The sequence below is a fragment of the Archangium minus genome (genome assembly GCF_044360475.1).
Taxonomy (GTDB): domain Bacteria; phylum Myxococcota; class Myxococcia; order Myxococcales; family Myxococcaceae; genus Archangium; species Archangium minus.
The window spans coordinates 4,480,001-4,595,343 of record NZ_CP043494.1 but is presented as its reverse complement, the minus strand read 5'-3'; the positions used below and the strand labels follow the sequence as shown (position 1 = coordinate 4,595,343).

General features: G+C 66.8%; 93 protein-coding genes and 1 pseudogene (1 of these 94 cut by a window edge). 38 read left to right on the top strand and 56 right to left on the bottom strand.

Translation table 11 applies throughout. The features are described from left to right. Positions 1–117: 117 nt before the first annotated feature. Positions 118–909, bottom strand: a complete 792-nt coding sequence (locus F0U60_RS18955; protein ID WP_395821923.1) for an SDR family NAD(P)-dependent oxidoreductase — start codon at positions 907–909, stop codon at positions 118–120. 126 nt (positions 910–1,035) lie between these two features. On the opposite strand from F0U60_RS18955, the gene F0U60_RS18950 reads away from it, so the two are divergent. Then, a complete protein-coding gene (locus F0U60_RS18950) occupies positions 1,036–1,947 on the top strand; it encodes a LysR family transcriptional regulator (RefSeq protein ID WP_395821920.1) in 912 nt (303 codons plus the stop codon). Positions 1,948–1,961: 14 nt separating this feature from the next. Here the strand turns inward: F0U60_RS18950 and F0U60_RS18945 are convergent, their stop codons facing one another. The 4 genes from F0U60_RS18945 to F0U60_RS18930 form a co-directional block, all read right to left on the bottom strand. Further along, positions 1,962–2,240 (bottom strand): alpha/beta fold hydrolase, encoded by a 279-nt coding sequence (locus F0U60_RS18945; RefSeq protein WP_395821918.1) that lies wholly within the window; start codon positions 2,238–2,240, stop codon positions 1,962–1,964. 33 nt (positions 2,241–2,273) lie between these two features. Next, the gene (locus F0U60_RS18940; RefSeq protein WP_395821915.1) at positions 2,274–3,860 is read right to left on the bottom strand and encodes an amidase family protein; all 1,587 of its coding nucleotides are present in this window, start codon (positions 3,858–3,860) and stop codon (positions 2,274–2,276) included. Positions 3,861–4,008: 148 nt separating this feature from the next. Next, the gene (locus F0U60_RS18935) at positions 4,009–6,537 is read right to left on the bottom strand and encodes an ABC transporter permease (RefSeq protein ID WP_395821912.1); all 2,529 of its coding nucleotides are present in this window, start codon (positions 6,535–6,537) and stop codon (positions 4,009–4,011) included. Then, complete coding sequence (locus F0U60_RS18930) at positions 6,534–7,247, bottom strand: ABC transporter ATP-binding protein (protein WP_395825305.1); 714 nt, start codon at positions 7,245–7,247, stop codon at positions 6,534–6,536. The genes F0U60_RS18935 and F0U60_RS18930 overlap by 4 nt, the downstream gene beginning before the upstream one ends. A gap of 92 nt (positions 7,248–7,339) precedes the next feature. Between F0U60_RS18930 and F0U60_RS18925 the strand changes: the two genes are divergently transcribed. Next, the gene (locus tag F0U60_RS18925; RefSeq protein ID WP_395821909.1) at positions 7,340–8,005 is read left to right on the top strand and encodes an arylesterase; all 666 of its coding nucleotides are present in this window, start codon (positions 7,340–7,342) and stop codon (positions 8,003–8,005) included. Positions 8,006–8,055: 50 nt separating this feature from the next. Here the strand turns inward: F0U60_RS18925 and F0U60_RS18920 are convergent, their stop codons facing one another. The 6 genes from F0U60_RS18920 to F0U60_RS18895 form a co-directional block, all read right to left on the bottom strand. Further along, on the bottom strand, positions 8,056–8,910 hold the full coding sequence (locus F0U60_RS18920; RefSeq protein WP_395821907.1) for an alpha/beta hydrolase: 855 nt from the start codon (positions 8,908–8,910) through the stop codon (positions 8,056–8,058). Positions 8,911–9,012: 102 nt separating this feature from the next. Then, positions 9,013–9,462 carry a S26 family signal peptidase gene (locus tag F0U60_RS18915; RefSeq protein ID WP_395821904.1) on the bottom strand — a complete coding sequence of 150 codons (450 nt, stop codon included), beginning with the start codon at positions 9,460–9,462 and terminating at the stop codon, positions 9,013–9,015. Then, positions 9,459–11,324 carry an ABC transporter ATP-binding protein gene (locus F0U60_RS18910; protein ID WP_395821901.1) on the bottom strand — a complete coding sequence of 622 codons (1,866 nt, stop codon included), beginning with the start codon at positions 11,322–11,324 and terminating at the stop codon, positions 9,459–9,461. The genes F0U60_RS18915 and F0U60_RS18910 overlap by 4 nt, the downstream gene beginning before the upstream one ends. Then, positions 11,321–11,839: a hypothetical protein gene (locus F0U60_RS18905; protein ID WP_395821898.1), complete on the bottom strand. Its 519-nt coding sequence runs from the start codon at positions 11,837–11,839 to the stop codon at positions 11,321–11,323. Before F0U60_RS18905 ends, F0U60_RS18910 begins: the two co-directional genes overlap by 4 nt. Next, entirely contained in the window at positions 11,836–12,399 is a 564-nt protein-coding gene (locus tag F0U60_RS18900; protein WP_395821895.1) for a MauE/DoxX family redox-associated membrane protein, read from the bottom strand. Before F0U60_RS18900 ends, F0U60_RS18905 begins: the two co-directional genes overlap by 4 nt. 73 nt (positions 12,400–12,472) lie before the next feature. Beyond that, positions 12,473–12,628: a hypothetical protein gene (locus tag F0U60_RS18895; RefSeq protein ID WP_395821892.1), complete on the bottom strand. Its 156-nt coding sequence runs from the start codon at positions 12,626–12,628 to the stop codon at positions 12,473–12,475. Between the two features lie 264 nt (positions 12,629–12,892). Between F0U60_RS18895 and F0U60_RS18890 the strand changes: the two genes are divergently transcribed. Beyond that, the gene (locus tag F0U60_RS18890; RefSeq protein WP_395821889.1) at positions 12,893–13,810 is read left to right on the top strand and encodes an N-acyl homoserine lactonase family protein; all 918 of its coding nucleotides are present in this window, start codon (positions 12,893–12,895) and stop codon (positions 13,808–13,810) included. 158 nt (positions 13,811–13,968) lie between these two features. Further along, positions 13,969–14,664 carry a pirin family protein gene (locus tag F0U60_RS18885; RefSeq protein ID WP_395821887.1) on the top strand — a complete coding sequence of 232 codons (696 nt, stop codon included), beginning with the start codon at positions 13,969–13,971 and terminating at the stop codon, positions 14,662–14,664. Positions 14,665–14,742: 78 nt separating this feature from the next. Here F0U60_RS18885 and F0U60_RS18880 read toward each other — a convergent pair whose 3' ends face one another. Both F0U60_RS18880 and F0U60_RS18875 read right to left on the bottom strand, forming a co-directional pair. Continuing rightward, the gene (locus F0U60_RS18880) at positions 14,743–16,359 is read right to left on the bottom strand and encodes an RCC1 repeat-containing protein (RefSeq protein WP_395821884.1); all 1,617 of its coding nucleotides are present in this window, start codon (positions 16,357–16,359) and stop codon (positions 14,743–14,745) included. A gap of 426 nt (positions 16,360–16,785) precedes the next feature. Next, positions 16,786–18,798, bottom strand: a complete 2,013-nt coding sequence (locus tag F0U60_RS18875) for a lectin (protein ID WP_395821882.1) — start codon at positions 18,796–18,798, stop codon at positions 16,786–16,788. A gap of 430 nt (positions 18,799–19,228) precedes the next feature. On the opposite strand from F0U60_RS18875, the gene F0U60_RS18870 reads away from it, so the two are divergent. After that, complete coding sequence (locus F0U60_RS18870) at positions 19,229–19,708, top strand: SRPBCC family protein (RefSeq protein ID WP_395821879.1); 480 nt, start codon at positions 19,229–19,231, stop codon at positions 19,706–19,708. Between the two features lie 183 nt (positions 19,709–19,891). After that, a complete protein-coding gene (locus tag F0U60_RS18865) occupies positions 19,892–21,112 on the top strand; it encodes a cytochrome P450 (protein ID WP_395821876.1) in 1,221 nt (406 codons plus the stop codon). 12 nt (positions 21,113–21,124) lie between these two features. Here the strand turns inward: F0U60_RS18865 and F0U60_RS18860 are convergent, their stop codons facing one another. The 8 genes from F0U60_RS18860 to F0U60_RS18825 form a co-directional block, all read right to left on the bottom strand. Next, complete coding sequence (locus F0U60_RS18860; protein WP_395821873.1) at positions 21,125–22,090, bottom strand: aminoglycoside phosphotransferase family protein; 966 nt, start codon at positions 22,088–22,090, stop codon at positions 21,125–21,127. Positions 22,091–22,292: 202 nt separating this feature from the next. Next, positions 22,293–22,793: a hypothetical protein gene (locus F0U60_RS18855; protein ID WP_395821871.1), complete on the bottom strand. Its 501-nt coding sequence runs from the start codon at positions 22,791–22,793 to the stop codon at positions 22,293–22,295. Positions 22,794–22,938: 145 nt separating this feature from the next. Next, positions 22,939–23,991 carry a ketoacyl-ACP synthase III family protein gene (locus F0U60_RS18850; protein WP_395821869.1) on the bottom strand — a complete coding sequence of 351 codons (1,053 nt, stop codon included), beginning with the start codon at positions 23,989–23,991 and terminating at the stop codon, positions 22,939–22,941. After that, on the bottom strand, positions 23,988–25,538 hold the full coding sequence (locus tag F0U60_RS18845) for an AMP-binding protein (RefSeq protein WP_395821867.1): 1,551 nt from the start codon (positions 25,536–25,538) through the stop codon (positions 23,988–23,990). The genes F0U60_RS18850 and F0U60_RS18845 overlap by 4 nt, the downstream gene beginning before the upstream one ends. After that, the gene (locus tag F0U60_RS18840; RefSeq protein WP_395821864.1) at positions 25,535–26,062 is read right to left on the bottom strand and encodes a nuclear transport factor 2 family protein; all 528 of its coding nucleotides are present in this window, start codon (positions 26,060–26,062) and stop codon (positions 25,535–25,537) included. Before F0U60_RS18840 ends, F0U60_RS18845 begins: the two co-directional genes overlap by 4 nt. A 152-nt stretch (positions 26,063–26,214) precedes the next feature. Continuing rightward, a complete protein-coding gene (locus tag F0U60_RS18835) occupies positions 26,215–27,030 on the bottom strand; it encodes a hypothetical protein (protein ID WP_395821861.1) in 816 nt (271 codons plus the stop codon). A 165-nt stretch (positions 27,031–27,195) separates the two neighbouring features. Further along, complete coding sequence (locus F0U60_RS18830) at positions 27,196–27,717, bottom strand: hypothetical protein (RefSeq protein WP_395821859.1); 522 nt, start codon at positions 27,715–27,717, stop codon at positions 27,196–27,198. A gap of 119 nt (positions 27,718–27,836) precedes the next feature. Then, positions 27,837–28,898 (bottom strand): hypothetical protein, encoded by a 1,062-nt coding sequence (locus tag F0U60_RS18825; RefSeq protein WP_395821856.1) that lies wholly within the window; start codon positions 28,896–28,898, stop codon positions 27,837–27,839. 282 nt (positions 28,899–29,180) lie between these two features. Between F0U60_RS18825 and F0U60_RS18820 the strand changes: the two genes are divergently transcribed. Continuing rightward, the gene (locus tag F0U60_RS18820) at positions 29,181–30,830 is read left to right on the top strand and encodes a trypsin-like serine peptidase (RefSeq protein ID WP_395821853.1); all 1,650 of its coding nucleotides are present in this window, start codon (positions 29,181–29,183) and stop codon (positions 30,828–30,830) included. A gap of 106 nt (positions 30,831–30,936) precedes the next feature. Here F0U60_RS18820 and F0U60_RS18815 read toward each other — a convergent pair whose 3' ends face one another. Next, entirely contained in the window at positions 30,937–31,782 is an 846-nt protein-coding gene (locus F0U60_RS18815; RefSeq protein WP_395821850.1) for an MBL fold metallo-hydrolase, read from the bottom strand. 116 nt (positions 31,783–31,898) lie between these two features. On the opposite strand from F0U60_RS18815, the gene F0U60_RS18810 reads away from it, so the two are divergent. Further along, entirely contained in the window at positions 31,899–32,747 is an 849-nt protein-coding gene (locus tag F0U60_RS18810; protein ID WP_395821847.1) for a LysR family transcriptional regulator, read from the top strand. 40 nt (positions 32,748–32,787) lie between these two features. Here F0U60_RS18810 and F0U60_RS18805 read toward each other — a convergent pair whose 3' ends face one another. From F0U60_RS18805 to F0U60_RS18795, 3 genes are all read right to left on the bottom strand, one after another. Further along, positions 32,788–34,344, bottom strand: a complete 1,557-nt coding sequence (locus F0U60_RS18805; protein ID WP_395821845.1) for a hypothetical protein — start codon at positions 34,342–34,344, stop codon at positions 32,788–32,790. An 11-nt stretch (positions 34,345–34,355) separates the two neighbouring features. Then, the gene (locus tag F0U60_RS18800; protein ID WP_395821842.1) at positions 34,356–34,895 is read right to left on the bottom strand and encodes a hypothetical protein; all 540 of its coding nucleotides are present in this window, start codon (positions 34,893–34,895) and stop codon (positions 34,356–34,358) included. A gap of 124 nt (positions 34,896–35,019) precedes the next feature. Further along, positions 35,020–36,438: a hypothetical protein gene (locus F0U60_RS18795; protein ID WP_395821840.1), complete on the bottom strand. Its 1,419-nt coding sequence runs from the start codon at positions 36,436–36,438 to the stop codon at positions 35,020–35,022. A 246-nt stretch (positions 36,439–36,684) separates the two neighbouring features. On the opposite strand from F0U60_RS18795, the gene F0U60_RS18790 reads away from it, so the two are divergent. Further along, a complete protein-coding gene (locus F0U60_RS18790; protein ID WP_395821837.1) occupies positions 36,685–38,247 on the top strand; it encodes a glycerophosphodiester phosphodiesterase in 1,563 nt (520 codons plus the stop codon). Between the two features lie 62 nt (positions 38,248–38,309). Here F0U60_RS18790 and F0U60_RS18785 read toward each other — a convergent pair whose 3' ends face one another. From F0U60_RS18785 to F0U60_RS18770, 4 genes are all read right to left on the bottom strand, one after another. Continuing rightward, a complete protein-coding gene (locus F0U60_RS18785) occupies positions 38,310–39,137 on the bottom strand; it encodes a hypothetical protein (protein ID WP_395821834.1) in 828 nt (275 codons plus the stop codon). After that, a complete protein-coding gene (locus F0U60_RS18780) occupies positions 39,134–39,802 on the bottom strand; it encodes a hypothetical protein (protein WP_395825302.1) in 669 nt (222 codons plus the stop codon). Before F0U60_RS18780 ends, F0U60_RS18785 begins: the two co-directional genes overlap by 4 nt. An 89-nt stretch (positions 39,803–39,891) precedes the next feature. Next, positions 39,892–42,024: a TonB-dependent receptor gene (locus F0U60_RS18775; protein WP_395821831.1), complete on the bottom strand. Its 2,133-nt coding sequence runs from the start codon at positions 42,022–42,024 to the stop codon at positions 39,892–39,894. 144 nt (positions 42,025–42,168) lie between these two features. After that, entirely contained in the window at positions 42,169–42,561 is a 393-nt protein-coding gene (locus F0U60_RS18770) for a hypothetical protein (RefSeq protein ID WP_395821829.1), read from the bottom strand. A 1,058-nt stretch (positions 42,562–43,619) separates the two neighbouring features. Between F0U60_RS18770 and F0U60_RS18765 the strand changes: the two genes are divergently transcribed. The 3 genes and pseudogenes from F0U60_RS18765 to F0U60_RS18755 form a co-directional block, all read left to right on the top strand. Beyond that, on the top strand, positions 43,620–45,389 hold the full coding sequence (locus F0U60_RS18765) for an ATP-dependent nuclease (protein WP_395821826.1): 1,770 nt from the start codon (positions 43,620–43,622) through the stop codon (positions 45,387–45,389). A gap of 114 nt (positions 45,390–45,503) precedes the next feature. Further along, on the top strand, positions 45,504–46,397 hold the full coding sequence (locus F0U60_RS18760) for an alpha/beta fold hydrolase (RefSeq protein ID WP_395821823.1): 894 nt from the start codon (positions 45,504–45,506) through the stop codon (positions 46,395–46,397). Between the two features lie 334 nt (positions 46,398–46,731). After that, a pseudogene (locus F0U60_RS18755) lies at positions 46,732–47,865 on the top strand (cyclic nucleotide-binding domain-containing protein); the annotation flags it as partial. A 36-nt stretch (positions 47,866–47,901) separates the two neighbouring features. Here F0U60_RS18755 and F0U60_RS18750 read toward each other — a convergent pair. After that, a complete protein-coding gene (locus F0U60_RS18750; RefSeq protein WP_395821821.1) occupies positions 47,902–48,039 on the bottom strand; it encodes a hypothetical protein in 138 nt (45 codons plus the stop codon). A 202-nt stretch (positions 48,040–48,241) separates the two neighbouring features. Here F0U60_RS18750 and F0U60_RS18745 point away from each other — a divergent pair, with 202 nt between their 5' ends. Then, positions 48,242–48,403: a winged helix-turn-helix transcriptional regulator gene (locus F0U60_RS18745; RefSeq protein ID WP_395821818.1), complete on the top strand. Its 162-nt coding sequence runs from the start codon at positions 48,242–48,244 to the stop codon at positions 48,401–48,403. Positions 48,404–48,430: 27 nt separating this feature from the next. Here the strand turns inward: F0U60_RS18745 and F0U60_RS18740 are convergent, their stop codons facing one another. The 5 genes from F0U60_RS18740 to F0U60_RS18720 all read right to left on the bottom strand — a co-directional run bounded on the left by F0U60_RS18740 (position 48,431) and on the right by F0U60_RS18720 (position 52,834). Beyond that, positions 48,431–48,934: a gamma-glutamylcyclotransferase gene (locus F0U60_RS18740; protein ID WP_395821814.1), complete on the bottom strand. Its 504-nt coding sequence runs from the start codon at positions 48,932–48,934 to the stop codon at positions 48,431–48,433. A gap of 2 nt (positions 48,935–48,936) precedes the next feature. Continuing rightward, entirely contained in the window at positions 48,937–49,326 is a 390-nt protein-coding gene (locus F0U60_RS18735; protein ID WP_395821812.1) for an EamA family transporter, read from the bottom strand. A gap of 11 nt (positions 49,327–49,337) precedes the next feature. Continuing rightward, a complete protein-coding gene (locus tag F0U60_RS18730; RefSeq protein WP_395821809.1) occupies positions 49,338–50,345 on the bottom strand; it encodes a glycosyltransferase family 2 protein in 1,008 nt (335 codons plus the stop codon). A gap of 117 nt (positions 50,346–50,462) precedes the next feature. Further along, positions 50,463–50,654, bottom strand: a complete 192-nt coding sequence (locus F0U60_RS18725) for a hypothetical protein (protein ID WP_395821807.1) — start codon at positions 50,652–50,654, stop codon at positions 50,463–50,465. A gap of 80 nt (positions 50,655–50,734) precedes the next feature. Next, positions 50,735–52,834 carry a catalase gene (locus F0U60_RS18720; RefSeq protein ID WP_395821804.1) on the bottom strand — a complete coding sequence of 700 codons (2,100 nt, stop codon included), beginning with the start codon at positions 52,832–52,834 and terminating at the stop codon, positions 50,735–50,737. Positions 52,835–53,047: 213 nt separating this feature from the next. On the opposite strand from F0U60_RS18720, the gene F0U60_RS18715 reads away from it, so the two are divergent. The 3 genes from F0U60_RS18715 to F0U60_RS18705 all read left to right on the top strand — a co-directional run bounded on the left by F0U60_RS18715 (position 53,048) and on the right by F0U60_RS18705 (position 58,129). Continuing rightward, positions 53,048–54,355: an ABC1 kinase family protein gene (locus F0U60_RS18715; RefSeq protein ID WP_395821801.1), complete on the top strand. Its 1,308-nt coding sequence runs from the start codon at positions 53,048–53,050 to the stop codon at positions 54,353–54,355. A gap of 88 nt (positions 54,356–54,443) precedes the next feature. Further along, entirely contained in the window at positions 54,444–55,730 is a 1,287-nt protein-coding gene (locus tag F0U60_RS18710) for a hypothetical protein (protein ID WP_395821799.1), read from the top strand. A 101-nt stretch (positions 55,731–55,831) separates the two neighbouring features. Next, positions 55,832–58,129: a hypothetical protein gene (locus F0U60_RS18705; RefSeq protein WP_395821795.1), complete on the top strand. Its 2,298-nt coding sequence runs from the start codon at positions 55,832–55,834 to the stop codon at positions 58,127–58,129. A 17-nt stretch (positions 58,130–58,146) separates the two neighbouring features. Here F0U60_RS18705 and F0U60_RS18700 read toward each other — a convergent pair whose 3' ends face one another. From F0U60_RS18700 to F0U60_RS18685, 4 genes are all read right to left on the bottom strand, one after another. Further along, entirely contained in the window at positions 58,147–58,746 is a 600-nt protein-coding gene (locus tag F0U60_RS18700; RefSeq protein WP_395821792.1) for a hypothetical protein, read from the bottom strand. 230 nt (positions 58,747–58,976) lie between these two features. Then, positions 58,977–60,137 carry an N-acetylglucosamine-6-phosphate deacetylase gene (gene nagA, locus F0U60_RS18695; protein WP_395821789.1) on the bottom strand — a complete coding sequence of 387 codons (1,161 nt, stop codon included), beginning with the start codon at positions 60,135–60,137 and terminating at the stop codon, positions 58,977–58,979. Next, positions 60,137–61,198, bottom strand: coding sequence for an SIS domain-containing protein (locus tag F0U60_RS18690; protein ID WP_395821786.1), 1,062 nt, complete (start codon positions 61,196–61,198; stop codon positions 60,137–60,139). Before F0U60_RS18690 ends, nagA begins: the two co-directional genes overlap by 1 nt. A gap of 4 nt (positions 61,199–61,202) precedes the next feature. Further along, complete coding sequence (locus F0U60_RS18685) at positions 61,203–61,991, bottom strand: GntR family transcriptional regulator (protein WP_395821783.1); 789 nt, start codon at positions 61,989–61,991, stop codon at positions 61,203–61,205. Between the two features lie 245 nt (positions 61,992–62,236). Here F0U60_RS18685 and F0U60_RS18680 point away from each other — a divergent pair, with 245 nt between their 5' ends. The 7 genes from F0U60_RS18680 (at position 62,237) to F0U60_RS18650 (ending at position 74,834) form a co-directional block, all read left to right on the top strand. Next, positions 62,237–63,154: an N-acetylmuramic acid 6-phosphate etherase gene (locus F0U60_RS18680; RefSeq protein WP_395821781.1), complete on the top strand. Its 918-nt coding sequence runs from the start codon at positions 62,237–62,239 to the stop codon at positions 63,152–63,154. Beyond that, positions 63,142–65,724, top strand: coding sequence for a phosphoenolpyruvate--protein phosphotransferase (gene ptsP, locus F0U60_RS18675; RefSeq protein ID WP_395821778.1), 2,583 nt, complete (start codon positions 63,142–63,144; stop codon positions 65,722–65,724). Before F0U60_RS18680 ends, ptsP begins: the two co-directional genes overlap by 13 nt. 47 nt (positions 65,725–65,771) lie before the next feature. Then, entirely contained in the window at positions 65,772–67,496 is a 1,725-nt protein-coding gene (nagE, locus tag F0U60_RS18670; RefSeq protein ID WP_395821775.1) for an N-acetylglucosamine-specific PTS transporter subunit IIBC, read from the top strand. 143 nt (positions 67,497–67,639) lie between these two features. Further along, positions 67,640–69,025, top strand: a complete 1,386-nt coding sequence (locus tag F0U60_RS18665) for a carbohydrate porin (protein ID WP_395821772.1) — start codon at positions 67,640–67,642, stop codon at positions 69,023–69,025. Between the two features lie 57 nt (positions 69,026–69,082). Continuing rightward, complete coding sequence (locus tag F0U60_RS18660; RefSeq protein ID WP_395821769.1) at positions 69,083–71,821, top strand: family 20 glycosylhydrolase; 2,739 nt, start codon at positions 69,083–69,085, stop codon at positions 71,819–71,821. Positions 71,822–72,267: 446 nt separating this feature from the next. Then, positions 72,268–74,190, top strand: coding sequence for a glycosyl hydrolase family 18 protein (locus F0U60_RS18655; RefSeq protein WP_395821766.1), 1,923 nt, complete (start codon positions 72,268–72,270; stop codon positions 74,188–74,190). A gap of 41 nt (positions 74,191–74,231) precedes the next feature. Further along, positions 74,232–74,834, top strand: coding sequence for an RNA polymerase sigma factor (locus F0U60_RS18650; RefSeq protein ID WP_395821763.1), 603 nt, complete (start codon positions 74,232–74,234; stop codon positions 74,832–74,834). Positions 74,835–74,943: 109 nt separating this feature from the next. Here F0U60_RS18650 and F0U60_RS18645 read toward each other — a convergent pair whose 3' ends face one another. Next, positions 74,944–75,342 (bottom strand): NUDIX domain-containing protein, encoded by a 399-nt coding sequence (locus F0U60_RS18645; protein WP_395821760.1) that lies wholly within the window; start codon positions 75,340–75,342, stop codon positions 74,944–74,946. A 64-nt stretch (positions 75,343–75,406) separates the two neighbouring features. After that, positions 75,407–77,233: a trypsin-like peptidase domain-containing protein gene (locus F0U60_RS18640; protein ID WP_395821758.1), complete on the bottom strand. Its 1,827-nt coding sequence runs from the start codon at positions 77,231–77,233 to the stop codon at positions 75,407–75,409. Positions 77,234–77,393: 160 nt separating this feature from the next. Here F0U60_RS18640 and F0U60_RS18635 point away from each other — a divergent pair, with 160 nt between their 5' ends. Further along, positions 77,394–80,615, top strand: coding sequence for a protein kinase (locus F0U60_RS18635; protein WP_395821756.1), 3,222 nt, complete (start codon positions 77,394–77,396; stop codon positions 80,613–80,615). Here F0U60_RS18635 and F0U60_RS18630 read toward each other — a convergent pair. Beyond that, positions 80,604–81,836 (bottom strand): ADYC domain-containing protein, encoded by a 1,233-nt coding sequence (locus tag F0U60_RS18630; protein WP_395821754.1) that lies wholly within the window; start codon positions 81,834–81,836, stop codon positions 80,604–80,606. The two genes, F0U60_RS18635 and F0U60_RS18630, sit on opposite strands and share 12 nt — an antisense overlap. A 250-nt stretch (positions 81,837–82,086) precedes the next feature. On the opposite strand from F0U60_RS18630, the gene F0U60_RS18625 reads away from it, so the two are divergent. Further along, a complete protein-coding gene (locus F0U60_RS18625; protein ID WP_395821751.1) occupies positions 82,087–83,469 on the top strand; it encodes a sigma 54-interacting transcriptional regulator in 1,383 nt (460 codons plus the stop codon). Between the two features lie 4 nt (positions 83,470–83,473). Here F0U60_RS18625 and F0U60_RS18620 read toward each other — a convergent pair whose 3' ends face one another. Next, positions 83,474–84,442 (bottom strand): MBL fold metallo-hydrolase, encoded by a 969-nt coding sequence (locus F0U60_RS18620; RefSeq protein ID WP_395821748.1) that lies wholly within the window; start codon positions 84,440–84,442, stop codon positions 83,474–83,476. 78 nt (positions 84,443–84,520) lie between these two features. Between F0U60_RS18620 and F0U60_RS18615 the strand changes: the two genes are divergently transcribed. Next, entirely contained in the window at positions 84,521–85,453 is a 933-nt protein-coding gene (locus F0U60_RS18615; protein WP_395821745.1) for a LysR family transcriptional regulator, read from the top strand. 117 nt (positions 85,454–85,570) lie between these two features. Next, complete coding sequence (locus tag F0U60_RS18610; protein WP_395821743.1) at positions 85,571–87,727, top strand: metallophosphoesterase; 2,157 nt, start codon at positions 85,571–85,573, stop codon at positions 87,725–87,727. A gap of 83 nt (positions 87,728–87,810) precedes the next feature. On the opposite strand, the gene F0U60_RS18605 is transcribed toward F0U60_RS18610, so the two are convergent. Together F0U60_RS18605 and F0U60_RS18600 are read right to left on the bottom strand one after the other, a co-directional pair. Continuing rightward, on the bottom strand, positions 87,811–89,184 hold the full coding sequence (locus F0U60_RS18605) for an MATE family efflux transporter (protein WP_395821741.1): 1,374 nt from the start codon (positions 89,182–89,184) through the stop codon (positions 87,811–87,813). Between the two features lie 135 nt (positions 89,185–89,319). Then, the gene (locus F0U60_RS18600) at positions 89,320–89,778 is read right to left on the bottom strand and encodes a DUF4240 domain-containing protein (protein WP_395821738.1); all 459 of its coding nucleotides are present in this window, start codon (positions 89,776–89,778) and stop codon (positions 89,320–89,322) included. Positions 89,779–90,033: 255 nt separating this feature from the next. On the opposite strand from F0U60_RS18600, the gene F0U60_RS18595 reads away from it, so the two are divergent. Beyond that, positions 90,034–90,738: an Ig-like domain-containing protein gene (locus F0U60_RS18595; RefSeq protein WP_395821736.1), complete on the top strand. Its 705-nt coding sequence runs from the start codon at positions 90,034–90,036 to the stop codon at positions 90,736–90,738. A gap of 34 nt (positions 90,739–90,772) precedes the next feature. Here F0U60_RS18595 and F0U60_RS18590 read toward each other — a convergent pair whose 3' ends face one another. Both F0U60_RS18590 and F0U60_RS18585 read right to left on the bottom strand, forming a co-directional pair. Continuing rightward, positions 90,773–91,249, bottom strand: coding sequence for a DUF805 domain-containing protein (locus F0U60_RS18590; protein WP_395821733.1), 477 nt, complete (start codon positions 91,247–91,249; stop codon positions 90,773–90,775). Positions 91,250–91,369: 120 nt separating this feature from the next. Beyond that, on the bottom strand, positions 91,370–91,840 hold the full coding sequence (locus F0U60_RS18585) for a winged helix-turn-helix transcriptional regulator (protein ID WP_395821730.1): 471 nt from the start codon (positions 91,838–91,840) through the stop codon (positions 91,370–91,372). Positions 91,841–91,920: 80 nt separating this feature from the next. Here F0U60_RS18585 and F0U60_RS18580 point away from each other — a divergent pair, with 80 nt between their 5' ends. After that, positions 91,921–93,210, top strand: a complete 1,290-nt coding sequence (locus tag F0U60_RS18580; RefSeq protein ID WP_395821727.1) for an MFS transporter — start codon at positions 91,921–91,923, stop codon at positions 93,208–93,210. Here F0U60_RS18580 and F0U60_RS18575 read toward each other — a convergent pair. Then, the gene (locus tag F0U60_RS18575) at positions 93,117–94,364 is read right to left on the bottom strand and encodes a tetratricopeptide repeat protein (protein ID WP_395821725.1); all 1,248 of its coding nucleotides are present in this window, start codon (positions 94,362–94,364) and stop codon (positions 93,117–93,119) included. The two genes, F0U60_RS18580 and F0U60_RS18575, sit on opposite strands and share 94 nt — an antisense overlap. Before the next feature lie 135 nt (positions 94,365–94,499). Here F0U60_RS18575 and F0U60_RS18570 point away from each other — a divergent pair, with 135 nt between their 5' ends. Then, positions 94,500–95,309, top strand: a complete 810-nt coding sequence (locus F0U60_RS18570; RefSeq protein WP_395821723.1) for a DUF6544 family protein — start codon at positions 94,500–94,502, stop codon at positions 95,307–95,309. A gap of 5 nt (positions 95,310–95,314) precedes the next feature. Here F0U60_RS18570 and F0U60_RS18565 read toward each other — a convergent pair whose 3' ends face one another. Beyond that, positions 95,315–96,601: a patatin-like phospholipase family protein gene (locus tag F0U60_RS18565; protein WP_395821720.1), complete on the bottom strand. Its 1,287-nt coding sequence runs from the start codon at positions 96,599–96,601 to the stop codon at positions 95,315–95,317. Positions 96,602–96,747: 146 nt separating this feature from the next. Between F0U60_RS18565 and F0U60_RS18560 the strand changes: the two genes are divergently transcribed. The 3 genes from F0U60_RS18560 to F0U60_RS18550 all read left to right on the top strand — a co-directional run bounded on the left by F0U60_RS18560 (position 96,748) and on the right by F0U60_RS18550 (position 100,125). Beyond that, positions 96,748–97,557 carry a hypothetical protein gene (locus tag F0U60_RS18560; protein WP_395821717.1) on the top strand — a complete coding sequence of 270 codons (810 nt, stop codon included), beginning with the start codon at positions 96,748–96,750 and terminating at the stop codon, positions 97,555–97,557. Positions 97,558–97,654: 97 nt separating this feature from the next. Then, complete coding sequence (locus F0U60_RS18555) at positions 97,655–98,524, top strand: hypothetical protein (RefSeq protein WP_395821715.1); 870 nt, start codon at positions 97,655–97,657, stop codon at positions 98,522–98,524. A 140-nt stretch (positions 98,525–98,664) separates the two neighbouring features. Next, the gene (locus F0U60_RS18550) at positions 98,665–100,125 is read left to right on the top strand and encodes a POT family MFS transporter (RefSeq protein WP_395821713.1); all 1,461 of its coding nucleotides are present in this window, start codon (positions 98,665–98,667) and stop codon (positions 100,123–100,125) included. 146 nt (positions 100,126–100,271) lie between these two features. On the opposite strand, the gene F0U60_RS18545 is transcribed toward F0U60_RS18550, so the two are convergent. The 4 genes from F0U60_RS18545 to F0U60_RS18530 all read right to left on the bottom strand — a co-directional run bounded on the left by F0U60_RS18545 (position 100,272) and on the right by F0U60_RS18530 (position 107,906). Next, positions 100,272–101,672: a peptide MFS transporter gene (locus F0U60_RS18545; protein ID WP_395821709.1), complete on the bottom strand. Its 1,401-nt coding sequence runs from the start codon at positions 101,670–101,672 to the stop codon at positions 100,272–100,274. Between the two features lie 101 nt (positions 101,673–101,773). Continuing rightward, complete coding sequence (locus F0U60_RS18540) at positions 101,774–104,638, bottom strand: ATP-binding protein (protein ID WP_395821706.1); 2,865 nt, start codon at positions 104,636–104,638, stop codon at positions 101,774–101,776. 59 nt (positions 104,639–104,697) lie between these two features. Continuing rightward, positions 104,698–105,489 (bottom strand): class I SAM-dependent methyltransferase, encoded by a 792-nt coding sequence (locus F0U60_RS18535; protein ID WP_395821703.1) that lies wholly within the window; start codon positions 105,487–105,489, stop codon positions 104,698–104,700. Further along, on the bottom strand, positions 105,486–107,906 hold the full coding sequence (locus tag F0U60_RS18530; protein ID WP_395821700.1) for a PilZ domain-containing protein: 2,421 nt from the start codon (positions 107,904–107,906) through the stop codon (positions 105,486–105,488). Before F0U60_RS18530 ends, F0U60_RS18535 begins: the two co-directional genes overlap by 4 nt. Positions 107,907–108,280: 374 nt before the next feature. Here F0U60_RS18530 and nadA point away from each other — a divergent pair, with 374 nt between their 5' ends. From nadA to F0U60_RS18515, 3 genes are all read left to right on the top strand, one after another. After that, complete coding sequence (gene nadA, locus F0U60_RS18525; protein ID WP_395821697.1) at positions 108,281–109,213, top strand: quinolinate synthase NadA; 933 nt, start codon at positions 108,281–108,283, stop codon at positions 109,211–109,213. 101 nt (positions 109,214–109,314) lie between these two features. Further along, positions 109,315–109,896: a hypothetical protein gene (locus F0U60_RS18520; RefSeq protein ID WP_395821694.1), complete on the top strand. Its 582-nt coding sequence runs from the start codon at positions 109,315–109,317 to the stop codon at positions 109,894–109,896. A gap of 51 nt (positions 109,897–109,947) precedes the next feature. After that, the gene (locus F0U60_RS18515) at positions 109,948–110,748 is read left to right on the top strand and encodes a methyltransferase domain-containing protein (protein ID WP_395821691.1); all 801 of its coding nucleotides are present in this window, start codon (positions 109,948–109,950) and stop codon (positions 110,746–110,748) included. Here the strand turns inward: F0U60_RS18515 and F0U60_RS18510 are convergent. Continuing rightward, a complete protein-coding gene (locus tag F0U60_RS18510; RefSeq protein ID WP_395821688.1) occupies positions 110,741–111,109 on the bottom strand; it encodes a metallothionein in 369 nt (122 codons plus the stop codon). The two genes, F0U60_RS18515 and F0U60_RS18510, sit on opposite strands and share 8 nt — an antisense overlap. A gap of 189 nt (positions 111,110–111,298) precedes the next feature. Between F0U60_RS18510 and F0U60_RS18505 the strand changes: the two genes are divergently transcribed. Beyond that, complete coding sequence (locus F0U60_RS18505; RefSeq protein WP_395821685.1) at positions 111,299–112,867, top strand: hypothetical protein; 1,569 nt, start codon at positions 111,299–111,301, stop codon at positions 112,865–112,867. Positions 112,868–112,965: 98 nt separating this feature from the next. Further along, positions 112,966–114,204 carry a hypothetical protein gene (locus tag F0U60_RS18500; RefSeq protein ID WP_395821682.1) on the top strand — a complete coding sequence of 413 codons (1,239 nt, stop codon included), beginning with the start codon at positions 112,966–112,968 and terminating at the stop codon, positions 114,202–114,204. 18 nt (positions 114,205–114,222) lie between these two features. Here F0U60_RS18500 and F0U60_RS18495 read toward each other — a convergent pair whose 3' ends face one another. Further along, positions 114,223–115,023 carry a hypothetical protein gene (locus tag F0U60_RS18495; RefSeq protein ID WP_395821679.1) on the bottom strand — a complete coding sequence of 267 codons (801 nt, stop codon included), beginning with the start codon at positions 115,021–115,023 and terminating at the stop codon, positions 114,223–114,225. A 157-nt stretch (positions 115,024–115,180) separates the two neighbouring features. Continuing rightward, positions 115,181–115,343 carry the 3' end of a protein kinase gene (locus tag F0U60_RS18490; RefSeq protein WP_395821676.1) on the bottom strand. It continues 2,132 nt past the right edge of the window, so 163 of the gene's 2,295 nt are visible here — the last part of the coding sequence; the start codon falls outside the window, past its right edge; it ends in the stop codon at positions 115,181–115,183.

The following is a 115,343-nucleotide window of genomic DNA, read 5'->3' as shown; positions in this document are numbered from 1 at the left end:
AGGCCAGCAAGCCAGCCGAGAAGGGTGTCAGACAACGACGGAAGCCGTGCTTGAGACGCGCCAGAGCCTCGCCGAGACTCCGTGACGAGGCCCTGGCCGGGCTTCTCCTCGCCCTCCTCAGCTGATGGTGGTGACGAGGCCTCCCTCGGCACGGAGCACCGCGCCGTTCGTCGCGGCGGACAGGGGGCTGGCCAGATAGGCGACCAGGCTGGCGATCTCCCCCGGATCGATCATCCGCTGCAGGAGCGAGGCCGACCGGTGCTTGGCGAAGAACTCGGCCACGATCTTATCGGCCGGGGCCTCGGGCTCACTGGACACGCTGCGCAGGAAGTCGACAATGCCCTCCGAGTGCGTGGGTCCCGGTAGCACCGAGTTGACCGTCACCTTCGTGCCCTTCGTCAGGTTGGCGAGACCCCGCGAGATGGAGAGCTGCGCCGTCTTGGTCGTCGCGTAGTGGATCATGTCCGGAGGAATGGTGAGCGCGGACTCGCTGGAGATGAAGATGATGCGTCCCCAGTTGCGCTTCAGCATGCCCGAGAAGTAGGCCCGCGACAGCCGCACGCCGCTCATCACATTGATGTTGATGTAGGAAAGCCAGTCGGCATCACTGATTTCAGCGAAGGGCTTGCTCTCGTAGATGCCCAGGTTGTTGACGAGAATGTCGACGTCGCTCGCCTCCTTCTGGATCAAGGCCGCGCCCTCGGCGGTCGCCGCATCCGCCAGCACGCCGCGGATGTGCTTGCCGCCGGAGGCGCGGATGTCCTCCACCGCCTGGTCGAGCTTGGCCCGCGCGCGGCCGGTGATGATGACCTCGGCGCCCTCGGCCGCCAGCGTCCGCGCGATCTCGAGGCCGATGCCGGCCGTGGCGCCAGTGACCAGCGCGATCTTCTTGTTCAATTGCAGGTCCATGAGAACTCCCAGTCAGGGTTGAGGAAGGGGCGGCGTGAGCCGTGCCGTGGTGCAGACGGAATAACCCTTGCGTGCCGGGATGAACATTCACAGGATGGTTACAATACTTGTGAACTGGATTCACGAATGGCGCGCATCTTCATGGAACGCTCTGGCGAACTGGAGGTCTTCCTGCGGGTGGTGCAGGAGGGGGGATTCTCCGCGGCCGCCAGGAGCGTGGGCCTCACTCCCTCGGCGGTCAGCAAGCTCATCACCCGGCTGGAGACTCGGCTTGGCGCCCGCCTCTTCATGCGGACGACCCGCGCGCTGAGCCTCACCGAGGAAGGTGAGGCCTACTACCGGGCGGGACAGCGAATTCTCCAGGAGTTGAATGACGCCGAGCAGGCCGCCTCCGCGGGCGCGGTACGAGGCCGCCTGCACGTCAATGCGTCGATTCCTTTTGGCTCCCAGTTCGTCGTCCCCGCCATTCCCGCCTTCCTCGCGCGCTACCCCGACGTCATCGTCGATCTCAGCTTGACCGATGACGTGGTCGACCTGCTCACCCAGAAGACCGATGTCGCCATTCGCATGGGCGACCTGCCCGACAGCGCGCTGCTCGCGCACAAACTCGGGCAGAGCCGCCGCATCGTCTGCGCCTCACCCGCCTACCTCCAGCGCAAGGGCACCCCGAAGACGCCAGACGATCTTCGACACCACGACTGCCTGACCTTCAACTTCCGGCGCGCCCGCAGTGGCTGGCCCTTCCGGGAGGCGGGCGGCATCACTCAACAGGTCGTCGCGGGAAGCGTGCAGGTGAACAACGGCGAGACCATGAAGCAGATGCTCCTGAACGGGGTGGGCATCGGCCGCCTGTCCCTGTGGCATGTGGCCGCGGAGCTCAAGGCCGGCCACCTCGTCCCCCTGCTAGAGAAGTACAATCCGGGCGACCTGGAGCTGATCCACGCCGTCCATGTCGGAGGCGGGCAGGTCCCGCACCGCGTGCGTGCCTTCATCCGCCACCTGGTGGACACAATGAAGGCCTCGCCACTGGGGGGTTAGAGCGGGCGAGGCTCTCACGCCGACAGGAAGGTGTCGACGTCCCTGGCGACCTCCACCGGGTACTGGAACAGGAAGGCGTGCGCCGAGTCCGGGTAGATCTTGATCCTGGCGTTGGGGATGAGCCCGGCCATGAGGTGGCTGAGCCGGGTCGGGATCATGAGATCATCACCCTGGATGACGAACGTGGGCTGCTGGATGGCGGTCAGGCGCTGCAGCTTGCCGTGGTCCGGAATGCCCCACTCCAGCCTTCGTCGCGTCTTCGCGCCCTCGAAGGCGGTGGCAATCCTCTTCACCTCGGTCTGCCGGTTCCCTCGCTCCGAGGAGTGTCACCCTGTCGGTGGGGGGAGTGGACCCAGGGCTGCCTCAACGGCCATGCCGAGCGCCAGAAGGCGCGTGTCATCGCCGGGCACTGCATCGAGCTCGATACCTACGGGCAGGCCGGCGGCGGTCATTCCAGCCGGGATGCTGAGCCCCGGCGCCCGCAGTACCGGCGAAATCTGCGTATTGCGGATCAAGGTGAAGACCTCGACCACCTGCCTGTCGTTCAGCTCGATGGTGTCGCCAGGCGCGTCGCCTGCGGTGCGTATCGGGGTCGCTGGTACCGGCACGGTCGGATACAAGATGGCAACGACGTTGGCGCTGCGTAGCACCTCCGTGTAGCGCGCAACCAGTTCGGGACGTGCTCGGTTCCGCACGAAGTGTACGGTCTCCTCGGGGACCTGCACGGGAAGAAGCGATTCGAACAGCGCCCTGACGTCCTTGCTCGCAATGCCGCTTATCACCTGTTGCATCGTGATGTCTGGCGCGTAGGCGGCAAGGAACGTTTGGAGATCCTTGCCGTAGCCAATCTCGACAAACGTGCGGAACAGGTCCAACGAGCTCTGCACCACCTCGGTCAGATTCACCTCGACGAATTCCACGCCGGCATCGCGTAGGCGCGTCACTGCGCCTTGGGTCACAGCCGCGACGCCTGGATCGAGATCGTCCCAGAAGTACTCGCGGGGCAGGCCGATGCGCACCCCTGATAGAGACGCTCGCGTGGGGCTCACGACGCCGGTGACTGCCTGCGTCAGCAGTGCCAGGTCTCCTACGCTGCGGGCGATTGGGCCCACGGTATCCAGGTCGTTCGACAGAGGGACGACACCGGCGTCAGGCCAGCGCATAGGTGCCGACACGGTGGGCCGCAGTCCGCAGATCCCGCAGAGTGCGGCTGGAATACGCACCGAGCCGGCAGTGTCCGTGCCAAGCCCCGCAGGTACGAAGCGTGCCGCGACTGCTGCCGCCGTGCCGCCGCTCGAGCCACCGGGAATGCGCGTGCGATCATAAGGATTGCGAACAGAGCCGAATGCCGCGTTGTTGGACGAGGCCCCAGCGGCCAGCTCATGCATGTTGGCTTTTGCGAAGAGCAGTGCGTCCTGGGCGAAGAGCGCGTCCATGACCGGGGCATTCTGACGCGGCACGTATTGTCGCAATGCCGGCGTGCCGGCTGTGGTCGGAATGCCAGCGACATCGATGTTGTCCTTTACCATCAGCGGCACGCCAGCAAGCAGCCCCAGGACCTGACCTCGCGCGCGCCTCCGGTCGATCGCACGCGCGCTCTCGAGCAACCGTTCGGAGTCCATCCAAAGCACGGTGTTGAGCTCGGCTCGCGCCCGGTAGGCGCGCAGGAGTGCACCCGCATAACTCTCGGCGCTCATCTCACCTTCGCGGATGCGGCGTGCGGCCTCGGCTGCGCTGAGCTGCGTGGCGCCCTTCGCGGCGTCTGGTTCTTCGCAGGTGTCGCAGGCGTGAAGCAACCCGGAGACGGCGCCCATCGCTCCGAGTGTGCCCAGCCTTACGAGGAATTCACGTCGGCCCGAGCCACTTCTTGTTTTGTCTGACAATGTGCTCTCCATGCCTGGGTTGGAGAGCATGATTACATGATTCTGTCTGAATTCAGGCTCGTACCCGGAGCTTGTCCAGGTCATGAAAGGGAAATCGTACGACGGTCGCAGGGAGGCGCTTCTGGCGCACAGGGCGAAGAGGAGGCGAGTCCTTTGACACCGTTCCCGCCCCCTGCGCTCAGCCCTGCAACTCGCGCAGCGTTACCGAGGGCGGCGCGTCCAGCACCCGCCGGGTGGCGAACATGCCCGCGCTCACCGCCGCAAGCACCCCCAGCCCGCCCCCCACTCCCACCAGCCGCCAGTCCGCCTGCCATGGCAGTTCGAACACCTGCGTGGCGATGACTCCGGCCAGGATGGAGGCGGCGAACGCCGCGGTGAGGCCCGACAGCAGGCCAATGGCCGCGAACTCCGAGGCCTGCGCGAGCCGCAGCTGCCGGCGGCTACCGCCCAGCACCCGCATCACGCCTCCTTCCAACAGGCGCTCGTCCTGACTGGCGCTGACCGCGGCCATCAGCACCAGCAGGCCCGCGAGCAGCGAGAAGTAGAACACCACTTCCACCACGGTGGAGACCTGGTCCGCGGTGCTGCGCGCCTGCTTGAGCAGCGCATCCACATCCACCACCGAGAGGTTGGGGAAGCGGGACACCAGCTCCGCGGTGAAGCGCGTGCGCTCAGGGGGCACGTGCATCGCGGTGATGTAGCTGGCCGCATAGCCCGCGAGCGAGCCCGGCGACACCAGCACGATGAAGTTCGGCCGGAAGCTCTCCCACTCCACCTTGCGCAGGCTGGTGACGGTGGCCTCGAGCCGCTGGCCCGCGATGTCGAAGGCCACGCGGTCTCCGAGCTTCCAGCCCATCGAGGAGGCGAAGCCCTCCTCCACCGAGAGCTCCGGCTTCTCCGGGCGTTGCTGCTCCCAAAATGTGCCCGCGGTGATGCGGTTGTCGTCGCGAAGCGTGGTGGCGCTGGAGAGGTTGTACTCGCGGTCCCTCCGCCGCTGCCCGCGACGCTCTTCCTCGGTGTTGGCGGCCCCCTCGGCGGACGTGGCCTTCACCGGCTCGCCGTTGTGCGCCACCAGGCGGCCGCGCACCATGGGGAAGAGGTCCGGCGCGGGCAACCCCTTCTCGGCCATGAACGCACGCACCGGCTCGAGCTGATCCTCCTGCACGTTGACGATGAAGCGGTTGGGGGCCTCCTTGGCGAGCGCCACCTGCCAGCGATCGAGCAGGTCGGTGCGCACGAAGGTGAGCAGCAGCAGCGCCATCAGCCCCAGGCCGAGCGCCGACACCTGCGCGACGCTGGTGGCCGCGCGCCGGCTCACATTGGCCAGCCCGTAGCGCAAGCTCCCGCGCAGCCGCGAGCGCAGCCGCCGCACGACGGAGATGAGCCCCCACGCCAGGGCGGCCAGCACGCCCAGCGTGGCGACGATGCCGAGCAGCATCGCGGATGCCAGCCCCGCCGAGCCGGCCTTCCACCACAGCAGCGCGGCCAGCCCCGCCACGCCCGCGAGCCCCACCAGCCAGGAGCTCGGCTCGGTGCGGTCAAGGTCCCTCCGCAACACGCGCAGCGCGGGCACCCGGCGCAGCGCGAGGATGGGAGGTGCACCGAAGGTCAGCAGCACCACCAGTCCCACCCCATACCCCTGCACCGCCGGCACCCAGCTGGCCGCCGGGATGTCCAGCTTCAGCACCTCGGAGAGCCACCTGCCCACCAGCCACTGCATGAGGAAGGCGAGCAGGACGCCGATGGAGCTCGCGATGAGGCCGGCGAGGAGCAGCTCGCCACCGTGGGTGGCCACCAGCGTGCGCTGGCTCGCGCCCAGACACCGCATTACCGCGGTGCTCGACAGGTGCCGCTCGCTGTGCCGGCGCGCCGCCATGGCCACGGCCACCGCCGCCAGCACCACCGACACCAACGCCGCCAGGCTCAAGAAGCGGTCGGCCCTGTCGAGCGCGGAGCGCATCTCCGGACGCGCGTCCTTCACCGTCTCCAGGCGCTGGCCACGCGCGAGCCCTTCACGCGCGGTGCGCACGAAGCGCTCCACCGCGTCCGGCTCTCCGGCGACCACCAGGCGGTAGCGGAGCCGGCTGCCCTCCTGCACCAGCCCCGTCGCGGGCAGGTCGGCGAGGTTGAGGAACACCCGGGGCGCGATGTTGAAGTAGTCGATCGCCGCGTCCGGTTCCTGCACCACCAGCGCGGAGAGCCGCAGCTGCGACTCGCCAATGCCAATCATGTCCCCCAGTCTGGCATCCAGCGCGTCCGCGCCCGCGCGGCTCAGCCACACGCTGCCCCGCTCGGGAATGCCCGTGGCGTCGTGCTCGGGGCCGTCCACCGAGTCCACGATGCGGAAGCGGCCCCGCAGGGGAAAGCCCTCCCCGAGCGCCCGGAGCTCTCCGAGCTTGAGCCGCTCATCGTCCGCGTCGCCGACCCGGATCATGCTGGGCAGCTCCTGCGTCTCGGTGCTTCGCAGCCCGGGCGCCTTTGCCGCCTCGCGCACCACCCCATCGAGGGGCGTGTCGCCGATCACCACCGCATCTCCGCCGAGCAGCCGGTTGGCCTCGAGGGCCAGCGCGCGCTCGGCGCGGTCGGTGACGAAGCCGATGGACGTCACGGCCAACACCGCGAGCACCAGGGCGGCGAGGAGGATGCGGAGCTCTCCGGCGGCGAAGTCACGGCGCAGCTGGCGCCAGGCCATCTTGAGCAATCTCATGGCGCTTGCCGCTCCTCGAGGACCAGGCGGCCCCCGTCGAGCCGCAGCCGCCGCCCGCAGCGCGCCGCGAGGTGATCGTCATGGGTGACGAGCACCAGGGTGGTGCCGGCCTCCGCGTTGAGGGAGAACAGCAGCTCGACGATGGCCTGGCCGGTGCGGGTGTCGAGGTTGCCGGTGGGCTCGTCGGCGAAGAGCACCGCCGGCCGGGTAACGAAGGCGCGCGCCAGGGCGACGCGCTGCTGCTCTCCGCCGGACAGCTGGCGCGGGTAGTGGCCCAGCCGCTCCCCCAGCCCCACCTTGGCGAGGATGGCCCGGGCGGGCGTCTCCACATCCGCGTCTCCGCGCAGCTCGAGCGGCAGCATCACGTTCTCCAGCGCCGTCAGCGAGGGCAGCAACTGGAAGCTCTGGAAGACGAAACCCACCTTCTCGCCGCGCACGCGCGCACGGCCGTCCTCGTCCAGGGCGGACAGCGGCTCGCCGTCCAACAGCACGCTCCCGCTGCTGGGCGTGTCCAGCCCGGCCATCAGCGACAGCAGCGTGCTCTTTCCCGAGCCGGAGGCCCCGACGATGGCCACGGTGTCGCCATGGGAGATGGAGAAGCCCACCCCCTCGAGGATGGTGAGCGCGCCGGACGGCAGGGACACGCGTTTGCCCAGTTCCGACACCTGGAGGGCCAACCGCTGCGGGTCGGGCTGGACTTTGGTGTGCATCGCGAGGTCGTGGGGCATATTGGGGTTCTTCATCAGGGGAGCGTCTGCTCGCGGAGCAGGCTTGTAACGGCGGCCCGGAGGAGTTGCAGCGGATGAGCCAAGGATACAAGAGGGATCGCACCCGGACCGCCGGTGTGCTTGGTTGCCTGGTGGTGGCACTGGCCGTGGGGCTGGCCACGCTGGGAGCATCGGTCGCGGAGGCCGGGCCCGTGCGGACGGTGCTGGTGATGGGGGACTCGCTGTCCGCCGCCTACGGGCTCGCGCCGGAGGAGGGCTGGGTGGCGCTGACGGCCGAGCGGATGGCCAGGGAGACGCCTGGATGGCGGGTGGTGAACGCCAGCGTCAGTGGTGAAACCACCGCGGGCGGAGCCGCGCGAATCGAAGGAGAGCTCGCGCGCAACCGGCCAGCGGTGGTGGTCATCGCCCTGGGCGGCAACGACGGGCTGCGGGGCCTGCCGCTCAAGCAGACCCGGGCCAACCTGGAGAAGATGGTGAGCGCGGCCAAGGCCTCTGGAGCCCAGGTGTTGCTGGTGGGCATGCGCATGCCGCCCAACCTGGGGAAGGCCTACACAGAGGGCTTCGCGGCCAACTTCCGAGCCGTGGCCGAGGCACACAAGGTGTCCCTGCTCCCATTCCTGCTGGAGCCCATTGCCATGGACCGCGCCTCCTTCCAGGCCGACAACATCCACCCCGTCGCCGCCGTGCAGCCCAAGCTGCGCGACCATGTCTGGCCCGCGCTGGCTCCGCTGCTGAAGTGACGGGCCTGCTCACGCCGCGGCATCGCGCTCACCCGGGCAGGACTCCCTGCTCAAGGCTCGGGGTGGCCCGTGTCCACGTGTGACGCCCCTGCTCGCGCGAACCGCACCAGCTCCTGGAGGACGCCCGGCGTGTAGAACACGTCATTGTGGGTCGCCCCCTCCACGAGCCGCACGGTGGCGTGAGGGAACAAGCGGCCCAGTGTCCGCCCCATGTCCACGGGAATCACCTCGTCCCGGGTCCCGTGGACGATGAGCACGGGCATCTTCACCTCGGGGGCCTTGGCGGCGCTGTCGAACCGGTCTCTCACGAGCAGACGCGCTGGCAGCCAGGGGAACACCCGCGCCCCCATGTCCACGAGGGATGTGTAGGGCGTGAGGAGCACCAGGCGCGCTCCAAGCCCTCTGCGCGCCATCTCGACTGCCACACCGGACCCCAGGGACTGGCCCTGCAGCACCGTGCGCTCCCTGGGGACGCCCAGGGCTCCGTGCAGGTGCGCCAGCGCCACCTCCGCCGCGGCGTAGATGTCCTGCTCGGAGGGCCCCCTCTCCGCCGCGAGCCCGTAGCCCGGGTACTCCATCACATAGAAGCCGAGCCCGGCCTCCTTGAAGCGCCATGCCACCGGGACCTGGTCCGCGAGCTGGTCTCCGTTGCCGTGGAAGTGCACCACCGTGGGCGCTCCCGGCGGCGCGGGCACGTGCAGCACGTAGACCGTCGAGCCCTCCCGCCCGGGGATCCGCAGCAGCGTGGCGCCGGGCATTTGCGGCTCGCGCGCCCCTGGAGGCACCGGGAAGACGATGCTCCTCTGAAAGAGGAACACCAGGAGGCAGAGCACCAGGTAGGAGAGAACCACCGTCGCGATGACGAGGAGCAACATCCTGCGCGCCCCCAAGGGACTGCGTGCCATGGAGCGACCCTACACCGAAGCGGCAACGGCTGATGGCACGTGTCCGCGAGCTCGGCATCCACAAGGCGACCTGGCTGCCTCCACACTCCCGAGATGCCGTGCTCAGAGCCGCACGACGGCGATGAGGGCCTGCGAGTCGATGTAGCCCAGCTGCCGCGAGTCCTGGCTGCGTGGGTTGTCTCCGGACACCACCACTTTGCCGGGCGGCACACGGCTCTGCGCGTCCGCGGACAGCGCCTCCAAGGCCCAGTCCGGCACCGGATCCCCAGGGACGGCGGCAACCCGCTTGATCCGGTAGGGCAGCTCCGCGGAGTCCATCGCCTCGATCTGCGAGCGGGGGAGCAGAAAGACGACAATGTCCGAGCGAACGTACCCGGGTGCCCCGGCGCCAGAGCCGCTCAGCCGCCGCGCGATGAGCCGCTGGCCGTCGCGCAGCGTGGGCTCCATGCTGTAGCCCTGCACGGTGACGACGATCCAGCGGCTCCGCGCCCAGCGAACCAGTGCGGCGCCAGCCACGAGGGCTCCCAGCCCTACTCCGAGCGCGAGGCTCATGCCGCCCCCTCCTTTGGAGCCCGCGAGACAACCCGCGGGTCCTGGTAGCCACGGGCCTGCAGCGTGAACAAGCGCGCGTACTCGCCCCCAGCCGCCATCAGCTCCTCATGCGTGCCCTGCTCAATCACCTGGCCCTGCGAGAGCACGGCGATGGTGTCCGCGCTCCGCAGCGCGCTGAGCCGATGGGAGATGAGCAACCGCGCCCGCCCTGCCCCATGGCGCTGCAGCGTCTGGTGAATCTGGAACTCCGCGCCCGCATCCAGGCCGGAGCTCGGCTCATCGAGCACCCACAGATCCACGTCCTCTCGCATCAGGGCTCGGGCCAGCGCCACCCGCTGCCACTGCCCTCCGGACAGCGAGACTCCCGGCGCTTCGCTGCCGTCCTCTCCCGCGAGGGTCCGGCTCAGCAGCGTCTCGTATCCGGCAGGAAGCGCGGCCAGCTTGCCATCGATCTCGGCCAACCGCGCCGCGGCACGGATGCGCGCCTCGTCCTTCAAGTGGGCCACGTTCCCCAAACCGATGTTCTCGGCCGCGGTGAGATCGTAGGTCATGAAGTCCTGGAACGTCGCCGCCATCCGCTGCCACAGCGCACGCGGCTCGAGCTCACGTACATCCACTCCGTCCCAGAGAAGCTGGCCACGCTCGAGCTCGTAGAAGCGGCACAGGAGCTTCACCAAGGTGCTCTTGCCGGCTCCATTGACGCCCACGAGCCCCACCGAGCCGCCCGCGGGAATGAACAGGTTCACCCCGCGCAGCACCCAAGGGCCGCTGGCGTCGTAGCGAAACCACGCGTCCCGAAATTCCACTCCGCGCCGCAGCGGCTCCACGGCTCGTAAGGGGCCCGCCGCGCGACGGGGAAGCCCGAGGAGCTGGAGGTAGTTCCCGAAGGTCAGCACACTCCGCCCTGCCTCCTGCATCTGCACGACCAGGCCGGTGAAGGCACTCTGGATGCCGGCCACCGCCGCGAGGAAGAGCGCCACATCGCCCGTGGCGTGCCGGCCCTCGACTGCCCCCTGGACGACGATGAACGCACCGAGCGCCGTGACGCCGGCGGTCAGCAGAGACAGCGACGCCTGCATCCCGGCGCCCTTGAGCGCCAGGGCGAGCTCCCGTGCCGAGGCCTTTCCCAGCGTCGTCACCATCCGGTCCAGGAGCAGCTCCCCGAGCCCGAACAGCCGGCTCTCCTTGGCCGCCCGGATGTCCACGAGGAGCGAGTGATAGAAGTCGCGCCAGCGGTACGTCTGGACCAGGGACTCGGAGAGCTGCGCCGTCCAGCGGCTGCGGACGAGCTGCGCGCCCAGCCCCACCGCTCCCGCCATCAAAAGCAGGAGCGCCATGGGCGGTGACACCGCCAGCACGACAGCGCTCAAGGTCACCACCGAGACGACCGCGCGGATGACAGCGAGCACGAACTCAGAGAGCTGCTGCGGCGCCTCCTGGGCTGCCTGTTCCGCCAGCCGAAGCTGACCGTGAAAGGCTGGATCCTCGAAGGAGCGCAGGCTCTCCAACGCGCTGACCTTCGTGAAGAGATCGCGCTCGACTTTGAGGGTGACGCGCCAGCGAATCACCCCGTTGAGGTACTCGGTGAGGTTCAGCACCGCCATGGCGCCTCCGGCCACGGCGGCTGCGCCTACCGCCAGTCCCAGGGCCCGCTGAGGGTTGACCTGGGCGCCGCGGCCGAGCTCATCGAGCAGCAGCTTGGTCAGCCAGCCTCCCACAGCGGCGACAGCCCCGGTGCACAACGTGAGCGCGAGCGCGACGGCCGAGGCGACAGGGGCTGCACGCCACTGGAGTGCTACGGCCGCGCGCACGGTTCGCAAGGCATCGCGCCACGGTCGCCTGGCGAAGGTCTCCTCCTTCATGGCAGGACGTCACGCAGCTGATGACCCGCGGCGGCGACGGTGCCGTTCTCCACTCGAATCAACGTGGGATAGCCAGCAGACCGAAACGCCTTGGCCACGGAGTCGGCCTCGGTGATGTAGGCCACCTGGGCGATGGCACTCAACGTGGTGCCGAGCTCACGCGCGGCAGGGTCATCCGCGCGGCCCTCGACGAAAGCCATCAAGGGGAGCTTGGGTGGTGACTCCAGCAGCTGCGCCCGAACGGTCGCGCAGGGGTGGCAGCCCGTGGTGAAGAAGCCGACCAGGTTCACCCCTGACTGCAGGGCTTCGTCGGTGAGGAGTCCGCCCTGGGGGGTGGCAGCCTGGAACGCCCCCACGGCATCACCCGGCTGGGGCAGCGCTGGATCCTTGGCGGGCCCCTTGGACACCATCTCCTGCAGGACCCGAACGCGGCGGATGAGCGCGAAGGTTAGCAGCAGGTTCAGCACCACCAGCACGGCCAGCACCGCGCCGCCCAACACAAGAAGCTCCATCATCCCCTCTGCTTTCTCGCGGCCGCCGGAGATCCGGCCATCGGTTCCGGGCCATGCAGGAGAAACACGAGATCATCCCAACGCGTGATGAAAAACCCGGCGAGGACTCCGAGGGCCCCCGCGCCCCACCCCGCCACGGACAACGGAGAAGACGGCGGACCCACCTCGTGGCCTACCGCGCCTGCGAGGGTTACCGTGATCAAGAGGCCATTGCGGACCAGGTGTGACGCCCCCATGGGCGTGTCACTCGCGCCGAAGCACCGGCACCGAACCCGCTCACCCCGACGCAACACCCGCGCAATGCCCAGGGTGAAGCCCGTGAAGAGCGCGAGCGCCAACACATACCCGGCCAAGGAGGTAAGGAGCAGCAGGAGCGCGGAGGCTGCCTCCGCGAGGACCACGGCGGCTGCCAGCGGCGAGCCCACCCAGGGCTTGGGAAATCCGAATCGCCCGAGGGTCTGGATGAAGTCCTGGAACGAGCTGCGGTTGCGCACCTTGCTGGCGAACGCCAGCGTGAGCACGACGGCAAGCATCAGTCGGCAGCCGAGATCGACAGCGCTCAACGGAAATCCTCCCGGGAACCATGGCCGGACACCGAGACGGCATGTCCGGCCATGAATGAGCATGAATCAGGCGTTACCGGCAGCCGCTCGAGGTGACACAGGAGCCGTAGCAGTTAAAGCGCTTGCCAGTTGCACAGCACTGGCCGTGCTCCGGAATGCACGCGCCAGCGGAGACCTCAGACAGGAACAGCTTCAGAATGCGGTCGCTCATCGCTTTGAGAGTCTTCATGTGGATTGCCCTTTCTCTTCGCGTTCAGAGCTCGCGACGTGCGAGGCTCGACCTAGAGACACGCGCCGAAGCCAGGTGGCGCACAAGGCGCCAGAGATTTCCGCGGACACTTCCGTAACCACCTGAAATCTGAGGCTTTCCACCCTGACGGGAGCGACGAAGGTTCTAAATCTTCAAGCACGATCTGGAGCTGCCGTTGCCAATCCATGCCTGTGGACGGACGTCAGGTTTTGCATCGACATGACTCGTCTTTGAGATTACAGAATGGAGACCCGGGTCCCAAGCCAACATCTGGAGAAGAAGAACATGTCCCGAATTTCCCACCTGCTTTGTTTCATGCTCATGCCTGTCCTTTGCACCGCGTGCGCCGGGGTGAGGTCACCCGCTGCCGGCGCGCCGGCCTCCCCTGCCGAGGAGTCACCTCCGATTCGTCTCTACGTGCTCGACTGCGGTCGGATCGAAATCAAGGACATGGGCTTCTTCTCGGGCAGCGGCGAGCCCACGGGCCAGGCCGGTACGCTCACCGTCCCTTGCTTCCTGATCCGGCATCCCCAAGGCGTGTTCTTGTGGGACACGGGGCTGAGCGACTCCATTGCCCAGGCGCCTGGAGCCGACCCGGTGGGCAATCGGACCTATGTTGATACTCCGCTCAGCACTCAATTGCGGCAGCTCGGCCTCGACCCCCAGGACGTGCGCTATGTCGCCCTTTCGCATCTGCATGCCGACCATGCCGGCAATGCCAATGCGTTCACCTCGTCCACGTGGATCCTCCAGCGGCGCGAGCTCGACTGGGCGACCCAGACCCCGACGCCACTCGGTGTGGATGCGACGGTGTTCTCCGCGTATCGCACGGCGAAGCTGCAACTCCTCGACGGCGATGCCGATGTCTTCGGCGATGGCAGCGTGCGCATCATTCAGACGCCCGGGCATACTCCCGGACATCAGTCGCTCGTCGTCCGGCTCCCGCGGGCGGGCACGTTCGTCCTCTCAGGCGACCTCTGCCATACGCGCGAGAACTGGCAGAACCATGTCGTGCCGCACTTCAACCTCAGCCGACCGGAGACGCTCTCGTCCCTCGAACGGGTCGAGGCACTCATCCAGGACACCCACGGGCACTTCCTGGTACAGCATGCGCCGGAGGACATTCGCGCACTGCCGAAGTTCCCGGCATATCTGGAGTGAGGGGGCGGACTGTCCCCATCAGCCGCGAGAACCCAGCCCGCTCACCCCCATCAGCTCCTTTGTTCCATGAGCGGAACTGTCCTTCCAGGATTCGCATCTGGTGGAGAACCCAGCTCAGCGACATCTTGGAGGCAACTCATCGAGACAAGGAGCACCCCATGATGATCGTTCGACCCTCTGAAGCGCGCGGACATGCGAACCACGGCTGGCTGGACTCCCACCATACCTTCTCGTTCGGGGGCTACTACGACCCGGACTTCATGGGCTTCCGCGCCCTGCGCGTCATCAACGAGGACCGCGTCACGGCGGGCGATGGCTTCGACACGCACCCGCACCGGGACATGGAGATCATCACCTACCCGCTCAGCGGCGCCATCGCGCACCGGGACAGCACGGGCGGCGAGGGACTGCTGCGCGCCGGCGAGGTGCAGCGTATGACGGCGGGCACCGGCGTCCTGCATAGCGAGATGAACGGCGCCAACGAGGAGCTGCACTTCCTGCAGATCTGGATCATCCCCAACCGGCGCGGACTGAAGCCTGGCTATGAGCAGAAGTCCTTCCCCGAGTCCGAGCGCGAGGGCCGCTGGCGCGTGGTGGCCAGCCCCGACGCACGCGACGGCAGCCTCACCGTGCACCAGGACGTGGTGCTGCACAGCACGCTGCTGGGCAAGGGCGAGCAAGCCGAGTACACGCTGGCTCCGAACCGCCACGCCTGGGTTCAGCTGGCACGGGGCAGGGGCACGCTCAACGGCGTGGAGCTGAAGGCCGGAGACGGCGTGGCTGTGTCCGAGGAGTCTCGGCTGGTGCTCTCCGCCTCCGAGCCGCTCGAAGCCCTGCTCTTTGACCTGGCCTGATGCAGCTGGGAGCGCTGGGCGTCAACGGCCAGCGCTCCGTCTACGTACTCACCGCGGGCTTCTTCGCCTGGCGGAGGACTACGGCCATTGCACCCGCACGGGAGTGGTGCGATCGGCGATGGTGCCGTCGCCCAGCTGGCCCTCGGAGTTGTGGCCCCAGGCCCAAAGGGCGCCGTCCTGGGTGAGTGCCAGCGTGTGGTTGTAGCCCACCGCCAGGGCCGAGACCTGGGTGAACACCTGCACAGGGGTGGTGCGGCGGGTGGTGGAGCCATCCCCCAACGCTCCGTAGAAGTTGCCGCCCCACGCCCAGAGGGTGCCGTCCTGCTTGAGCGCCAGCGTGTGCTGGTCACGCGCCGCCATGGCGGAGACGCTGGTGAGGATCTGCACGGGCGTGGGGCGGTAGGTGGTGGAGCCATCGCCCAACTTGCCACGATCGTTGTTTCCCCAGGCCCAGAGGGTACCGTCCTGCTTGAGCGCCAGCGAGTACTGATGGCCCGCCGCGAGGGCGGAGATTCCGGTGAGCGTGGAGCCATCTCCGATGCCGTCGGAGCCGCCGCGTCCCCAGGACAGGAGGGTACCGTCCTGCTTGAGCACCTGACTGTGGAAGTAACCGGCCGTCAGGGTCGAGACCTGGGTGGCGAGCTGCACGGGCGTGGGGCGATCGGTGGGGGTGCTGTCGCCCAACTGACCATAGGCATTGCGGCCCCAACCCCAGAGGGTGCCGTCCTGCTTGAGCGCCAGCGTGTGGGAGTCACCCGCAAACACGGCGGAGACACCGCTGAGGACCTGCACGGGCGTGAGGCGGTCGGTGGTGGAGCCATCACCCAACTGGCCATCGCCGTTGTGGCCCCAGGCCCAGAGCGTGCCATCCTGCTTGATCGCCAGCGTGTGGTAGGCGCCCGCCGCGATGGACGAGACGTGGGTGAGCACCTGGGTGGGGTTGAGGTGGCGGAGGTCGAAATCGGGGCCGGAGCCGTCGCCCAGCTGGCCATAGGCGTTGCCTCCCCAGGCCCAGAGCGTGCCGTCCCGATCGAGCGCCAGCGAATGGACCCTGCCCGCGGCCATGCTGACGACTGGGGGAACGAAGCACGTCTTGCTCACCGTGACGGAGAAAGACGCAGAGACGGAGAGGCCCAGGGCATTGGTCACCGTGGCCGTCACGGTGGGGGGCGTCGTGCCCTTGGGCACGCAATCTGGAGCCCTCCAGTTCGCCTGGCTGATGTAGGTGGAACTGTCGGAGTATGAGCCGCCCGCGCTGGCCTGCCACGAAAAGCTGAGCACGCTTCCCTGCGGATCATGCGCCTCCACGACGAACGTCACGCTCTCCCCACCCGTCACGGAGACGGCCGACTGGGACGTCCGGGTGATAACGGGCGGCTTGTTGACGCCCCCCGTGACCCTCAGGAGGGTGATGGAGACCTGAGTGGTCTGCCCTGCGGTGAGGGTGACGTCGGAGGCGCGGCCCTGGAAGAGGAGCGTGTCGTCCGCGGAGTAGGCGGAGGCAACGAAGGTGCGGTTGGCGCCAGGTGGGAGCTCCTCGAGGGTCGCGCGCCAGGAAGAGACATGGCCCCCAAGCACGAAGGAGCGCTCGGTGATGTCCGGAGCGGAGAGGGTGAGCGTGACACGGGCCACCAGAGCCGTATCGAAGGCAGGCGGGGTGGAGCAAACCACCTGGGCGGAGCTCACGGAACTCACGGGCCCCCCATCCTCCCCATCCTCATCGGGAGGAGGGCTAGAACAGCCCACGAGACCCGTGACGAAGGCGGCTGTTAAAAAGAGCAGGGAAAAACATCTAGAAGGAAAACGAGAGGATTTTGACACGAAGGCGCCCCCTAGGGTCCGGCGAGACCGTCTCCAACATTTCAAGATGCCGCGCTCCGCGACGACCTCTTTGACACCGTTCCCAGGCTTGATTCGGAGACACGCGCCGAAGCCAGGTGGCGCACAAGGTGCCAGAGATTTCCGCAGGCACTCCCGTAAGCGTGTGCTCCAATGCCGACACTGTAGGCCCATGTGAGCCGCTCGAGCCCACCAGCGGCTGACGGCTCGGCGGGTGCCCCAGGGAGCGTGCTTACTTCGAAGCCCGTTCTGACAACCTTCCCTGGGACACCTTCCCTGCGCTTAATTGCCGAGCAGCACGCGGAAGATCTTCTCGTTGCTGTTGTTGGGGATGCTGTCCTTATCCCCCGAGTTGCTCGTGGTGAGCCAGAGGTTCCCGTCCACGGACGGCTCGACCGTGCGCAACCGTCCGTACGTTCCGACAAAGTACGGCGTCACGTTGGTGAGGCTCGAGCCCGAGATGACGCCTCGGTACAACCGCGTGCCGCGCTGGCACGCCACGTAAAGCACGTCACGCACGACGGCGATTCCACTGCACGAGCCCTCGGCCGTGGAATACGTCTGCTTGGGCGCGATGTAGCCCGGAGTCGCGCAACCGCTTCCGCCTTGAGAAACCGTACCCTCGCAGTTGGGCCAGCCGTAGTTGCCGCCCTTCACGATGAGGTTGGTCTCGTCCATCACCGAGTTGCCGAATTCCTGCTCCCAGAGCCGACCGCTCGAGTCGAAGGCCAGCCCCTGCGGATTGCGGTGGCCATAGCTCCAAACGAGATTCCCGAACGGGTTGTCGCTGGGAATGGTGCCGTCCGGGTTGATGCGAAGCACCTTGCCCGCGAGGTTCGAGGTGTCCTGCGCGTTGGCGCCGTTCTGCGCGTCGCCGGTGCTCGCGTACAGCTTGCCGTCCGGGCCCCACCGCAGGCGGCCGCCGTTGTGGAACTTGTTGCGCAACAACCCCTGAACCAGCACCTGCTCGCTCGCGAGGTCGAGTGTGAAGCCTGCCGTGACCTTGATGCGCACGATGCGGTTGTCCGTGGGCGACGTGTGCATGATGTACAGCCAGCGGTCCGTGTTGAACGTCGGAGCGACGGCGAGCCCGAGCAGACCGCCCTCTCCGTCCGTGCTCTGCACGTTGGGCACCTTGCCGAGCGTCGTCTTCACGCCCGTCGCTGGATTCAAGCGCACGATGTCCTGCGCGTCCCGGCGGCTGTAGAGCACCGTCCCGTCCGGGAGCGGCACAAGCCCCCACGGGATGTCCGTGTCCGTCGTGACCTGCGTCACCGAGCAGATGGGGTTTGAGCAGGCCGCGTCCGTGGTGAGCGTGAGCGCGTTGCTCGCGGTGGACACGTTGCCCTGAGCGTCTCGGGCGACGACCGCATAGGTGTAGGTGGTGCTCGCTGCGAGCCCGCTGTCCACGAAAGTGGTGCCCGTCGCGGTTCCAACCTTGGCGCCGCCGCGGAGCACGTCGTAGCCGGTGACGCCCACGTTGTCCGTCGAGCCGTTCCAGCTCAACGTCACGCTCGTTCCGGACGCGCTACCCGACAGCTGCGTCGGTGCCGTCGGTGGCGTGGTGTCCACCTGGCACTGCGGCGGCGTCAACGACAGCGTGGGGCTTGCCTGCGAGACGTTGCCCGCGGCGTCGCGCGCGTTCACGTACAGGCCCCAGGTGACGCCCGGCACCACCGTAAGCGACGTCGAGAGCGTGTTGCCGTCCACGGACTTCATCTGCTGACCATCGTGGTACACGTCGTAGAAGGCGACGCCCACGTTGTCCGTCGACCCCGTCCAGCTCAGCGTCACCGAGTTACAGGTGAGATTGCTCGTCACGAGGTTACTCGGCGGCGTGGGCGCTTGCGTGTCCGGGGCCGCGGGACGGGACCACTTCTGGTTCGTCTGTCCATTGCAGGCCCAGACAATGACAGGCGTCCCGTCCTCGGTCTTCGCGCCCTCCACATCCAGGCACAGGCCGCTCGCCGTGTGGACCACGGTGCCGTTCGCGTTGAAGACCCACTTCTGCGCCGGCAAGCCCGTGCACGTGGCGATAACGGCACGCGTGCCCTGGGCCGTCTGCCCCGAGGCCGTGTCCACGCACAGCGTGTTGTCGTAGGTGCGCAGCTCGCCTGCGGCGGTGAAGGTGAAGGCCTGGTTGATGCGGCCGTGGCAGCCATAAATCTGCAGCCCTGTGCCGGGCGTGCGGCTCTCTTGCATCACGTCAAGACAGCGTCCGCTCGACGCACTCACGAGCGGCTCACCCGCGAAGAGCGCCGCGCTCTGGGTTGGCAGCTCAGGTGACTCGGACACAGCTCCGGGACCACACGCGGTCGCCAGAAACAGGATGGAAACTCCAGACAACTTCCTCAACAGGACTCGCTGCATACGACAATCCATGGGGAACGCCTCCTTCGCGCCAGGCGACTGGCGGACGGGCGCTCATACTCCCTGGCGCGTGGGTAAGATCGCGCCGTTCTGCCTCTTCTCGCGCGACTGTGTCGAAGTGGAAACTGCCGCTGCGCCATCACCGCGAGCCAGTTGGCGGCAGAGGGTGTCAGAGGACTCGTACAGAGGATTCGACGAGACCGGCGCCTGCACCCCTGCCGAGATGACGCTCGGCTGAGTCGGCTCGGAGCCAGACCCGGGTTGCTGCGAGCGAGACACATGCGTGTCCATCTTTAAGAAAGAAGGAGAAAGCACCCCGCGGATGCTTCGAAGGCACGACGAAAGGATGGCCATCATGCAAATGGAGATGCAGCAGGCGAGCGTTACCACTCCAAGTGCTCGAGAAATCCGGGTCGAACGAATCTTCAATGCGAGCCGCGAACGCGTGTGGCTGGCCATGACGGATCCGGACCTGGTGGCGCAGTGGTGGGGCCGAGGCAACAAGCTGGTCATCGAGCGCATGGAGGTCCGGCCCGGCGGACACTGGCGCTTCGTCGAGCACGGCCCCGAGGGCATCAACGGGTTCGAGGGCCGCTATCGCGAGGTGACGCCGCCCGAGCGCCTCGTGAGCACGTTCGAGTGGGACGGCATGCCGGGCTATGTGTCGATCGACAGCCTCACGCTCGAGCCGCTCGACGACGGCCGCACCCGGGTCATCAGCACGTCCCTCTTCCACACCCCGGAGGAGCGAGACGGAATGCTGAGCGCGGGAATGGAGAAGGGCCTCAACGAGAGCTACGCAGCACTCGACAGGCTGCTCGCCTCCATCTCCTAGCTGGGTAGCCTGCACGAGGCCGAGCGCCCCCATCTCGCCAGCGCTCCCTGTCGGTGCCTGAAAGGGAGGAGCCCTCTCCTGTCCTGGATGAACATGTTCACCCAGGGCCAAATCGATCGCGGCGAGGACCTACTCAGGCATCGACGGTCTAAAGTTGGAGCCTTCCATGCGAAGGAGCGCTCCATGACGGCCAGTCCCCTGTTCGCGGAGGGAGAGACGCTATGGTCTCCCCACGTGCGCGCCAACCCGTTCCCCCTCTACAAACGCATGCGGGAGGAGTTCCCCGTCGCCCGAATCACGGATCCGCAGCTGGGGATGCACTTCTGGCTGCTGACGCGCTACGAGGATGTGCTCTCGATAGTGAGGGATCCACGCTTCACGCAGGATCCCACCCGCCTGCCCGAGGAGGTTCGGCAGCGGTTCTTCGGCCATAAGCTGAGGTCACTCAGTCGGCACCTGCTGACCGTGGACCCACCGGACCACACGCGGATGCGCTCGCTGGTGTCCAAGGCCTTCACCCCGCGCCGAATCGAGGAGCTGCGCCCGCGCATCACGGCGATCTGCTCGGAGCTGCTGGAGGGGCTGATGGCCCACGGCTCCGGGGGAGACTTCCTCAAGCTGTTCGCCTTTCCGCTGCCCGTCATCGTCATCGCCGAGCTGTTGGGGATTCCCCCGGAGGACCGCGACCGGTTCCGCGAGTGGACGCAGGCGTTCTTCGCCCCTCCGTCGAAGGACGCCCAGGAGAAGACCCGCGAGGCCCACCAGCTCTTCTTCAAGTACCTGGGGGAGATCTTCGAGCAGCGCCGTCAGCAACCCCGGGATGATCTGATCAGCGCGTTGATCGCCGTGCAGGAGCAGGGAGATCGGCTGAGCGGTGAGGAGCTGACGAGCATGGTCTTCCTGCTGCTCGTCGGCGGTTATGAGACGACCGGAAACCTGTTGGGCAACGGCCTGCTGGCGCTGTTGCAGCATCCGGACGAGCTCCAACGGCTACGGGAGGATCACTCCCTCATCCCCTCTGCGGTGGAGGAGATGCTGCGCTACTGCGGCCCGTTCGAGCTGAGCATCCTGCGCTTCGCGAAGGAGGAGCTGGAGCTGCACGGCCAGCGCATCCAGGCCCATGAGGCCGTCCGGGTGAACTACCTGGCCGCGGACCGGGATGCCGAGCAGTTCTCCGAGCCGGACCGGTTTGACGTGGGGCGTACGCCCAACAAGCACGTGGGCTTCGGCCATGGCATCCACTTCTGTCTGGGAGCGCCCCTGGCCCGACTGGAGGCCAGCATCGCCATCGAGCTGCTGTTGGAGCGGCTCCCGGAGATGCGTTTGGCCACGGCGCCCGAGAAGCTCGCGTGGCGCCCAAGTGCCCAGGCTCGTGGGGTGGTGAGCCTGCCACTGGCATTCTAGCCCCACCCCGGTTCAGGAGAGCGGCCAGATCAAACGCTCCAACGCCTCCAGGGTCCGCACTCGATCCGGCCAGCTTTCGATTCGAACCTGGCGAAGGGGATCACTGAAGCGGTGCAGGAGGAAGAGCATCATCAAGCGGCGCCGAAGCGTGGGGTTGATTTCGGCGTCGCCGTAACCATAGCCCCGAAGCAGCTGGTGGATCCTTCCGGGCATTCCACCGCCCATGAAAGTACTGGGCCCCAGCAAGTCGTATTCACCCCACCCGGTCATGACGTCGCCGAAGTCAATCAGGCCCGATAGCCTCCAGCCCCCTCCTGCCCCCGGCTTCAACAAGAAGTTCTGCTGAATGTACTCGCCCGTAAGAAGAACGGTCGGCTCTCCGTTCAAAACGGGGGCCCCCAACGCCTCTGGAGCCCGTGACAGATACTCACGCAGCTCATCGAGGAGCGGCGGCGGGAGCCCTTGCCGCGCATGCCGTGCATGGCATTTGTCGAGCTGCGCCCGCAGGAAGTCCGGCCAACGCGGTTCAAGCTCGAGGAGCGGCCCCGGCGGCACGCGCTGCACCTCGGCGATCAGCTCGCCAATCTGCCTCATCACGTCTTCTTTTTCGTTCTCGGAGAGAGCGGGCCAGAGTGCTTCGCCGGTGACCCCGTCCATTCGGGTGATCACCAGATAGGGCCAGCCTTCGCGCTCCCCTTCCACGACGATTTCCGGAATGGATACCGAGAGCCGCCCGTGCAGTTGTCGAAGCGAGGCGCGCTCGGCGACGAACTGGTGGCGCAACATCGGGGGGAAGATCTTCAACACGTACTGGCTTCCGATGGCCGCGACCAGATTGCTCCCTTCTGCGAAAGGCTTGAGCGGCTCCTCGCCCCCCTCGAGCTGGTTCATTAATGAATGCTGACGGGCGATATCCGTGGCAGCGGGAAGCCAAAGGGCAGCGTGCCTGCGGAAAGCCTCGAACTCGGCGAAGCTCATGGGGCCCGGAAAGGAGAGCGACATAATGAGCAGCCTAGCACTGAACTTGGAAGGCGGTTCAAGGTCCGCTGAAGCAGACGGGTGGCGCAGTCGTTGCAACAGCGGCTACGAGTGACCCCGCCCCCCGGAGAGCAACGGACAGCTGAGTCCGCCATTGGCGTTCAGGACCTGTCCGTTGCTCTGGGCGAAGGCAAGCGCGAGACTACCGGGCCTGCGAGCACGCATTCAAATCCACATCGCTGTAAACTCCATTGTGATACATATAGGACTCGATGAAGTCATGGTAACGGCTCACGATCCGGGTGATATACAATTCCATCCCCTCGGACGGCGTCCCATCGACACCAAGGGCCACGGTTTCGAAAGCGAAGTCACCCGTTTGTGGATTGTTCACCACGTATACCAGCCCATAGGTGAAGTGACACCCTCCCACAAAATTCGACCCTGACACGCTCGCACGCGAGCCATCCGGACACGCCGCGGGCATGTATCCCGCTGCGAGCAACTCCGTCAGATTGACCGCGTAGGCATTGTTCTGCGCCAGGATGGACTGTTGCTTCTCGACCAGCGCTTTCAACTCACGAATGCCTTCGCACTTGAGGCTCTCGCTGTTTGCCGATTTGTCCTCCGCCAGCGCGGGGTGCGCCCACGAGAAGGACACTCCAACAATCACAGAAAACAAGCGCATTGCGTTACGTAGCATGGAACGCCTCTCTTTCTGCTCGTGAGAGTAACATCCGTCCCCGCGACGCCGCTCTCCCCTAATCGGGGGAGGATGAGACGATTTTGGCGACTCAAGCAGCGGCGAGGCAGGAGCAGAAGAAGGCCTCCCAATTCCTCTCATGCGCTCACCTCACGTCTTCGACTTCCGCCCAACGCGGCCGGTGCAGGATCCGCACGGCCATGCACGCGATGTTCGCCCCCGGCCCGGTACCGAGCAGCAAGAGGTTGTCCCCCGCGTTCAGCTCGCCGGAGACGAGGAGGTGATCCAGCGAGAGCACCTGGTCACTGGCGCCGACGTGTCCGATGGTACGGCCGTACTCCCAGGTCAACCTGGACATGGGCAGTCCAAGCGGGACCGCGGCGCGTTCCCGCACCCGCTCCTCGGACCAGTTGACGAAGGCGACCCGGGTGATCTCGGACATGTCCAGGCTCGCCTCCCGGAGGGTCCTGTCGACGACCTCCAGCAGGGTTCTGGCCATCGTCGTCGCCAGCTCCCGCGGGTCCGTGGCCGTGGTTGAGAGCCACTGCGCCTTGGCCCTCTCGAGGTCGACCTTGGTGCCCAGGGACGCCTCCGGCGGGAACAGGGGGGCCGCTCCCCGGTGCCTGTCCTCGTACTGGGGCAGTGTCACCGAGTTGATCGACTCCAGGCGTGCGAAACCGCTCTTCCTGGAGAGCAGCAGCGCGCACGCACCGTCGCCGCACAGGGAGTGAGGGCTGGACCGCCAACGGTCGAACAGCGGGGAGTTGTAGTTGTCCGCCGAGGTGATCAGGGCGGCCGTGTGCTCCGGTGCCGCGATCAGGTGAGCCGCGGCCAGCTCGCAGGCGCTGAACAGGCCCATGCAGCCCTGGCGGATCTCCGCTGCGGTCGCCTGTCCGGAGCCGGTGTGCCGCTGGACGTAGTACTGGGGACACCAGCCGTGGGGTCCCTGGTACCAGGTGCTGACGTACAGGAGAAGGCTCAGCGCCGCCGGGTCCTGGCCAGCGCGATGCATCGCCTGCCTGCTCGCCCGGAGCGCCATCTCCGGCGCGGGGAGGTCGCCTGCGATCGGGACGCCTGTGATGCCGTACCGGTTGGCCTCGGCCTCGCCCAGATGTCCCTGGGCGACAGCCCACTCGACCGGCACCCGCTCGGGAAGGTAGGCCCCGGTCGCGCTGATGTACACGCCTGGTGTTTTCATGAGAGGTCCCTGTCTGCCCAGTACGGTGCGCGCAGCTCCCGCTTGAGCACCTTGCCGGTGGGCGCCTTCGGCAGCTCGGTGACGAACTCCACCGAACGGGGTTTCTGGTAGGAGGCCAGGTGCCTGCGAGTGACGTCGATGATGTCCTCCGCTGTCGCCTTCCGGTTCGGCCTGAGCACCACGAAGGCCTTCACCGACTCTCCCCACTGCTCGTCGGGCACCCCGATCACGGCGCATTCCAGCACGGCCGGGTGCCTGCCGATCGCCTCCTCCACCTCGACGCTGTAGATCTTCTCTCCCCCCGAGATGATCATGTCCTTCAGTCGATCGACGATGTACAGATAGCGCTCTTCGTCCCAGGTGGCCACATCGCCGGTCCGCATCCACCCGTCTCGGAGGATGGCCGCGGTCAGGTCCGGCCGCCGGAAGTAGCCGAGCATGTTGGCCTCGCTGCGGACCACGATCTCTCCGGGAGTCCTTCCGTCGCGCGGCACGTCGTGGCCGTCCGCATCGACGACTCGGATCCGGGTGCCGAAGCCCTCGCGGCCACAGGAGCGCAGCCGGTGCGGGTGGATACCCCGCAGCGCGTCGCGGTGGTCCTCCTGGGATAGGAACGACATGGTCGTCCCTTCGGTCTGCCCGTAGCCCTGGATCAAACCGCACGGGAAGGCCTCCGCCACCGCGCGCACCATGGTGCTGGGCATCGGGCCGCCGCCGTACTGGATGTTGCGCAGACTCGACAGGTCGTAGGTGTCGAACCCCGGCACCTCCAGCATCCAGTTGAGCATCGTGGTGATGCCGAGGAACGCCGAGACCCGCTCCTGCTCGATGACCTCCAGCGCCTGCCGGGCGTCGAAGTTCATCAGCACCACGGGGCAGCCGTGGGCCAGGTAGTTCATCGAGAGCACCACGGGGATGTGGAACATCTGCCCGGTGAGCAGGTAGACGTCGGAGGGAACGATCCGCTCCGCCACCGTCTGGTTGAGCATCCCGGCGGCCACACTGCGATGGGAGTGCACCACGCCTTTGGCCGCTCCGGTCGTGCCGCCGGTGTAGAGGATGAAACAGGGGTCGGTATCCTGGACCTGCTCGCACCAGGGCGGCTCGGTATCCGGCGCGGAGGCGAGAAGTTCCTCATAGCTGCCATCCCCGGCGGGTCCACAGTGGAGCAGGCGCACCAGGTCCACCGCCCGGCCCAGCTCCTCGGCCACGTGCCGGAACTCGGCCGAGGCGACCAGGACGGCGGGTTGGGCGTCGGCGACGAGGGTGCGCAGCGCCTCGGTGGACAGCCGCCAATTCAGCGGCTGCAGCACCAGGCCCGCGCGGCCCACTGCGAAGTAGAGCTCCTGGTACTCAATGCTGTTGCGGCTGAGCACGGCCACCCGGTCACCGGAGCGCAGGCCCAGTGCCCGCAGGCCATTGGCCAGCCTGCGCACCCGGGTGTCCAAGGTGGCCCAGTCGATGCGCCGCTGGTGGGCGATGTCGACCAGCGCGGTTCGCCGGGGAGTGAGGGCCGCCCACTTGGCGGGGATCAGTCCGAGGTTCATTGAGAGCGCCGGCCGTCAGCGGGGAGGTCGAGCTCGATGTGCCGGGCGCGCAACCGACAGGACTCCCCGACCTGGACCACCTCGTCGGTGTAGGTCCCGGTGGACAGCACCTCGAGGCGCCCGTCCCGCACCGAGATCAGCGTCAGGTACGACCGCGCGGTGGCCGTGTCAGGACCGGAGGGGTCAACGACCAGGTTCGTGCACACGTGCCGCCTGCGGTCGTCCTGCTTCGCGGCGGAGTCCCGCATCAGGCGCATGATCTCCGTGTGTCCCCGAAACGGTCCGACCAGGTCGCCGCCGGCGACTCGCAGGGTCAGCGACGCGTCCGGGGTGAAGCACTCGACGAGCGCGTCCCAGTCACGAGTGTCGTAGGCCCACGCGTACCTCGCCACCAGGTCGGCGATGGACTCGTGGCGTATCAGCTTCTTGCCATCGACCTTGGCGTCCTCCAGATAAATGCCATCCTTCTTGTTGTCCGTGAGCTTGTCGATGGACGGCAAGGTCTTGCGGATGCCTTTGGACATGGTCTTGTCTGTTTTTCTATTCCGGAGAAGGCCGCCGGTATCTCTGTCGAGAGTAGAGGGGCACACCTCGGAAAAGAACACTCAGAAGTCCATGAAAACACTCACCCGGAAGAGGGAGGGAGCGTTCACCCTCCTGAAGACATATCGTGAACTCACACCCGGTGCTCCTCCACCGTCCAGCGCCACACCGCCTCGTAGGGGTGGAGCCAACCCGCGACCTGGAGCGCTGCGAACAGGCCCTCCTCGATGACGAGCGGCTGGCCGAACAACCGGCCGAGCGGGACGCGGTTGCGCGATGGGTAGCGCACGGCGGCCCTTCCCTGGATCTCCAACCGCCATCCCTCGTTCTGCGGGTAGGCCACTGCATCGAGATACAGCGGACTGTTCAGCGCCAGCGCGACCCGCAGCGAGTCTCGCCCCAGGTCTCGCTTCGTCCACAATACCCGCCGCCTCGACAGCTTCACGGGCGCCTCCGTGCGGCCCTGGCGCCGGGCTTCCTCCAGCATGTCCCGGATGCTCTGGCGAACGAGCGAAGACTCCATAGCGAAGTCACCCCGCCACTCGCGCACCGGAGGTCCGGGCACGAACATCCACAGCGTCTCGCTCGCGACCTCGGGGTAACCGAGGGCATAGCCTCCCAATCCCATGGCCAGGTTCAGCGTGGCCACCTGTACGCGCCCGGCCGGAGAGAGCTTCCAACCATTCGCGGCCAAACCCTCAGCCAGGGTGTCCAAGCGGTACTGAATTTCCCGAGCCGCGAACGGAGCACCCGCCGTGAGTCCGAGTACGCCGATTCCAAAGGCCGTCAGCCGGACTCTCCGGGCGATCCGCACCGGAGCCAGCGCGACGCAAAGCGCCGACAGTGCCACGCTGGGAACCCAGAGCAGGAGGATGGCGGCGATGCCCAGGGAGCCCACCGCCGCCGCAAACAGCACCCCCCGCAGCAGGAGGGCCAGAATCGAGCTCATCTTCGGAGCGTGAGGCATGCCCCGAGCAGAACCGACTCGAGCACGCGTCGGTGTCGGCGTGGCGCCAGTGGTCCCTTCCAGAGGATGACCGGACGCAACCCGGGTCCGAGTGGCCAGCGGTCCCCCCCGGTTCGAAAGCCTGAGCGCTCCCGCCCGCGCTCAGCCTCAACGTGCCGCGCGCGCGAGGCTGAGCGGCACGGGCATTGCTGTGAACGGCAGCTTCACCTCGCAGGTGAGCTGGCACGTGCCGCTGCGGCACTCATCGCGTGCGCTCAGGGTGAGGGTTCCCGTCCAGCGCTCCACGCCAGGCATGAGTTCGATCTCAATGGATGTGTGGTGCGTGATGATGCTCGAGCCCTCCACGCGAGCCTGAAAGCTCTGGAGGGAGTACCGCGCATCGGAGCCGCTCAGTTGCTGGGGGAGGGTTACCCTTCCCGCATCGCCCAAGATGAAGGAGGGCGCACCCGCTTCGAGCGTGCTCGAGCCTCCCTGCCCATCGCGCAACACCCAGGTGAAGTCCTGCTCCGATGCAGGTGCGTACGAGGCCTTCGTGGGATCGCGGAAGCACGTGGGGGGAAGCGCCGAAAGGGCTGCTGTATCCAGCTCCACGCGCAGCAGGTGTGACGAGCCGTCACCAGGCGCGGTCGCCATGGTCAACGAGGCCACGGCCGTGAGGAGGAGCATCATTCGCGGACTCCAAGGGAAGGTGGCTTGCGGCTGACGGCTTAACGACGCCGGACACCTTCACCCGGGATACAGCTCGAGGCAAGTTTGTAGCTTCCTGTAGCTCCGTCCGAGAGGTCCTCTCAGTCCCGGGAGGACACGAACCAGTCCCAGTCATGGGCGTCCGCCTGAAAGGGATTGCTCCGGCGGGAAGCGAGCACCTCGGCCCGCCAGGCCTCGACGCCACCGCGCAGCGGCCAGCCCCGAGTCACAGTGCCTCGCCTGCGTTGCGCATGATTGACTCGCAGCATGCGATTGACCCGGTCGATGAGCGCTGGCGTCTCCCCTTCGCGAAGGAGGAGCTCCGCCGCCTGCATGCTGCCCTGGTTCCGCTCGGGGGTTGCGGGCAACGCCTCATCGTGGACGGGCCAGAGCCCCAGCAGAGGCGGAGTGACACCCTCGAGCAGGGCTGCGTGCACCCGGTCGTACCCATCGAGCACCAACCACTTCATGAGCAAGTCCACGTAGAGCAGCAGGACGGGAGGCAGCGTCCCGTCCCGAGCGCGCTTGCGCCAGCTCTTCACCCGCCCATCGTCCTCGGGAGAGGGCGCACGCAGCGGCATCATCGCCCCCGCGCGCATTCGCTCCTCCGAGGACTCCCCGAGATCGCGCCAGTCCTCGACCCGGAACCGCTCGAAGCGCAGCACGCCCTCGGGCGAATGCGGTGGAAGCGGAGGCTGGCCGAACTGCCACCCCATCGTGCTGAAGGGATAGCGGCGCGCCCCGGGGGCACTGGTGGCCAGGAGGGGCCGCAGACACCACCGGCCCGCGTGAAGCACCGAATGCTCGGAGTGTGCAATCGCTCGGCCCAGGTGCCACATCCAGGCCTCCCACCAACGTTCCGTCCCCGGTGCGTGCACCACCGCGCGCACCTCGGCCGCGGACAGCGGAGGCAGTCCCCAAGGAGCGCTGGCATTCCCTCGGAGGAAGCCGCACAGGTCCCACCAGCCGTGGATGCGCACCCAGAGCAACGGCTGTCCCCCGCTCATCAGGCGCAGCCGGTAGTTCGGCGCGGCTTCGAAGTGCAGAGACGGCGACTGGCGCCAATGGCCCTCGAAAGGCACGTTCAGCAACAAGCCCGGGCCCGCGAGCGGCAGTTGCCAATCCTCCGTGTCATCGATGGCGAAGGCCACGCTCGGATGCATCCCCTCCTCCTCAAGTCCCAAGGTTGTAGCAGGGACGCCAGTGGGCAACGCTCCTGACGCTACCGGCCCCATCATCGGGCGGCGGTGCCACGAGAACCGCAATGGTTGCCATTGCAGGCAAATGAATGGATGCCGTCACGACAGGTTGAGTGAAAACCTCCACCATCCCCACGGTCCGTTCAAATCCTCGTACTGGGCGTGAGCTTTATTGATACCCTTGTTTTGCAGGACTGCCAGGAATGGCAGGTTTTATCGCCCCCCAAGAAAGCAGGAACAACCCCCATGAAACATCTCAAGTTCTGGCAACAGGTGCGTCCATTCGTAGGCGGAGTGATGTGTACGCTCACGCTCGCGGCGGGCTGCGGCCCGGCGAAGGAGCAGGAAGCAGAGAAGGACGCACCCGGAGAGACGAAGAGCGAGGTTGTCTATGGCATGGACGACCGGCTGGACGTCTACGCCCACCCAGACGCCACGCTGCGCGCGCTGGCGCAGCAGTCCACCGTGGCGCTGATGCACCCCCCTCTCATCGACGCGACGGACCCCAACCACGTCGTCTTCACCGGCCAGACGCTGGGCGAAGCACGCAACCTCTGCACCACCGAGCGCTTCCGGGATGACCCGCGGGCGGCCTTCTGCTCCGGCACGCTCATCGACGATGACCTGGTGCTCACCGCGGCCCACTGTGTCCCCAACGCCGAGGAGTGCGCCAACACCCGCTTCGTCTTCAACTTCTACCGGACCGCGGAGGGCCAGCTGCAGCAGGTCACCACGCAGGACATCTTCCGCTGCACCGGCATCGTGGCGCATGAGCTGGGCTGGACGAGCCGGGGGAACATGGACTACTCCATCCTGCGCCTGGACCGGCCGGCCACGCCGCGCTTCACCCCGGCACCGGTCCGCAAGGGCAACACCCCGCTGGCCGTCGGGCAGAAGCTGGCCGTCATCGGCAGCGGCAGCGCCATCCCCTTCAAGATCGACTCCGGTGGCACGGTGCGTGACGGGCGTGCGAGCGCCCTGGACTTCCTGGTGTCCACCACGGACACCTTCGCGGGCAACTCGGGCTCGGCCGTGTACGAGACGACCAACTACACGGTGGCGAGCATCGTCGTGCGCGGTGACGCGGACTATGTCGCCAACGGGACCTGCAACGTGGTGAACAAGTGCTCCGAGACGGGCTGCATCGGCGAGCAGAGCACCTACGTCTTCAACGCCATCAGCACCTTCTGCGCCGCGACCAACAACGCCAGCCCGCGGCTGTGCGCCGACATGCCGCCCCCCCCGGTCCGCCCGGACACCTCGTTCACCTACTTCACGGGCGAGACCAACGAGGCCCGGCAGAACACAGCGGACAAGGTGATCAGTCTCTCCGCGGGTGATGTGGTGGAAGTGGGCACCTGCACCCTGCAGGGCGCCCTCTCCTTCGGGAACACCTCGCTGCGCTTCACCGACGCGCAGGGCAACGAGCTCGCCGCCAGCTCGTGTTACTTCAAGCACAGGGTGGGGGCCTCCGGCGACTACACCATTCGCGCCGGCTGCTCCAACAGCTCGCTCTGCGGTGGCACCGTGGTGTGGAAGGTGACCCCGAACGCCAACCTCGTCCGGGGCACGTTCGCCTTCAACCTCACCAACACCAGCAGCGGCACGCGCAACACCGCCAATCAGAACGTGACGCTGTCGTATGGCCAGACCATCGACGTGGGCACCTGTGGCCTGGAGGGCGCCTCCGGCAGCGGCGACACCATCGTGCGGCTTCACGACTCGGCGTCGGGCCACGTCGCGGCCGAGAACGACGACACCTTCGGCACCTGCGGTTCCCTCTCGCACGTCATCTACACCTCGAACGTCGTGGGCGAGAACAGGCCGTATCAAATCCGTGTCGGCTGCTTCCGCGACACGAGCTGCAGCGGTACGGCCTCCTACGTCATCTACTAGGCCACCCGTGAGGGCCTGCTGAAGGTGTTCGGCAACCTCACCCCGCCTGGCAGAGGATGACGCGGTGCTCGCCCTCGATGAAGACATTGGGGGCGAGCCCGCGGCATCACGTTCCCGTGAGCCTCGCGGAGACCCACTTCTGGAGGCCTGGACCCTTGCTGGCTCTGGCCTTCGGGCGAGGATGCGGCAGCGTGTCCGGCCGCTCGAAGTGCAGCTCCTCGCCGTCTTCGGGGATGTGCACCTTCGCGAGCAGCCCCTCGGCCTTCATCCGCTCGCGCAGCCCGTCGCGCGTGGTCGGGCAGTGGTCGAGCGCCTCCAGGTGATTGAGGACAACCCGTCCGGGCGCGCGCCTGACGAGCGTCACGAGCTCGTCGACCGAGAACAGGATGTCGCCGCCCAACCCCATGTTCGCCGCGCCCGCCGGGGCGATGATGACGTCGGGCTGGAGGCGCTCCACTGCTTCCAGGACTTCGTCCGTGAGCACCGCGTCCGACGTGAGGTACACGCTCGGCTCGTCCGGGTGCGCCAGGTAGTAGCCCGACACGGACCCCAACAGCCAGGAGAGCAACCCACGACCGTGCCGGGACGGGATGAACTCCACCGCCATCCCGAGCGCGCCGTCTTCGAGCTCGTGAACGTCGAGTCCCTTCTTCCTGAGGTTCGGCGCGTCCACGCGGCGCGCCCACACGGGCAGCCCGTGCTCCCGTATCCAGCGACGGCCCGCCGAGTCCAGGTGGTCCGGGTGCTCATGGGTGACGAGTACGCCCGTCACCCCCTCCAGCAACGCAAATGTGCCGGGCGGCAGAGCAACCAGGGGGTTGGGGCGACGGCCGCCTCCGAAGAGCTTGAAACCCGGGAACGCCCCCTGCTCAGAGAGCATCGGGTCGACCAGCAGCCGGTGCTCTCCCAGGGTCAGCAGGGTCGTGGCGTTGCGCAGGTGGCGGATCTTCATGGGGCACTCCGGTAAGGGGTTGCCCCGAATAACTAGAGGCCGCACGAGCGGATGGGTACCGTTAGATTTGGAAGGCAGGCATCCGTTTTTGCATGGAGGTTCGGGTGGAGTGGGACTTGTTTCGCACGTTCGAGGCAGTCGCTCGGCTCGGGAGCCTGACCGCCGCGTCGAAGGCCCTGGGCGTGAGCCAGTCGACCATCAGCAGACACCTGGACCGGCTGGAGGAAAGCGCCGGCTCCCCGTTGCTGCTGCGCGAATCCCCGCTGCGGCTCACAGAGCGCGGGTCCTCGTTGCTGGCGGCGGTGCAGCCCATGGTGGATGCAGCGCTGGCGGCTCGGTCCACCCTGGAAGACACGCCGGAGCTCCATGGCGAAGTCACCCTGACCACCGTCGGCGAGATGGTGCGCTGGGAGCTGGCACCCCGCCTGCCGGAGTTCTACCGGGCCTTTCCCCACCTGCGCCTGCGCATCCTCGCGGAGAACCGGATCAGCAGCCTTGCCGCTGGTGAAGCCGACGTGGCGCTCCGAATGTTCCGCCCCGAGAGCGGCGAGCTCGTCGCGCAGAAGGTGCGCTCGGTGTCCTACGCGTTCTTCGCGGCCTCCTCGCTCGAGCTCCACCCCGAGGTCCCGTGGATGGGCCTGACAGGCTCGCTCGCCGGGCTCCCTGAACAACGCCATGCCGAACGAGTCTTCGCCACCCGTCCCCCACGACTGCTCGTCGAAGACATCGAGTCACTCGGGCTCGCGGTCCAAGCGGGCCTCGGTGTAGCCCTCCTGCCCCGGGGTTTCGCCGCGCGGCTCGCCGAGGTGGTGGAGGTTTCTCCGCAGCGGCTCGGAGAGCGGAGCAGCGACAGCCTCCCCTCTCGCGACATCTGGATGGTTGTTCATCGCTCGAAACAGCACGTGCCCAGGGTCCGGGCGGTGATGGGGTGGCTCAAGGAAGTCCTGAACGACGTGCGCCCATGACCGGGACCCCGTACAACGCCAGGGTCCCGGATGGCTCGGCTCAGGTGCGCACGAAAGCGCTCGCGTCGGGGAGCCCACTGCCAGAGGTATCAACCCCCAGGGCAGTCAGAACACCCGAGAAGATGTCCGGCTCGTTCGTCGTCATCTTGCCAGGCTGTGGCGCTCCGGTGCGCGGGTCGAAGCCATAGGTCAGCGCGGTGAGCGGGTCGATTCCACCCAACACCGTGTTGCCCTTGAGCATGGGCGAGAGCATCAAGAAGCCGTTGTTGAGGTCATGCCCGGAGCTGAACGCGATGGCGTCGTTGGGCCGCGAGCGCGTGCGCCCGAACTCAGTCGCCACGTAGATGAGCGTGCGGTCCCACATGCTCTCGCCGGTGGCCTCATCGAAAGGCTCCGCCTTGAGCAGGTCGATGAGCTTGTCCACCACGCTCATCACCCGCGACCACATGAAGGCCTGACCCGCGCGATGATCGGTGTGGCTGAAGTCAAAGGCCAGCGGTGGGTTGGCGATGAACTCCTCTTCATTGTTTCTCACCGCGACGTTGAACGACGGGCCAATCGTCACCGTCACCGACACCCGGTACTTGAGGAGCAGGAACGCCAGCGCTGCCTGTCCCTGCACGGGGTCGGTCAGGTAATCCGGGAAGAGCGTGCGCAGCCGATCCCCATCGGGAGAACTCGACAGGCCGTACTCCGTGAGCGGCATCTTCGGCGGCTGATTGGGCAGCACGTTGAGGCGGTTGATGAGATCCTTCGCCTCCAGCGCCGGTTGTCCCTCGATGCGCTGCTCGTTCCACCGCTGGAGCGCCGCCGCGTCCTCAAACGTCCGTCCGAAAACCGACTGTGAATCGAGCGTATTGCGCGCGCGCCGAGCCATCTCCACCACGTCACGCGGAGGCGCGTCCTTGATGCCCTTGCTGCCATCGAGTCCCAACGGCCAGAACGAGGCGTTGGACACCACCTCCCCATAGCAGTACGAGGGCAGCGAGCCATCCGTACCGCGCTCGGAGTAGCCGCCCATCCCCATGTTCACGTTGGGAATGGGGAAGCCCGCGCCATACTGCAGAGCCACGCACTCCTGCAGTGTGCGGCCGCTCCAGGCCGCGTTGCCCGTAATGCTCCGCTTCTGTGCGATGGCGTGGTTCACCGAGGTGCCCACCGTCGTGGCCACGAGCATGGAGTCCTTGTGCTTACGCACGAAGGGAAGCTGATCCGTGTTCACCAGTTGAGGGATGTTGCCCATCAGTTGGTTGCTCACCTTCACCGCGCGGAACGGGGAGCCGTCCACGCCCTGCACCTGCTCGTCCGGGAAGGTGTTGAGTCGCGAGGCGTTGGCACCCGCCTCCGAGGCGCGCACCGCCAGCAGGCTGTCGACGATGGAGGCGCCTCCGGTCGCGCCCACCACGATGAGGAAGCGAGGCTTTCCATCGAGGCGGGCGCGGCGCACGCCACCGAACCTCTCGAGTGCCTCTGGGGTATTGAGTGCTTCGCGGCAGCCCGTCAGCAGGGGTCCTAGCGTCGCGGAGCCCGCTGCGCACAGTGAGAGTGCCTTCAACATCTCCCGGCGCGAGAGTCGACCAGTGTTGCGGAGAGACATGTCATTTCCCTTTAGAAGAAGATGGACTCGGCGGAGGAGAGGACGACGAAGCAGGCGGCCTTCATCCAGTCGCGGCCGGGCGCCTGACTGCTCGAGGATTCAATGTCGGTAGCCAATTGCAGCAATGCGCCCACCTCGGTTTCGGTGGGGTCTCGCAGCAGTGCGCGCTGGTAGAGCGAGGTGATGGCGTTCTTCACCGGCTCGCCCTCCCGGCTCGTCAGGCGCCCCTGGGCGTTGAGCTCGATGCCCCCGAAGATGATGGCCTCCGAGGGAGTGGTGACGTCGAGCGTGACGCGCCGGGCGCAGGCCGCCGTCGCCACACGGTCAACGGCGATGGGCGTGGTCACTCCGGTGAAGGGCAGCGGCTCGTAGACACCCAGGCCGTAGGGTTCGACGCCTCCCAGGGCCACGGTGTGCACGTTGGTGGTGCACGGGTATTGGCCCAATTCGTTGCACACCTGCTCGACCGGCAGTGACAACGCCGCCGCGAAGTCGGACGCCAGCCGCTCCGGGCCCTTGAAGCGCAGGTTGTTGCGCGAGGAGCGAGCCAACTCGGGAGGAGGTGGTGTGCCAGCGTCTTGCCCCGGGGGAGCCGGAGAGGGAGACGGGGACGGGGACGGGGACGGGCAGGCGATGAGGACGCAGACGGCGGACAGGAGCAAAACGCGAAGAGAATCAGGGCGCACCGTAGGCCTCCGTGCGGATCAGATCGTGAAGCATGCGCTGCACGCGGTACTGGTGCGTGCCCTTGAAGCGCTGCCAGGTGGCGACGAACTCGGCGTGTTCCTCGGGAGTCGGGGCGTGGCCGATGAGCAGCTTCCAGTAGTCGGTGACGGTGGCGATGGCGAAAGCGTCGCTGTTGGCACCCACCTGGGCCCACTCGACGAGGTTGTTCACCGGCTGGCCGAAGATGTAGCCGGCTTCGGGGGTCTGGGTGATGGTCGGCGCGACGTCACTGAAGTACGTCTCGAGGCGATTGGGGATGTAGTTCGCGGAGCTGAGCTGGTCCGTGAGGGAGAGGCCCTGGTAGTTGCGGAAGGGGTAGCTCAATGGGTCGAGCGTCGCGTGGCAGGCTGCGCAGGCGGGCTCCGTCACGCCCTTGGCGTCGTAGTCGCGGGGCTCGTTGGGGATGCTGTAGAGGCCCTCTTGTTTGGCGATGTCGTAGCCCAGATATGCGCGGTAGGCCTGTGACGCGGCGTTCCGCGGGAGCGCGGTGAACATCACGAAGTAGACGAGGCTCCACGACGAGGTGATGTTGCCCGCGCGGTACTTCTCGTCCTGGACGTACAGGAACGTATTCGGCTGGGTCGTTATCGAGTAGCGCGTGGGGTTCGACGACCAGCGGACGAAGTACTTCGCCGTCATCACATCGCGCGCGTCGTGGTCGTCAATCTGCGAATAGGCGTAGAGCGCGTAATCGTCGTAGTAGTCAGCGAGGGGAATGGCCCCTTCATCTTGTCCGGCCTTGAGCGAGCCCACCGGGCGGATCTTCGGGTGCGCCAGCTTCCACAGCTGGCCATCCTTGCCACGCCAGAAGTCGCTCTGGGTGCAGCGGTCGAGCTCAGCGTCAAGGCGCGCGCGCTGCTCATCGGCGTTCAACGCGGAGAACTCCTTGAGCTGGGCATAGGTGGGCGACTGTCCGCAGAAATCGAGCAGCACGCGCCGGTACGCGAAGCGTGTGTCGTAGCGGCACACGTCATACTGGGGGTTGGTGCCCGCCGCGCAGCCGCCCGTATCCACCGGGAAGCTGTTGGCGTCGGCCGGCAGGGTTCCTCGCTGGATCTCCACGAGGTTCGGCACGCCGTCGCCATCGGCGTCCGCCGCTTCGACCGCCCTCAGTGCCGTGGGGAGTGCGTAGGCGAAGTCATTGTCGGACAGCGGGCGCGGCGCACCAGGCGCCAGGTGGGATTCCAACCCAGCTCCGAAGGAGTTCCGCTGTGGCGGGGCGACGTGACAGTAGGTGCAGGAGGGTTGCTGCCCAGTGCAAACGGATGCCGAAGGATAGGTGGTGCAGAACACGCTGCCAGCGGGCGGTTTGGCTAACGCCTCTCCTGACAGGCAGAGGGCTGCCCCCAGTATGAATCGTCGAAGCACTTGGTTTCCTTGCGGGTTGGTCAATTCGACCCTGAAAAACCAATCCCCCCGCCAGGTGTCACCCGCCACAGCAGATTTTGCATTTTAAGAAATCAACTGTGCTGAGCTGCTGTGAGGGGCGGTCCAGCAGCAGGCGAATTCACGGACTTGCCGCATCGCCTCTCCAGTCCGTCGGTATCTTCTCGCCCCCCCACCTGTGCATGCAGTGCATCTAGCGATTACCCCGTATTCGCCCCCGAGGAGCTGATGAAGACACACATTCTTCGTTGTTGGTGGCTGGGAAGTCTCATCGCGGTCGTAGGCTGCGGAGCAGAGCTGGTCTCCGCCGAAGGCGCGGGCGAGTACGCCCCAGAGACACAAGCGACAGCGCTGGTGAACGACGGCTACTGGGCTGACGTCAGCAAGCCCTTCCCCCTGACCCCGCGGGGGCACGCCGTCGGCATCTGTAGTCACAACACCTACGTGGACAGCATCCTGGGTTCCGCGAGGAGCCTCGAGTCCACGCTCTCGCGCGTTCAGGCCGCCATCGCCGCCGACGTCGACATGATCGAGTTCGACCTCAAGGAGCAGAACGGCCAGGTGTACGTGGACCACGATGATGACGGTGGCTCCACCGGTGCGCTGCTCGCGAACGTGCTGGACTCCCCTGCGTTGCAGGCCGACGACGCGGTGCTCTATCTCGAAATCAAGGAGACAAGCTCGCACGCGAGCATCGCGCGCAAGATCCTCGACATCCTGGATGCCCGCCGGACCTGGTATGCACGCGCTGGGCGCCCGGTCTTCATCCGCTCCTTCCACGCCACCCGCGCCAACCTCCTCGAGACGCAAAAGCTCCTCGGACAATACCCGGCCATCAGCCCCTACCTCCGGCTCCACGTCCTGTTCTCGGCGAACCAGGCGACGCACGGGCTCATCCAGGATGCCTTCAGCCGTGGCTGGCACGGTGTCGAGTTCCCCTACGCCGACGCCAACATCCTCTCGAAGATCGCCTACGCGAAATCCCTGGGGCTGGGCGTCACCCTGTGGACCATCCCGGTCAACTTCGGCGAAGTCTATCTGTCCAACCTGCGCGAGGAAGTGGACGCCTTCGTGGTGGACTACGACGTCGCCAAGGCACGAGCTGTCGTCTCGGAGGACAACCAACTCCTCTACCTGAGCGTGTGGAAACAGCCGGCCTCGGGGACAAGCATTCGCTACCACCAGACGAACGCCACCACGTACACGGCACCGGTCAACGTCGCCGGAGCCCCGAGCACCCTGGCGGATGGCACCGGAGAGAATCTCTACGGCACCTCGCTTGTCTTCAGCGCGGCCTCCGCCCTGTCGATGCCCTTCTACGACGCGGACACCGCCGCTGGACAGGGCTACTTCGTGAGCGCCTACGTCAACTTTGACGATCTGCTGACGAGCTGCCCCGGAGGTGCCAGCAGTTGCACCATGGCCCTGGTGAGCAAGTCGGAGAGCGGTGCCTTCGCGCTCGAGCTTTTCCGCTCCAGCACCGGTGCACGGACACTGCGCTTCGGTGTCCACGTGGCGGGGGGCTACCAGTATGCAACCCGGTCGCTGTCCGCGCTCAACGGCACGAACAGCTACCTCATCACCGGCGCCTACGACGGGAACGGCCAGGTGAGGCTCTGGGTAGACAACTCCTCATCGGGTACCACCCAATCAGGGTCCTTCACCGAGGGGGTACGCAACTCGGATGTGCCGGTGACGCTCGGTGCAGATCCCCAGGCAGGAGCGAGCCCGCGCTTCTTCCTCAGCGGCAAGGTCCAGATGGTGCAGGTGCTCCGCTGGGGCGACCACTAGCCAGGAAGCAACAGGAGGGCCCTGGGGTGACCCAAGGCCCTCTTGGATTTCAGTGGGAGAAATCAGCGGATCCGGGGCGAGCACTCGCCCTCACCCCGGAAGTGCCCGACCGTTCGAGCCAGCGCGGTCACGAAGTCCCGCAGGTTGTTCACGTTCGCGGCCCCACCCGTTCCGTACTGGCCACTGGGCAGCTCCGTCAGGTCCACCTGCGCCAACTCCTCCAACGTCACCTCCCCGTCCGCGCCCTGGACGCCCAGCCTGTCGGCCGCGGCGAACGCGTCAAACCGCATCTTCGCGTCCGAAGACTGGAGGTCGTCGAAGAAGAGGTGATCTCCGTGAATGGTGAGCTGCACCGTCTCCGCACCTCCGTTCGGCACTGTCACCCCATCGCCGAGGTCCGGATGCGCACAGTGCTCGTACAGGGTGTTCAGCGGAAAGCCCCACGCGAACCGCTTCGTCACTGACGCCTTCGTGGCCGTCCCCTCCACGTACACGGACCAGCCATGAGCCTTCAGCAGGTTCACATCCTCCGCGCTCGCGTTGCCGGCCTCCGCGCTCACCGCGGGAACGATGGCGTAGCTCACCTCGTCCCAGGTGGACGCGGGCAACGAGGTGAAGCTCGCCACCGTCACGGGCCCCGGCTTGTGCACATCGAATACCTTCGCACCCGCCGACTCCGCCGCCAGCTCTCCCTGGTGATCGGCCACCTTCAATTCGCCAATCGTCACCAGGAACTTCGAGTACTTCACCGTCCAGCCGTCCGCGAAGTCCTCCGCGGGGATTTCCTTCTCGATGAAGTCCTCACCGTAGGTGGTGAACGTCACATCTCCCGAGCCGGTGCTGCACGCCGCCAGCCCCAGCAGTCCCAATCCCATCATCAGCTTCTTCATGGCGTTGCTCCATCCACCCACGTCACGACGTAGGCGCTCGTGTCCTCCACACCGCGAACCAGGGCATTCATCGCCTGACTCTCGGTGGGGAATGTGGAAACACCACCCGCGTCCACTGGGGACGCCGTGGCGAAGTCGATGCGTCCCAACCACTTCTTCAGGTCCACCGTGATGCGCACCCGGCCCGTCTCCATCTCCAGCGCTCGCTCGAAGCGGATGCCCTGGATGGGCTTCTGCAGTTCCATGGCCGCGTCGAAGTGCACCTCCCTGCCGTCCGTGTGCTTCGCCACGCCTCGAATCCGCACCGCGCGACCTTGCAGCAATCCCTGGGCATCGCTCGACGCCGTGGCCGAGGGCAGCGTCAGCTCCATCGAGCCGTAGTCACCCGTCACCGCGCTCGCCTCGCCCAGCACCGTGGGCTGCGCCGCCAGCAGGTCCACCATCCCGGTATTCAGCAGCTCGCCCAGGGCATCCCCCGGCACGTAGTGTCCCGGGTGAGCCCACGCCGTTCCGCCAATGAGGGCGTAGGGCTCGAAGCGCGGCCACCTGGAGGAGAGCAGCACATGCCCCTCGTAGAACCGCACGGGCCCCACCGACACGTGCGCGGACGCCAGCGTCACCGTCCAGCCCCGATCGTTCGGGCCCGTCATGGGCTGTGCTGTCATCTCCACCGGAAAGGTGCGCCGCTGCGCGCCGGTCCCACAACCGACCAGCAGCGCGAGTACGAGCACCGAGGGCAAGGCGAGAATGCTCTTCACAGATGGACCTCCAGGGTAAGCGAGGCCGTCCGAGGCGGCCCCGCGGTGAAATGCCGGGTGGGAAGAAGGCCCGCGGGGGCTTCCGGATCGAACCGCGAGCCGTACACGAACTCCCCGTCGCGCCACCGCGCGTCCAGGGCGTTCTCCACCTCCAGCCGCAGGCCCACGTTGCGGAGCCGTGCTCCCAACAGGGCATCCGCGAGGAACACCGTGCGGCTGTACTCGTCAAAAGGCAGGGGCCTCGGTCCGATGAGCGTCAGTCCGAGCCCCGCGGTGAGCTCCACCGGCAGGCCCACGAGCGACACCGTCCGATTCCAGCCCACGTCTCCTCGGGCGACCAACGGTGCGAAGTAAGGCAGCAGGGTATTGGTCTCCAGCACTCGCGCGTGCGCCACCGTCGCGCTCAGCGCCGCTGTCACGCCGGGGAGCGGCCGGGCCTGGAGCGCCGCGGAGAGCCCCGCACGCACCGTCTCGCCCGTGAAGGCCGTCGTGCCCACCGTATGGTCGAAGAAGAAGTCATCCTCCACATGCGAGCCGAACAGGCTCAGCTGCGCCGCCACTCGCTCCCCGTCTCTCCGAGCCCCCAGCTCCGCGCTCCGGACCGAGACGAAGGGCGCGCGCTCGCCCTCCGCCAGGCTCCGCGCCTGCGGGGAGCGGAACCCATCTCCGTAGCTCGCGAACAACCGCCAGCGCTCCGTGAGGGAGAACTCGAGCCCGGCCTTCGCGCCCAGGTGCACGCCGAACGCGCTCCGGGAGTAGCCCTGCCCGTCGGAGTAGCGGGGATCCCTGAAGGCGAGCGAGTCGAATACCTCCACGCCTAGCGCGTCGGCCCGGCCTCCGAGGAGCAATCGCCACCGGCCCAGGGCCAGCTGCGCCTCCGCGTAACCCCAGACATCCGTCTGTACGAAGTCCGCGTCCACCTCTTCCTCGAAGAAGGTGCCGTCCAACTCGCGGTAACGCCGCTGCGTCTGGGTGGCGCCATCCCGCCGTGCTCCGAGCCCCAGCTCCAGCGCGACGTCCTTCCCGAAGGCTTGAACGAGCCGTCGATGCTCCGTGCGAGCCCCGAGCGTCCGCGCGTCATGCGTCTGCTCCAGCCCGTCTCCTCGCGCATCCACCCGGTAGCCGGTGAAGTTGTTGCGCAGGCGCAGGTCCGTCAGCAGGCCGAACACCTCCAGCACCGTGCGTCCCGTGCCGTTTCTCGGCAGCTCCACGCCGAGCAGCAACTGGTGCCGCGATGCCGAGCCCCCCTGCCCTCCGAAGGGCGCGTCGAAGAAGGAGCTCTTGCCCGAGAGCAGGTCGGCCTCACGCACCACTCCGGGGGTGTCGAAGCGCGTCGTGTAGCTACCCGCGAGCGCTCTCACACGCAGGGCGCCCACGCCCGTTCCTACTGTTGACGCCGCCTGGGCCAGCAACGAGGCCCGGCCAAAGGTCCGCCGCGGACCGAAGCCCTTGCCCTCGCCCAGCTCCACCGCGGCGAAGGTCTCCGCGTCCTCTCCGGGCCGCACCGCCGCCACCAACCGCCGCTGCCCGTACTGCCCCAGCGTTCCCGCCAGCAGCACCCCGGGCTCGTCGAGGCCGAGCTCCAACCGCACCGTCCCCGCCACCGCGAAGTCGCCCTGGGAGGCCCGGTAGGAGCCCTCCGTCACCCGCAGCTCCCGCACCACCTCGGGGATGATGAAGTTCAGATCCGCGTAGCCCAGCGCGTGGATGTGGCTCACCTCGTTCACCGGCAGCCCGCCCACGTTCAGCTCCACATCCTGGCCGTGCAGCGCGTCGAACCCACGCAGGAAGAGCTGCTGCGCCTTGCCCTCACCGCCATGGCGCGAGGCCACCAGCCCCGGCACCAACCGGAGCAGATCCACCGCCCCTGACTTCGGCGCGGCGTCCAGCACCTCGCGGCCCAGCGTCACTTCTGACGCGCTCCGCGCTGGCCGTGTGGCGCGCACCGTGGTGTTCGGCGCCTGGCGTTCTTCCGCCGCGGGTGGCGGCTCGGCAGCAGGTGGCGACTCGGCAGCAGGTAGCTGCTCGGCAGCAGGGGGCTGCTCGGCCTCCGGCGGACGCACGTCTTCCACCCCGCCTCCCGCGGACAGGAGCAGGGGGGCACAGAGCAACAATGGGAGAGAGATCATGACGCAGCCATACACGAACCTGGAGCCACGCCCGCCCGTGAATACACGGCGCACGTCACCCCACGGCTTGAAGCCCGCACGGACAAATGCCTCGCGCTCCCGCGTTCACGGGCGCGCACTCACCTGCTTCGAGGTAAGGAGGCCCTACGGGCCTTGTGGCATTGCAGTGAGTCGCAGCGGTACGCCCGGCAGCCGCAACGGGCCCCGGAAGACTTCCTGCCGCAGCGGGTGCCATCGCACGACTGGCGCCAGCACGCTCGCTTTCGTCACCGCCACTGCGAGCAGGTGCTCCACCGAGCCCACGGGGTGCTGATGCCCCGGGTCCCTTACGGAGGGTTCCTGCTCGTGGCCCTGCTCACCGGCGTGTGCATGCGCGTGGCCATGAGCGTGCGCATACGCGTGGGCACGCTCGTGCGCCGTGCCCATTCCGCCACCATGGGCCACCACCGCATGGATCACCGGTGCGACCGCGAGCCCGTACACCAGGACCATCAGGCCCAGGCATGCCAGATCTCGGCGGTCTCGGGGGTCCAGCAAGGTAGCGTGCTCCGACAGGGGAAGGGTCGCGCGAACTCCTACCCATCTTTCCCCGGGTGCGCAAGGCACCTGTGCTGGCAATAGGACGTGCTGGCTGAGTGTGATTTTACCGAATTACCAAGAAACTCCAGGCTTCAAGCCTCGACAACCAGAGGCCCATCCATCCTTGCTCGGGAGTCCCCTTTGAACCACAAGTTCTGCCTCATCGCCGTCGTCTTGATGTCGCTTCTTCCGTTCCACGCAGGAGCCCAGACCTAACTCATCGTGTTCGGGGACAGCCTGAGTGACTACGGCAACAACGGTGTCGCCACGTGTGGTCCACACACGTGCCCGAGCAGCCAGCTCATCGGCGCATGGGTGAAGTAGCTGGCAGACCAGCTCGGGCTTCCGTTGACGGCATCCAATGATGGCGGGACGAACTACACCCGGGGGACGCGGTCACCAGCGAGATGACCACACAGGTCAACCTCTACCTGTCCGCCCATCCGAGGGCCTCGTCCACCGCGCTCTACATGCTGTAGGGAGGAGGCAACGACATCAATTACAAGGCCCAAGCTAATCCGCTTGATTCCTCGGGTATCAAGGCCACGGCGGCCAAGACTGTATCCAACATCAAATCGCGGATCCGAATGCTTGCCCGTGCGGGAGCTTCGAACGACCAGAAGTGCTGATCCTTTCATGTAGGAAGAAGTGAATATGTAGAGCCCACCATCGGTGAGCGATCATCCCGATGGTTTCACCCGTCGCCAACCTGCGCCTACCTTCTGTCCGTGGAGAACAGCTCGAGCAACACGGCAGAATCGTACAGGGCCTGATAAGGCGCAGGTAGCCCTCGACCGTGTCGGGCAACAGCTTCGGCGTCTGCTTCAACGACGGCATGAGCGCCACCACCAGTGTGAAAGGCATGCCATCCGCCCGCAGCTCGGATGAAAAGATGTGCCATGCAGCGTAGCGGCAGGGGTCGGTGGGAGACGGAGGCCCCCTCCCTTGAGGGCGCCGGCTCCTGGGTAATCTCCCACCCTTTGACACCGTCCCCCTGCGGGGGAGATACCGATGTCATGGCTCAAGACGCCACGATCACTTCGATCCATTTTCAAAACTTCAAGGCGCTGCGAACTTTCTCGGCCCACCTCAGCCACATGAACGTGCTGGTCGGTCCGAACAACGCCGGCAAGTCGACCTTTCTCAGCGCATTCAGACTGCTCGCCGCAGGCTTGCGCCGCGCGCATACACGCAGGCCCGAGCCGGTCAGGGGGCCCAAAGGGTCAACGTGGGGCTATCCCGTCTCCTTAGAAAACCTGCCCATCTCGACCGAAAACATCCACACGGATTGCGCTGACGTGGATGCACAGATTCAATTCAAGCTTTCTAACGGAAATTCGCTGACCCTCTACTTTCCTTCAGATAGCGGATGTTTCCTGCTCTTTGATTCCGAACGCCCCATCAACACGACGACTGCGTTCAAGAACGCTTTCCCCATCAGCGTGGGGCATATTCCCGTCCTCGGGCCCGTCGAGCACCAAGAGGAACTTCTCCAAGAGGAGTCCGTCCGCACCGGCCTGATGACTCACCGCGCCTCTCGTTACTTCCGCAACTATTGGCACCGCTACCCGGATGATTTCGACACATTCGCGGAGCTGGTTCAGCAGACGTGGCCCGGAATGGAGCTCGAGCGTCCCAGCCTGGCCGGACTTCACCCCCCCACGTTGACGATGTTCTGCCGCGAGGAGCGGATCGACCGAGAGCTATACTGGGCCGGCTTCGGCTTCCAAGTCTGGTGCCAGTTGCTGACTCACGTCGTCCGCTCCCGACGGGACAGCGTGCTCATCGTAGATGAACCAGACATCTACCTCCATCCTGACCTGCAGCGGCACCTGCTCTCCATTCTGAGAGAGGCCGGACCTGACATCCTCCTCGCAACCCATTCCACTGAAATCATCAGCGACGCGGATCCCTCTGAACTGCTGGTCATCAACAAGCGCAACAAAACAGCGCAGCGGATGAAAACGACGGGGGATGTGCAATCGGCGCTCGAGGTCCTCGGCTCTACCCAGAACATCACCCTCACCCAACTCGCCCGGAGCAGGCGGGTGCTCTTTGTCGAGGGTGAGGACTTCAAAATCCTGTCCCGGTTTGCGCAGCAACTCGGGCTGCGAGAGCTGTCCGCCGGTCTCGACCTAACTGTCGTACCGGTGGGAGGGTTCTCCAACTGGGAGCGAGTTCAGTCTCTCGCCTGGGGCATTGAGCGGGTCCTAGGACAGTCGTTGTTGCTTGCGGCTGTATTCGACCGGGACTACCGCTGTGCCGAAGAGGTGGCGGGAATTCTGGGCGACCTGAAGTCACTGAAACTGGCCCACATTCTTCAAAGGAAGGAGATCGAAAACTATCTGCTGATTCCAGGTCCGCTGGAGAGAGCCATCTCCCATGCGCTCCATGAGCGGGCGCGCCGTTCGGGAGAACCCCCGCTGCCCATGCGGCCCATCGAGCAACTCCTGCGTGAAATCACCGAGCCAATGCATCACGAGGTGTTGGGGCAGTACGTGACAAAGCGCACCCAGTACCTGAAGTCCTCGGGGTTGGATCCAGCGACCCTGACGACACAAACCCTCAGCGAGCTCCAGACCAGGTGGAATGACCTCCATCAGCGGATGGAACTCGTTCCAGGGAAGCAGGTCCTGTCCCGCTTGAACGAGGTGCTCGGACAAGAGCTCAAAATCAATGTTTCGATGCGGGGCATCATCTCACAGATGAGGAAGGAGGAGATACCTGCGGACCTCACCGCTTTGCTTGGTGAGTTGGAATCATTCCGCAAGCTCCGGAATGCCTGATGGGATAAAATGCGACGGTGCACCCATTGCGGCTGGACGCGCGGCTCACGTACGCGAGTTGGTTCATCGCGTTGATGGAAGAGGTCTCGGCCAGCACGAGCAGAAAGGATTTTTATGGCCGAGCGGAAGGTTGTTTCGGGAGAGGTGGAACTGTGGAGCGAGGACTTCGGGGACCCTCGCGATCCCGCGCTGCTGCTCATCATGGGAGCCAATGCCTCGGGCGTCACCTGGCCGGAGGAGTTCATCTCGCTGCTGGTAGCCGGCGGCCACCGCGTCATCCGCTATGACCACCGCGACACCGGTCGCTCAACATACCGGGACTTCACCCGCTACCCCTACTCCGTGACCGACCTCGCCCGGGACGCCGTCTCCGTGCTCGACGGCCATGGTGTGCAGCGTGCCCACGTCGTGGGGCTGTCCATGGGAGGCACGCTTGGCCAGGTGCTCGCGCTCGACCACCGCGAGCGCCTGCTCACGCTGACCGTCATGCTCACCGCCGCCCTAGGCGTGGACTTCGTGGGCAACATGGAGCGTGCCTCCAAGGGACAGCCCACGCTCGATGGGCTGCCCACGCCCGACCCGCGTGTCCTCGCCGTGCTGGCCCGGCGCTCCGAACCCGTTCGGGACCGGGCCTCCGAGTTGGACAGGCGCGTAGCGGAGTGGCGGGCGCTCTCCGGCGACAAGCTCCCCTTCGACGCAAGCGAGTTCCGGCGCTACGAGGAGCGGGTCATCGACCACGCGGGGAGCCTCGTGCAGCCGAGCGCCCATGCCCTCGCCACGCCAGTTCCCCTGGTGCGAGGCGCAGAGCTACGTGGCATCACCACGCCCACGCTCGTCATCCAAGGGGGGCAGGATCCGCTCAACCCCCCGCCCCACGGCCTGCACCTCGCACAGTCTATCCCCGGCGCCCGGCTGGTCGAACTCCCTAACATGGGACATGCGCTCCCCAGCGCCATCCATCAGCCCCTCGCTGATGCCATTCTCGAGCACACCCACCGCTTTGCGTGAAACGCCCTGGATGACGAGGCTCGTGCAGCGTGGGGAGACATCCTGTCAGGCAATCCCTTGCACGTGCCCTCAGGAAATGCCTTTGACTTCATTGAGACTCTCTGGAAACACAACCTTCCTTCGCTTGTCGTGCCTGGCCTCATGCACGTTCACCCTGGAGTTCCCCTACGTCCCGTCCAACTGTCGGCGTGAGTGAGTCGGCGCCGAAGCGTGTGACGGCGCGCACACGCTGGCTGTCGGCGCCGTCACAGCCGCTCTGTTGCCTATAAAACAGAGTCCTTCGTGTCAGGGCGCGGAACACCCCACGAGCCAGACGCCCTTGTCCGAGGCCGCCATGTCCCGCATCACGAGCTCCGAGGTTGTCTTCCCCCATTCCCTGTCCATCGAAGCGCGGCGCCAGCTCACCGACACCCTCTACGCCATCCACCAGCAGATCTTCGATGGGGTGGAGCGGGAGTCGTTCGCCCGCTACGTCGTCGAGTCCAAGGCCGAGCACACCTGGATCCTCGTTCACAAGAACGAGGCCGGAGAGCCCGTTGGCTACTGCGCCGTGCACATTTTCGAGAAGCAGCTCGGCGGAGAAGACCTGGCCGTGTTTCGCGCGGAGGCTGGCTCGCTGCGTGCCTACCGCGGGGACAACGTCAACGCACGCCTCTTGCTGGCATCGGTGGTGCGCTACGTCTTGAAGCACCCGGGCCGGCGCGTGTTCTACATGGGCTCGCTGGTACACCCGTCCAGCTACTCAATGCTCGCCAGGCACTGCCGCGAGGTGTGGCCACGCTGTGAGCAGGAAACCCCACCGGAGCTTCTGACCTTCATGGACGCGCTTGCCGCGGAGTTTGGCCTGGAGAAGGTAGACCCGGCCCGGCCGCTGGTGCGGAAGGTGGGCTGGCGCACACGCGAGTCGGAGGTAGAACGCGAGTACTGGACCCACTGTGACAAGCCCGAGGTGCGCTACTTCCTCGAAGCCAATCCGGGGTATGGCGAAGGCCACGGGCTGGTGACGGTGATACCCCTCACCTTGAAGAACCTGCTGAGCACGACCCGCTTCATGCTAACGCGGCGGCTGCGCCAGACCGTGGAGAGGCTGGCGGCTCAGGTGCAGCGCACGCGGCTCGGGGCCCGTCTGCGCTCCTCTCAAGTAGTGCAGCAATTGCGCCGCGTGCCGTTCTTCGCTCACATTGACGAGCCCACACTGCGTGGCCTGGCCAAACGCGCGGAGCGCCTCGTTTTACCCGCCGGCCGGAATGTCTTCCACGAGGGGAGTACCTGTGACGAGCTGTACCTGCTGGAGCGCGGTGCGGTCTACGTGCTGGCCGATGAGGCCCAGGGAGAAAAGCTCGTGGATGAGCTCAGCAGTGGCGCCGTCTTCGGGGAGTGCGCCCTGCTCACGAAAGAGCGCCGCTCCGCCTCCATCCGCACGGCGTCTGCCTCAACGCTGGTACGCATCCCCCGCTCCGCACTCCTGCCGCTGCTGGAGGGGGATGGTCGTCTGAGGGAGGGCCTATGGAAGATGTTTGCCGAGCGGCGCTTCGATGACCTGACGCGTGGGCTCGACAGCTACGGGCACCTCGGGCGCAAGGGCCGGCTCACCCTGCTCCGACACGGCGAGCACCGTGAGCTCGCGCCGCGGGAACCGCATACGGTCGAGGCAGGTACCCGCCTGTTCGTGCTGTCGGGCTCGGTGGATTTCGAGCACGAGGGCCTGATGGTGACCCAGCGAGGCTCCACGCTCCTGGAGGCACGACGGCCACTGCAGGTAAAGGCCCGGGAGGCCACGCGGCTTGTCCTCCTGAGGCTGGAGGCTTGGACAGACGCTCAAGAAGCTGGAACGAAACGGTCTGGTGACCCGGCAGGTGTTCCCCACGGTTCCTGTCACCGTGGAGTACTCCATCACTCCGCTTGGGCAGACGCTCGCTGTCAAAGTGGATGCGCTTCGCGGCTGGGCCGAAGAGCACATCGGCGAGGTCGTCCGCGCCCAGCAGAGCTTCGACGCGCGCACGTAGAACCCGGGGCGGGCACGACGCCGACGGCTACAGCAGCCGCACCAGCTCCATCACATGCGCGTCGTACTCGCCGGCCTGGGCCAGTGCTTCCGCCAGCCGCTGCACGTAGTCGCGATTCGAACCGCTGGGCCCGTGGGCGGAGCGCACCACCGCGGCGATCTCCTCCAGCGTCAAGGGTCCCAAGTAGTGGGGGTTGGACGGGCCCGCCACGTAGACCAGGGCCTCCAGCGACGGGGGCTCGCGCGTCTCCAGCATCACCCGGTGTCGCTCGTACCCACCCTGCTCACGGAAATCCAGGTGGGCCAGCACCTCGTCCACACGCTCGGTGGCAATCCGGTACGCCACGCCCCAACAGCGCGCGCCGGGCTCGGGCACCAGCGTCACCACCCGCCCGGGCGCCTCCGGCACGCCTCGGTGGTCCGTCGAGCCCTGCCAGAAGCGCCGCCCCCAGTCCCTCAGCCATGCCTCACGGCGCTCCTCGTACGGAAAGGAGGGACGGAAGATGAGGGAGCCATAGCCGAAGATCCACATGACTACGCGGTCTTGAGGCTCACGAGGTAGAGCCCGGTGATGATGAGCAGAATGCCGCCGAGGTTCACCCAGCTCATCGGCTCGCGGAGCACGAACCGGCCGATGAAGAAGAGCAGGACGTAGGACAGCCCCCCGAGGATGGGAAGCGCGCGCGCGATCTCAAAGCGGGAGAGCACGTACAGCCAGCAGATGACCCCGAGCCCGCACAGCAGCACCCCAGCCAGCGCATGGCGCGAGAAGCACAGCGAGAAGAGGTGGTAGCGCAGGAAGTCGGGCATCGACGGCGTCTTGCCCGCCAGCTCGAGCATCACCCCTTTCTTGAGCATCACCTGCCCAGAGAGGGAGAGGGCCAGGGTGAGGATGAACCAGAGAAAGATGGAGGGAGGAGGCATGGGGGGGAGACCTAGGCGTTGAAGATCATGGCCCGCAGGGGCATCCGGTGGTTGCGCAGGAGCTGTGTGAACTGCTCGTCGGACAGCCGGCGCTTGGCCGCCTTGTGACGCAGGTGATGAGGCCCAGCGCGCAGGGCCTCCCAGTGGCCACGAAGGAAGGCCTCGAGGAGCGCGCCGCCCTGGCCGCCCCCCGTCGCCTGGCCCTTGCCCTTGCCGGACAGCAGCGCATAGGCCATGAGCCCGTACCGGTACACGCTCCACACCGGCATCATGGCCAACATGTGCGGAGGGAAGTTGCGCAGCGCGAGGAGGTAGTGGTTGCGCTCCACGAGCCGCAGCTTCCACGGCGAGTAGGTGCTGCTGGAGGCCGAGTACTTGTGGAAGACCACCGCGCGCGGAGCGGCCACCGTCAGCCACCCGGCCCAGAGGCAGCGCAGCCCCAGGTCCGAGTCCTCACAGTAGGCGAAGAAGTCCTCCGCGAAGAGCCCGACCTCGTCGAGCATGTCCTTGCGGTAGAGGGCCGCGCAGCCGCTGGGCATCAGCACCTCGCCGAGGCCGTCGTACTGCCCCACATCGCGCTCGCCGCGCCCCCGCCCCTGGGCAATGCCGTCCGGGCACATGACGAGGCCACCCACCGAGTCGATGAGGGTGCGGTCGAAGAAGTTGAGAATCTTGGGCGCCACCATCCCGGCCCGGGGGTTCTGCTCGGCCGCGGCGACGAGCTCCTCGAGAAACCGGGGATCCGCCTCGGTGTCATTGTTGAGCAGCACGAGGTACTTCCCCCGAGCCACGGCGATCCCCACGTTGTTCCCCTTGGCAAAGCCCGTGTTCTCGGGGAGTGGGAGGAAGCGCGCCTCGGGCATCAGCTCGCGAGCACGAGCAAGCGAAGCGTCTGCCGAGCCGTTGTCGACGAAGATGACCTCGAAGTCGCGGTAGGTCTGGCGCGCGAGCGAGCCGAGGCAGTCGGCGAGCAGCTTCTCGCCGTTGTAGTTGACGATGATGACAGAGACGGTGGGCATGAGGTCGGACAGAGGGACAGGCGCGAGCCTTCTAACCCAACCGCCCGCTCCCTCCAACCCATGCCGTGAGCTCCCGGCATGCCGCCAGGCAACCCCCCGTCCGACGCTGCTCCCGGCTTAGAAGTCCTCGGGCTTGGGAGCCTCGTAGGTCACGGCGAAGGGATCGAACTTCTCGTCCTTGCGCTTCTTCTCGCTGGGCTGCGGCGTGAGGTAGGGGTCGATCTTCACCCGCAGACCGAACACCTTCGGGTTCTTCTTCGTCTCTTCCCGCTTCTGTCCGAACTGATCGCTCTTAGGGGAGTCGCTCATGGCCCGTGCATTCTAGCGCACTCGGCCCCGAGCAGGGGCAGGGAGGCCCCCCTACCCCGCTCCACCCGGCTCAGGTCACATCAGGCCGGAATGGTGTGCCTGTCGGCGCGGTCCCAGTGCCGGTGCTCCGCGATGGCCGAGACGAACGTGGCGGCGAAGGCGTTGCTCCCCGCCCCCTCCTGGTTCACCACGATGCCCGGCGCGGAGGTGGAGATTCCGCAGGCACTCAGGAGCTCAGCCCCCTCCTTCGTCGCGGCGATGGCCTTGCAGTGACGGTACGCTTCCTGGACGAAGTGCAGCGCGTCCCCGTCCTTCTTCAGCACCGCCACGCTCGCGGCACCGCCCGGAATGAAGACGGCATCGTACTCGAGCGAAGCTGTCGTGAGCGCGCTCCTGTCGACCTCCACCTTCCCTCCCGCGCCCTTCACCGTGCCGAGGTGCTTGGCGATGACCAGCAGCTTCGCCCCCTCCTTCTCGAGCGCGGCCCGCGCGGCCTCGACCTCGGAGACATCGACCCCCTCCGCCACGAGCGCCGCGATGCGCCGCGTCTTGATGGAGTTCTTCTTCGTGTTCTCGATGCTGAGCGCCGGCGACTTCTCGATGTTGCCCTTCACCACGGACACCTTGGGCGCCGGCAGTCCGAGTCCCTCGGCCACCGGGATCGCGAGCTCCCCGTCGATCTTCGCCAGAATCTGTTCCACGACGCGCTGGCGGATCTCCTTCCGCTCCACCTTCCCCAGCTCGAAGAGCAGGGCGGCGATGATGTGCTCCTTCTCGGGCTTCGACATGCTCCGGAAGAACAGCCCGGCCTGGCTGAAGTGGTCCGAGAAGGACTCGCTCCGGGTGCGCGTCTTCTCTCCGGTCACCTTCGCCGGGAAGTGGGTGAAGCCGCCCTTGTTGGCGGCGGAGAGCATCGGGCAGCCCCCGCTGAGCGAGTTCGGGTGGTAGTTGGCCCTGCCGGCGTCAATCCTGTGCCGCTTGATGCCGTCCTGCTGGTGGTTGTGCACCGGGGCCAGCGGACGGTTGATGGGGATCTCCGCGAAGTTCGGTCCGCCGAGCCGCGAGAGCTGCGTGTCCAGGTACGAGAAGAGGCGGGCCTGCATCAGCGGGTCATCGGTGAAGTCGATTCCCGGAACGACGTTCGCGACGCAGAACGCAACCTGCTCCGTCTCGGCGAAGAAGTTCGTCGGGTTGCGGTTGAGGGTGAGCTTTCCGATACGACGGACGGGAACCAGCTCCTCCGGGACGATCTTCGTGGGATCCAACAGCTCGATTCCCAGCTTCTCCACGTCCGCTTCCTCGATGATCTGCACCCCGAGCTCGTACTCGGGGTAGTCACCCGCCTCAATGGCCTCCCAGAGATCGCGCCGGTGGTAGTCGGGATCCTTGCCCGCGAGCTTCTGGGACTCATCCCAGACGAGCGAGTGCACGCCGAGCAGCGGCTTCCAGTGGAACTTGACGAAGCGCGACACGCCCTTCGCGTTCACCAGCCGGAAGGTGTGCACGCCGAAGCCCTCCATCATGCGGTAGCTCCGCGGGAGCGCCCGGTCGGACATGACCCACATGATCATGTGCGCCGTCTCGGGGACGAGCGAGACGAAGTCCCAGAAGGAGTCGTGCGCGGAAGCGGCCTGGGGCATCTCGTGGTGCGGCTCGGGCTTCACCGCGTGCACCACATCCGGGAACTTGATGCCGTCCTGGATGAAGAAGACGGGGATGTTGTTGCCTACCAGGTCGAAGTTGCCCTCCTCCGTGTAGAACTTGACGGCAAAGCCGCGCACGTCTCGCACCGTATCCGCCGACCCACGCGAGCCCGCCACGGTGGAGAAGCGGACAAAGACGGGGGTCTTCACCGACGGATCCTGGAGGAAGCGGGCCTTCGTGTACTCAGCCTGTGATTCGTACACCTGGAAGTAGCCGTGCGCGGCCGACCCGCGCGCGTGAACCACCCGCTCGGGAATCCGCTCGTGGTCAAAACGCGTCAGCTTCTCGCGGAAGTGGAAGTCCTCGAGCAGCGTGGGCCCTCGAGTCCCCACGCGAAGCGAGTCATCGGTGTGCTCGATGCCGATGCCCTGGTCCGTCGTCATCCGCTGGCCCGTGGGGTCCGAGCGGTCCTTCGCGAGTGCTTCGTCCTTGCTCCGCTCATTGATGCGCAACGATTGCGTGTCGTTCGTGTCCACCGTGCTACCTCCCGGGCGTACCGCAATGCGCACGAAGCCCCGAGGAAGCGAGCCATTCGGTGTACTGAGGTCCAGTCATCTGCGCATTGGCGAACGGAGCGGCGCCGGGATGTCGTCTCCACGGCAGGTGCGCCCTCGCTCTCACGGCAACCGGCCTGAAGCCTTCCAGATGGCGACATGCCAGAATGACGTCACCCCGTGCATTGAAGGCTTATGAGCGACGATCCCTCCATTCCGAGTGGCAGACTCAAGCGGCTCACCCGTATCGCCGGCATGGCCACCCAGGTGGGCGCCAGCCTCGCCACCGACCGGGTCAAGCGCCTGCTCGGTCGGGAGTCCGATGGGCATGCCGTGATGGCCCAGCGGGTGCTCGAGACCCTGGGCTCCCTGAAAGGTGCCGCCCTCAAGGCAGGACAGGCCCTCACCCTCTTCTCCTCGCAGCTGCCGCCCGAGGCTCGCGTCATCATCGGCAAGCTCTTCTCCCAGGCCCCGCGGCTCCCCTTCGCGGAGATCGCCACCGTGATCCAAGAGGAGCTGGGCGCCCCACCCTCCGAGATCTTCGCCGAGTTCTCCGAGGAGCCCTTCGCCGCCGCCTCCCTGGGGCAGGTGCACGAGGCCCGACTGCGGACCGGCGAGCGCGTGGCGGTGAAGGTGCAATACCCGGGCATCGCCGCGGCGCTGGAGGACGATCTCCGCAACCTCGAGTCCCTGCTCAAGAGCGTGGGCATGGGTGGGCTGCTGCTCGATGCGCACGAGTACGCGGAGGAGATCCGCCGGGAGCTCTCCGGTGAGCTCGATTACCGGCGCGAGCTCGCGCAGCTCGAGCACTACCGCGGGCTGCTCGCACCTTGGCCGGACCTGGTGGTGCCCAAGGCCTGGCCGGAGCTCAGCACCGGCCGGGTGCTCACCCTGGAGCGGCTTGAGGGCCCCACCCTGAACGAGCTGGCCCACGACGTGGATTCGCTCCCAGAAGAGGTCCGCTTCCGCCGCGGCGAGCAGCTCCTCCGCGCTGTCTGCGGGCCGTGGATGCTCCACCGGACCATTCACGCGGACACGCACCCGGGCAACTACCTGGCGCTCCCGGATGGGCGGCTCGGCGTGCTCGACTTCGGCTCGGTGAAGACGGGCTCGGAGCCCTTCTGGCGCTGCACGCTCGTGTGTGCGCGTGCCCTCATGGAGGGCTCCTCCCTTGACTGGGTCACCATCCATGAGCAGGGCGGCTTCCACATTGGGATCTCCAAGGACAAGGCTCAGAAGCTCCTCGAGGAGATCTCCCGCATCGCCGTCACCCCGTTGCAAGAGCCTTACGATTACGCCACGGACACCATCATCGAGAAGCTCTCCGAGCTGAAGCTGCGCTATCCGCTGGATCTCATCCGCATCCGTCCCCCTGCGGAGTCCCTCATGGTCGGCCGTGCCATGGCGGGGCTGCTGCAGAACCTTCGCGCGCTCAAAGTCCGGGGAGACTTCCGCCCCTTCTTCCGTAACACCTTGAACACCGCGTTGGCGGGCCCGCGCTGAAGAGTAGACAACCGAGCAGGCGTTCTCCTCCTGCCGTCACAGGGGGAATCGTTCGGCGCACAAACGGTTACGATGGCTCCGCGCCATCATGCCCTTCAAACGCTCCTGCCTCTTGCTCCTGCTCGCCCTCTTGCTGCCCCTGGGAGCGAGCGCCTTCTCGGTACCGGACCATGAGACGATGACCCGGGTGTCCGTCGATGCGGCACTCGCGGCGGGTGACTTCCCCCAGCTCGCGGCGCATCGGGAGGCCGTGGTGGAGGGGAGCCGGGCGGAGGACCTGAACCTCCCCGTCAAATGGGCCGGCTATCACCACTTCTTCCACCCTGACATCTCACTCGACTCCTCCTTCCGTAAGGACTCGGGGACTCGCGTGCGCGTCCTGTGGCAGGAGGCCGAGGAGGCCGCGAGCAACGGTGACCTGGCGCGAGCCTTCGATCGCGTGGGCCACCTGGTGCACCACATCCAGGACATGGCCGTCCCGATGCACGTGGTGCCGGTGATGCACGGGCTCTCGGATCGCTTCGAGCAGCACTCGGCGGGGCAGTTCTCCCTCGGGCGGGAGATCGCTCCGCTCTCCGGAGAAGAGGCCCAGCTCGCGCTGGCTCGGGAGACGCTGGAGGTGGTGCGCTCGGGCTCGCTGACGACGGTGGAGGGTGGAGCCATCCCCTGGAGCGCGTTCTGGGCCGAGCCCACCACGAAAAAGCCAGGCGCGTTCGGCGGCTACGGCTCGCTGGGCAACGCCTTCGATTCAAAAGAGGTGCGCTGGAAGGGGCGAACCTGGAAGGTGGACCCCTCGGAGTACGACGACTTCGTGGACGCGCGAGTTGAGTCGGCCGTGGCCTACTCCCGCGCCTTCCTCCTCTGGGCCGCGGAGAGACTCACCGCGCTGGCAGAGGCCCGGAATGTGGCCATGAGGCCGAACTGGAACCCCTCCCCCTCGCTCGCCCTGGAGCTCCTGGGAGGTGCCGCCACCTCGCTGCGCGGCGCCACACCGGTGGCGGGTGCGCGAGCCCTGTTCCCCCTTCCCCGGGCCATGGGACTGTCGGTCAGCTACGCGCGGGCCCTGGGCAACCCCCTCTTGAACAGAGGCGGGACGGTTTGGTCGCTCGCAGTGCTCTCTCCGCCCCTGCTGACGGCGCGGCTTGGCTACCTGGGAGGGCTCGACCTGCGCGCCACGGCGGGCGCGGGCCTGTGCGCCCTGAATGGCGCGCACTACCCGGAGCTGCCGGTCGGACTGCGTGTCCACACGCTGCTGAGCCGACGGATCTCGCTCAGCGCGGAGGCGCAATACCGGGCCTTCGCTCCTGCCACGTCCCCGTGGGCCCACGGCGTCAACTTCACACTGGGAACCGGCTTCACCTGGGGCGACAACTAGGAGCATTCGCTCGTGCAGTTCCAAGTCGGTCTGGGTTAGATCTCTGACCCAGTATGTGCCGCACTGCATTAACGCTCTTGGACCGGCGCCTCCCCCCCGGAATGGCGGCCCTGACGCTCCTCTTCACCTGGGTTGCCACCGCCGCGCCCATCAAGCAGGTACCCGAAGGCGGACGCGCCATCCCCGTGGTTCAGAAGGGAATCGTGTGCGGCCCGGTGGGAGGAGGATGGTCGCTGTCGTCGGATGGACGCTCCATCCGGCCCCCCTCCAAGGAAGCCGGAGAGTTCGCGCGCACGCTCGACCTCAAGGTCGCGGAAGAGGCGGAGCAGTGCGCGTCGAGCCAGGAGCTCGTCACGGTCATCGCCACCGGAGCCTTTCCGAACATCGACGCCGCGGGCACGACCTTCTTCCCGGACGAGGGACGCATCGAGCTGAAGGGTCAGCGCCTCCAGGACGTCCCGGTGGCCTGGTCCGTACCGGCGAAGAATGAGCAGGAGGCCGCTCGCGAGGGGCTGGACGTCTGCCTCAACCCGTCCACCGGAGGCCGGCAGTCCGAGTGCACCGTGCCCCTGACGCCCGGTCTCCCCTCGGATGCGGCGCTCTACTGGGTCCCGCCCCATGGCAAGCGTGGTCCCGAGGTGACGACCTATGACGCCAACGGCACCCTCGTACCGCCCGAGTCCTTCCTGATCCGTCCCGGCCGCGTCGTCCTGACCCGGCCGCTCGTGCAATCCAGCGGTGTGGACCTGTCCAAGGGACCGGGCCGGGTGGTGGTCTCCCATCCCGAGGCAGTCGCCTCCGTCGATTGTGCGCCCGCCCGTTGCGAGATCGCGGATGGCGCCATTGCCATCCGCAACGTCCCGAGCGGCGCGGACGCCCAGGTGACGCTGCGCCTGCGCCTCGTGCCCCGGGTCCAGATCGCCCGCGGGGACTCCTTCGACTCGGCGGTTTCCGTGACCCTGCCCGTCCTCGCCTGTCCGCTGACGGCCGTGGAGGACACGGTGCTCCGCGACGTCGCGGAGCCGGCGCTCGTGGTGCGTCTGGGTCCGGCCTGTGGGCATGATCCCCAAGGCCTGCTCTGGACGGTCAATGGCGAGCGCGCCGAGGTGGGGCGGGTGGTGAAGGTCCCCGACGGTATCTACGTCCTGCTGCGCACCGCGGGGACCTCGGCCCGGCAGATCACCATCTCAGCGGCGAGCTCTCCCTTGGAGCGGACGGTGGTCGCCTCGACAACCGCGAAGACCCTGCCGCTGCCCTACCCTCGCGCCAACCTGGAGCTGCCGAACCACGGCTCCGTCGACTTCATCCCCACCAACCGCCCCGCGCTCGTGCAGGTCGCCGGCAGCGGAGCACAGGGACGCTTCGCGCTGCACCCCATGGAGGGGGCCTATCGCGTCATCACGCAGGACAACACCACCCTCGTTCGCGGAGACACGACCGCGGGAGGCTTCGTGGCGCTGCGCTTCGGCTACCGAGTGCCCTCGCTGCCCGGTGAGCTCGCGACCATGGACCTCGCGCTCGTCGACGAGCGCGTCCAACGGGCGGTGCGGGAAGCCAGCGTTCCCACGAACGTGGCCAACCTCATCGAGTTCGTCTGCACGGGAAAGGACGGGGTGGATCAAACCATTGGGCCGAGCAGCTCCTACCGCATCGACTATGCCAAGCGGCACACCTGCCGGGTCATCATCCACCGCGAGCGGCTGACTCCCGAGGAAGGCATCCAGGAGATCGTCCTGCGGATCGACGTCACGAAACCCGACGGCTCCACCCGGGGAGAGAGCCACGTCGAGCAGCGAATGCTGCTGCGCCCCGGCGGAGAGGCGCGCGTCATCCCCATCCAGGGCAACCTCGGCCAGTTCGACCGCATCATGGTGCAGGTCGTCCATGTCGCGGACGAGTCTCGTTACGCCCTGAGCGCAACGGATCGGTCGGGCCTGCCCTCGGCGCAATGGACGGCGATCGTCGAGGGAGGCTTCCTGCGGCTCTATGCGACGGGCGCCGTTCCCGCGGGCCTCTATCGGGTGACGCAGCCGAGCGGTCAGCTCACGCTCAACTTCGGCGTGCTGTCCCGGCTCGTCCTGCTGAACAATGAAGGTCAGGAGCGGCTGGTGGGAATCGAGATCGGCCTCATGGGACTGGGGCTCATTCCCCAGTCGAGCAACATTCACTTCCCGCCCACGCTGGCAGTCGTTGGTGGCCTGGGGTTGCGCGTGCCGATCGGCACGGGAGCGGCGGTGGGTGTCCAGGCCTGGATCGCCCACGAGTTCCGGGGCGACATCACGCGGGACCTGAAGGCCGGAGAGGATCCCAATACCACTGACCTGCGGGTCCCCTCGAGCAAGTGGTCCTTCATGTTCGGACCCAGCATCTCGATCGGCAACGTCGGCTTCAACCTGTAGCCCCTTGGAGTGCCCGCCTACGCCATCCAGGTGACGCGGTAGGCGCAGGTCTCTCCTCCGTGCTTGCGGCACTTTTTCGCATCATGGGTGAGCAGGGCGTTGGGCTGGAACCGCTGCGCCATGGCGGCAATGATGCCCCGGTCGAAATCGCATGGGTACGGGGTCGAACTCCGGACGATGATCTCTCTCTTCGTCGGCACGTGCTCGTACTGGTAATGGCCAATGCCCTCGCGCATCTGACCCGTGCTGGGGTTGAACATGACCTCGCCACGCACGGCGTGATTCATGTGGTACGCGACGTCGATGCACTGCAGCGCGCTGTGAATGTCAGTCACCGTCGGAGGGAAGACCGCGTGCTTCGGCGTGGTCATCCCCGACTGGAAGAGGAGCGCGGCGCCGAACTCCTTCTCAATCCGCTCAAGCGTGTTCAACCAGCGTTCGAGCGGATACCAGCTCGCGGGCTCGAACTTCACCTGCCCGGACTTGTCAGCGGAACCCAGGTTCTCCTCGAGGAGGATCTTGCTCGCGATGAGCGTGAACGATCCGAACCCATCAATGACGATCTGCAGGTTGGAGCCCAGAACCTGGAATTGCTTGCAATCAATATTGCCCCGCATTGATCACCTTCCTGGCCGGTTTGAAACCCGCTCGGAACACAAGCGGCACCGACTACTGCATCACGCGGAGAGAGCATCCACAATGCCCCCACCCCAGATGAGCCATCGCGTTGAGCTCACGGCGCAACGTCAGGAGAAGTGTTTGCCTGGGTCAAAGTGCCTTTCCAATTCGCGTGGCAACTTCCACCGCAGCCAAAGAGAGAGGACCCGGAGTCACAGGGGGAGCACAGTCAGTACCACTGCTCCTGACCCCCCACCCACGTGGCGAGCACCTTGAAGTCCGGACTGAGCAGCGTGAGATCCGAGCGGAAGTTCGGCGCCAGCCGACCCAGGTGCCCCTCCAACCCGAGGAAGCACGCCGGGTAGAGCGACGCCATGCGCAGGCTCTCCTCGAGAGGCAACCCGAGGAGACGAACGCAATTGCGCACCGACGTGGCCATGTCGATGTCGGCGCCCGCCAACGTTCCGTTCTCCGTCACCAGGCGACCCTCACGGCGCAGGATGGTGCGGCCATAGAGCGAGAACGAGACCGCGTCCGTCCCAACGGGCGGCATGGCGTCGGTGACCAGGAACACCTTGCCGGGCGGTTTGATCTTCAAAAGCAGTCGCAGCAGCGCGGGATGGACGTGGATGCCATCCGCGATGATGCCGCACCAGGCCTCCGAGTCGAGGGCAGCCAGCACCGGCCCCGGCTGGCGGTTGTTCACCGGCGGCATGGCGTTGAACAGGTGCGTGAAGCCACGCACACCGGCCGTCAGCGCCTCGCGTGTCCGGTCATACGCCGCCGCCGTGTGACCTGCCGCGAGCACCACGCCCGCCGCGGCGAACCGGCGGAGGGTGGCATCGTCGACTCGCTCCGGCGCCAACGTCACCAGCAGACGGCAGCCCTTGCTGGCCAGCCGCCCCGCCAGGCCCGTCAGGGATTCGATATCCCGAGCATCAGGCGCGCGGATGTAGCGCGGCTCATGAACCCCTGGCCGCTCGCCACTGATGAAGGGCCCTTCCAAGTGGATGCCGAGGATCCCACTGGCGGAACGCGAGCTCGCCTCGGAGATGGCCTCGCAGGCCTGGAACATCCTCTCCTGCGCATCCGTGATGAACGTGGGCAACAACCCCGTCGTGCCCGAGCGCCGGGTAGCCGCCGCGATGGCGAGCGCGGCATCGGCCGTGGGCGTCTCGTTGAACAGCACGCCGCCCGCGCCGTTGACCTGAGTGTCGATGAAGCCCGGCACGAGCAACGCGTCCGCGGGCAGCCGCACCTCCTCGGCGTCGGCCGGCGCGTCCGCCACGGGAAGCACCGCGGTGATGCGTTCGCCCTCGAGCACCACTGCGTGGTCCTCGAGCATGAGCTCGCCGGTGAAGCACCGTGCGCCCTTCAGGACTCTCTTCATCACACTGTCTCCGTCACCTTGCGCAGGTGGGCGGGCGCATCCGGATCCAACTTGCGCGCCACCGCCAACCGATGCACCGCCATGTAGAAGCTCTGAACCTGGCACAGCGGAGCGATCGCGCTCGGCACCCCCGGCACTGACGGCAGCAGCTCCGCACCCGGAACCTCGAGCACCGAGCGGACATCCGCTCCCAACTCCACCATCCGACGGACCACGCTCCGGGTGCTCTCCGCCGAGCTGTCCTCCTGCCCGAGCGCCAGGACGGGGAAGCCAGGGCCCACGAGCGCGAGCGGGCCATGGCTCACCTCGGCAGTGCTGAAGGCCTCGGCGTGCATCCGGCAGGTCTCCTTGAACTTCAGCGCCATCTCGAGCGCCGCGCCCAGCCCGTTCCCACGCCCGAGCACGAACATGCTGTGGGCCCCGGAGAGCCGCGAAAGCGCTGGCCACCAGTCCAGGGCCCGCGCCTGCTCCAGCGCTTCCGGCAGCCGCTCGACCGCGTCGTGCAGCTCCTGACTCCCCGACCAGTGCGCCGCCAGCTGCAAGAACGCGAGCCCCGAGAGGATGTAGGACTTCGTGGCGGCGACGCTCCGCTCAGGACCGGCGCACAGCGGAAACGCGAGGTCGCACAGCTTGAAGAGCGGAGAGTCCTCGTTGTTGACGAAACCGACGACCAGGGCACCCCCCGCGCGAGCCGCCTCCGTGAGCCTCAGGAGATCCGGACTGCGACCCGACTGGGAGACCGCGATGAAGAGACACTCCTTCAGGTCCAGGTTCGGGGTGTTGTAGACCGACGCCACGCTCGGTCCCACCGAAGCGACGGCTCGGCCCAGCGTGGTTTCGATCAGATACTTGCCGTAGCTGGCCGCATGGTCGGAGCTGCCGCGCGCGCAGGTCACGACGAAACGCGGGGGCCACTGGCGCAGCCTTGCACCCAGCTCGGCGAAGGTATCCGCGCACTGCTGGATCTGCCGACGAGCGGCATCCGCCGACTGGGCGGCCTCGAGCGCCATCGCGGGAACGGGAGGACTTCCGGTGCTCACGGACACAGGACTGATGCTCATCGGCTCACCTCTTGGGACTGGCCGGGCCAGCCAGGTTCAGTTCAACGATGAAGTCGTATGAGTCGCCTCGGTATTGAGACCGAACGAACTCCAGGGGAGTGCCGTCCTCGAGCATGGTGCGACGCTCGATGTAGAGAGCCGCCGCGCCCTCGGGCACGCCGAGCTGCTCCGCCTGGTCGGCTGGCAGCTGGATCGCCGACAGGCGCTGCAGGGCGCGGTAGGGCGTGAACCCTCTGTTCCGGAGCGTCTCATAGAGAGAGCCCTTCACCTCACTGGGATCAGGCAAGAAGCGCGTCGGGAGGACCGACAGCTCCAGCGCCATGGCGGCGCCGTTGGCCGTGCGGAGCCGTTGCAGACGGCAGACCGTGGCGCCTGGGCTGAGACCGAGCGCCAGCGCCTCCTCGGGCGTCGCCACCGCCACCTTGCGATTGAGCCACACCGAGCCTGCGACCAGTCCTCGCGACCCCATGTCCTCGGAGAAGCCCGTCAGGGTGGACAGGCGCTGCTCCACATAGGGATTCTGGCCGCGGTTCACGAAGGTGCCGGCCCCCTGCCTCTGCTCGAGCAGCCCCTCGTCCAGCAGCTCCTTCAACGCCTTGCGGACCGTGACCCGCGAGACGCTGAACCGCTCCGCCAACTCGCGCTCGCCCGGCAGTGCGTCACGGTGGCCAAACTTCCCACTGACGATCTGCCCTCTCAGATACCTCGCGAGCTGAAGGTAGAGCGGCAGCGGCAGATCGCTCGACAGCGCCTGCCCATCCAGGTCATCGGCTCCGCTCGGGTGGCTCGACATGAATTCTCCCCTCGTGCGACCACTAAGATACCAGTCTAAGACCACGAATCAAGCCAGAAGAGGGGCTCCCGATTCGAAAACCAGAATCAACTCCTTGAAAATATTGGTCTTTTCACAGTGCGTTAAAAAGGTTCTAAAAGATCTTCCGGGGTCTCCGTGAATTTTCGTTGAAATCAAGGCTCGTGCTGGTATCTTGCACCAGTCCAATCTAATACCAGCTCGTCCAGACCATAGGTGGGGGTCACATGGCGAAGGATACGGAGGGAGCAGCCCGGCGATTCCAGGGGTTGGATACCTGGGGCACGGGGGAGATCCTTGAAACGCTGTGGAGTAGCCAGTCGCGAGCGACGGCGGCCTGCCTGCCTGCCTTGCCGATGCTCGGACGCGCCGCGGATGCGGCCATCGAGCGTCTGTCTCGAGGCTCCGGGCGGTTGATCTACGCCGGGGCCGGCTCCGCGGGGACGCTCGCGGCCCTGGATGCCCTGGAGCTTGGGCCGACCTTTGATTGGCCGTCGACGCGCCTCGCCATCCTGCTGGCCGGTGGCCTGGATTTGACGCGGGGCCTCGATGGAGGCGCCGAGGACGATGAGGCTGGGGGGCGCTCGCGGGTGCGGGATCTCCGGCCCGGTTCGGCAGACGTGGTCGTCGGAGTGTCCGCGAGCGGACGCAGCGCCTTCACCGTGGGCATCGTGGATGAGGCCCGGCGCCATGGAGCCCTGACGGTGGCCATCTCCAGCATCGCTGGCTCGCCGCTCATCGAAGCCGCCGAGCACGGCGTGGTTGTTCATACGGGCGCAGAGGTCGTCGCCGGCTCCACCCGGCTGGGTGCCGGGACGGCGCAGAAGGTGCTCCTCAACCTGTTCTCTACGGCTGTGATGACCGGGCTCGGCCTGGTCTTCGACAACCTGATGTGCAACGTGCGGCCGGAGAACGCGAAGCTGCGCCAGCGCTGCATCACCATTGTTTCACGCATCGCCAATGTCGGGGAGGAGGCCGCCGCAGACGCCCTCGCCCGCCATGGAGACGTCAAGCATGCGGTCCTCGGGCTCGCGGGCCTCTCCCACGCGCAAGCCGAGGACGCCCTGGCCCGCGCTGGGGGCAACCTGCGCGTCGCGCTCGCGGAAATCGCACCCAAGGGGGGGAACGGCTCATGTCCACGCTGAGGCACGTCACACCGGTGGAGCAGCACACCATGTCCCAATTGAAGCTCGTCGCGCCGCTCGCGGGTTGGGCGACCCGCCTGGAGGAAGTGCCAGATCCCGCCTTTGCCCAGCGGATGGTGGGGGATGGCATCGCGGTCGACCCAACGTCGGCCGAGCTTCGGGCCCCCTGTGATGGTGTCGTCCTCTCAGTGCATGCCTCCCGCCACGCGTGCACGCTGCGGACCCCGACCGGCGCGGAGATCCTCCTCCACATCGGCATCGACACCGTGAACCTGCGCGGCGAGGGCTTCACGGTCCACGTCCGCGAGGGGCAGAACGTCCGGGCCGGGCAGCCGCTGATCACCTTCGACATGGATCTGCTGGCTCGCCGAGCGCGCAGCCTCGTCACGGCCATGGTGGTGACCAATGGCGACGCCCATACCATCACCGGCCGGGTGGAGGATCGCGAGGTCTCGGTCGGCGAGCTGCTGCTGGAGGTCCAGGGCGGCGAGGAAACCCACCCGGGAGAGGTGAACGGAACGACGGCGGAGCGGCATGTGCGGCTCCTCATCCCCCACGGCCTCCACGCACGTCCCGCCGCCGCCTTCGCCAGGCATGCCCGGCTTCACCCGGGTCCCGTGAACGTGGGCCACAAGGCTCACACCGTTAACGGCAAGAGCGTCGTGGCGCTCATGAGCCTCAGCGCCCAGCACGGTGCCACGCTGACGGTCACCGTCCGGGGTGAGCAGGCCGAGCAGGTGGCCCAAGAGCTGGTTGATCTGGTGACCAGCGGGCTGGGAGATCCGATCCTGCCCCTGGCGGAGTCGCCGGCCGCCCCTGTCGAGCACGTCCGAGCGCCCGTTGCCGCGCTCGTGCCCTTCACCCCCGACACGGAGGTGCTGCTCAAGGGAACCATCGCGGCCCCCGGCATGGCAGTGGGCCGGGCGGTCAGGGTCATTGAGGAGCAGCCCGAGCTCACCCGGGCAGGTCGCGGCCTTCTGGAAGAGAATCAGCGCCTGACCGAGGCCCTCTCGCGCGTGCGCCAGGACATCGAGGCGATGATCTCCCGAGAGGGAAAGGGCAGCGCGGCGCGGACGGAGATCTTCCGCGCCCACCTGGCCCTGCTCGACGATCCGGAGCTCGCCGACGCCGCCACCCAGGAGCTCCAGTCGGGCTACAGCGCCGAGTGGGCCTGGCGGACCGCGGTCGAGAAGCAGGTCCGGGTTCTCCAAGGACTCAAGGATTCGCTCCTGGCGGAGCGGGTCGACGACCTGCGCGACATCGGTCGCCGCGTCATCGCCCTGCTGACGGGCAAGGGCGGCTCGCGCGTCCCGGCCGAGCTCCCGACGGATACGATCCTGGTCGCTGACGAGCTGCTGCCGTCGGACCTGGCGGCGGTGCCCCCCGGCCGGCTGGTCGCGCTCTGCACGGCACACGGTGGCCCCACCTCACATGTCGCCATCCTGGCGGCCGGTATGGGCATTCCGGCCGTGGTGGCAATGGGCGACGCGGCCCTGCGCGTCCCCGAAGGGGCGCAGCTGATCGTCGATGGAGACCGGGGTGAGGTCCACGTCCATCCCCCCGCCGCGGCCCGGGAGGCCACGCTCCACGCCATCGCCGCCCGTGCGTCCCGCCGGGAGGCCAACCTGGCGAGGGCCCACGAGGAGTGCCGGACGGCGGATGGCACGCGCATTGAGGTCGTCGCCAACCTGGGACGTCCCGGTGACGCGGCGTCGGCCTTCGCCAAGGGCGCCGAGGGCTGCGGCCTGCTGCGCAGCGAGTTCCTCTTCCTGGACCGCGTGACCGCGCCGAGCGAGGAGGAGCAGACCGCCCAGTACCAGGAGATCGCCGACGGCCTGCGAGGCCAGCACGTGGTCATCCGCACGCTCGATGTCGGGGGCGACAAGCCGCTGGCCTACCTGCCCCTGCCGGAAGAGGAGAACCCGGTGCTCGGCCTGCGGGGCGTGCGGGTCTCGCTGCGTCACCCCGAGCTGCTGCGCACGCAGCTCCGCGCCATCCTGAAGGTGAAGCCCACGGGGGTCTGCCGCATCCTCGTCCCGATGATCACCTCCGCCTCCGAGATGCGTGCCGTGCGCGCCATGGTGGAGGAGGAGCGCCGGGCGCTGGGCATCACCGCGCCGGTCCAGCTGGGCGCCATGATCGAAGTGCCGGCCGCCGCCGTCATGGCGGACCGCCTGGCCGCCGATGCAGACTTCCTCTCCATCGGCACCAATGACCTCACCCAGTACGCGCTCGCCATGGACCGCGGCAACCCGCACGTGGCGGCGCAGCTCGACGGCCTGCACCCGGGCGTCCTGCGTCTGGTAGCCCAGACGGTGGAGGGAGCACGCAAGCACAGCCGCCCGGTGGCGGTGTGCGGCGGCATCGCCTCGGATCCCCGAGCGGCGCCGCTGCTCATCGGCCTGGGCGTCACGGAGCTGTCGGCAACTCCGTCTGTCGTTCCCGACCTCAAAGCCTTCATCCGCACACTCACCCTCCCCCAGTGTGTGGAAGTCGCTCGGAAAGCCCTGACGTTTGAAAGCGGTGATGACGTGCGCGCGCTCGTCATGAGCACGTGGCCGGGCCTGTAAGGCCCATTCCCCCCGGAACCCCCATTCACGGAAAAAGAGAGAGACTCATGGTGAACAATAAGTTCGCTGGAGTACAGCAACTCGGGCGCGCCTTGATGTTGCCCATCGCGGTCCTGCCCATCGCCGGACTTCTGCTGCGTCTTGGACAGCCGGACCTCTTGGATATTCCCTTCATCGCGGCTGCTGGCGACGCCATCTTCTCCAACCTCGGATTGCTGTTCGCGGTGGGAGTGGCGGTTGGCTTTGCACGCGAGAACCATGGTGCCGCGGGACTCGCGGGCGCCGTTGGTTTTTTTATAACCATCAAGGGTGCCGATGCGCTCGTAAATATACCGCCAGAGGTGATCGAAAACCTCACCGGCGCGGCCAAGGACTTGGCCGTCTCGAGCTACAAGGCACGCCTGGTGTCCAAGATCAGCGTCCCGGTCGGAATCCTGTCCGGACTGATCGCCGGCACCATGTACAACCGCTTCAAGGACATCAAGCTGCCGGAATACCTGGCGTTCTTTGGCGGCCGCCGCTTCGTGCCGATCATCACCGGACTGGCCTGCCTGGTGCTCGCGCTGGTGTTTGGCTTCGGCTTCCCCGTCGTCGAGGCGGGTCTGGATGGCATCAGCCGCTCGGTATTCGCCGCGGGCAAGTTCGGCCTGTTCCTGTATGGCGTCTTCAACCGCCTGCTGATCGTCACGGGCCTGCACCACATCCTCAACAACATGGCCTGGTTCCTGGTGGGCGACTACAACGGCGTGACGGGTGACCTGAAGCGCTTCTTCGCCGGGGACCCGACGGCCGGCGCGATGATGGCGGGCTTCTTCCCGGTGATGATGTTCGGTCTGCCAGCGGCCTGCCTCGCCATGTACCACGCCGCGCCCAAGCACAACCGCGCGAAGGTGGGCGGCGTACTGCTGTCCATGGCGCTGACGTCCTTCCTGACGGGTGTCACCGAGCCGATCGAGTTCGCATTCATGTTCCTCGCGCCGGCGCTCTACGCGCTGCACGCGGTGCTGACCGGCCTGTCGCACGTCATCATGGACGCCCTGAACGTGAAACTCGGCTTCGGGTTCTCGGCCGGAATGTTCGACTACGTGCTGAACTACGGCAAGGCGACCAATCCCCTCCTGCTGCTGCCCATTGGCGGAGCCTACGCTGTCGCCTACTACGGCCTGTTCCGCGTCTGCATCGCCCGGTTCAACCTGAAGACGATCGGCCGGGAGGACGAGTCCGCGGCCTCCGCCGGTGAGACCGCCAACATCGATGGCGTCTCCACCCCCGCTCCCGCGCTGGCCCGGGGCGAGGCCTACCTGAAGGCGCTCGGCGGCACCGCCAACATCCAGGTCGTTGATGCCTGCACCACGCGGCTGCGCCTGACGGTCGCCGACAACGCCCGCGTCGACGAGACGGCTCTCAAGGCACTCGGTGCGCGCGGCGTCATCCGCCCGTCGGCGGGCAGCGTGCAGGTCATCATCGGACCTCTCGCCGACCAGGTGGCGGGCGAGGTCCGGGACGCGATGCGCGCGGTCCCCGCCCAGAACGAACCCTCCAGGGCGCGCGCCATGCTCACGGCCCTCGGCGGAGCCGCCAACGTGCGCGAGCTCGGAACCTGCACCACCCGCCTGCGGCTGATCGTCGTCGACGACAAGCTCGTGGACGAGGTGGCGCTGAAGAAGCTCGGCACCCGCGGTGTGGTCAAGCCGGCCGCCGGCTCCGTCCAAGTCATCATCGGGCCCACCGCCGAACAGGTGGCTGACGAGATCCGCGCCTTGATGGCCTGACCCGTCTCAAAAACCTTTCAGTTGTAAGCCAGCCTGGGGAATGGGGCGACCCATTTCGAGCAGGTCAGGCTGGCTCTGTCTTCAAGACTCCCCAAAGACTCCCCAACAGCCGTCCCCTCCCCATCGCAGCCAGAGGTTCGAACATGAAGTTGCACCGCTTCGCTTCCCTCTTCCGTCCATCCCGTTCGGTTCGTCCGTTGGTCACCGCCCTGTCGCTGCTGTCGGCCATCCCGGCGAGCGCGCAATCTCTGGCGGATCGGCTGGACTTCTCGATGTACGGCCGCGTGGGTATCGCTTGGGCGCCGACCTCGGGTGACTTCATCCAGGGCAAGTCTTTGAACCTCACGGGCAACTCCCTGGGTGGCCGCCTCGAGGAGGGTGACTATCTGGAGCCGTCGCTGAAGATCCACCTCCTCAAGCCCTCGGCGGAGGACCTGGCGACGAACAAAGACTCTCCCTATGCCCATGCGGTGATTACGCCGGCGATGTGGGCCAACAACGGCCTGTTCATCGCCCTCACCAGCAACCGGGGAGCCCAGACGCTGACCTTCGAGCTGGGTGAGGCCTACGTGGAGGCAGGGAACCTCCTGGCCCCTGGCCTGAAGTTCTGGGGCGGCGCCCGCTACTACCGCGGCACCAACGTGTACCTGGCGGACTACTGGTACTTCAACAACCTCTCCTCGCAGGGCCTGGGCGTCCAGTACAAGGGGCTGGATGTGGCGGTGCTGCTCCAGACGTCCATCAACGGCTCGCAGTACAACTTCGACGCCAACGGTGACGGGGTGCTGGACGTGCGGCGCCAGCGCTCCATCCTGGTGGGCCAGTACAAGCAGCCGTTCGGTGCTGGTCACTACGCCCAGCTGCTGGGAGAGCTCCACGCCCTTCCGCAGACCACGGCCTCGATCCTGGGCGACAGGACCGTCCTGCCCTCCGACATCGGCTGGGTGGCGGGCATCAAGAGCCACCTGAAGTTCGGTAACGACAGCTACAACGAGCTCTCCGTGCGCTACGGCAGCCGCATCGCCAACGGTGGCGCGGCGGGTTCGCCCACGTGGGTGACCTTTGGCTCCCCGGCTGCCAATGGCAAGTACGGCAACGCGCGCAGCCTCGAGGTGGTGGAGCACCTGCTCTACAACGTCAATCCCCTCCTCTCCCTCAACGCGTACGGCACCCTCCACCTGGGCCAGGGTGCGAGCGGAGTGGCCAAGGATCGGTTCACGGACTTCTCCGTGGGCGCCCAGAGCACCGTGTACCTGCACAAGAACTTCCACCTCATGAACGAGGCCAGCTTCCAGGGCGTGCGCGATGGCGACTCGCCCTTCGGCACCGCCGTCAAGCTGTCGCTCGTGCCGACCCTCGTCCCCACCGGTCAGGCGAGCCCCTTCGCCCGTCCGCACCTGCGTCTGTTCTACACCATCGCGTTCTACAACCAGCAGGCGGTGGACACGCTCCACTCGCCCTATCTGCAGACTGTCGGCGGTAAGTCCATCGGCCACTTCCTGGGCGGTCGCGTGGAGTGGTGGATCTGAGAAGCACCCTGCAGCTCCCGCATCAAAACGGCACCAGTGACAAACCGGAGAAAGACCATGAAGCGACTCCTCATCTCTCTTCCAGTCATGGCGGTCCTGGCCTCGGGATGCACGGATCCAGAGCCAGACCCGCAGCCCCCTCCTCCTGGCCCCGGCCCCACCGAGAAGATCCCGGCCGAGCTGACGGTCCAATGGCAGCCCGTCGACAACACGGTGGGCAGCTGGAAGTTCTTCCGCTCCGAGTTCACCCTCGAGAACCATGGCCCCCAGCAGCTCGGCAGCAGCGGCTGGAAGCTCTACTTCAGCTTCGTCCGGCGGATGCTGGACGAGGGCGAGGGCGACGAGACGGGAATTCAGGATCTCACCTCGCAGGGCGTCAAGATTTCGAAGGCAGGCCAGAACGGGAGTGGCGACTATTACGTGCTCGAGCCCCTGCCCGGCTTCAAACCGCTTGCTGTCGGTGAGAAACGCACGATCAGCGTGCTGTCCCAGGACTGGGCGATCCTGAAGACGGACGCGCCGGCCGGCTTCCACATCACGTTCGAGGGAGAGGGGTTCAACCCCAACGTCGCGTTCGCCGTGCTGTCGACGGTCAAGCTCGATGCGTCCGACCCGAAGCAGACCACGCGCTTCGAGGGTGACGTGATGCCGGTCCAGACGCCGGCGCTGCGCTACGGCGAGAACCCGTCCCGCCAGGACCTGGATCTCGCGGGCCGTCTCGTGCCGACTCCGCGCCTTGTCGAGGCCGGAGCGGGCCAGGTGACGCTCCGCAGCAGCGTCGTCATCGGCCACTCGTCGGAACTGCAGAAGGAGGCCGCCTACCTGACGGCCGCGCTGAAGGACGTGTTCGCCGGCTCGGTGTCGATGCAGGCCGCCACCGGAAACGAGCAGATCGTCCTGAGCATCGACTCCAGTCTGGACGTCGACGGAGATGAGAAGAGCGATGCGGAGGGCTACGTCCTCGACGTGAAGGATGGCAAGGTGTCCATCACGGGCACGGACGCCGCGGGCGTGTTCTACGGCATCCAGACGCTCCGCCAGCTCGTGCCGGCGGACGCCTACGCCGCCGCGGTGAAGCCCGCCGACCGCCGCGGGGAGATCTCCATCCCGGAGGCGCACATCGCCGACAAGCCCGGCTTCACCTACCGCGGCATGGCGCTCGACGTGGGTCGTCACTTCCAGTCCAAGGAGACGGTCAAGAGGCTGCTCGACGTGCTCGCGCACTTCAAGATCAACAAGTTCCACTTCCACCTGACCGACGACGAGGGCTGGCGCCTGGAGATCCCCGGCATCCCCGAGCTGACCAGCTACGGCGCGCGCCGTGGGTTCGACCCGACCGAGAGCGAGATGCTCCACGCGGGGATGGGTTCCTCGAACGACCTCGACACGGGGGATAAGATCACCCTCAAGCCCGCCCGTCAGGGAGCCGGCAACGTCAAGCCGGCCTACCAGGGTTTCGAGCCGGAGACGCTCAACTTCGTCGGCAAGGGGAGCGGGTTCTACACGACCAAGGACTTCGAGGAGATCCTCGCCTACGCCGCGGAGCGGCACATCGACGTGATTCCGGAGATCGACATGCCGGGTCACGCTCGCGCCGCCGTCATGGCCATGGAGCACCGCTACCGCAAGTACAAGGACTCGGATCCCACGAAGGCGGCCGAGTACCGCCTGATCGATCCCGAGGACAAGTCCAAGCACGTGAGTGTCCAGATGTACACGGACAACTTCGTCAATCCCTGCATCGAGAGCACCTACACCTTCCTGAACAAGGTCATCCAGGAGGTCAAGGCGCGCTACGCCGCGGTGCCGGGCGCCAGGCTCATGGCCATCCATGGCGGCGGTGACGAGCTGCCGTCGCTGAGCTCGAACGTGTGGTGGAAGGATTCTCCGCAGTGCCAGCAGAACCCCACGACCCGGGACATGACCGACATCCAGATCGCCAACCACTTCTTCACGCGTTGGAATCAGATCATCACCTCGACGGGCGTGGCGATGACGGGCTGGGATGACATCATCCACAATGGCCTGAACCTGGATGGCTTCATCCCCATGCCGTGGAGCAACGTGTGGGGCTGGGGCCGCGAGGACGATGCCTACAAGTTCGCCAACCAGGGCTACAAGGTCATCCTCTCCCACGCGACGAACCTCTATATTGACCTGGCCTACAACAAGGATCCGGATGAGCCGGGTTACTACTGGGCCAACTTCGTCGACGAGAAGAAGACGTTCGAGTACCGGCCGTTCGACGTCTATGCCAACGCCACCGAGGATCGCATGGGCAACCCCATCGCTCCCGAAGCGCTCAAGGACAAGGTGCGCCTCACGGAGGAGGGAAAGAAGAACATCCTCGGCATGCACGGCCTGCTCTGGGCAGAGAACCAGAAGACGCCCGAGATGCTCGATTACTTCGCCTTCCCGAAGATGCTCGGTGTCTCGGAGCGCGCGTGGAACCCGGAGCTGCCGCCGGTGGACCAGATGCCGGCCCTCTGGGCCCGCTTCACCAACACCCTGGGCCAGTACGCGCTGCCGCGCCTGGGCGCCTATCGCGCCGTGGACCTGCGCGACGAGCTCCCGGACAGCGTGGGCGTGAACTACCGCATCCCCCTGCCCGGCGCGAAGATCGCGGATGGCAAGCTGCATGCGAACGTGCGCTACCCCGGTCTTGTTATTGAATACTCGACTGACGGAGGAGCGAACTGGAAGGCGTACACGGAACCCACGCCTGTCCAGGGCAAGGTCCTGCTCAGGGCCCGTGCGAGCGATGGACGCAGCAGCCGCACTGCTGAAGTAAATTAGTTTCCCGCCACGACTGAAAAGACGCGCGTGTGAGCCATTGCGCCCACACGCGCGTCTTTGTTTTTGCATACGCACCTCTGTTCCATAGACAACCTCATCATTTCGATGCCCATTCCTTCTCACAAGCTGGAAATCTCTCCATCAACTGAAGACACGAAAAATTTGTGTAAACAGGCTTGACCATTCCTCCTGGTCTTGCCATTCTCCAATGGCAAACCCGCAAGACTTTGCCGTAGCAGCGAACAGGAGCAGACTGCTCAAGGAATGACGCCGACAGGGATTCCCTGAACGGTGACTCCGAGAGCGGCGCCCAGAATCATAACCTTACAACCGGGAGGTCGCGAATGCGCCGTAATAAGTGGGCCGTAGGACTGATCGTCTCCGCCCTATCCGTCGGGTGTGGGCAGGAAGCCGTTTCGCCGGAGGCGGCGGGACCCGGAAGCGTGATGAGGGCACCGCTCGAGGCCGCGTGGGCACCCAATGTGGCCTACGCCGTGGGCGCGCGAGTCTCTTATTCCGGTCGAATCTACGAGTGCCGCCAGGCGCATACCTCACTGCCAGGTTGGGAGCCGGCCAATGTCCCCGCCTTGTGGCTGGATTTGGGCCCTGCCACTGGGGGCGACACCGTCGCGCCCACAGTCAACGTGAGCGCCAATGCCACGCAGTTCACCGCGGCCGGCACGCTGAACCTGACGGCCAGCGCCACGGATAACGTCGGCGTGACGAAGGTGGAGATCTTCGAGGGCAGCACCCTGGTGGCCTCGAGCTCCTCCTACAGCCGCAGCTTTACCGGGGCCGGCCAGAACGGGACGTATACCTATACGGTGAAGGCCTACGACGCCGCGGGCAACGTGGGCACCAAGACGCTGACTGTCTCCGTGCAGATCCCCGGCACGGGCGACACCGTCGCGCCCACGGTGAACGTGAGCGCCAACTCCACGCAGTTCACCGCGGCCGGCACGCTGAACCTGACGGCCAGCGCCACGGATAACGTCGGCGTGACGAAGGTGGAGATCTTCGAGGGCAGCACCCTGGTGACCTCGAGCTCCTCCTATAGCCGCACCTTCAGCAGCTCGGCCCAGAACGGGACGTATACCTATACGGTGAAGGCCTACGACGCCGCGGGCAACGTGGGCACCAAGACGCTGACCGTCTCCGTGCAGATTGGCTCCCAGACGCCCGGCGGCAAGCGCATCGTCGCCTACTACACCGCCTGGAGCGTCTACGCCCGCAAGTACTTCGTCTCCAACATCCCGGCCAGCAAGCTGACGCACATCAACTACGCCTTCGCCAACATCTCCGCGGACGGCAAGTGCATCCTGGGTGAGACCTACCCGGACATCGACATGGGCGGCGGCTGGCCCGGCGAGTGGGACGCGGGGGCACTGCGCGGCAACTTCCGCGCCCTCAAGGAGCTCAAGAAGAGCCACCCCCACCTCAAGACCCTCATCTCCGTGGGCGGCTGGAGCTGGTCCAAGTACTTCTCGCAGGTGGCGGCCACCGCGGCGTCCCGCTCGGCCTTCGTGAAGTCCTGCGTGGACATGTACATCAAGGGCCAGTTCCCCGGCGTGGACCCGGCCAACGGCGTCGGCGTCTTCGACGGCATCGACATTGACTGGGAGTACCCCACCGGCGGCGGCCTGCCCGGCAACATCAGCAGCCCGGCGGACAAGGAGAACTACACGCTGCTGATGCAGGAGTTCCGCAACCAGCTCAACGCCGTCTCCGCGCAGACGGGCAAGCAGTACCTGCTCACCATCGCCACGGGCGCCTCGCCGGACCTTCTGGCCAACAAGCAGGAGACGAAGAAGCTGTCGCAGATCCTCGATTGGATCAACGTGATGTCCTATGACTACCACGGCGCCTTCGAGAGCTCGACGAACTTCCAGTCCGCGCTCTACCGCGTCACGGGCGACCCGGCGGCGAGCTCTGGCTTCTACACCGACGGAAGCATCGCCAAGATGCTCGAGCTGGGCGTCGAGCCGAGCAAGATCGTCGTGGGAGTGCCGTTCTACGGTCGCGGCTGGGGCAACGTGCCCAACGTGAACAACGGCCTCTTCCAGAGCGGCACGCCCACCATGGGCACCTGGGATGATGGGACGTCCGGACCCACGGGCGTGTTCGACTACAAGGACATCAAGCGCAACTACGAGAACGTCAACGGGTACACCAAGTACTTCCACCCGGAGGCCAAGGAAGCCTACGTGTACAACCCGAACACGAAGATCTGGATCGCCTATGACGACCCGCAGTCCATGAGCGCCAAGGCGGACTACATCCTGAGCAAGGGACTGGGTGGCGCGATGGCTTGGGAGCTGAGCTCGGATGACGGCTCCCTGGTGGACACGCTGTATTCGAAGCTGAAGTAGTGGACCTCTCCGGCCACGCGATGACCTCGCGTGGCCGGAGGATGATGACCTGGTCACCCAATCCCACCGCCATGCAAAGAATGACAATGACCCAGGAGCCGCGCCTCCGCGCTGCCATGGAAGGGCGGCGTGATGCGGCAGAAGCACTGATTGCGGAACTCATGCCGAGGGTTCGTAACCTGGTCCGATACTCGGTCCACGTCGAATCCGAGGTGGATGACATTACTCAGGAAGCCCTGGTCGCCATCCTGCGCGGGCTGCCTACCTATCGCGGAGAGGGGGCGTTTGCGTCCTGGGCGGACCGGGTCGTGGCGCGCGTGACCTTCGCCGCTTCGAGGCGCGCTCGCGTCGAGCGCTCTCAACTGGACGTGGACGACGAGCTGGTTGAGCAGAACGCGCTACCCCCGAGCGCGACACAGCCTGAGGACTGTCTTCTGCGACGCCAGCTCGAAAAGCTGATGGATCAGCTCTCCGATGAGCAGCGGCGTGCCCTGCTCCTCCACCACGTGATGGGGATGAGCGTCCCGGAGATGGCTGAAGAGTTGGAGGTTCCCTTCGAGACGGTCCGCAGCCGGCTCCGTCTGGCGAGAGCCCATCTCCGTGAATTACTCTCCCAGGACGCCGGTCTGGAAAAATTGATGTAGTGAGAGGGGCCTCACCCCTCCAACCCTCTCACTCCACGGGCCACCAGGTGCGAGCACTCCCGCTCGTCCTCGGTGGCCCGGTTCTTTTCTAACGTGCAGCCCGAGAGCCTTACAGCCGCGCCAGCGCCGTCCGGGTGGACAGGGTCAGGGGCTGCGGCAGGGCCTCGAGCGCGAACCATCCCACACCGGCCAGGGCCGCCGGTTCGCGGTTGCTCGGCTCGCCACTGACAATGTGGGCCCGGTAGACCGGCGCCACCCAGTGGGTGCCGGCCGCCAGGTCGATCTGATCAACGATGCAGAGCAGCTCGTCGATCGCGATCTTCACACCCAGCTCCTCGGCGATCTCCCGAACCACAGCGGCTTCCACCGTCTCGCCAAAATCAACCTTGCCGCCCGGCAGCCCCCAATGGTCCGCCTCGGGCATGCGTCGGCGCCGCACCAGCAGCAGCCGACGACGCTCCCCGTCCAGGATGAAAGCACCCACGCCAATACGAGGTTGAGAGTCCATGTCGCTCCTCGAAGCTCGGGTGGCGCACCATACCCGGAAGAAGCCCCCGCGCACGGACCTCCTGCTACTGCCTCCACTCGCGCGGTACTCCCGCGTTTGACGCCTGACGCTCCAGGTCCGCCAGCTGCTCCCGAGCCCGCTTCAGCCGCCGATCGAGGTCATCCAGCGTGCTCCGCACGTTGTACCCCACCGCATCCTCCTGCGCGTATCTCCGCCGCTCCGCTTCCAGCCTGAGAATCTCGTTCTGCGCGGACTGGAACGCCATACGCCACGACTGCTCTGCCTGCCGAGCGTACGCATCCCCGCCCGCAGGCTCGTTGCGCAGTGAGCGCAACTGCCTCCCGCTCAGGAGGCGACGCTCCGCTTCCCGGGCCGTCCACACCTCCCGCGCCTTCTTCACCTGCTCCAACTTGAGCTTCGTGCGCGAGACCTCCGGGCTCCCTTTCTCCACCGTCAGCCAGCCCTGCCCCGTCCCCGGCAGCGTGCACGACTCCACCGGCAGCCTTGCCGCCCCCACGTAGAGACCTTCCGTCAGCCCCTTCGACGCCAGCCATCTCAGCCGCCGGGTGTTGTCCTCGTCCCTCGCCGCATCCATCAGCGGCTTCCATCGCTCGAACGTCACCTCCATCGCGCACGTGCCCGCATCGGATTGAAGCTCGAAGCGGTGGCTCATCCGCGAAGGCGCCTGCGGAAAGCGCTCCGCCAGGAACACCACCAGCCCCACGGTGGGGCTCTCCTCCAGTCCCAGCAGCGCCGGGCTGTAGGGCTCCAGCCGGAACTGCCGCAGGCCTCGCTCCTCCTCCCGCGCCACCTTCTCACGCAGCGCCGTCCACCGCTGCTCGGACTCGGGTGTGCTCGGCACGGACACCATCTTCCCCGCATACTGGATGGGCAGCGCCAGCCCGATGCCTTCCGCGTTGGTCACCTTCAGGGAGACCACACCCACCACCTCGCCGCGCCCGTTGAGCAGCGGGCCGCCGCTGTTGCCAGGGTTGACGGAGGCGTCGAACTGCACGTAGCCCACGCCCAGATACTCCCGGCCGAGGTGGCTCACCTTGCCCTCGTGCACCGTGAAGGACAGACCCTTGGGGCTGCCGATGAACACCAGCCGGTCCCCCGGTGACAGGTCCGTGGCATCGCCCAGAGGCAGCGGCTCGGCCCGCGCGCCCGACACCCGCACCGTCGCCAGGTCCAGGTCCTCGTCGCGCTCCAATGTCTGGCCCAGCACCCGCCGCCCGTCCGACAGCGTCACCTCCATCATCACGCCCACCGGACATGCCACGTGGGCGTTCGTCAGCACCTGCTCCTCGCCCACGAAGAAGCCCGCCCCCGTGGAACCCTCGCACCGCAGGCTCACCGTGCCCGGCAGCGCGAGCCGTGAAATCTCCTGGGTGGTGAGCTCCTTCGGCGGCGCCAGGGTCTCCGTACCGGCATCGGGAGCGATAGCCGCGGCGGTGGCAACGGGCGTCTCGGGCACCGGCGCCTTCCGGGTGGCCACGACTGCCCCCACCCCCACCCCTAGCAGCACCGCGCCCCCGAGCACCGCCGGCACCCAGCCCGGCATGGCCCCGGTGCTCTTCGCGGGACGCAGCTCCGCGGTGGCCCCCTGCGTGGCCAGCGCCTCCACAACCCGCTGCGCGAAGACCCGGGACACGCCGCGCACCACCCGCCCATCCGCCCGCTCCAGCGCCTTGCGCAGCTCGGCGAAAGGCGGCACCGGCGGGCCCAGCGGCGCGAGGGCCCGCGCCAGTTGGAAGCTCCTCCGCTCCTCGGGAGCGCGCTCCTTCAGAACCACGTCGACGAGCAGGCTCGCCCCACAGCGGCACCGGACGCCCTCCCCCTCCTCCGGCCGTCCACACCGCAGGCACCGCACTTCCATCGACTGACTCATGACGCCCCCTCTTCACTCAGGCGGCCCCTCACGTAACACCCTGCCCCTCCACGGGGAAGATACGCGTGGTGAGCCACCCGGGAGGCACCTCGTGCCGACACTTGAGGCACGGTGGGGCTCGTGCCACTGTCCCAGTGGACCCCCGCCCCACCCGCCCCCCATGTCGACTCCCGGTAAGGAAGAGCGGACCCTCGAGCCGACCCTCGAATCAGAAGCCCCCGCCGCTCCCAGCGAGGGGCCGCGCGAGACCTTCCCGGTTCCCCAGTGGGACCGCTACGAGTTCATCGAGCCCCTGGGCCGCGGCGGCATGGGTGAGGTCTTCAAGGCGAGGGATAGACGCCTGGGCCGCGTCGTCGCGCTCAAGTTCATCCGTGGGGCGGACCCCGACCGGGTCATGCGCTTCCTCCAGGAAGCCCGCGCCCAGGCGCGCATCGACCACCCGAACGTGTGCAATGTCTACGAGGTCGGCGACGTCGGAGGAAAGGCCTACATCGCCATGCAGCTCATTGGAGGGCAGCCGCTCGACCAGGCCGCCCCCAGCATGTCCCTGCACGAGAAAGTGCAGGTCATGAAGGAGGTCGCCGAGGCGATCCACGAGGCGCACCGGCTCGGCGTCATCCACCGCGACATCAAGCCCTCCAACATCATGGTCGAGCGCGGCGAAGACGGGCGCTGCTTCCCGGTCGTGATGGACTTCGGCCTGGCCTACGACATCGGGCAGGGACACGGCCTCACGGTGTCGGGCGCGTTGATGGGCACGCCCTCGTACATGGCGCCGGAGCAGGCCCGCGGTGATGTGCGGAGCATCGACCGCCGCTCTGACGTCTACAGCCTGGGCGCGACACTCTACGAGCTGCTCACCGGAGTCACACCGCTCTCCGATACCTCGCTCACCGGAACGCTGCAGAAGGTGCTCCACGAGGATCCGCCCCCCGCGCGCACGCATGTGCCCCACCTCCCGAGCGACCTGGACACCATCACCCTCAAATGTCTCAGCAAGGAGCAGGACCAGCGCTATCCGTCCGCGCGGGCCCTGGCCGAGGACCTCGGGCGCTACATCGATGGGGAGCCCATCCTCGGGCAGCGCCCGAGCGTGCTGTACCGGCTCCGAAGGCGCGCACGGAAGCACCGGACCCTGGTGGCCGTGTCGGCGGTGTCGCTGGCGAGCATCGCCGTTGTGGGGGCCTTCGGCGCGAGCTCCTGGCTGGAAGCGCGACACACCCGACAGCAATCGGAGGAACGCGCACAGCTGGCCGGGCAACTCGGGCAGCAGGTGAAGGAGCTCGAGTGGTTCCTGCGCGCGGCCCACACGCTGCCCCTACACGACACCAGCCGTGAGCAGCAGCTCGTGCGCGAGCGCATGTCGCGGATTGCCACGCAACGCCATGACCTGGGCGCTCACGGCGAGGGGCTCGTGCACTACGCCCTGGGCCGCGGCTACCTGGCGATGCACGAGTTCGAGCTCGCCCACGAGGAGCTGACGCGCGCACAGGAGAAAGGCATCGACTCGCCCGAGCTGCACTTCGCACGCGGCCGAGTGCTCGGCGAGCTGTACCACCGGGCCCTGGAAGACGCGCGGCGCAGCGGAGACAAGGCCTGGGTCGCCGAGCGGCAGCAAGAGCTGGAGAAGCAGTACCTCGAACCAGCGCTCCAGTCGCTCGAGCGCAGCCAGGGGCTCGAGCTGGAGTCACCCCGCTACCTCGAGGGCCTCATCGCGTTCTACCGCCGGGAGTACGACAAGGCGGCACGGCTCGCGGAGCAAGCGGTCAAAGAGACGCCGTGGATTTACGAGGCCCGGAAGCTCGCCGGGGACGTGGCCTACACACGCGCGATGGAGCAAATGGAGCGGGGCGAACACGCTCTGGCGCGTTCCGGTTTCGACGAGACAGTCGCCCTCTATGAGCAGGCAGCCGAGTCCGGGCGCAGCGATGCACGCAACTACGAGGCCCTCGCGGAGGCGTGGCTGCAGCAGTCGCAGCTCGACTCCCGGCAGGGCCGCTCGCAGAAGTCCGCGCTGGAGCGAGCGCTGGCAGCGGCGGACAAAAGCATCCAGGCGGCCCCCCAGCGCGCGTCGGGGTACACCAAGAAGGCCCACGTCCTGACGTTCTGGTACCAGCTGATGAAGTTCCAGGGCGGTGGGTTGGATCCGAAACCCATCCTCACCGAATGGAGGGACACCGCTGCTCGCGCCACCGTGTTGGAGCCACGCGATGTGTATGCCTACGACACGCTGGGACTCAGCTACTTCATGGGGGGTCTTCAAGAGGCACGGGAAGGAAAGGATCCGGGCTCTTCCTGGGACAAGGCCATCGCCTGGCTGAACAAAGCGCTGGAACTCCAGCCCAACTACCCGTGGGCCCACAACGACCTGGCGCAGGTCTACCGATGGAAGGGCAATCATCAGCGGGAGCACGGCCAGGACCCTCGAGCGGCCTACGCCGAGGCGGAGCGCCACCTCGTCCTGGCAGCGCGCAGCGACCCGAACTATCTCTTCGCGTACGAGAACCTGACCGACCTCTACAACACCCGAGCGGACATCGAGCTCTCGCGCGGGATGAATCCCCAGGCGGAAGTGGAGAAGGCGCTCCAAACGAGTCAGCAGGCGCTCTCGCTGAACGGCAACTACCCTCCGGTGCTGAACCAGGCAGCTATCGCGGAGTTGATAGCCGCGCGGTACCTCACTGACAGCGGAGGAGAGCCACGAGCGGCATTGGAACGGGCGCTCCAGTACCTCGACCGCTCCCTTTCCATCAACCCCTCATCCGGGCGGGCCCAGGTCTACCGGGCCAAGGTCCACCTCGTGGCGCTGGACCACGCTCTGCGCGAAGGCCTCGAGCCCAGCACCTGGCTTGAAGCAGGGCGACGCGCGCTGGAGGAAGCCTCCCGCCATGGCGCCAGCCAGGTCGAATGCCAGATTGTGAGCGCGAAGCTGCACCTGGCGGAAGCACGGTGGGCGCAGCGGCAAGGGCGCGCGGTCCTGCCACGGCTCCACCAGGCGCTCGCCGAGGCCCGACGCGCCGTGGAGATGTACCCCTACGTCGGTGCACACCAGGCGTTGGCCCACGTTCATTGGCGGCTGGCGGAAGCTCAGCCGCCTGGCAGGGAGTCCTCCTCAGTCGCCGAGGGTCTGGCCCAGGTGGACCTGGCGCTCAAGCTCGACCCGAACCTGGCACACGCCCACGCCCTGCGTGGAGCGCTCCTGTTGATTCAGGCTCGGACGATGCGAAAGGCCACGGAGCGCCTCGACACCGTCCACGAGGCCCGGACCGCACTCGCACGGGCCCTCGAGCTCAATCCCTTGCTCCGGAAGGAGTACGAGGAACCCCTGCGCGAAGCGGAGGCACTGCTCTCCAAGTCGAACCCGCCTGGCTCAGAACTGTAGTTTCTCGGGGCCAGTGGCGACCTTGCCCTCTCTGCTCCAATCAGGAGGAGTGCACGAGGGCACCTTGTGAAGGTTCTTGAGGTTCGTGACGGTGCTCTTGAATCTCGAACGGCGCATCTTCTCTGTGTCGATGCACACCGCCCCCGCGGGGCTCCAGATCGCCTCCAGGTTCTCGATGTTGTTGTCCTTGATACCGTACTGATCGCGCAGGAAGATGCTGGTGCCCTTCACCGTATAGGTATTGAAATCCTTGAACCCGACGAAGTAGGCGGCACGCTTGGCCTGGAGACAGGAACCAAAGGCATAATCACTTCGCTCCGGCGTACCCGGCTTGTCATTCCAAGGCGTATAACCCCAGCTCAAGCAGGTGACGATGGCTCCTGTCTCGCAACCCATGGTGGTCGAGTTGGGATTGGAGGAGACGAAAGCACTCAGCCCGCTGATCCTCTTCTGGCCAAGGAAGGCGGCGACGGCATCCGCGCTCGGCTTCTCCGGGCTCTCGTTCTTTCCCTTGCAGTGGAACAACCACCCCTGCTCGCCGGCCTCACGATAGCGGACCTGGTACCGCTGGACCCCATCCGCTTGGGTCTTCTCCGACTGGATGGGGGTTATCTTCAACTCGTAGTTGGCGAGAGGGCTCGCATCCCCGTTTCCAGTGCGAAAGGAACCAACCCAGAGCGTCAGCTTCTCCAAGTCCGCCCCTGTCGCGGTGTACTCCTTTTTATTCAAGACGTACTTGATGCTCAGCTGGCTCTTGTCACTCTGGATGGCACTCACCACGACGTCCGTCCCCTGGAATTTGCCCATGACGGGTTTCTTGTAAATCTCCCGCGGAGATTCCAGATCCCGGACCTCGAGCATGACGCTGTCCGAGGTTTTGACGAAGGCCTCCGGGCAAAAACGTGGCTCCCCCCCGAAGAGGAAGCAATAATTGCCCTCCACCACAGTGTAGATGCCCTTGCCGTTGATTCCACCGGGAGGGCACTCCCCCGTGGGGCATTGATCGGTCAAACTCATCGTCGCGACTCCGCAGTCGCTGGCGGTATCGGAGCAGCCGATGGGCAAGATGCCTCGGGGGCTCTGGCCTGGGTTGGGTCGAATCGTCTCCATGCACCCGGCACACCCGTTGGTCACCACCGCTACCGCGATGCACATGAGCCACACGGACATCCGCTTCGTGTTCTCCCGTCCCTCCACTTCGTACTTCCTCGTCGCATCCACTTCAGTCTCCCCCTCAGCTGCGAGTGCTGGCCGGCCCTACCCAGTCCTGTTGGCGATATCGCCGCGCTCGCTGGTCGACACCGGGCTTAGCCAAGACCATGCCAGCGGGTCAAAGACGGGGAACCTCCAAGGATCCCGGGCACATGCCACGCGAGGAACCGTGAGGCAGCGAGTCCCTGGCACAGAGAGCCGGCACATGGCACACGCAGTGGCACAGGAAGCTGTGCCACCCCGCCTATAATGCCCGCCCATGGAACAGGACGGGTCGACCCTGAAACCGAGTGGGATTCGTGGCGACAAGGACGCCTCCGGAGTGGAGCGCGTCCCGGGACTGCTGCGCCTGTTCGCCCCGGGGAAGGCGCTGGCGGTGGCCCTGCCCCTGCGCGGCGGCGAGCTGGAGTTGGGCCGAGGCTCCCCAGCACTGGGCGAAGCGCAGGACCCCCGGATGTCACGCCGTCATGCCCGCATCCGCTTCGACGGGCGCCGCTTCTGGGTCACCGACCTGGGCAGCCAGAATGGCACCTTCGTGGATGGAGAGCCCGTGCCCGCCGAGACGCCTCGCGAGGCGCAGCGGGTCATCCGCATGGGGGACTCGCTGTTCGTTCCCTGCGCGGACGTGAATCCGCTCGAACAACAGGGGGTCGTGACGCGCAATGGCTTCGTGCGCGGTCCGGCCCTCCAGACGCTGCTCGAGGAGGTGGCGCGCGCGGCCCGGCTCGGCTTCCCCCTGCACATCCATGGAGAGAGCGGAACGGGCAAGGAGGGCGTGGCGCGGGCGTTCCACGAGAACGGTCCACGGAGCGCGGGGCCCTTCGTGGCGGTCAACTGCGCGGCCATTCCCCAGACCATCGCCGAGCGGCTGCTGTTCGGTGCTCGGAAGGGGGCCTACTCGGGCGCCGAAGCCGACGCCCAGGGCTACCTCCAGGCGGCTGACGGCGGCACGCTGTTCCTCGACGAGGTGGTGGAGTTGGATCTCTCGGTCCAGGCCAAGCTGCTGCGGGCGCTGGAGACCAAGGAGGTCCTCTCCCTGGGAGCGGCGAAGCCAAAGACAGTGGACATCCTCATCTGCTCGGCGAGCAACAAGGATCTCCGGGGGCTGGTGGCGAGCGGGAAGCTGCGCGAGGACCTCTACTTCCGCATCGGCCGGCCTGAGGTGACGATACCGCCCCTGCGCCAGCGCCCCGAGGAGCTCGCGCTGCTCATCCAACGAGAGGTGCAACAGGTGGCACCCGAGCTGGGGCTGCACATCTCGCTGGTGGAGGCGTGTCTGCTGCGGCCCTGGCCGGGCAACGTTCGCGAGCTCCTGGTCGAGACCCGCAGTGCCATTCAGGCAGCGCTCATGCAGGGAGCCCAGCGCGTGGAGGCCCGACATCTGAGCCCAAGCGCCGGCACCGCGTTCAGCGCCGCTCCCCCTCCCCTACCCGCGCCGGAAGAGCGGGTGCTGCCGAGGGAGGCGCCCTCGAGGGCCAGGCCCATCGAAGCGGACGAGCGTGCGCGCATCGAAGAGGCCTTGCGGCAGCAGGGCGGCAACGTGGCCGCCACGGCGCGAGCGCTCGGCATGCACCGCACACAACTGCGCAGGTTGCTCGAGCGGCATGAGATCGCCATCCCCGCAGGGAACGAGCTCGAGTAAGCCCTCAGCGCGGCCAGGACGAGGGCGGCGCCCCGATGCACGGCGGCACCTCCCCCTTGTCGGCGCCGAAGAGCTCCACGAAGGCCTGACCATCGTGCGCGGGCAGGATGAGCAACTCCGGATCCTGCGCGTGGAGTTGCACCAGCTTCGCCACCTCCTCCTGGGTACGCGCGGAGTCCTCGTCGGTGAGCTGCCGCATCAGCCACGACTTCCCCACGTTGCGCTCAATGGATTCCCGCAGGTTGATGAGGTCGCCCACGTGCACGAAGCGCAGGGCCGGAGACACGTTCACGAACGTGGCCACGCTGCCTGGTGTGTGCCCGAAGGTCGGCACCACCACCACGGAGCCGTCACCGAAGACGTCGAAGTGGGCGTCGTAGTTCGCGTAGGGCTCCGCCACGAAAGGAATGGGCACCATGCGGCCCTTCAAGGCCCGAGCCTGCGCGGGGAGCGTCACCCCGCGAGGGTGCTCTAGCTCCGCTTCGACGAGCTGCCTCTCCTCGGCGGCCAGCCACACTGGCACGTCCGGCAGCGATGCCACCCCACCCGCGTGGTCCGCGTGCACGTGAGAGAGGAGCAGCGCCTTCGGTTGGGTCACCCCAAGCGCGGTGAGGGCGTCCTTCAAGTTCCGCCGCGGCACGTTGCGACCCGCCGTCTGGGAGAAGATGAAGCGACCCCAGGCGCCCAGCTCCCGCTGCTCCTCCTGCGCGTGAGCGGAGATGCCGGTGTCGAGCACAAGGTCGCCCTCCGGGTGGCGGATGACGAGCGCCGCGGAGGTCACCTCCCAGGTGGCGGCCACGGTGGAGCCGCCCGCGCCGTAGCCCCCCGACACCGACACGCCCCCCGTGTCGATCCAACACACCTGAATCGGCGTGGCCGGAGTCGGCGGGGGCGCGAAGGCATGGGGCCCAGCCGGGGGCAACGACGCACACGCGGTGAACAACAGCCATGACAACCCGAAGAGTTTCCGCATGGAGCACTTCTCCTGAAAGTTCGGAGGTTCGACAGCACAGTGCCCGCTCTCCGCGCCATTTGCCTCCTGGATGTGGGAATGAGCGATATTCACGGTGTGAATCTGGCCAACTTCGACCTGAACCTGCTCCGCGTGCTCGACGCGCTCTTCATCGAACAAAGCGTGGGGCGCGCGGCGGCGCGCTTACGGCTCTCACAGCCAGCCACCAGCAACGCCTTGGCACGACTGCGCGCCGCGCTCGGAGACCCGCTCTTCGTGCGAGGCCGTCAGGGGATGGTGCCCACCGCGCGGGCACGAGCCCTGCGCGGGCCCCTCACGCTCGCGCTACGGCAGCTCCAGGAGGCCCTGGTGCCGCCCGAGGACTTCGTGCCCGAGACCGCGCAACGCACCTTCGTCCTGGCCGCGAGCGACCACGCCCAGCTCCTCGTGCTGCCGCAGCTCGCGGCACAGCTCTCGCACTACCCCGGTGTGCGATTGCGCGTGGTACCGCTCCCTCGCGACTTCCCCACCACCGAGCTGGAGACCGGCGAGTTCGACCTGGTGCTCGGCGTCTTCGACCTCGCCCCGGGGGACCGGGCACCGCGAGGACTCCAACGGCAGGTGCTGGTGCGCGAGCGCTACATGCTGGTGGGCCGCAGGGACCATCCCGCGCTGCTCAAGCCGCAGCGCTTTGACCTCTCTCTGCCCCAGTTCCATGTCTCGCCGCGTGGCGGCACCGAGGGGAGCTTCGAGCGCAAGACGAAGGTCCGTCGCAACATCGTGCTCTTCACCCCTCACTACCTCGTGGCGCCCTGGGTGCTGGCGAGCACCGAGCTCATCGCCGCACTGCCGGAGCGGGTGGCGCGCCGCTTCGCCGAGGCCTTCCCACTCACCGTGGTGCCGGTGGAGCTCCCTCACGAGCCGCTGCGAGTGCAGCAGCTCTGGCACCCGCTTCGGCAGCAGGACCCCGCGCACCGCTGGCTCCGAGAGCAGGTGCTCGCCGCGGCACGAGCAGCACCCGCGGGCTCGTGAACCGGCGACCTGTGAGTCACCCACATGTAACCAACATGTAATAAAGAGGCCACCTCCCCGATGCAATAACGTGAAGCGTATTCGAAATTTTGACAATCAATTGCACGGGGTTCATACATGAGCATCAAGATGCAATTGCGCCCGACGCATGCTGGCGCGGCGCTGTTGGCGGCACTGCTGTCCTCCTGCGACGAGGAGCGCCCCCGTCCGGAACCGGAGCCGGAAGTGCCCGCTGCCACGCCCAGCGTCGCCTTCATGACGGATGTGCACTTTGAAAACGTCTATGGCGATTTCAAGAGCACGCAGTTCGCGGGCATCCCAACCAAGGATGGCAAGAACGCGACCATCCGCACCATGTATGCGCAGCTGACCTCGACCCGCCTGTTCAACGAGAACTACTTCGCCTTCCGCGCCGCACTGGATGACGCGTACGCGAAGGGCGTGCGGCTGGTCGCGCTTCCGGGCGACTTTTCCGACGATGCCCAGCCGATCAACATCAACGGCATCGCCGACATCCTGCATGAGTACCAGGCCAAGGGCATGCGCTTCTTCATCGCGCCCGGCAACCACGATCCCAACGAGCCGTATGACGATGACGAGGCCGGCAAGAACGACTTCCTGACCCAGGATGGCAAGGAGCAGAAGGTCTACGCCACCGGCAATGCCGCCTGCAAAGCCAATGACCCAAGCGTGGTCTGCACCAATGAGTTGATGGAGCAGGGCTACGAGAAGCTGCTCGGGAAGCTGGGTGATTTTGGATACATGCCGAACAAGGCGGACCTGCACTGGGAGACGCCCTTCAGCCAATACAGCAACGGCCAGTACAGCCATGAAGAGGCTGTGGCCCAAGCCGAGCTGAAGAATCGCCAGTTCGAAATCTGCGCCGAGGGCGAGGGCGGCAAATACAAGGCGGCTGGCGAAGCCGAGCTGGGCAGGCCCTACACCCGGTGCACCCACATCACCGACTCCAGCTACCTGGTGGAGCCGGTCAAGGGATTGTGGCTGCTGTCGATCGACGCCAACGTCTTCGTCCCCAACAGCAAGTTCGACCCGGCCAACCCGACCTCCTTCAAGGGTTTCGATGGCGCCGGCAATGCGGGCTGGAACAAGGTGCTGACGCACAAGAAGCACCTGCTGGAGTGGATCAAGTCGGTGACCGAGCGGGCCAGGGCGCAGGGCAAGCAGCTGATGGCCTTCTCGCACTACCCGACCATGGACTTCTACGCCAACCAGACCCAGGCGATGAAGGCAGTGTTCAAGCCGGGCGCCTTCCAGACCGCCCGTGTTCCGGAAGCGGCAACCACGGCGGCGCTGGCGGCCACCGGTCTGCGACTGCATATCGGCGGCCACATGCACTTCAACGGCACCAACGACTACCAGGACGCGGCCGGCAACTTCCTCGTCAATGTCCAGTCGCCGTCGCTGGCCGTGTATGGCGCGTCCTACAAGATCGTCACCTACAAGGACCTGGACACCGTCGATGTGCAGACCATCGGCCTGAGCTCGGTGCCTCGCTTTGACGAGCTGTTCCCGCTGTACCAGACCGAGTACGACTACCTCCAGGCCAGCACCGCCAGCGGCGACGTGGCCAAGCGCTGGAACCGCGCCATCCTGGACACGAAGTCCTACGGCGAGTTCACGCGCTACTACTTCGGCGAGCTGTCGCGCCTGCGCTTCATGGACGAGTACTGGCCGTGCGAGATGAAGGAAGCGGCGAAGTCACTGGACGGGAAGCAGATGCTGATCCTGTCGCAGTTGCAGACCCAGGTCACACTGGCGCAGCTGAAGGACGCACCAGGCATCGTGCCGATCAGCGCAACCTGCGCGGCGACGGGCACGGCAACCGGCTCGGCAGTCGCAGCCAGCCAACTGAGCGCCGACTGGGCCGAGGCAACCGCCAAGGCCGAAAAGCTCGCCAGCGCCGCGGGCCTGAAGCTGGACGACTTCGCCAAGATCACGGCTTATGACTTTTATGGTGACTTCCACCGCACCGTGTACGCGGGCGAGCTGGCGCTGCGCGACATGGGCGCTGAGCGCGTGAGCCAGTACAAGGTGCTGATGGGCGCGTTCCCGGCCAGCCCGGCGGAGATCCTCAAGATTGGCGATAAGCCCTCGGACCAGAACGCCGTCCACGTGCTGTTCCAGAACCAGTTCAAGCAGGTGTTCGCCATCTTCAAGGGGCTCGGTTCGGCCAAGCCGAGCGATCACTTCACGATCGACTTCAAGGGCAAGAAGGTCACCAACGCCAATGACAGCGCGCTGAGCTTCAACTAAGCACCCCCGACACAACTCGTGGAGCTGGTCCCGCCCCAGGCCAGCTTCACGAGGCCAATTGCTTCATCTCCTCGAGCCACCTTTCATCCGCCGAGCGCCACCGTGGCGGTCTGCTCCTGGGGCGCGACGAGCGAGTGCCTCTCCCAGGCCCGGCTCTTCCAGCGGTACCAGAAGACAAGACCTCGCGTCCATTCGTCCGCCGCGATCGCGAGCCAGATACCGGGCAGCCCCAGCTGGAGCTTGAAGACGAGCAGATAGCCCAGCGGCAGGCTCATACAGACCATGGAAATGAAAGCCATGTAGACGGTGAACTGCGCATCCCCCGCGGCACGCAGAGCGTTCACCAGGACGAGGTTGAATGATCGTCCGGACTCCAGCAGCAGGCTCAACAAGATGACCCGTGACGTCAACAGCAGGATGTCCCCATTGGTCGTGAACAGGCCAACCAGTGGCTGGCGCACCAGGATGACGAGCACGTCCACCAGGACGGTGATTGCCACTGCCCACTTCAAGCTCGCCAGCGCCTGCCGGTAGGCCGCGTCTGGCTGGCTCGCTCCCACCATCCGCCCCACCAAAATGGCCGTCCCCATCCCAATCGCCAGGCTGCACAAGAAGACATATTGGGAGATCGCCATCGCGTACTGCCGGGACGCCAGCGCTGTGGGGCCGAGGAACGTGACGTAGTACAGGAACACCGTCTGGCACGAGTGATAGGTGACCTGCTCGATGGCCGCCGGGACGCCCACCTTCAAGAGCTTGCGGATGTACTCCCCCGAGAACGTCACGAAGTCACGCGGCACCATCCGCACGTCCATCACCTGGTAGAGCATCCACGCGAAGACAACGAGCGCGGCGGCCCGGCTCACCCCCGTGGACACCGCTGCCCCCGTTACCCCCAGCTCCGGCATCCCGAGATGGCCGAAGATCAGGGCGTAGTTGCACAGCACGTGAAGCACATTCATGCCCAGCGACACGTACATGGATTGCCGCGTGAAGCCGTAGGTACGGATGAGGGCGGCGATGACGTTGATGAGGGCCTGCAGGAAGATGAATCCACCCGCGATCCGCATGTACGCCTGTGCGTGGGCCAACACCACGCCTTCCAGGTTCATGTGGCTCAAGATGAAGCCGCCGAGCAACAGCAGCGTCGCGCTCACGACGAGCCCGAGCAGCAGGTTCAGCGTGATGGCCAGGGCCGAGATCCGGGCGGCCTCGGCGCTCCTGCGCGCCCCGAGGTACTGCGCCACGACGATGGAGGCGCCGTGGCTGATGACATTCATGATGAGAATGCACAGAGAAATGTACTGATTGACCACTCCGACCGCGGAGACGGCCTCGTCCGACACACCGCTGAGCATGAGCGTGTCCGACGTGCCCATCAGCATGAACAACAACAGTTCCAGGAAGATGGGCCAGGTCAGCCGGAACAGCCCCAGGGAGGGTTTCGGTACGTCCATGGCCCTCGCATGTTGCACGGACCGAGCGGGCTGTCGAGCACCGCCTGTCCGCTCGCTCGGCGGCCCACAGGGCCCACCTGGGACGACAACACCCTCTCCTACATGGGGTGACAGACGATCAGCAGTTCGGCAGCCTCAGCCAGCGAGCACGTCCAGCAGGTCTTCACCAAAGCGCCGTTCATAGACCGCGTGAGCGATGGACTCAGGTGCGAGGTATCCCGCGTATTCGCCACGAACACCCTTGGTGCTCCACGTAACGTAGGCGCTCGGCTCCCCTTCGCTCACTCGCCAGTACTCGCGGACCAGCGCCTCCTGGTTCGCGCTGGAGTCGACGGCCTGCTGCCACACGGACCTGCCTTGGGACACCACCCAGGCCGTGAAGTCCTCGGTGCTGTCCTCCGAGAACTCAATCCCATCGACGACCGGTCCGTTCCACGGCTCGGCGACACGTGTGGCCGCGTCAAGATAGAAGCGCTGAAAGTCCTCGACATCCTCTCGCTTCGCTGACTCCAGCCACTCGCTCAGAGTCGCGAGAGACGGCTTGCAACTCTCGATGACCTCCCAGAACCACGGTGCGATGTCGTCCTGCGACATGAGTCCTCCATCAGGGGCCGAGCAGCGTGCGGAGCCGCCTGGACAGCCGGCGACTCAACCCGAGGTATACCCCGACCGCATCGAGGAAGCGCCTTCCCGACGTAACGGGGCGCTGGAGTTGATGCCAAAAAATGTCTCGCAGGGCATGTACTTGTCGCACGGAGAGCGAATTCCTAGCTTCGGAGCCAAATCCTCTCACGCTGTGAGGTCTCCGTGCGTCATTGCTTCGTGTCTTCTATTGCACCTCTTGCCCTCATGGGCTTGTTTGCTTCCGCCACCGCGACCGCGGAGCCAGACCCCACGAATCGCCCTCCGGTGCTCACCGCGGGCCCCTCCGCTTCGGCCACGGAGATCAACGAGCAGACCTCCGTCGACCTCTTCGTGAGCGCCTCGGATCCTGACAACGACCCGCTCACCTACACCTGGGAATGGGAGGACTTGAACAACCCCTACTATCCCCAACCGGGAAGCTTCAGCAGTACCACCGTTGCGAATCCCAGCTGGACGGCCCCCAACATCCACTTCTCCGACAAGGTGTACCTGCTCAAGGTCACCGTGTCAGACGGCCGAGGCGGCACCGTTCAAGGCTCCGTCCCCGTCAGTGTCCTCTGGGTGAACCAGCCTCCCGCGGGAGGCACCCTCACGGGGCCCACCACGCTGGAGTCGGGTCAGCGGGGGATGTTCTCTGTCGACGCAAGCGATCCGGACGGCGATCGACTCTGGTACGCATGGGTCCAGCAGTCCCCCGCGTCTCCCGTGGGGAGCTTCTCGAGCATCATGGGGCCGGAAGGCTCGCAGTTCGCGACCATGTACTGGACGGCTCCCGTCGTAAGCCAGGAGACCTTGTTCACCCTGCGCGTCTGGGTGGGCGATGATTATGGCGACACGGTGGATCACACCCTCACCGTGAGAGTCACGCCCCCTCAAACCGGCGCTCCGCTTGGGAGCACCAGCATGTAAAAATTCTAGGCTCGGAGGTCCCGTAGGGGGCAGTTCAGACGAAGTTCACCTGCGAGACAGGCGGCGGCCCAAAGCGGTTGGGGCCGGGCTCGCCCTTGGTCAGGCCGACCCAGAGCAGGAAGGCCAGGCCGACCAGGAAAGCCAGGCCCATGAAGCCTAGTGCGGCGCCCATCCCGGCCATGGCGGACCCGACCGCGGCGGAGTCATCCCCCTGTTCGTTCATGGAGGCTGCACCCATCATGGCCATGCCGCCACTCACCGCGGCGAGGACCATGGCGATGACCGTGGCGCCGAAGGGGATCAGTTGGAGCCAGGCGGTCTTGCCCATGTCGTGTAGCCGCTTGGAGTGAATGCAGATCTGCGGCCAGAGCAGCAGGAATCCGAGCAACTGGCCAAGGATCGGGATCACTCCGAGCACGAAGCTCGCCACCACGATGATGGCGAAGCCGATCCAGAAATCACGCCGTTCGATACGGCCCTCGGGCGACAAGAAGAACGTTTTCCAGTCCATGCGTACCTCGATGGGGCTGAGGGGTCGTGGGAACCTATAGCACGACCCACCAGGGCCACCCACGGAAGCACATTTCGTTGTACAATCCTTGAATCCGATATTCTTTCCATGGATTGAGAATTAGCGACGAGGCCGCTTCGGAGGCGATACCGGGAGCTTCTTGACCGAGGTATCCGCCCAGCCCAGCGCGCGCCCACTCCTGGAGCGCAGCTCCAGCCGGCCAACGGGCTCACCCTTCTCGTTATCAACCAGCAGGGAGTGGGGCTCGCCGGGCTCGTAGAGATACGCCTCGCCCCACTGGCGCAAGCTCACCACGACCAGGAAGAGGCCACATCCCTTTTCCGTCAGGACATACTCCTGGTAGGCGCTGCCATCGGAGGCCGGCGCCAGCTCCAGGACTCCCATGGCCACCAGGTTGCGCAGGCGCGTCGCCAAGATGCCTTTCGCCACGCCCAGGCTCTTCTGAAACTCGCCAAAGCGGCGCATGCCATCAAAGGCATCCCGAATGATCAGAAGAGACCACCAATCGCCGATGACATCCAGCGATCGCGCAACCGGGCAAGCCGCTCCTTCGAGACTGGTACGCTTCATATCTGGTTCCAAGATAGAACTGGACAGACCGCCACGCAACTGGTCCTATGATAGGACCTCATGACGAGAGAGAGTGGCGGATGAAGGATGGAGACAAGGCAGGGCTGTCGGACAGGCTGTCACCCGGTGTCATCCTGCTCTTCGCGGTCGCAGGCGGGCTGAGTGTTGCCAATATCTACTATGCGCAGCCACTGCTCGAAGTGATGGCGCGTGAGCTCTCGATCAGCCCCGCTTCCATCGGCATCGTCGTGACCGTGACCCAGATAGGGTATGCGCTAGGGCTCATCTTCATCGTGCCGCTGGGCGACCTGCTCGAGCGCCGACGACTGATCGTCGGTCAAGCCATTCTTTCGAGTGTGGCGTTGATCATCGTGAGCCAGGCCCCCACGGCAACCGTCTTGCTCGTGGGAATGGTCGCGGTCGGCCTGCTCGCTGTCGTGGTGCAAGTGCTCGTGGCCTTCGCGGCGTCCCTTGCCGCGCCAGCAGAACGCGGGAGGGTGGTCGGCTCGGTCACGAGCGGCATCGTGATCGGCATCCTCCTGGCGCGATTCGTCTCCGGAGTGCTCGCGGACCTCGGCGGCTGGCGCTCCGTCTATCTCGCGTCGGCGATGCTGACCCTGTTGATGGCGGCGTTGCTGTCCCGGACGCTTCCGCGCCAGGAGCAAGGGAGCGAGGTGCCGTCCTACCCGGCCTTGCTGCGCTCCATGCTGGTGCTGTTCATCGAGGAGCCGGTCCTCCGAATCCGCGCCGTCATCGGGCTGCTGATCTTCGCCACGTTCAGTACGTTCTGGACCTCGATAGTCCTGCCGCTCAGCGCGCCACCGCTGCTGCTGTCCCACACGGAGGTCGGGTTGTTGGGTCTTGCCGGCGTGGCGGGTGCGCTCGCTGCTGGAGGAGCGGGACGCATGGCGGACCAAGGCCAGGGCCAACGAACAACGGGCATCTCTCTCTCACTGATGCTGGTGGCCTGGATTCCGATCGTCTTGACCCGCGTCTCGTTGTGGGCGCTGATCGTCGGAGTCATCGTCTTGGACCTGGCGATACAGGCGGTCCATGTGACCAATCAAAGCATGATCTTCGCGGTGAGGCCGGAGGCCCGCAGTCGGCTCGTCGCTGGATACATGGTCTTCTACTCCCTGGGGAGTGCCAGCGGCTCCATCGCGTCGACCCTGGTCTATTCATGGGCGGGCTGGACCGGAGTCTGCGTGCTCGGAGCCGCGATCAGCACGCTTGCGCTGCTCTTCTGGGCGACCACGCGGCATGTCACGGGAGCAGCTCACTCCACACGGCACGTCAATTCCTCCGAGCGAGGCGCCAGCTCGCGCACCAGCGAGCAGCTCGTCGCATCACCCTCCAGGCAGGCTCGCTGAAGGAGTCGCATTCCCTCCGCGGCTTCGCTCCCGAAGGTGGGCTGGCTGGTCATGAGCGCCCCGAGCACCCCGCAGGCCGAAGCGGAACCTGCCCCACATTGCCGTTGAGACACGCGGGAGATGTCTTCCAGGAACTCGCACGCCTGCGCCTCTCCGAATCGGCAGGCGCGCTTCAGGAGCCCCGACAGCTCGAGTGATGTTCCGGGAGCGCGCGGCTGGTGTTTGAGCGCGTCATAGAGCGCGAGACACCCCATTGCCGCCCCCCGGTCACACGCCTGACGGAAGAGGGCCTGCTGCGCGGCATCGTCCTTCACGCCCTCTTGCCGCGTGAGGCTCTCGACGACGAGAAGGCGGCAGGCCTCCGAGGAGCCGAGTGCGCACCCTCGGGAGAAGAGGTCATCGGCTCGAGGAGCCGCCCCGCCCTCTTCCGCGCCATACTGACGTGAGATCATCCCCTGGTTCACACACGCCGTGCCATTGCCCGCTTCACACGCTCGCGCATAGAGATCGAAGGCCTTGTCCATGTCCTGGGAGACGCCCTGCCCCGCCAGGAACGCGTCTCCCAGGAGCTGGCAAGCGAGACCGTCTCCCGCGTCGCAGCCTCGTTGCGCGAACAGCGCGATCCACTCCCACTCCGGGGTGCCCTCCCTCCGACGCGCAGCCTCATCGAGCCCGAGGGCCGCGATTCCACACGCTGCACGTGGGTATGTGTCACAGGCGGCCTGGAGTTCCGCCAGACCCGCGGATTCGTCCTGGAGAACCCCTTCACCCAGGAGCGTCAAGAGACCCTGTCGGGCGCAACCCTCGCCATCCCCTAGTTCACAGGCCCGCTGGAACAGGGAGCGCGCGAGTCCCGGCTCCATCCGCCCGAGCGCGGTGCAGCCCTCGGCCACGCCCAGGGAGCAGGCCTTCCTGGCGACCTCGGCCCGCATCCGCAGCTCGCAGGGTGACATGGGAGTCACCCCCCTCAGCTCCCGCAGGGTGTCGCGGCAGCTCGTGGCGTCCGAACACGCCTGCTTCGGGGCCTCCTCTGCCGGGGCACTGCCCGGATGAATCGCTCCATTGGGAGTGCCGCAGCCGGCGAGGACGAACAGGCCCATCGTCAGGGCACTCCCCCACAGAGCCGCCTTGATGCCTTCCCGAGTGGCGTCCACCTAACCTCCTTGGATGTGAGCCGTGTGGCCTCTCGCTCCAAAGAATCGCCTGCGCCATCTTTCGTGATCATTGCCCCTTTATGACGAAAGATGACGCCGTAACCCGAGACCCCTCGTTCCTGGAGCCTTCGCCTCATGAAGCCCAAGCCAAGCCATGAGCGGCACAGCCCCCGATATCTGGAAGGTCTCTATCAGGCCGAGGTGGCCGCGGAGCTGGCGAAACATCCTGCCAACTCGCCAGGGCTGATCACTGAAAATGACATTGCCGGGCTGCCCCCTCCGGTCCAGAGGTATTTCCGAGCGAGCGGCTTCATTGGGAAGCCTCACACCCTCAATGTGAGGATCCACTGGAGCGGCATGCAGCTGAAGCGCTCCTCTGACGCGGGTTGGATGAAGCTCTCCTGCCAGCAGTTCAACTCTGTCCCTGAGCCCATGCGGATCGCGCTCATGAAGGGACGGATGGTCGGAGTGATTCCGTTCGAGGGCCGGGACAAGTATCAGGATGGGCAGGGAAACATGCTCATCAAGCTGATGAAGCTCATCACAGTCGGAGACTCCCGAGGCACGTACATGGATGAGTCCGCGCTGGTCACCGTGCTCTCAGAGACGTTCATGGCGCCTTCGTTCGCGCTCCAAAGCTATATCAAGTGGCAGCCCGTGGATGAGCAGAGCGCGAGAGCGGAGCTCACCCACAACGGCATCACGGTGGGTGGCACCTTCCACTTCAACGAGGCGGACGAGCTGGTCCGGTTCGACACGAACGACCGGTGGCAGGATGGCAAGCCACCGAAGAAGCTCCCCTGGTCAGCCCACCTCGAAGGCTATCGCGTGGCGCAAGGAATCCTGTATCCAACGCGCGTCAGCGCGACCTGGCACGGGCCCGCCGGCGATTATACCTACGTCACGGGCACCATTGATTCGCTCGAGTTCAATGTGAAGCGCTGACGATGTCAGGCCGCGTTCGCTGTGGGAGTCCGCGTGGCCATCTCCGCCACGGTTTGAGGCTCGTCCGACCAGAAGCGCAACCACTCCGAGCGCAGCGCTCGGGCGTCCTGCCTCCCCAGCTCGATGAGGATGTCCGCGAAGCCGCCATCGAAGAGCAGGTAAGACGCCAGGTCCGCCTCGTGCGTGGCGTCCCGATCCACCAGCCGGAGAATCGCCTTGTGTGCCAGACCGGAGCTGCGGCGACGGAACTCGGGCGTGCGGACGTACTCGGCGGCCAGTGCGCCAATGTCCCTCGAAGGCCGCACCAGCAGCTCTCGCACGTAGCGCATCGGCTGGCTGCGGTGGGGCTCCAGCACCGCGCTGAGCGTCTGCGCGAAGCCCGGCCCGTAGGCCACCGTCCCCGCCTCGAGGATGGCATTGAGCCTCCGCAGCCGGCCCAGGTCCTGGTCCGTGCGGTCCATCATCAACGTGTTGAGCATCTTGCCCGCGAGGAAGGGCGCGGTCGCGAGGGCCTGCTCACGCTCCTGCTCGGAGCTCGACGGCGCGCTTTCCGGCTTCCGCGCTCGGATTGCCTCGTGCCGCAGTGAGACGACGATGACGCGCTGGGCACCCAGGCGCAGCGCGGGGCTGAGCGGAACGTTCAGCCGCAGCCCTCCGTCTACGTGCAATTGGCCCTGGAGGCGCACCGCCGGAAAGACGACCGGAATGGCGGCCGAAGCCAGCGCGTGGTTGGGGCCGATGCGCGCAGCCTCGGCTTGGTAGGAAGGATCATTCCCCCAGGAAGGGATTCCTCCGCCGTGCCGCTGGACAAACACCGTGGCCCGTCCGCTGCCCACGTGCGTGGTGCTCACCGCGAGCGCCTCGAGATAGCCCCTGCGCACGTTGCGACCAATGCCCAGCCAGGGAATGCCTCGGCTCACGATGGCCCGCAGCCCGCGAGGATCCACCAGCCCGCCGTACTGAATGTCGCGCGGATGAGGCGCCGGCTTGCCGAAGGCCTCGCGCAGGATGCGGAAGACATCCCCCACCCCGAACCGGAGCACCTCCTCCACCTTCATCCCCGTCCAGTGCGCTCGCATGCCTTGGCCTTGAAGGGCTGGCTGGTCGCTTGTCGCAGCGAGGTAGCAGGCATGGAGGGCGCCCACGGAGGTGCCCACCAGAATGTCCAGTCTCAGCTCTCGGCCGAGCTCCGGCTCCAGTTCCTCGCGAAGATAGGAGAGCACTCCGGCCTCGTAGGCCCCTCGTGCTGCACCTCCGCCCAACACCAGACCTGTCTTCAGCCCGGTCATCATGTTCACCGCCCCTCTTCGGAGAGTCTACGGCGGATGAGGATGTGACAGCGAGGGGGGGCGGTCCCACACGGGCCCACAGAAAGCAGCGGACTGGGCCGAGCTATGGTGGGGCCACATTCCGTTCTTTGAACAAGGGGGGAAACCCGGTGAGCCACGAATCCATCCGGAGCGAGCAGTCCCAGTCCGAGGCGGCGCTCCAGCACGCAGAGCCAGAGTTGGCTCCCGTGCGAAGAAACACGTTCACCGTAGCCTCGCTCACCAAGGCCAGTGCCAGCGCCGCGGGCACCGTCGCCTCCCGGGCGCTGGGACTCGGAGCGCTCGGACTCGTACTCGGAGTCGTGGCGTTCTTCGTCGAGCGGAGTACCGGGCTGCTCGCGCACGCCTGGGAGCCCTGGAGCTACGTCGTCTACGCCCTGCTCCCCGCCTATATGGCCGCGGGCGCCTTCGGGCTCGGCGCCGCGGGGATGTGGCGAGGCATCGGCCGCGCGGCGATGAACCTCGTGGAAGAGCACAAGCTCACCCAGCACATCGTGAATCGCATCTTCGAGCAGGCGGCGATCCTCTCAACGGGCGTGGCCACGCCGGAGGTTCTTCGCAGGCCCCTGCCCATCCAGGCGCTGCGGGAGCTGCTGCGTCGCGCCATCGCCCGGTACAACCAGAGCGATGATGCCGAGAAGGGCCTCCGCGGCTTCTCGCGCTCCATCTTCCGTCGCCTCAAGCTCCGGGTGTGCCGCCTGGTCGAGTCCCGGCTCATTGAGATCATCGGAGAGCAGACGCGCGATCAAGGCATCGCGGAGCTGACGCTCGCCAGGCTCCAGGAACTCGCCGAGAAGGAGCTCGACGGTCACGTCATGGACGCGCTGGATGGCGCTCGCAATCAACAAGCAATCCTCTGGGGGGCGCTCTTCGTCGGAGGCGTGACGCTCCCGCCGCTCGTGCTCAGGCTGTTGCAGTAGGCCTGCTTGGACGGGAGTATCCCGCCAGGGCGAGTGTTGCTCTCATCGTCACCGCACCGGAGAGGCGTCTCGCCGCCGGTCTCCCGGGAGTAGGACCATGTGGAAATCAGTGGGACTGTTTCTGGCCGTGTCGTTGGTAGGACTCGGCTCCGGTAGCGCCGAGGCCCGCTTCGGCAAGAGTTCGCGCCCTGCCCCGTCCCAGCCTTCACCTGGCTCACCGAGCAACGGCGGAGGCAGACCCCACCGCCCGCACAACCCGTACTACGGCTGGCCCTATGGGGGGTACTACGGGTTCTACGGCAACCCCTGGGTCCGGTATTACTACGACCCCGCGTGGGCCTGGCCGTTCCTGGGTCCTGGCCGTCCGTATTACGGCAGGTATTACGATTTGATGTGGCGCAACCGGCTGATGCCACGTCCGAGCGCGCAGGTGGAGAGCGCCTCCGCGCATCCCATTCAGGCGGACCTCACGGCGGATGCGAGCTTCGTCGCGCAGGGCTATGCCATGGGGCTGGGACTGCAGGCCGAGGGCAAGCGGCTGGGCTTCGGCATAAAGCTCCACATGTTCAACCTGGCCACGGATGATGGCTCGCCAGGCCGGGATTCCATCTCCCTGCTGGCGCTCAAGCCGAGCGTGTTGCTGGTGGCCAACGACACTCTGCGCGTGCGCGTATCCGGCGGTCTGGACATGGCCTTCGCCCCGGACGTCACCTTCGTGGGCCCCGGGCTGGGCGCGAGCACGCTGTTGCGTCTGGCGGGCCCGCTGAAGTTGGAGGCGAGCACCAACTTGACGCCCCTGCCCTTCGTCCAGCTCAGCGGGGATGCGGGTCTGGCGGTGGAGCTCGGTCCGGTGCGACTGCGCGGGGGCTACCGCGCCATCTACCTGGATGACCAGGGCCACGTGGATGGCCACCGCAACCGCGAGCTCTTCGCGGGCCCCTACGCAGGCCTGGCTCTCGTCCTCTGAGCGCAGCAGGTTGAGGCGCCCCGCCGCCCCGAGCGGCTGGGCCCCGCCTGACACGCTCGCTCGCCCGTGGGTTGTGCCCAGGGCCACCCCTGGGGTAGGCACGACGGTTGGACCCCCTACCGACGAGGAATTCCCCGTCCATGGCCAGCACGCCCGGCGCCACCACCCGCGACCGCTTCCCGCCGCAGATTCCCTTCATCATCGGCAACGAAGCCTGTGAGCGCTTCAGCTTCTACGGGATGAGGAACATCCTCACGGTGTTCCTCATCGACTACCTGCTGCGCAACGCCGTCCCCGACGAGGGCGCCCGCTCCGCCCAGGCCAAGAGCCTGATGCACCTCTTCATGGCGGGCGTGTACTTCTTCCCCCTGCTGGGCGGCTACCTCGCGGACCGCTGGTTCGGGAAGTACAAGGTCATCCTTTCGCTCAGCCTGGTGTACTGCCTGGGCCATGCGTGTCTGGCCCTCTTCGAGACGAACCCCACGGGCTTCTACACGGGCCTGGTCCTCATCTCCGTAGGCAGCGGCGGCATCAAGCCGTGCGTGAGCGCCATGGTGGGGGACCAGTTCAACGCGTCCAACAAGCACCTGGTGAAGAAGGTCTTCGCCATCTTCTACTGGACCATCAACTTCGGGTCCTTCTTCGCCTCGCTGCTCATCCCCCTGACGCTCAAGCACCTGGGGCCCGCCGTGGCGTTCGGCATCCCCGGCATCCTGATGTTCATCGCCACCGTCATCTTCTGGGCGGGCCGCCGGCACTACGTCGTGGTGCCCCCCACCGGCCCCAACCCCCACTCCTTCCTCAAGGTGGTGGGCTCGGCGCTCCGCAACCGCAAGCCCGGCTCGCACTGGCTCGACGGCGCCACGAAGGAGCACCCCACCGAGGCCGTGGAGGGCGCCAAGGCCGTCCTCCGCATCAGCGCCCTGCTGCTGCCCACCATCCCGTTCTTCTGGATGCTCTTCGATCAGAAGGCCTCCACGTGGGTCATCCAGGCGCGCGCCATGGATCCGCAGGTCGGCCCCGTCACCTTCCAGCCGAGCCAGATGCAGTTCATCAACCCGGCGCTGGTGATGCTCCTCATCCCCCTGCTCGTGGGCGTGGTGTACCCCGCCTTCCAGCGCGCAGGCTGGGAGCTCACCCCGCTGCGCCGCATGCCGCTGGGTCTTGCCGTGGGCGCGTTCTCGTACGCCATCGCCGGCTACTACCAGGTGATCATCGAGCAGGGCACCACGCTCAACATCGCCTGGCAGCTGCTGCCCTATATCGTCCTGACGCTGTCGGAGATCCTCGTCTCCACCACCGGCCTCGAGTTCGCCTACACCCAGGCCCCGCGCGAGATGAAGGGCATCATCCAGAGCCTCTGGCTGCTCACCACCACGCTGGCCAACGTGGCCGTGGCCATCGCCGCCGCCCTCAACGTCTTCACCGGCTCCGGCCAGTTCTTCTTCTACGGAGGCCTCGCGCTCCTGGCCGCCGTGGCCATGGCCCTCATGGCGCGCAACTACCAGGTCCGCGATTACTACCAGGAGGACACCTCCGGCCCCGTTCCCGACCGCGCCCAGCCTCCCGTCGCGACCGTGGGAGAGAAGAAGGCCCTGTAGACGCGGCGCTGGAGACGCGGAGAGAGAAGCCTGGAGACATGAAAAGGGCCCCGAGCGTTTCCCGCCCGGGGCCCTTTCTTTATGGGGGATGGTTCGTGGGGACGACCCTCACCCCGGCCCTCTCCCAGAGGGAGAGGGAGTTGGGCTCAGGCCACCTGGGGCTTGACCTGCTCCGCGTCGGTGGCCGACTGCTCGGCGACCACGGGCTTCGTCTCGTCCGCTCCGTGCATCATCCGCTTGAGCATCGGCGCCAGGGCCAGCAGCACCGCCCCCGCCACCGCCGTCGCGACCGTGATGGCCAGGAAGAGGCTGAACTCACCCAGCTTCTCGGCATAGCCGCCAATGAGGCCCGCCAGGTAGTTGGCCACCGCGTTGGCGATGAACCACACACCCATCAGCGCCGATGCGTACCGCGTGGGCGCCAGCTTCGTCACCATGGAGAGGCCCACCGGCGACAGGCACAGCTCGCCCGCCGTGTGGAAGAAGTAGGCCGCCACCACCCACATCAGTGCCGCCTTGCCCGCCGCCTCGCTCTGCTTGGAAGCGCCCAGCATGAACACGAAGCCGAACGACACCAGCAGCAGGCCCATGGCCATCTTCGCCGGAATGGAGGGGTCCTTGCTCCGCCGGCCCAGCCCCGTCCACATCTCCGCGAAGATGGGGCCCAGCAGCATGATGAAGATCGGGTTCACGGCCTGGAACCAGGTGGTGGGCACCTCCCAGCCGAACACGCCACGGTCCACCTTCGCGTCCGTGTAGAGGTTCATCAGGCCACCGGCCTGCTCGAAGGCCGCCCAGAAGAAGACGACGAAGAGCGCCAGCACGAGGATGACGATGACGCGGTCCCGCTCCTCACGGGTGAGGGCCGCCGCGGGAGCCGCGGACGCGCCCGCCTTGCGCTCCACCGGCTTCGGCGCCAGGCCCACGTTGCCCAGCATGCGCTTGCCCAGGGCCAAGAAGACGAGCACGCCCAGTCCCATGCCCACGCCCGCGGAGCCGAAGCCATACATCCAGCCAAACTTCTCGCCCAGCGTGCCGCACACCGCCGAGGCCAGGAACGCGCCCACGTTGATGCCGATATAGAAGATGGTGAAGGCACCATCCCGGCGCGGATCTCCAGGCGCGTACAGCCCTCCCACCATGGTGGAGATGTTCGGCTTGAAGAAGCCGTTGCCCACCACCAGCAGGCCCAGGCCCGTGTAGAAGAGCGGCTCTGAGTTGCCAGGCATGGCCAGGACGAACTGGCCCAACATCATCAGGATGCCACCGAGCGTGACCGACAGCCGCTGCCCTAGGTAGCGGTCCGCGAGGAACCCGCCAAATACGGGCGTGGCGTACACAAGGCCCGTGTAGATACCGAAGATCTGCAGCGCCTTGGCCTGGCTCCAGCCAAACCCGCCTTTATCGGTGGCGCCCACCATGTAGAGAACCAGCAGGGCGCGCATGCCGTAATAGCTCATGCGCTCCCACATCTCGGTGGTGAACAGCAGGTAAAGGCCCTTGGGATGACCCCGGGTGGGGGCCGGCGCGGCCGTGCTCTGTGCCATGCGAAGATTTCCTCGCGAGTGGGGAGAAAGGGGGAAAAAGGCTCCTGGTTGTACCAGAAGCACACCCCACCTGTCAGAACGGTCGCGAGTGGCGGGCGGCCCTACGTGCGCCAGTGCGGCTGGGTGGGGCGGCCCTCAGAGAGCAGCGGCGGGAGGATGCGATCCGGATCCGCCTCGAGCGGCAACCGGACCTCCACCCGCGTGCCCTTGCCGTAGTCACTGAAGACGCGGATGCGGCCGCCCTGACGCAGGACGATGCGCTGACAGAGCGCCAGCCCCAGGCCCGTCCCCTCGCCCGCGTCCCGGGTGGAGAAGAAGGGCTGGAAGAGCCGCTCCATGTGCTCGGGCTTGATGCCCACGCCGTTGTCGATGATGGACACCACCGCGTCCCCACCATCGCGCGCCGTGGACACCCTGACGACCCCGTCCGGCCCGATAGCACGCACCGCGTTATCCAGCAGGTTCACCCAGACCTGGTTGAGCGAGCCCGGATCGCTCCACACCGGCTCCGAGCACTGGTAGTCGCGCTCCACCTTCATGCCGGAGGGCAGCCGCCACGAGAGCGCCTGCACGCTGGCGTCCAGCGAGGCGCCCAGGTCCACCGCCACCGCCTTGCTGCCGGTGCGCACGAAGGAGAGCAGGCCCTCGGCCAGGCCGCGGATGCGCTGCCCGCACTCCTCGATGAGATCCAACATGGCCACGGCCATGGCCGGGTCCGGGCTGCCGCTGGTGAGGCTCTCGCGCAGCGGCTGCAGCGCGTTCATCAAACCGTTGAGGGGGTTGCGCACCTCGTGAGCGAAGCCCGAGGTGAGCAGACCCGTGGCCGCCAGCCGCTCGTTCTCCGCCGCGCGCACCGCCGCGTCGCGCAGGCGCAGCTGCGCCTCGATGCGCGCCAGCATCTCCCGAGGCGAGAAGGGCTTGCCCAGGTAGTCATTGGCGCCCATGGACAAGCCTTCCACCTTCGCGTCCACCTCCTGGCGCGCGGTGAGCATGATGATGGGCGTGTCCACCGTCTCCGGCGAGCTGCGCAGCGCCGCCAGCATCTGGATGCCCGACATCACCGGCATCATCACGTCCGAGACGATGAGGTCCGGCCGCTCCTTCTGGGCAATCCTCAGGCCCTCCTCACCGTTGGTGGCCTCCAGCAGCCGGTAGTAGGGCTTGAGCACGCCGCGCAGGAAGGCGCGGATCTCCGGCTCGTCCTCCACCAGCAGCACGCGCGGGGCATCCGGGCCAGCCTCGGCGTCCGGAGGGGCGGGCAGCGCCTCGACGGCAGGCGTGCTCATGGGGCTCTCGGGCTCCAGCATGGCCGCCACATCCGCCGAGCGGCGCAGCGAGGGACGGTTCACCACCGGCTCATTGGCGCTGCTTCCGATCGACTCATCACGCGCGTGCGCGGTGCCCTTGCGCAGCCACACGTGGAAGTTGGAGCCCTTGCCCAGCTCGCTGGACACCTCGATACCGCCCGTGTGCAGCTCCAGCGTCTCCTTCACCAGCGCCAGGCCAATGCCCGTGCCTCCGAAGCGCCGCGTGCCGCTCGAGTCCGCCTGGGCGAAGCGGTCGAAGATGACGGAGAGATCCTGCGAGGCAATACCCACGCCCGTGTCGATCACCTCCACGTGCACCCAGGTGTCGTCCTCGCGCAGGCGCACCGTCACCTTGCCCTGGGTGGTGAACTTGAGGGCGTTGGAGATGAGGTTCTGGAAGACGCTCTCGATGCGCGCCACGTCCACGTGGACCGGCGTCGTCACCGTGCCCTCCAGCTCGAGCTCCAAGCCCTTCTTGTCCGCCAGCACCTCGAAGGGCACCAGCAGCGAAGAGAGGAAGCCCTGGATGTCCAACGGCTCGTAGCGCAGCTTCGTCTTGCCCGCCTCGAGCTTCGTCAAATCCAGCAGGTTGTTGATGAGCCGCAGCAGGCGCGAGGCGCTGCGGTTCATCGTCTCCAGGTGCTGGCGCACAGGCGCATCGAACTCCTCGGGGCCGCGCTGCAGCAGCGAGTCCAGCGTGAGGAGGATGAGCGTGAGCGGCGTGCGCAGCTCATGGCTCACGTTGTCGAAGAACTCGCTCTTGAGCCGGTCCAGCTCCTTCTGCTTGGCGAGCGCCGCCTCCAGCCGCACGTTGGCCTCGGTCAGCTCGCGCGTGCGCGCGGCCACCCGGTCCTCCAGCGCGACGTTGATGCGGAACATCTCGTCGTAGCGCTGCTGGAGCTCCTCGAGCGAGCCCATCATGCCCTGGGCCTGCTCGTTGAGCGCCTCGTCCTTGCGGCGCATATCGCGGCGCAGGTCCACCCAGCTGCCCAGCGACACGCCGACCAGCGACAGGGACGTCACGGCGAAGGCGGGATGGCCCAGCCCCAGCATGCTGGCCCCCACCCCACTCACCGCGCCCAACAGCAGGCCGGTATAGCGGCCCCACATGGGCAGTGGATCCATCCACCGCAGGTGGTAGCGGCAGCACTCGGCCCCCTGCACCTGGCACTGGCTCTCACTCACGTCCGCCGGCGGCAGTCCCCAGATGGTGGGGAACGAGGCGAACTGCCCCATGCGCAGCTCGCAGACGTGTCGGCTGGTCTCGGGCACGGCGCTGCGGTAGGCCAGCACCAGCTGCTCGCGCTCCAGCCGCTCGATCTCGAAGTTGCCCACCCGGTTGTAGCTGGAGCTGTGCTCCACCGTCTTGCGGAAGCAGATCTCCAACGAGCCGAAGGCACGGATCAGGTAGTACACGAACCCGAGCGCCTCGGGGCTGGCGGCCATGGAGATGCCCGCCTTGCGCATGAACATCGGATCCCCCGACTCCCTCACCAGGACATCAGCGAGCTGCTCGAGGAAGCGCAGGGAGATGAAGTTGGTAGGGGTCCGCAGGTAGTCCAGAGAGAGGCTGAAGTGGTGGTTACGGAACACCTCAGCCAGCCGGGCGGAGCCATACTGCTGCTCGAAATGCAGCAGCAGTACGGACGTGACCCGCACGCTCACCTCCGGAGCATTGTCCGGACGAGGAGCCGGCCCGCTCTCGGCTACCAATGGGTTCAAAGTCGCGTCCCTTCCGTTACCAATAGGGGCGAGTACTTCAAAGAGTCCGGATCCGCCAGAAACTGTAAGTACTCCTGGCACCTGGCTCGGTAGGTCTCCAGGCCACCGAGCGCGGGGGCGACCACGGGCTCCAGCGCGGAGAAGCGCGTCTGCCAGTCCTGCATCAGCTCCGGGCTGGCCGTCCCGGCGATGACCTGGTAGGGCAACAGGTGCACGCGCACGTTGCTCAGCCCCAGCTGGCGCAGCTCGGTGAAGATCTTCCGGCCGACGTTGATGTCAAAGCCGGTGACGCGCAGCACCGCCTCGACGAAGCGGACGCACCACTCGCGCAGCTCCTCCGGGAAGGGCCAGTTCTGCATGCCGAACCCGTCGAACTCGGAGATGACCACCTTGCCGCCCGGGCGTGTGACGCGCACCAGTTCCTGGAGCGCCACCTTCCGATCCGGCAGGTACTGCACGACGAACTGGCACCAGGTGAAGTCGAACGAGGCGTCCTGCAGGCCCGTCCGGCGCACGTCCGCATGCACGAATTGCACGTTCGGGCAGCGGTCGTTGATCTGCCGCGCCTCCGCCAGCCGATCCTCGCTGATGTCCAGCCCGGTGACGTGACCGGAGGTGCCCACCAGCTCGCTGATCATCTCCGTGATGCCACCCGGACCACACCCGGCGTCGAGCACTCGATCGCCAGGCTTGAGCCCCGATAGCCGCAACGCCTCACGGGCGTTACCCGTTCTCTCCTGGACGAGCAGCCGGCGCGTCTCGTCACTGGACTCCATGATGTATCTCACTCACCAGCCTCCTCGGTTGGCCATTCGAGAGTAGACGCCCCACCCAACCGCTCGAAGACGGAGCGCCACAGCTCGCAGCCACGGCGGATCATCGAACGGTGGAAGATCCACTCGGAAAAACGGCCCAGGTTCTCGAACCCCGACTGCTGGAGGAGCTCGATGTCCTCCTCGTCCACCAGCGCGATGGCGGACGGGCGATGCCGCTCGCGGGCATGCTCCACACAGCGCTGGACGAGCGCCTGGATGGCAGCGCGAGCCTGGGGATGGTTGCGGTTGGGCACAATGAGGGAGAAGGCATTGGTCTTCTCGATGAGGCACAGCCCCGGAGTCCCCTCTTCAGAGAGCGCGATGGCCAATGGCCCGTACTCCCCATCAACGACGAAGACGCGGCGACCGCGGTGCAGCCCCTGCGCCCGGAAGCGCTCGCTCACCACGCGCAAGTCCACCTCATCGGTCAGCAAATCCTCGCACAGGACCCGGACCAGCTCTCCGCGGTCGCGCAGGTGCAGCTCGATCCACACGAAATCAGTGCGCACGCCCTCGCGCACGCGCAGCTGCGGCTGGGGCGCCGGAGGCTGCTCGACGTTCAGCGGAAAGCGCATGTAGCAGAAGTGCTGCAGCATGCTCAGGCCCGGCGTCTCCATGGCCCGCGCCAGCCAGCCCATGCGGCGGCTCGGCCAGCGGTTGTCCTTGCGCCAGCAGTAGCGAATGAACTCGACGTCCTGCTGCACCTCGCCCAGCTCGACGACGAGGTTGCTCAGCTCATAGGAGATCTGCTCGTTGCGGCGCACCCCGGGCCGCACAGCCAGCTGCTGGACCATCCACGTACGGGAGTGGACGCGCAGGGCGGCGATCTGCCCCTGCAAGCCATGCTCGTTGGAATAGACGAGGCAGCGACCCAGGTCCCCCGTGGCGTACACCTTGCGGTGGGTGTCCTCCAGCGTGGGCAGCGGCGAGTCGTCGCCAAAGGGATAGTCTGGGTGGAAGCGGTAGCGGGCCTCCTCCATCAGGCGCCAGATGTCTTGGAAGGGGACATCGCAGCCATCGGAGATGGCCGCGCAGCGCGAGCGCATGAAGGCCCGCAGGATGGCGTCCCGGGCGCCCTGGGAGAGCCCCGAGAAGCGGACTCCGGCGCGGAAGGGACGCAGGGCGCCATCCGGCCATCCATCCGAGGGCAGCGCATGAATGGAGCGCACCTCCAGCAGGCATGGCGACGAGGAGCCATCCGGCAGCAGCAGGGTGGCCTCCAGACGCGAGCCCGCGGGGATGATCTCGTTCGCGGCGTCGAAGGGGAAGGAGAGCCCACCCACGCTCAGGTCCAGCGGGGCGCGGGTGGTGGACTGGCCGGTGACGGGGGATTGGAAGGAGATGAGGAAGCGGTCGTCGGGCCCGGGTTTGAAGCGAGGCAGGCTGCGCCAGTTGCGGATGACGAGGGAGCGCGGCACATGCAGCACCATCCTCCCGTCCGGCTCGTTGACGAGCAGGTTGCAGACCCCCGAGTAGCTCTGCCCGCCCATCTCGAAGAACAGGTCCACCTCGTCGCCCGCCCAGCCCTCCAACATGCCGGAGGACTGGCAGCACAGGACGGCCACCCCGTCCACCACGTCCACGGCGGGCGAATCCAGGCGCAGCTGCACGGAGGGATCGTTCACCCGCTGAAGCCAGAGGACGGCCTCGCGCCGCAGCGCCTTGCGCAGCGTGGCCACCACTTCGGACTGCGCCTCCATCGTCACGCCGGGCACCGGCGGCGGCGGGTGCATGGCCGTCGCCCAGGAGATGCCCAGGCGCAGGTGTTCCCCCGACTCGTCGTGCACCAGCAGCGCCCGCTGCACGTGCGCCCAGGGCGTCTTGAAGAGGAGCTTCCCCTCACGCTCGATGCGCAACGCCTCCAGCGTCGAGCCCGGAGGGAAAGAGGAGAGCGAGAGGTTGCCCGGCAGCAACAGCGTGGCGCCGAAGTTGCCGATCTCCGAGCACCGGGCCTCGTGGGCCTGCTCGTTCAGGGTGAAGTGCACCGAGTACGTCGCGAGCGGAACCGAAATGCTGGCGGAGCCCCGGTGCTGCAGCAGGTGCGAGAGGGTACGACCCAGCTCCGGCCCGGAGAGCGCCTCGTCGAGGACACTGAAGACATGCCCCTCGGCGGCGCTCTGAATCAGCTCCGCCAGCCCCGCGGGGTCGGACTTGGAGCAAATGAAAACACGCAGTGCGTCAGGAGCCGTGTGGGCCACCTGCCGGAGAAAGAGCCGGGCATCGTCTGGCGGCGCGATGATGAGCGCCGGAGCCGCGTTGGCCATCTTGAAGGCCGCCTCCGTCTTGGATTCCACCGCCACCACACGGTACGACGGAAGAGCCGAAGCCAGCGCGGCCCGCCTGCCTGCATTGGGGTGTACGACCAGGACGTCTCGAATCGGGACACTCATGTACCCCTCCTCAGCAGGCAGGCCATTCAACAGTACCCGGCGCAAATCGCTCTTCCGGGTGCGGCCCACGTGCCCGTGCCGCCCCTCCCCCTTCCGCTTGTGCCACGAGAAAGCCTTTTCCAACGTCCAGCATCCAGGACACCAGGTGATCGGGCTTCATCCGCAGCAATGCGGTCCCGGGAATATCTTAGCGGGTCCCAGGATGGTTGGCGTCAAGTGTCCGTGAGGGATCGCCCCCTGGTGATGCTTCCCGGCAAACCAGGTGGGCGCTCCCCTGGTCGCACGCCAAGGGGGCCGCCACCTATCGTCTTGGAGGGCATTCGTCCTTGGCCCACATCCGACCGGCCGGTTAAATGTGGCTGGAAGGAGACGCGATGGGCGCCGAAGTGGACTACGAGCAGGAAATCCAGGAACTGAAGCGGAAACTCAACGCCGTCATCCTCGCGCACTACTACCAGGAGAGCGAGATCCAGGATGTGGCGGACTTCGTCGGGGACAGCCTGGCGCTTGCCCAGGCCGCGGCGAAGACGAAGGCGGACGTCATCGTGTTCTGCGGCGTCCACTTCATGGCGGAGACGGCGAAGATCCTCAATCCGGGCAAGCAGGTGCTGCTGCCGGACCTCAAGGCAGGCTGCTCGCTGTCGGACCGCTGCCCTCCGGTGGCCTTCCGGGCCTTTAAGGAGAAGTACCCGGACCACTTCGTGGTGAGCTACGTCAACAGCTCCGCCGCCGTGAAGGCGATGAGCGACGTCATCTGCACCTCCTCCAACGCGGTGAAGATCGTCAACCAGGTGCCCAAGGACCGGCAGATCCTCTTCGCGCCAGACCAGCACCTGGGCCGCTATGTGATGAAGCAAACCGGCCGGGACATGGTGCTGTGGCCGGGAAGCTGCATCGTCCACGAGATTTTCAGCGAGAAGCGCCTGGTGCAGCTCAAGGTCCAACACCCCGAGGCGGAGGTGGTGGCACACCCCGAGTGCGAGGAGCCCGTGCTGCGGCACGCTGACTACATCGGCTCGACCAAGGGACTGCTGGACTACGTCCTCAAGAGCCCCAAGCAGGAGTTCATCGTGGTGACAGAGGCCGGCATCCTCCACCAGATGAAGCGCGGAGCGCCGGAGAAGACCTTCATCCCAGCGCCCCCGGACAATGGTTGCTCTTGCAATGAGTGTCCCTACATGCGGCTCAACACAATGGAGAAGCTCTACCGGTGCATGAAGGACCGGACGCCGGAGCTGACACTGCCGGAAGACCTGCAGTCCGCCGCGCGGGCGCCGCTGCAGCGGATGCTCGAATGGTCACAGTGAGGTGGTGACGCACCGCGCCGTCTGTCGCGGTTGCGGCAAATCCACCATCCCCCCTTATTCGTACCTTGCGCCGGAAGCGCACCAGTGCGATTTGGAGCGTCGTGGGTTTCCGATTCATCGCAATTCCTGGCCACCGGGTGGTGGCGCATCCTCAATCACTGCCCTCGGACGAGCGGCTCGAGCCCGAGCTTCCCCCGCTGCAGGAAGCGGTGGAGCGCGCGTTCGCAGGCGCCGAGTTCCGGGACGTCAAGGCCAAAGACCGGGTCCGTGCCCTGCTGCAGGGCGACAGGCCCCCGAACCTGGGCAGCCCCGGGTCGGGCTTTGGTCCTTCGGCCGTCTTTGCCCAACCTCCCCAGGATCTGCCCGCGCTGCTGCGGCTGGCAGATGAGCTGGAGTCGCTGGCAAAGCGCGAGGCGGGCGAGCGGGCACTCGTCTGGAAGTGTAGCGAGTGCAACGCGCGCTACGCCGTGCCCGTGGCCCTGGCCCGCTCGGTGTCCATCCGCTGCGAGCGCTGCGGCACCCCCGTGGAGCTCAACCCCCAGCGCAGCCTCGGCGAGGAGTCGCTCATCGACCCGTTCCTGGGCGCGGTGAATGGCGCGCGTCGCGAGCTGGCCGCCTTCTTCCGTGAGGCCATGGCCCGCGGCTGGCCCGTGCTGGTGGCCACCGAGGAGAGCAACTCCTGAGCGTGGAAAGCCGTTCCTGAGTGGCGCTCGCAGCGCTACCCTGTGTCGGGTATGCGACGCGCCATTCTTCAGCTGCTGCGCTGCCCCCGGTGTCGGCGCGGTGGGCTGATGCCGGAGCACGACACCGACGTGCTCGCCTTTGGGCCCCTGCACTGTCCTGAGTGCCACGCGAGCTTCCCGGTAACCGAGGGCGTGGCGGACCTGGTGCAGGAGTCCGCCTCCACGCCCCTGGCCCAGCGCGGCATGGAGCAGCGGCTCATCGCCCGCTCCTATGAGCGCTACGTGCGCCCCGCGCTGCAGCGAGCGCTCGCGGCTCCGCCCCTGGACCGCGACAGCGAGTACCTGCTGTACCGCTCCCTGCTGGGCCACCCCGAGGCGCCCGTGCTGGACCTGGGCACGGGGACCGGACTGTTCGCTCGACACCTGGCGCGCGAGCCGGAGCTGCCGCCTGTGGTGGGCCTGGACGTGTCCCGGGCGATGCTCGAGGAGGCCGTGGCCCAGGCGCGCGAGGCCAGCGTGCGGGTGGACTTCCTCCGCGCCGAGGCCCCCTACCTGCCCTTCCGGGATGAGTCGCTGGGCGCGGTGCTGCTGGCCCACTCGCTGCACTTCATCGCGGACATTGGCCGGCTGCTGCTGGAAGTGAGCCGCGTGCTGCGTCCCGGCGGACGCTTCGTGGCCAGCACCTGGCTGCCACCGGGCCGGGCCACCGCGTTCGTCCAGCGCCGGGCAGGCCTCCACCCGCGCGAAGAGGTGGAGCTCCGAGACGCCCTGTCCGCCGTGGGACTGGTGGACTTCGCCCGGTTGCGGCTCCCTCCCCTGCTGGTGGTGAAGGCGGAGAAGCCTGCTAGATGAAGACGCCCGCCAAGGCGTCGAGGCGCACCTTGTGCTCTTCCTGCGTGCGGCCCTCGGCCTCCAGCGACGGCACCACATCCTGACGGGGCTTCTTGCACTTGGGGCACTCGCACGTGCCCTTCTTGCAGGTGCAGTCCGCCGCACTGCCACACCGGCACTTCGCCGCGTGCAGCTCGCCCGCGCCGTCCTTCTTCGCCGCGGTCGCCTCCGTCGGAGCCGCCTCCGACCTGGCCGGCTCCACGGGCATGGGCACGGCATCGGCCTTCCGGGCCCGGTGAGCTTCGCACGCTCCTGACTCGCCCGCCGTGAGCAACACGCCGCCCACCACCACGGCCGCCAACGTCATCCCGATGCGCTTCATCTCCACGTACCTCCCGGGGGACAGGCAGAACTCCCGAATCATCCCCTCGGGCTATATCTCAGAGGTTTCCAGCTGTCCAAACAGGGAGGGCCCGGCTCCACGCCCCCTCCCCCTGGAGAGTCACCCCGCGAGCGCGCGCCTCGGAACGCTCGCGACGGAAGGAGGCGCCACGTACAGTCCGCCCCACCCGTGTCCGCGCGAACCGACCGCCTCGTCTACGCCGCCGCCCTCGTGCTGGGGGTGCTGCCCCTGTGGGTGTCCTCGCACCTGCCCATGGTGGACCTGCCTCAGCACCTCCACCTCATCTCCGTCCTCCACCGGTTGGATGACCCCACCACCCTCTACCCCCAGCTCTTCGCCGCGCGCCACGAGCTGACGCCCTACCTCGGCTACTACTACGCCGTCAGCGCCCTCAACTGGCTGCTCCCGCTGGACCTCGCCAACCGGCTCTTCCTCTCCGCGTACGTCGTGGGACTGCCCCTGTCGCTCGCCTTTCTGCTGCGCGGCCTCGGACGTCCTACGTGGCCCTCGCTGCTGTCCCTGCCGCTCGCCTACGGCGACAGCTTTGGGTGGGGCTTCATCAACTACCTCGCCGCGCTGCCACTGGCCCTGCTGTGCTGTGGCCTCTTCCTCCGCGCCCTCGCCGACACGGGCCGGCGCCGCGCCTGGGCCATCGGGCTCGCCGCGTGCCTCGTCTCCGTCCTGCTCTTCCACGTGCAGGCCTTCGCCTTCCTCGGGCTGGCCTTGCCTTGGCTGCTCCTCACCACCCCCGTCCCCGAGGATGCTGGCGCGAAGGGCCTCAAGTCCCGGCTCCAGCCCCGCTTGCCCGCGCTGCTGGGTGTGGTGCCCGGCGTGGCCCTCTTCCTCTCGTGGGTAGTGCTGCGATTGGGTCAGCCCGCCGAGGTCGAGACCGGCGCGCCCTGGAAGGCCTGGGGCCCCATGCTGTCGTCGCAGAACCTGGCCTGGAAGAGCTTCGCGCAGAACCGCACGGAGCTCATCGAGGTGTTGGCCAACCTCCTCCGGGATGGCTCGGACCGATGGCCCGTCTACGCCGTGGGCGCGGTGGCCGCGTGTGCCCTGGTGCTCGGCCTGGTGCGCGCGGCGGACACGGCGGACAGTGGCGGACTCGTGGCGCGACTGCGCCTGCCAGGACTCGTCGTCCTCGCGCTCGGCTTCTTCTTCCTGCTCCCCTTCGATATCCGCGGCTACATCTACTACCTGAACACCCGTTACGCGCAGCTCGCTGCCGTGCTCGCCGTGGCGAGCGTGCCCGTCACCCTGCCCTCGCTGCGCCGCCCGCTGCTGTGGGCCAGCGCGGGCTGTGCCCTGCTGCTGGCGCTCGTGCTGGGCCGCGGCTTCCGTGCCTTCTCCCGCGAGGCCTCCGAGTGGGATGCCCTCATTGAGGCCACCGCGCAGAAGCCCCGCGTCATGGGGCTCATCTTCGCCTCGGGCTCGCGCGTGGTACGCCACCCCGTCTTCCTCCACGGCGCCTCGGAGCTCGCTCGCGCGCGCGGCGGTAGCACCAACTTCAGCTTCGCCCTCACCCCCCACTCCCCGCTGCGCTACCGGGGCACGCCCCCGCCCACCTTCGCCTCCGAGTGGCGGCCCCACGACTTCGACTACGCCACACAGGGCCCTGCCTACGATCACTTCCTCGTCCGAGGCGTACACCCCTCGCGCGTCTTCGGCGCCCGGCTCCAGCAAGAGCTGGCCGTGGCTGCCCAGTCCGGCGAGAGCTGGCTGGTGCGCCGCCGCTGAACGCTCGGGCCCCGCAAGTGTGGGCCAGTGGTCGCCGTACCTCGCGCACGAGCCCCTCCGGCCTCACCGCGCCGCGTGAGGTGCATTACATCCCGGCCATGCCCACCAAGAGCCCCCAGGCTGATCCGCGCATGTTGCTGGACGCTCTGCGCGCAGGCGAGCCGCTGTCCGACTTCCCCGCCGACGCGGTGCGGCACGCCCGCACGCTGGCGGCGGAGCCCACCTCCGTGCCCGCTGACGTCGAGTCCCTCCCCGAGCCGCTCGCGCTCGCCGTGCTCGAGGGCTCGGTGCTCGCTGGCCAACCCGCCCTCGCCGAGGCGCTCGCGGGCTCCAAGAACAAGGCGCTCGCCAAGGCCGCCAAGAAGGCGCTCTACCGGCTGCGCTCGCGCGGCGTGGCCATCTCCGAGCCGGCCCGTCCCTCCGAGCCCTCGCGTCCGCTCCTCTCGGGCCCAGAGCCGCTGCCCGCCCTCCTCACCAGCATCGACGGCACCGGTGAGCGCGTCATCGAGATCGCCCGCCCCTTGCGCGGTGGCGGCGTGGAGGCCATCCAGTTCCTCTACTCGGACGAGCACGGCGTCACCCGCCTCCAGGTGACGGAGCTCAACCGGGGCGAGTACCGCCGCGTGGTGAAGCAGGCCACCCACCCCAGTCCCGATGCCGCCGTGGAGATTCCCCACGCCGAGGCGCTCGAGCGACTGGCCGCCGCTGTGGGGCTCAACCTCCGCACGCACACGGCCTTCCCCCAGGGACTCGAGGCCGCGCTGCGCCACCTGGGCGTGCAGCCCCGAGACGTACCGCTCGGGATTCCCGCGCCGGAGCCCGAGGACGAGCGGCTCGCGAACGAGGCCCACAAGCTCCACGAGGAGCCGGAGATGCGCGGCTGGCTGCCTCCTCTGGCCGAGCTGGAGCGGCTGGCCTTCAAGGTGAACGAGCTGGAGTCGAGCCCGCTCGCGCTCACCCCGGCCCAGCGCAACGAGGAGATCATCCAGGCGACCCACACCCAGGCGCACGCCTTCTTCGCCGCACCCGAGGTGCGCCAGCTCTACGCCAGCCGGTTGTGGGAGATGGCGCTCCACTTCGAGCGGCTCGGCAAGGAGCACCCAGCCCAAGTGGCCCGCGCGGAGGCCCGGCGGCTCGCCCATGGCCCCACCGAGCCCCCCTCGCGCTTCGCCGAGCGCCTCTACGAGAAGGCCCTGCTCGTCACCATGGCCGAGCGTGTCGCCCCCGGTGAAAGAGAGCAGGCGGAGGCTCAAGCGAGGGCCCGCGCCGCTCAGCAGGCCCGAAGCACTACGCCGGAGTCGGAGCGACGCAGCCCCGGCGGCATCATCCTCCCCTGAGACCAGGGGAGGCCCTGCTCACGCCGACACGCGCGCGCGCAGCAGCAGATCCAGGTTCTCCAGCTCCCAGGCCTGTGCGCGCGAGTAGTCGTGGAAACGCCGCTCGTGCTCGAGGAACTCGGGCGGGTGGATGCACCGCCGCCCGTCCTCACCCCGGCGCGTCCGGTACACGTGGTGCAGCATCTCGTGAAAGACGATCCACTCCACGAAGTAGCGCGGCACCACCGGCTGATCCAACGCCGGGTGAATGCGGATGACGCGTGAGTCCGCCGAGTACGAGCCCATCTTGATGCTCTTGCGCGGCCGAGTGACACGCGGCGCCGGCCCATAGGTGATGGCGGCGTCGATACGGCCTCGGAAGTAGCGCTCGTTCAGCCGCTCGAAGATGCGGCCGAGATCGTGGTGCTGCCCCACTGGCTCCAGCCGCATGCGCTTGCGCATCTGCGCCGGCGACATGCGACGGATGTAGGCCTTGTTGCGATCGATGAACTTGTCCAACCGGACGCTGGCCTCAGCGTCTCCGTTGCGCACGTAATCAGCGAGCGCCTGGATGACCTCGTCCGACGAGGTCAGGAACATGTGGTGCAAGCGCAGCCGCCACAACGCCCGGTGACGCTGGAACGTGAGCATCGTGTGCGTGTTGTCGTGGATCTCCACCGCCACCGGTGCTCGGAGCCGAGTGCGCAATCGGCGCTCGAGCACGCGACGCCACACCTTCAACAACCGATTGGGCTCGGGTGCGGTGGGCAGCTCGCGGGCGATACGGCCCGCCGGCGAGCTCCTCTTCTTGGCCAGGTTTTTCTTCTTCGCGCGCGCCATAGACGGAGGCCGATTCTAGGGGTCCGTCTGACACGTGTAAACGAGATGAGGAGGGCAAATCCCCTGGAATTCCAACGGCTTATATCCACTCCCGCGTACCCTCGCCCACTTGTCCGCTGGAGGGGGAGCCCACCGCATATGTCCCCCCGAAGACCCCTCACCGCCGGGTCTTCTGGGGGCAATCCACGTTGGTTAGTTTGACGACAAACGGATTCCGGGCGTTCTCAGGAATCGTTAAATCCTTGGTGTTCCAAGGCCCTCGGTTGGAGCAGCGGACATTGACCTGAAAGGAGCCGGGCTTCATGGGCAGGAAGCCGTTG

Excerpts from the sequence above, each read along its gene's own strand:
- F0U60_RS18725 (WP_395821807.1), bottom strand. The coding sequence starts at position 50,654 with ATGAGCGACTCCCCTAAGAGCGATCAGTTCGGACAGAAGCGGGAAGAG.
- F0U60_RS18925 (WP_395821909.1), top strand. The coding sequence starts at position 7,340 with ATGAGCCAAGGATACAAGAGGGATCGCACCCGGACCGCCGGTGTGCTT.
- F0U60_RS18855 (WP_395821871.1), bottom strand. The coding sequence starts at position 22,793 with ATGCTACGTAACGCAATGCGCTTGTTTTCTGTGATTGTTGGAGTGTCC.
- F0U60_RS18830 (WP_395821859.1), bottom strand. The coding sequence starts at position 27,717 with ATGATGCTCCTCCTCACGGCCGTGGCCTCGTTGACCATGGCGACCGCG.
- F0U60_RS18850 (WP_395821869.1), bottom strand. The coding sequence starts at position 23,991 with ATGAAAACACCAGGCGTGTACATCAGCGCGACCGGGGCCTACCTTCCC.
- F0U60_RS18950 (WP_395821920.1), top strand. The coding sequence starts at position 1,036 with ATGGCGCGCATCTTCATGGAACGCTCTGGCGAACTGGAGGTCTTCCTG.
- F0U60_RS18600 (WP_395821738.1), bottom strand. The coding sequence starts at position 89,778 with ATGTCGCAGGACGACATCGCACCGTGGTTCTGGGAGGTCATCGAGAGT.
- F0U60_RS18940 (WP_395821915.1), bottom strand. The coding sequence starts at position 3,860 with ATGCTCTCCAACCCAGGCATGGAGAGCACATTGTCAGACAAAACAAGA.
- F0U60_RS18845 (WP_395821867.1), bottom strand. The coding sequence starts at position 25,538 with ATGAACCTCGGACTGATCCCCGCCAAGTGGGCGGCCCTCACTCCCCGG.
- F0U60_RS18820 (WP_395821853.1), top strand. The coding sequence starts at position 29,181 with ATGAAACATCTCAAGTTCTGGCAACAGGTGCGTCCATTCGTAGGCGGA.
- F0U60_RS18555 (WP_395821715.1), top strand. The coding sequence starts at position 97,655 with ATGTGGAAATCAGTGGGACTGTTTCTGGCCGTGTCGTTGGTAGGACTC.
- F0U60_RS18530 (WP_395821700.1), bottom strand. The coding sequence starts at position 107,906 with ATGAGTGTCCCGATTCGAGACGTCCTGGTCGTACACCCCAATGCAGGC.
- F0U60_RS18590 (WP_395821733.1), bottom strand. The coding sequence starts at position 91,249 with ATGGACTGGAAAACGTTCTTCTTGTCGCCCGAGGGCCGTATCGAACGG.
- F0U60_RS18775 (WP_395821831.1), bottom strand. The coding sequence starts at position 42,024 with ATGATCTCTCTCCCATTGTTGCTCTGTGCCCCCCTGCTCCTGTCCGCG.
- nagE (WP_395821775.1), top strand. The coding sequence starts at position 65,772 with ATGGTGAACAATAAGTTCGCTGGAGTACAGCAACTCGGGCGCGCCTTG.
- F0U60_RS18735 (WP_395821812.1), bottom strand. The coding sequence starts at position 49,326 with ATGCCTCCTCCCTCCATCTTTCTCTGGTTCATCCTCACCCTGGCCCTC.
- F0U60_RS18905 (WP_395821898.1), bottom strand. The coding sequence starts at position 11,839 with ATGATGGAGCTTCTTGTGTTGGGCGGCGCGGTGCTGGCCGTGCTGGTG.
- nadA (WP_395821697.1), top strand. The coding sequence starts at position 108,281 with ATGGGCGCCGAAGTGGACTACGAGCAGGAAATCCAGGAACTGAAGCGG.
- F0U60_RS18515 (WP_395821691.1), top strand. The coding sequence starts at position 109,948 with ATGCGACGCGCCATTCTTCAGCTGCTGCGCTGCCCCCGGTGTCGGCGC.
- F0U60_RS18710 (WP_395821799.1), top strand. The coding sequence starts at position 54,444 with ATGCCCTTCAAACGCTCCTGCCTCTTGCTCCTGCTCGCCCTCTTGCTG.
- F0U60_RS18580 (WP_395821727.1), top strand. The coding sequence starts at position 91,921 with ATGAAGGATGGAGACAAGGCAGGGCTGTCGGACAGGCTGTCACCCGGT.
- F0U60_RS18645 (WP_395821760.1), bottom strand. The coding sequence starts at position 75,342 with ATGGACTCTCAACCTCGTATTGGCGTGGGTGCTTTCATCCTGGACGGG.
- F0U60_RS18895 (WP_395821892.1), bottom strand. The coding sequence starts at position 12,628 with ATGAAGACTCTCAAAGCGATGAGCGACCGCATTCTGAAGCTGTTCCTG.
- F0U60_RS18715 (WP_395821801.1), top strand. The coding sequence starts at position 53,048 with ATGAGCGACGATCCCTCCATTCCGAGTGGCAGACTCAAGCGGCTCACC.
- F0U60_RS18785 (WP_395821834.1), bottom strand. The coding sequence starts at position 39,137 with ATGAAGAAGCTGATGATGGGATTGGGACTGCTGGGGCTGGCGGCGTGC.
- F0U60_RS18500 (WP_395821682.1), top strand. The coding sequence starts at position 112,966 with ATGCCCACCAAGAGCCCCCAGGCTGATCCGCGCATGTTGCTGGACGCT.
- F0U60_RS18700 (WP_395821792.1), bottom strand. The coding sequence starts at position 58,746 with ATGCGGGGCAATATTGATTGCAAGCAATTCCAGGTTCTGGGCTCCAAC.
- F0U60_RS18915 (WP_395821904.1), bottom strand. The coding sequence starts at position 9,462 with ATGAGCCTCGCGCTCGGAGTAGGGCTGGGAGCCCTCGTGGCTGGCGCC.
- F0U60_RS18635 (WP_395821756.1), top strand. The coding sequence starts at position 77,394 with ATGTCGACTCCCGGTAAGGAAGAGCGGACCCTCGAGCCGACCCTCGAA.
- F0U60_RS18955 (WP_395821923.1), bottom strand. The coding sequence starts at position 909 with ATGGACCTGCAATTGAACAAGAAGATCGCGCTGGTCACTGGCGCCACG.
- F0U60_RS18685 (WP_395821783.1), bottom strand. The coding sequence starts at position 61,991 with ATGTCGAGCCACCCGAGCGGAGCCGATGACCTGGATGGGCAGGCGCTG.
- F0U60_RS18510 (WP_395821688.1), bottom strand. The coding sequence starts at position 111,109 with ATGAAGCGCATCGGGATGACGTTGGCGGCCGTGGTGGTGGGCGGCGTG.
- F0U60_RS18625 (WP_395821751.1), top strand. The coding sequence starts at position 82,087 with ATGGAACAGGACGGGTCGACCCTGAAACCGAGTGGGATTCGTGGCGAC.
- F0U60_RS18570 (WP_395821723.1), top strand. The coding sequence starts at position 94,500 with ATGAAGCCCAAGCCAAGCCATGAGCGGCACAGCCCCCGATATCTGGAA.
- F0U60_RS18840 (WP_395821864.1), bottom strand. The coding sequence starts at position 26,062 with ATGTCCAAAGGCATCCGCAAGACCTTGCCGTCCATCGACAAGCTCACG.
- F0U60_RS18495 (WP_395821679.1), bottom strand. The coding sequence starts at position 115,023 with ATGGCGCGCGCGAAGAAGAAAAACCTGGCCAAGAAGAGGAGCTCGCCG.
- F0U60_RS18550 (WP_395821713.1), top strand. The coding sequence starts at position 98,665 with ATGGCCAGCACGCCCGGCGCCACCACCCGCGACCGCTTCCCGCCGCAG.
- F0U60_RS18930 (WP_395825305.1), bottom strand. The coding sequence starts at position 7,247 with ATGCACACCAAAGTCCAGCCCGACCCGCAGCGGTTGGCCCTCCAGGTG.
- F0U60_RS18815 (WP_395821850.1), bottom strand. The coding sequence starts at position 31,782 with ATGAAGATCCGCCACCTGCGCAACGCCACGACCCTGCTGACCCTGGGA.
- F0U60_RS18660 (WP_395821769.1), top strand. The coding sequence starts at position 69,083 with ATGAAGCGACTCCTCATCTCTCTTCCAGTCATGGCGGTCCTGGCCTCG.
- F0U60_RS18740 (WP_395821814.1), bottom strand. The coding sequence starts at position 48,934 with ATGTGGATCTTCGGCTATGGCTCCCTCATCTTCCGTCCCTCCTTTCCG.
- F0U60_RS18760 (WP_395821823.1), top strand. The coding sequence starts at position 45,504 with ATGGCCGAGCGGAAGGTTGTTTCGGGAGAGGTGGAACTGTGGAGCGAG.
- F0U60_RS18705 (WP_395821795.1), top strand. The coding sequence starts at position 55,832 with ATGGCGGCCCTGACGCTCCTCTTCACCTGGGTTGCCACCGCCGCGCCC.
- F0U60_RS18690 (WP_395821786.1), bottom strand. The coding sequence starts at position 61,198 with ATGAGCATCAGTCCTGTGTCCGTGAGCACCGGAAGTCCTCCCGTTCCC.
- F0U60_RS18545 (WP_395821709.1), bottom strand. The coding sequence starts at position 101,672 with ATGGCACAGAGCACGGCCGCGCCGGCCCCCACCCGGGGTCATCCCAAG.
- F0U60_RS18595 (WP_395821736.1), top strand. The coding sequence starts at position 90,034 with ATGGGCTTGTTTGCTTCCGCCACCGCGACCGCGGAGCCAGACCCCACG.
- nagA (WP_395821789.1), bottom strand. The coding sequence starts at position 60,137 with ATGAAGAGAGTCCTGAAGGGCGCACGGTGCTTCACCGGCGAGCTCATG.
- F0U60_RS18780 (WP_395825302.1), bottom strand. The coding sequence starts at position 39,802 with ATGACAGCACAGCCCATGACGGGCCCGAACGATCGGGGCTGGACGGTG.
- F0U60_RS18890 (WP_395821889.1), top strand. The coding sequence starts at position 12,893 with ATGGAGACCCGGGTCCCAAGCCAACATCTGGAGAAGAAGAACATGTCC.
- F0U60_RS18865 (WP_395821876.1), top strand. The coding sequence starts at position 19,892 with ATGACGGCCAGTCCCCTGTTCGCGGAGGGAGAGACGCTATGGTCTCCC.
- F0U60_RS18585 (WP_395821730.1), bottom strand. The coding sequence starts at position 91,840 with ATGAAGCGTACCAGTCTCGAAGGAGCGGCTTGCCCGGTTGCGCGATCG.
- F0U60_RS18835 (WP_395821861.1), bottom strand. The coding sequence starts at position 27,030 with ATGAGCTCGATTCTGGCCCTCCTGCTGCGGGGGGTGCTGTTTGCGGCG.
- F0U60_RS18730 (WP_395821809.1), bottom strand. The coding sequence starts at position 50,345 with ATGCCCACCGTCTCTGTCATCATCGTCAACTACAACGGCGAGAAGCTG.
- F0U60_RS18655 (WP_395821766.1), top strand. The coding sequence starts at position 72,268 with ATGAGGGCACCGCTCGAGGCCGCGTGGGCACCCAATGTGGCCTACGCC.
- F0U60_RS18860 (WP_395821873.1), bottom strand. The coding sequence starts at position 22,090 with ATGAGCTTCGCCGAGTTCGAGGCTTTCCGCAGGCACGCTGCCCTTTGG.
- F0U60_RS18650 (WP_395821763.1), top strand. The coding sequence starts at position 74,232 with ATGATGACCTGGTCACCCAATCCCACCGCCATGCAAAGAATGACAATG.
- F0U60_RS18615 (WP_395821745.1), top strand. The coding sequence starts at position 84,521 with ATGAGCGATATTCACGGTGTGAATCTGGCCAACTTCGACCTGAACCTG.
- F0U60_RS18885 (WP_395821887.1), top strand. The coding sequence starts at position 13,969 with ATGATGATCGTTCGACCCTCTGAAGCGCGCGGACATGCGAACCACGGC.
- F0U60_RS18870 (WP_395821879.1), top strand. The coding sequence starts at position 19,229 with ATGCAAATGGAGATGCAGCAGGCGAGCGTTACCACTCCAAGTGCTCGA.
- F0U60_RS18565 (WP_395821720.1), bottom strand. The coding sequence starts at position 96,601 with ATGATGACCGGGCTGAAGACAGGTCTGGTGTTGGGCGGAGGTGCAGCA.
- F0U60_RS18935 (WP_395821912.1), bottom strand. The coding sequence starts at position 6,537 with ATGAGATTGCTCAAGATGGCCTGGCGCCAGCTGCGCCGTGACTTCGCC.
- ptsP (WP_395821778.1), top strand. The coding sequence starts at position 63,142 with ATGTCCACGCTGAGGCACGTCACACCGGTGGAGCAGCACACCATGTCC.
- F0U60_RS18665 (WP_395821772.1), top strand. The coding sequence starts at position 67,640 with ATGAAGTTGCACCGCTTCGCTTCCCTCTTCCGTCCATCCCGTTCGGTT.
- F0U60_RS18910 (WP_395821901.1), bottom strand. The coding sequence starts at position 11,324 with ATGAAGGAGGAGACCTTCGCCAGGCGACCGTGGCGCGATGCCTTGCGA.
- F0U60_RS18640 (WP_395821758.1), bottom strand. The coding sequence starts at position 77,233 with ATGAGTCAGTCGATGGAAGTGCGGTGCCTGCGGTGTGGACGGCCGGAG.
- F0U60_RS18805 (WP_395821845.1), bottom strand. The coding sequence starts at position 34,344 with ATGTCTCTCCGCAACACTGGTCGACTCTCGCGCCGGGAGATGTTGAAG.
- F0U60_RS18610 (WP_395821743.1), top strand. The coding sequence starts at position 85,571 with ATGAGCATCAAGATGCAATTGCGCCCGACGCATGCTGGCGCGGCGCTG.
- F0U60_RS18825 (WP_395821856.1), bottom strand. The coding sequence starts at position 28,898 with ATGCATCCGAGCGTGGCCTTCGCCATCGATGACACGGAGGATTGGCAA.
- F0U60_RS18680 (WP_395821781.1), top strand. The coding sequence starts at position 62,237 with ATGGCGAAGGATACGGAGGGAGCAGCCCGGCGATTCCAGGGGTTGGAT.
- F0U60_RS18620 (WP_395821748.1), bottom strand. The coding sequence starts at position 84,442 with ATGCGGAAACTCTTCGGGTTGTCATGGCTGTTGTTCACCGCGTGTGCG.
- F0U60_RS18605 (WP_395821741.1), bottom strand. The coding sequence starts at position 89,184 with ATGGACGTACCGAAACCCTCCCTGGGGCTGTTCCGGCTGACCTGGCCC.
- F0U60_RS18765 (WP_395821826.1), top strand. The coding sequence starts at position 43,620 with ATGGCTCAAGACGCCACGATCACTTCGATCCATTTTCAAAACTTCAAG.
- F0U60_RS18920 (WP_395821907.1), bottom strand. The coding sequence starts at position 8,910 with ATGGCACGCAGTCCCTTGGGGGCGCGCAGGATGTTGCTCCTCGTCATC.
- F0U60_RS18790 (WP_395821837.1), top strand. The coding sequence starts at position 36,685 with ATGAAGACACACATTCTTCGTTGTTGGTGGCTGGGAAGTCTCATCGCG.
- F0U60_RS18750 (WP_395821821.1), bottom strand. The coding sequence starts at position 48,039 with ATGCGGTTCCCGCGGCGCGAGCTCACGGTGCTCGCCGTGTCGGAGCAG.